The following is an 82,782-nucleotide window of genomic DNA, read 5'->3' on the forward strand; positions in this document are numbered from 1 at the left end:
TGCTGCTTTTGTGGCCCGAACAATCAGGCTTTCCCAATCCACATCGGCATCAAGAATACTATCGCTCAATTCCACATCAAGCTGCAGCCTTGCAAATTCATCCGGCACTGTATGGTTACCGTCCATCATCATCGCCGTATGCATCGACAATACGAGCCACAAGCGGATGGCGTACTACGTCTTTCTGGTTAAAGCGCGTTACCGCAATACCATCAACACCGCGAAGAATATCTAGAGCGTGCCGAAGGCCAGAACGTGTCCCACGAGGCAAATCAACCTGGCTTGGATCACCACATACCACCATGCGGCTATTCTCGCCAAAACGGGTGAGGAACATTTTCATCTGCATTGGTGTGGTATTTTGTGCTTCATCAAGAATAACAAAAGCGTTTGAAAGCGTTCGCCCCCGCATGTAGGCAAGTGGCGCAATTTCAATATGCCCACTGGCAATACGTTTTTCCACCTGCTCTGCTGGCATCATATCATAAAGCGCATCATAAAGTGGGCGAAGGTATGGATCGACTTTATCCTTCAAGTCACCAGGCAAAAATCCAAGGTTTTCACCCGCTTCCACTGCTGGGCGAGACAGCACGATACGGTCAATTTCTCCAGCCAACATCCGCGAAACAGCCATCGCAACAGCCAAGTATGTTTTACCGGTACCTGCAGGGCCTACACCGAACACCATTTCGTTCTTTTGGAGCTTAGCCATATAATCAGCCTGCCCAGGGGAACGCGGCATAATCACCTTGTTTCGAGTGGTGATTTTGAGATGGCTATTGTGCGCCCTACTTTCAGCAGCAGGTTTAGGGGTTTTCTTCTTAACTGGTTCGTCAACACCGGCAATCATACGAAGTGCACCGTCTACATCTCCCATTTCCACATCATGGCCAGCCTTGGCATGCTCATACAGTTCTTCCAGAACTTTCTTGGCGAGATCCATAGCTTCAGGGCTGCCCTCAATAGCAACTCTATTTCCACGATTTATAAGAAGGACACCAAGCCGCTGTTCTATGCGAGCGAGGTTATGGTCGTGTTGGCCGAAAATAATTGCGGCTAAACGATTATCTTCAAACTCTATAACCGTACGGTTCTGGTTCGAATTGTTGCCGTTTTCCGAGGTTTGCACCCCTGCAGAGTGATCGCTCTCCGAGCTTGCCTTGGCGTACATATTAAAAGGTTTCAGGCTCCTTAGCTGCCGCCTTTTGAACCACCATTAATTCAAAAGACTGACAAATTCCCCTTTAAGGCTGTTTGGTCCCGCATCAACAATTTTCACGCGTACCAATTTACCCATATATGCATTGTAAGTGTTATCTGGGCCAGCGTCCAGTTTGTTCTCGCCACCTTTTGTTAAATCTACGTGAACAGATTGCAGATATGGGCTACGGCCAATCAACTGACCTTCAAGCTTACCCGGACGCTCCAGAAGCACATCCATCTCTGTACCGAGCTTACTTTCATTGAATTCAAGTTGATGTTCGTTCAAAAGCGCCTGCAAACGCTGAAGACGTTGGGACTTCACATATTCAGGCACTTGATCTTCTGTTGCAGAAGCAGGCGTGCCTGGGCGCGGACTATATTTAAAGCTATATGCTTGCGCATATTTAACGCGGCGTACAAGATCAAGCGTTTGCTCAAAGTCTTCATCAGTTTCACCCGGGAAACCAACGATAAAATCACCAGAAAGCGCAATATCCGGGCGTGATGCACGAAGACGTTCAATAATCGCGAAATATTCTTCCCGCGTATGCTTGCGGTTCATAGCTTTAAGCGTGTTATCAGAACCACTTTGAACAGGCAGGTGCAAGTAAGGCATACAAGCCGCTACTTCGCCGTGCACATCAAAGAGATCATCTTCCATATCGTTGGGGTGCGATGTGGTATAACGAATGCGCTCAATACCGTCGATTTTATCCAACTCACGGATCAGTTCCGCAAGAGATGCTGTACCACCACCAGGTTTATCACCGTGGTAAGCATTCACATTCTGGCCCAAAAGCGTGATTTCTACGACACCTGCATCAGCCATACGCTGGGCTTCTTCCAGAATGGCCTTTAGCGGACGACTATATTCAGCACCGCGCGTGTAAGGCACTACGCAGAAAGCACAGAATTTATCACAGCCTTCCTGCACAGTCAGAAACTGAGCGGCATTATCAAATGTTTTTTCTTCCGGCAGATAGTCAAACTTGGTTTCAGCCGGGAAATCAGTATCAAGCACACGAGCGTGGTTTTTACCGCCACCGCGCTGTTCTTCAGCTTCTTTGAGAAGCTCAGGTAAACGGTGATAAGTTTGCGGACCAAGTACCATATCAATGGCAGGCGCACGCTTCATCATCTCGCCGCCTTCAGCCTGTGCAACACAACCAGCAACAGCGATGTAAGTATCCTTACCTTCCGCCGCCTTTTCCTGCTTATTCAGCTTTAGGCGGCCAATTTCAGAATATACCTTCTCAGCGGCTTTTTCACGGATATGGCAGGTATTGAGAATCACCAGATCAGCATCATCAGCAGACTCAGACACTTCGTATCCATGAGGTTTCAGTACGTCCGTCATACGGTCACTGTCATAGACATTCATCTGACAACCATATGTTTTTACGAATACTTTTTTACTCATGAGGATCTCTCCTGCAAATACTGGAACTTTCGCGACCTGACCGCAAAACTCCGTGCCGTTAACTGTGTGTTTTCAAAAGGTGCCGGAGACTAGCACCAAAGCGGTGAGAGTCAAGATTTCCGGATGGAAAGGTTATACGCCTTCTTCTACAGGAGCTTCCTGAGGGGCTGCCAGCAAAACCTTTTCCCTCGGTCCCAACTTCATTTCATGACGAAGAGCACGCTCTAATCCGCCCCGCACCTCTGCTTCACAGTATTTCGCGAGCGCTTTTCTAGACCCCATTGCCTCGAAACTCGTTGGTTCATGAAATTCTACTGTGACCACTGTACGAGCCATGCCCAAAAACTCGCGCAAATGCTCAAATAACTCCACATCGCCAAGCCATGCCACACGAGGCTTTTGACTGCGCGTAATCGGCATACCGTTCATCTCAGTATAAGCAATGGTTAGCGGCTGGATAAGGAGATTATGATCTGTTGCTGCATCAGCCCGTTCAGCCACAGAGAAAAGGGCAGATTTAAACGGCGCCATTTTCACACCATCGGTGGAAGTACCCTCAGGGAATAGGATCAAACTATCACCGTCCTGCACTCGAGAACTAAGGGCATCACGCTGACGCGCACTATCGGTACGGCGCTCTCTGTTTACAAATACAGTTTTCTGTAATTTACAAAGTGAGGCAATTGTACCCCAACCTTCAATATCTGATTTCGCGACAAAGCTGCTGTTCTTAAGAGAGCCACCAAGAATAATAATATCCAGCCAGGAAATGTGGTTAGCAGCATAAAGAACAGGCCCTTTATGCTTCTTCAGTCCTTTGAACTGAACCTTAACCCCCATAATCCGGCACACAGTACGGTGCCAGAAACCTGCAATAGGCCACCAAATCCGGAGGCCACTTTTAATCATTAGATATTGGAAAGGAAGAACCAAAACAGAAAAGGCAATAACACTGGAAACACGAACCAGACCAAGCTTGGACCAACCATCAGACTTCAAGTTGGATTTTAAGCCGCCGTATTCTTCTGCCATTTTCGATCCACCAGAACGCTTATTCTTCCTTAAGGGGCACCCCGTAGAGTTCCATGCGGTGGTCTACTAATTTATAACCTAGTTTGCGAGCGATTTCTTCCTGTAGCTTCTCAATTTCTTCACTGTGAAATTCTACCACTTCACCTGATTCAACATTAATAAGGTGATCGTGGTGATCATCAGATGCAGGCTCATAACGCGAACGGCCATCACGAAAATCATGACGCTCAAGAATACCGGCCTCTTCAAACAAGCGGACCGTACGGTACACAGTAGCGATACTGATACCATCATCCACTTCTTTTGATCGGCTATAAACTTCATCTACATCCGGGTGATCTTCAGCTTCCGTCAGAACCCTCGCGATTACACGGCGCTGGTCTGTCATACGCATGCCTTTTTGCAGGCATAATTCTTCAATAGACGGTGTGTTTGAAGGCATGAGCTAATGCACTCCCCTAAATGAGATAGTTTTAGTGGTATTTCAATGGAAAGATGGCATAACTCAATAAGAAGAGCAAGTCGAGCGTCAATTTAAAACGTTCGATTCACTAAGCTTTTATCAAATTTGACTATCTTATTTGCGCTTATCTCTGCCCAAGCCGATTTTCTTCGCCAGAACCCTACGTTGATCCGCATAATTTGGCGCAACCATTGGATAATCTACAGGTAGCCCCCACCGGTCACGATATTCTTCTGGAGATAAACCATACTGCGTTTTCAGATGCCGTTTTAGCATTTTCAACTGCTTACCATCCTCAAGGCATACAATATAATCCGGCGTGATTGACTTTTTAATAGGCACAGCAGGACGCGGACGGTCCTGTCCAGAAACCTGTGAGGCACCCAACCCCGACAAAGTATTAAATACACTACTAATTAATGACGGAAGCTCCGCCACATCCACTTTATTATTCGCCACATGTGAAGAAACTATATCTGTTGTCAGCGCCAACAGTTCATGTTTTAAAACCTGTGTATCTTCCATTTTACTCATTCTATTTTATATCGTGGCATAACAATGGATAACTCTATTTTCACTGCATTGCGCAGTTTAGTTCCTCAGAGCCACGTGCTATACAAAGCCTTTGTTTCAACCTCAGTCATTGGTTCTTTTATGCCTTCAGCCACCCAACAGAACGCATTAAATCTAATTGGCACAAGTTGCCCTATGGCTTTTGTCAAAGCACGGATGCACATAGACCAATTACCCAACTCAGCGGTTACCGTTATTGTCTTCGAGGATACCGCCGCCAACGAACCTCTAATTAGATCCATTGAGGCGCTAGGACATACCGTACTTTCAAAAACCCAATTTGAAAGTACTGATGATACTGTACCCAACTCCGACGCTTCCTCCCGAAGTGGTACGCTACATGTAATTAGAGTTGAAATTCAAGTAAAGATATAAAGAAAAATAATAGTTAAAATTTTAACTATTATTTTTTATTTAATAAATCGAAAGAGTACAACAAGGCGTCCGTTCTTTTACCTTCTCGATTTTGATAATAACCTCTACGAAACCCCACCTGTACAAATCCTATTTTTGAATAGAGGCTAACTGCCTTTAAGTTGTCTTGTCTCACCTCTAGGAAACAGGTAGCTACATTCTGCCCCTTCAGATAGTCTACCATGAAGGAAAGAATCCACTTCCCTACACCTTTTAATTGCCATTCAGGATGTACCGCTACCGTAATGAGCTCAGATTCATCACATACTGTACGAACCATTAACGCACCAACCGTCTGCTCTCCATCCTTGAAAACAAACCCGGCTGTACCAGAAATTTCCAAGGATGATTTAATCGATTTTTCAGCCCACCCGTTCTCATTCTGAGCCTCAAATGCAGCTCTATGCACCTCAGAAAATGCCGCAATAGTATCTTCGTCAGAAACATTAACTGCCGTTACAGAATATTTTCCACTGACCGATTCAGCCATTAACTATCACCGATGGGGATAAGCCGTTTTGCTTTCGCAGCATCAGCTTGGCGGTAATATGTGGGTTCCGGAGGATAAATCTTGGGATTAACATTTTGTGCGATTCTGGCCAAAATGGCAGGATCGACATGATCATGCTCTGTACTCAGCTCTAAAAGAGCGGCGCCACTTCCTACTACTCGGCCAGGATTATCTTCTATCATTTGCAGCGCATCAGGCTCATCAATATTCATAGGTTCACCAAGCATTTTGGGAAGCCCATCAGCCTCAAGGTCAACAAAAGCTTGCAGGAACACCTGTCCGCCTCGCCCCTTCATAACACTGTAAACACGCCCCGGCTTTTCTTGCTGTGCCTGCGCCGCCAAAACGGATAATGCTGTTAAACCAACACAAGGAATATTCTGTGCAAGCGCAATACCGCGCGCAACAGACAGACCAATGCGGAGCCCGGTAAAAGTGCCAGGCCCTGTTGTAACGGCAACGCGCGTGATATCTGCGTAACTGATGCCTGCCTGCTCCATCAAACCCTCTAATTGAGGAATTAAATGTTCTGCATGCCCCCGGCCAATAGCATCCGCAGACGAAAACATCTCACCGGAAGCAAGTAGCACAGCGGAAGAGCAATAGCTTTCACATGTATCAATCGCGAGTATTGCCACGTTTTATACCCTAAAGAATTTTCGCTGCGTCATCGAAGGCAAGACGAGGGCTGCGGTCAAAGATACCTTCAGAAGAACCATACCCAATAGAACAGATAAAGTTTGATTTAAGGTTAGTGCCCGCAAAAAACTCAGCATCCACCGCAGCTTTATCAAAACCTGACATTGGACCACAATCAAGCCCAAGGCTGCGCGCTGCCATAATCAGATACCCACCCTGAAGCGTCGCATTTCGCATCGCAGTTTCCTCTGCAACAGCCGGATCAGCAAACCAGTTTTTCGCATCCAGATTATGCGGGAACAGCTGAGGCAGTTTTTCAGCAAAATCCATGTCATTTGCAATAATTACCGTAACAGGCGCCTGCATTACCTTCGTATCGTTACCTTCCATCACAAGCGGCTTCAAGCGTGCTTTCGCGGCATCAGATTTCACAAAATGAAAACGTGCAGGGCAGCAATTTGCGCTTGTAGGGCCCATTTTCACCAAATCATAAAGCGCTTGAATTTGCTCATCACTTACGGGTTTATCTTCCCAAACATTGATGCTGCGTGCTTCACGAAACAATTGGTCAAGCGCTTGATCGTTTAAACTGATGGACATGGTTTTACTCTCCGAAAGTTGGGGGATTTTCGTATATTTTTTTCTTCGTCTTGCCAGTTTCACGCAAACAAGGCAAGACTAGTAAGGAGGGAGTTTTGAAATGCGGCCTTTTTTTCTATGTATTTTAAGCCTGTTTAGCATGCTACTCAGCTTATCACCTACCTATGCAGATAAATCAGCATCTGTATTGCTCTACCACCGCTTCGGCGAAGACAATGTACCCTCCACCAATATCCGGTTGGAACAATTTGAAGCCCATATCAAAATCCTAAAAGAAGGCGGTTATCACTTCATGGCGCTTTCTGACGCTATTGCTCATCTCAAGGATAAGCGAGACTTCCCCGAACGTACCGTGATTGTCACGGTGGATGATGCATATAAATCAGTATTCACGAATGGTTGGCCAATGCTGAAAGCAGCAGGAATTCCCCTTGCCGTGTTTGTGTCTACTGATCCAGTAGACAGCGGCAGCAGCAATTACATGTCGTGGGACGAGATCAGGCAGCTTAAAGAAGAAGGTGTAGAAATCGCGCACCATACTGCGTCTCACCTACATATGGTCCATGCTGGTCTTGAAGCAGCTATGGCAGACGTGCGTAGAGCCAGCAAACGTTTCGAAGAAGAATTAGGAGAAGTGCCCAAAATCTTCGCTTATCCGTATGGGGAACATAGCCTGGAGATAGCTGATGCCATCCAAGACGAAGGCTTTGATGCAGCTTTCGCCCAATTCTCAGGCGCAATAGCCCAGTGGGATAACCTATATGCTTTGCCGCGCTTCCCTGTAAATGAGCGCTATGGCGGCGAAAACAGATTTAAACTTATCAGCCAGGCCATGGCCCTGCCAGTATCGGATATCATCCCGGCTAAACCACTTTTAAGCGATACTAACAATCCACCGCTTTTTGGCTTTAGTGTTGATGAAAATGTAAGAGGCCTTGGTGCCTTAGCATGTTACCCAAGCCATCTTGGCAAAGCTGCGGATTTGGTAAAACCACTTGATCACCGAATAGAAGTGAGGTTCGACAAACCGTTTCCGAAAGGCAGAAGTCGGATCAATTGCACCATGCCCGTTGGAAACGGGCGCTGGTATTGGCTGGGGAAGTTTTTCCTGCTGCCGGGCGGCAAGCTGGATTAAAAGCTGTTATTCAACAGCCCGCACTTCTGTTACTTCCGGGATATAGTATTTAAGCAGATTTTCAATGCCGTGCTTCAGCGTCATAGTCGCACTCGGGCATCCGGCGCAGGCACCCTGCATCTGCAAATAAACAACACCCTCCTGGAAACCATGATAGGTGATATCACCGCCATCACCAGCAACAGCTGGCCGAACTTTTTCATCAAGCAATGTCTTGATTTGTTCAATAATCTCAGCGTCAGCCTCATCATCATCAAAAGACGATTCTCCCATAGCAGCATCAGCATTCACTACTGGAGCGCCTGAAGCGAAAAACTGCATAAGACCCGCAAGCACATTTGGCTTAAGCTCATCCCACTCGCTATCGCCAGCCTTGGTCACCGTGATGAAATCGTGCCCAATAAACACACCGGCAACACCCGTTTGTGCAAACAAAGCATTCGCAAGAGGTGAGGATTCTGCCGCTTCTACATCAGTGAAATTCGCAGTACCCGCTTCAAGCAGTATTTTACCCGGCAGAAACTTAAGCGTATCCGGGTTTGGCGTCATTTCAGTTTCGATAAACATAACAAAATCCTTCTTTATGTAGCCTTCATTTGGTGATTTTGCCGCTAAAGGTCAAGCAAAAAGACCGTTACTTGAGAGCCTGAAGGCACTCTTCAAGAGGTGCGCGGGAATTTTCCACACGGCACAAAACCAAACTGCCCTGAATAGCAACCAACCTACTCCGTGCTTTACGTTCTGCTTCTTCTGTAGCCAACCCCATTTCCAGATATGCCCTTTCAAGCCCGGCCTGCCACATACTAACAGCAGCGTTAATTTGCTGCTGAAATAACGCCTTACCTTCCCCCACTAACAAACTATTCATAAGGCAAAAAGGTACGTCGCCTTCATAATATTGAGCAACACCTTCAAAGCTATTTGCGAGCCGCTTCTCTGGCATGTCTTTACCATTTAGGGGCGCAAGCACATATTTTTGCAGACGTGCGCCCGCATGTGCCAAAACCTTATCAGCCATATCTTTCTTACCGTTTGGAAAATGATGATACAGACTGGCTTTAGACAGTTCCGCGGCTCCCGCGAGCATTGCCATACTCGCACCTTCATAACCATTTTCCCGAAACACGTTACTAAGACGTGCTGCCATTTCGGTTTTATTCAATTTTGCAATGCGAGGCATATTCTTTCTTCTTTCGCCACAATAATAACCGAACATTTGGTTTGTTTCTATAATTTAATGTAAATTAATTCCAAACTTTGCCGCATTTTATTGCCATGTTATGGAAACAGAAAGAAACCAAAGGAACCTGCGTGAGCAAACAGCCAACACAAAAGCCAAGAAAAGCAACACCCAAGAAATCAGCGAAAGCTAAAAAGGGGGCTGTATCAAAGGCTGAAAAAAAACAGGCTCAACCCGAAACGCCAAAGAAACCAATCTGGAAACGCCTATTTTACTACAGCGCTATAATTGGTGTCTGGGGTTTTATTCTTGGCTTCCTTGTGCTCGCATATCTCTCGCTAGATTTACCGGATCTAGAAAATCCACATACTCCAGGCTCAAATGATACAGCTGTTGTTGTAAAAGCAGCTAACGGCGCAACTCTTGTACGTAGTGGGCCTATCCACGGTGACCGCATCCCATATAATGAAATCCCCGATGCCCTCGTTCGCGCTTTCACCTCAGTGGAGGACAGGGAATTCTTCTCCCATTCTGGAGTGAATGCCAAAGGTCTCATCCGTGCACTTTGGACCAATATTCGCGCAGGAGGCGTGCGCGCTGGGGGTAGTACGATCACCCAGCAGCTCGCAAAGAATCTATTCCTTTCCAATGAACGTACGATCAAAAGGAAAGCGCAAGAACTGCTGCTCACCCTTTGGATTGAGCAGCGCTTCACCAAGGAACAGATACTTACCCTCTATCTCAACAACGTATACTTCGGTGGTGGCGCATACGGCATTGATGCTGCAAGCCGTAAATTCTACGGCCACAGCGCACGTGAACTTTCCATAAGTGAAGCCGCCTTGCTCGCAGGACTTGTGAAAGCGCCTTCCCGTTATGCGCCCCATATTAACCCGGAAGGTGCGTGGAAACGCGCACGCGTGGTTCTCAAAACCATGGTTGAAGAGGGCGTTATTACCCAGCAAGTAGCTGACAAACTTAAAACCCAACCTCCTCGAATAAAAGAAGCAAGCGCTGGCAGAGATGTCCGTTTCTTCACTGACTGGGTTGAACAGGCTGCCCATAACATGCTGCCGGAAACTGCAGGAAAATCGCTCATAATATATACCACACTTGATCCCAGTGTTCAGCGTGCCGCCGCGATGGCGCTGGAACGCGGCCTGGAAGGTGAAGGTAAAGAGCGCAGTGCAAGCCAAGGCGCCGTAGTTGCCATTGATCATGACGGCGCAGTGCGCGCGATGGTGGGCGGAAGTGACTATGCTAAAACACAGTATAACCGTGCCACACAAGCCTTGCGTCAACCCGGCTCAGCTTTCAAGCTGTTTTCTTATCTCGCTGCCCTGGAAGCAGGTATAAAACCGACAGATCGATACATTGATGAAAAAACGAGCATCGGTGATTGGTCCCCGAAGAACTACAATGGTAAATTCAACGGTCCAATGGACATGCAAGAAGCTTTTGCACGGTCAATCAACACTGTAGCTGTACAAATTTCTGAAGAGGTAGGTAGGAACCGCGTCGCCAGCATGGCCAAACGCCTTGGCATTTCCACCGAAGTAGAAGCCCTTGCCAGCCTACCGCTCGGTACAGAAGAGGTAAAACTGATTGATCTGGCCAGCAGTTATGCCGTGATTGCAAATGGTGGGCACCTTGCACCTGCCTATGCGATTGTTGAAATTACATCACTAGACGGTGAAGTTTTGTACCGCAAGCCACCTGTTAGACCAGTGCCTGCACTTGCCTATCCTGTTGTAAAAGACATGACTGAAATGCTCACCAGCGTGGTAACGTGGGGGTCTGGGAAAAATGCCCGTATTGACAGGCCTGCAGCAGGTAAATCTGGCACCTCACAAGACAGCAGAGATGCTGTATTTGTGGGCTTTACCAGCGATATGACGACAGCTGTCTGGGTAGGGAATGATAATGGCACACCTATGAAGGCCGTAACAGGCGGTGGGCTTCCTGCTCGTATCTGGTCAGATTTTATGCTGGAAGCACATGTGGGCCAACCTATCCGCCCCTTACTTGCAGATGCAGGCATTTACAGCACCTCAGCGGGTCCTGAAAAAATCATCGAAGAAAAACCTAAAAAGAAGAAAAAGAAAGGTTTTCTGGAACGCATCTTTGGCGGAAAAGATTAGCACGCGGCATACTGCCACGCCTTACTTGCTATATCTCCCACCAAACATTACCTAATTAGTCATGATTGAAGAAAACCCAAATACAGCGCTTACAAGAGACAGAGTATCAATAGGTCGTTTCGTACGTGCCTTTTACAGTGAAATACGTAAACACAGTGTTCTCGGGCCAATCTTTGAGGAAAAGGTTGGCGATCACTGGGAAGAGCATTTTGAGACACTCACCGATTTTTGGATGAATGTTCTGCTTGGTGCGCGCACCTTTAAAGGCAATCCATTTGGAGTTCACCGTCAGGTAACCGCCTTAAAGGAAGAGCATTTCGCCATGTGGCTAGGAATATTTCATCCCGTAGCCAAGAGAATGCTTGAGCCCGATATGGCCGTAGCCGCTTCAGAAAAAGCAGAACGTATCGCCAGCAGTCTAAAAAACGGATTATTCTTCCGGATATAGAGCGATACAGCGGATAAACCCATAACTTTAAAGTGATCTCTTATGCGAGCATTATCTGTAATAATGTAATATTATAACCATCTTAATTTTGGGGAGTTTTCAAGATGTTTCGCTTAAGTTTCAGCATCGTTTTATCGCTATTATTTCTGGTTGCACCGGCTGCTTATGGGCAATCCTTTGCCTCTGAACGACAGGAGACAGCACTTTATGCCGGGGTATATTTCTCTGTCCCGTTTGGGGGAAAACAAACAAATCCTTCTCGATATAAATTAGGCTTCAAGGCAGGGCCTCAATACAATTTGTTATCAAGGGAGGGTTTTGACGCGTTCAAACAAAAGAGTTTCACAGGTAACATTGTGGATATTAACTTCTCTGACAGAGGTCTGGAACAAGTACAATTAGCAGCACTTCCTATCATTCGAAAAGACCTGCAAGGGAAACTTATTTATCTGAATGATGAAGAGAAAAAAGGCTTCAACGTGGGTAAGGCCCTACTTATTACAGGTGGTGTAATAGTGGGAGCTGGTATCTTATTTGCTATATCCGTTAACAATCAGTTTGATAGTGACTAATGCAATTCATATCAGTCAAATTGATAACTAAATAAACCACCACCTTCTCTCTTCAGCCATTTCCGCTGTATGTCAAAATCAGGCATACAGCGGGCTACATGTGCCCAAAACCGCTCAGAATGATTCATTTCCAACAAATGCGAAACTTCATGGGCGGCCACATAATCAAGAACTGTAGACGGTGCCAACACCAGTCTCCAATTGAAGCGCAAGGTACCACTGGAAGAACAACTTCCCCAACGGCTTTTCATATCCCCAATACTAATACGACCATAAGAAACCTCTAACTGGTCAGCATATCGTCTACAGGCGACCTCCAGTTTTTCTTTAGCTTGGGCCCGAAACCATTTCTCCAGCCGTCCGGCAGCCATATCGAACGGGCCACCCACTTGAATTTCGTCGCTCAGGCATTTAACAGAACGTGGGGCGATACCGGTAAAAACAAGCTTCCTTTTCTCGCCCAGATAAGGAAGCTTCATCCCTTCCTTGATTGGTTCAAGTGAGAGCTTCGTGCGCTCGTTCACTATCCAATCCATGTGAGCATTCAGAAATTGATTTACGGCCTTTTCACTAATTCGTTTCGGTATAGTAACTTTAATATCACCGCTGGTTCGGTCCACTCTTAAGGTCATGCGTTTGGCTTGAGCATTCCGCCGCACTCTCAGGGGAATATCTTCACTACCAATCCGTAGATAACGTACCTCGGTCAAACCATCACCCTAAGCTGGCCATTCAACAAGATGATCTTCAAAATCACCAGCTTCGCGCTCATCCACCGCTTTCCCGCGTACGGATTGTCCGGCCTTATGAACACTTTCCCTATCTCCGCTCACAAGCGGATGCCAATCATAAAGATCTTTACCTTCATGAAGCAGGCGGTATGCACAGGTACTTGGCATCCAAGGTAATGTATCCAACAAATCTGGCGACATCACAACGCAGTTCCCCACATAGCGCTGGCGAGTGAGATATTTTCCGCAAGTGATTTTTACGGGATCAAGAAAACGGCACGCTACATCTGTATGATGAATTTCGCCTGTATCTTCATCTTCAAGTTTGTGGAGGCAGCATTTACCACACCCATCACAAAGCGATTCCCATTCATCACGAGACATCTCAGACAGAGCTTTTTCTTTCCAGAATGACATGTCTATTTCTTCTCAAGCACCGGCTTAAAAGTATTCGCAATATCCTGTGGTTTATCCTTGCTGGAGAACAGGCGATTATATTTACCGTCTTTGTCCATTACGAAAATATAGCTCTGATGGTCCATCAAATAGCCATCATATCCTTCCTGTTCTCGCTTCGCGTAATATACCCGGTACTGCTTTGCAACATCAGCAATTTCCTGAACAGAGCCTGTGAAAGCGATCAAATTCGGGTGATAATCCAGAACATAATCCGCCAACTCTTTAACGGAATCCCTCTCCGGATCTACTGAAATAAATACCGGCTGAATAGGACTGGTATCATATCCTTCTTCCTCAAGGATATTCAGAGCAGTAGTGAGTTTATGGAGCTCTATCCGACATACATCGGGGCAATAACTATATCCAAAATAAATAAGCTGATACTTGCCGTGAAAGCTTTTACTAGAGATTTTTTCGCCTGTATGGGCCGTCAGTACAAACGGACCACCTGGACCTGAGGTCTTGTTTCCGCCACTATTAAAACTTACATAAGCCACAACCGCAGCTATAGCTACCGCGATCCATGCAACGAGCCTGATTGCTTTCATGTTAAATCTCCACTCTGAAAGCCACTGGAACATCTGGGCTTTAATACTTGTGATTCTCGCACGGTTATAGAAATATAGGCGATGTTTGTCACGTTGCCATTAAATTTGCAGCAATCTATGACACCTTGTTGATGATGGAGTACCTATGAAAAAGCAGTTTATTTTAATATTAGCCACCTTATTTTTAGGGCTGTCATCTATATCACTTCCGGCAGTAGCAACACCACAGTTTGAATTGTTACGTGCTGTTGAAAGAGGCGACATCGAAGAAGTTAAAAGCCTGCTTAAAAAAGGTGTGTCCCCCAATACAAGAAAACGATCAGATGGCATTCCTGCTATGTTGATCATCGCTGACAAGCGTAATCTTGCCATGATGAAGATGTTTCTGGAAGCTGGTGCAAACCCAAATATTTCTGATCGTACGCGCGGCGTAACACCACTGATGAAACGCGCATCAGTAGGCGATAATGAAATGGTAAAATTGCTGCTTGCCTTCAAAGCAGACCCGAATCGTGCTGATATCGGTCAGGAAACAGCTCTTATGAAAGCTGTACGAGCGCGGAAATCAAAAACTGTACAATTGTTACTTGAAGCTGGCGCTGATCCGAACGTACAGGACCTTACAGGTAAAACGGCACTTGAGTATGCCAAAATTTCTCGCAATCGCCGAATGGTAAAATTATTACAAGATGCGGGGGCTACCTATTAATTTTGATTTTGGGATAGCTTCTCCAACAGCCACTGACCTGATAATTCGAGTCAGCATTATTTTACTGGCTCTTGCAGCAGACTTCATAGCTGGCCCCAAACTTCTTAAAATCCTGCCAAACATACAAACTATTGCATCCACATTTGGCCTCAACCTCAAAAGCCGCTTGGATAAACCTTCAAGAAATCGTACCGAGCGCTTTTATCGCGGCGCTATCGTCGCTTTAGTGCTTTTACCTGTAGCCTACGGAACTGGCGTAATAGTAAACCAAATTGCCTTTATCAACACCATATCAGATGCCTTAACATTCCTGATACTAACACCACTCTTAGCCCAGCGCTCTGACTGGAAAAACCTACAACAAGGAAAACAAAACCTTTCAAATTACAGCTCAAACGCAGAGCTCCTTAAACAGACAGTATTGAATTTCAGCGGACGCACTGTACCACTTTCACTTACCTTTTTAATTGGCGGTTTTGCTCTACTGCTCCCGGCCGTCTTACTGATCGGACTGTTATTCACTACACCGCAAATTTCTGCGGATCATCCACGATCTCCATACAGTTCAGGCATCAGCCTTATTCATGAAATTGTGTTTCTTGTACCTGGTTTAATTGCCAGCATTTTTATTGCCACAGCCCTTATCTGCTTACCTTTCACTAAAATCAGCGCTGCTTTAACCCTCCTCAATCCTGCGACAAAAGGCCTCCCTAGCACCTATTTTCCATTGAATATTGTCGCAACTGGGGTAGAAATTTGTTTCAGGATACAGGGAAGCAAATCTGTAGAATGGATAGGCCCAAAGGATGGCCGCGCAAGATTACAGGCAAATCATCTCCGTCAGGGGTGGTTATGTATTCTTGTCGCCAATGCTGTGTACCTCGCGGTAGGTATACTGCTGTTCCTCTACCTTGCTTCCTTACTTGCGCAATAGAAAGAAGCGGGCATGGCCTCCAGCGAGAACGAACAAAATATCATTCAGATGATGGACCCGGCCCTCCGCCAAGGTAACGGTGTAAGGCTTGGCACCCTTATTATGATCCGCTGGATGGCGGTAGCTGGGCAAATGCTCTCTCTGCTTACTGTGCACTATATTCTTGGCTTTGATATCCGCCCAGAGATGACATTCACTGTAGTGTTTATTTCCGGTATGATGAACCTTTGGTTCTCTCTAAGGGAAGATTTAAACACACGCCTTTCAGACAAACAGTCGACGTGGCATATGGTGTTTGATTTGCTTCATTTGTCTACTTTGCTGTTTTTAACTGGCGGCTTATCAAACCCCTTCATTGTGTTGATGCTTGCCCCTTCCAGTGTATCGGCATCAATCCTTAGCCCGCGCAGTACCAAAGTACTCATCGCGATTTCTGTGGTTTTGGTAACTGCACTTGCCTATACGCCATTTCCCCTTCCATGGGATGGGCCTGCACCAAATGTAGATGATATTCTGAAAGCTGGCATTTGGATCAGTCTTTGTTTCACGCTTGTATTTCTGGCTATGTATATGTCGAGGGTCAGTAAAGAAGGTCAGGACCGGGCAAAGGCACTTGCTGCAACGCAAGCTGCCTTGGAGCAAGAACAACGCCTAGCAGCTCTCGGAACGCTGGCCGCTGCCGCCGCTCATGAACTGGGTACACCGCTTGGGACCATTCTGCTTGTTGCCAAGGAACTACAAAACCACTGCAAAGGCCAAGACGAGCAAACCAAACTTGATATCGAGTTGATTATTGATCAAACCAGTCGTTGCCGTGAAATTCTGGCAGAAATTAGCCAGAAGAGAAAAGCCGGAGATGCAGAACATTTCACATATCTGGGTATTGAAGCAATTCTCAGAGAAGCTGGTCATCCTCATGAGATGCGCGGTGTAAAGGTGAAATACAGCAGCGAAGGCCCTGATAATTTAATTATTCGCCGCACACCTGAGCAAATCCACGCGTTCAGAACGATCGTAGAAAACGCTACTGGTTTCGCAGAAAATGAGGTTCATGTTCAAGCCAAATGGGACAATGAACATCTACATGTAATTGTAGAAGACGATGGCCCTGGCTTTGATCCACAAATTGTGAAACGTCTAGGCGAACCTTATGTTACAACAAGGCAGCCAACACCTGGTAAAGATGGCGGCTTAGGCTTGGGGCTATTCATCTCCAAGACCTTACTGGAACGCACAGGTGCAGTAATGAGTTTCAAAAATGCCACAATCGGTGGCGCACGCGTAGAATTAAACTGGCCTCGCTCAGCCTTACAGGAAGAGCCTGATTTCTCAGATGAGGAGGAGTTAGCATGACTCAAGAAACACCAGCAAAAACCCTTCTAATCGTAGAAGACGATAAAGCTTTCCGTAACCGTCTTGCCCTAAGCATGGAACGGAAAGGTTTCACTGTTTATGCCGCAGAAGGCATTGAAGAAGGCAGTATTCTGGCCGCTGAACATCGCCCTCAATATGCTGTCGTTGATATGCGTTTGGAAGATGGTAACGGACTTGATTTAGTACCTCAATTACGTCAAATCCGCCCCGATATCCGCGTAGTTATTTTGACAGGATACGGAAACATCGCCAGCGCTGTAGCAGCAGTTAAAGCCGGCGCCGTAGATTATCTTGCAAAACCGGCAGACCCTGACCAGATCGAGAAAACACTCCTAACCCTCGAAGGGCATATGCCACCACCGCCAGAAAACCCTATGTCTGCGGACCGCGTGAAATGGGAGCATATTCAGCGTGTTTATGAACTGTGTGATCGCAATGTCTCTGAGACTGCACGCAGGCTTAACATGCACCGCCGAACACTGCAGCGAATTCTTGCAAAACGCTCTCCTCAATAGCGCCCAATACCGATTAATTGGAAATTGAAGGATCAACAGCTTCGCCCTGGAACATTGTGATTCCAAGGCGCTGACCTAAGATAATATCTTCAGAAGAATGGCACCCTTCCAAGATAATCCGGTTGCTGCCAATTTTTTCAATAATACTGATAATTCTATCTTCTTCTTTACGGTCCAACCACGTTTCAACCGTTGAAGCAGGGTTCATCACTTTCAGAAAATCAGACTGTAGGTTACCTAAATTAAGCCAAGCTAAGGCACGGGGGTCTACCCCCGCAATACAGCTTTTAAACCCTGAGGTTTGTAACTTTTCACGAGCCGCCAAATAGGCTGCAAAATTCGATGTTACATCAAGGCTTGAAAACTCTAAGACGATATTACCGCGACTTTGATTACCTAATCCTTCTTCAAACTTATCAAACTCTCTGGCTAACACACCGGCAGCCGTTACTTTCAAACTTGAAGCGAGAGAATTTTCATTCTCCATATTAGGATCAGACGCCAAAACCCTAGTCGCGATAAGGTCCTCAAGAAACCCCGATAGCCAAGGATCAACTTCTGTAAGCTTGCTTTTCAAAAAGGTATCAAAAACCACCTGCTGCGGCACCCAGCGGTGCACCATCACCATCTGAGGTGCCTGAATACCAAGTATAGCCATCACACATTGCCGCCTAAGTAAACCGCCTACATCAGCGGACGTAATAGCCTTTGTAAGAGTTAATAACATCTCAGGATCAAGCTTTTTACTCTGCGGTTTTCTCGCAGGGCTTTCAATCTTGCTCACCTTCATTTTTTGCGGCGGTTCAGATGGTAAGGGTGCCCCTGCATCACCTTGCGGAGCAATCTTAATAAGTCCCGTATCCGGGTTAACATCAGGCTTTGCTTTAGATTTTGTTTTAGGTTTAGAGGCACTAACATTTCTGGATGCGGGTATCTTTTTCCCTTCCAGCACTGCTTGAGCCAACTTTGCTACATATTTTGTGAAAACATCATATTCCGCTTCAAGATCAAACCATTCAACAAAAGCGTCACTTACACCCTGAATGGGATCAATCGTGCGTAAGGCACTAGCCTCTTTGAATTTTAAGCGGACCTGATTCAACATAGGATCAATAACATCAACCCGTGCATCTTTAACGATCAGGACTAAATCATTATTTGGCAGCGAGAAGCTGGCAGCGCCATAATCGGTTTTCAGTGTTCTGAAGCTGGCGGCAGCGAACCGACGATAATGCTCTTCTTGCAGATGCTTTTCCAGCACTGAAAGCCTTATATGCAAGGCCCTCCGGCCTTCTGTATGAAGCCTAAGCTGCTTGGTGTAATCAAGCATTTCATGTACGGCTTTAATATCTTTTGCCATATAACCTCAAAACTCAGTCACGTGTTAAATCGCAATAAAACCAGTCCCCACTCATAGTTTGTCAGAATACGATATGTTTAATTATCTACCAAATTTTTTCACCTGATGAAGCCACCAAGCTGTTTCATTAATTGAGTAAACTGGTCGGTAATGCAAAATCTTGCTATCAGGCAATACAGCATCCACCTGATTATCTAAAACCAGATATTCACCTTCATAATCTATGGCAAGAATAGCATGCGCGACCCGAAGGTTTTGGTCCTGCAATATCACTAGCCGCATGGATTCTGGGGCAACCCCTAAGCGCTTCAGCGTTACATATTTGCTAATCGCATAATCTTCACAGTCCCCGTCTTTCAGGAAAAACTCGTCTGGTGTAGCCCAGTAATCAGGAAGCCCCCAGTTAACTGGGTCTACGATGTATGGATAACGGTTCATATATTGATTAACCGCTTTGATCATCTCCAGAGGTTCAGCTCCTTCTTGAGAAGCGATAAATTCTTCCCACGCTGCTTTACCACACCGCAAGCGGTCTCTACCTCTGCAGTTTTGCTCTACTGTGCTTTCTTGCTCCGGCATTTCTTCGGTCAAAGAAAGGTTATGTCGACGCCACAAATCAGTCCATTTATCAAAAGACTTCATGCTTTTGGAGCGTATTTCCCGGCTACCAAACAAGCCTGCACGGGGCTGGGCATCTGCCGAGGAAACAACTGGTTCCATAACCAGAAAACCAAAAGCAATACTTATTAAGCCTATAATTCGGAACATAAAAACTGGCTGGCCTCTATACCTGATTTCACATATTTTTTGTTCGAATTTAATTGAGCATCAAACAAATATGTACCAACATAACCACAAGCGAACAGAGAGCCAAGAGCTCTCTCATACTATCACTGAACAGTGACAATGTTACAGCACGAACGCATTAGTAAGGGGCCCCCATGCAAACGGAAACGTCTTCAAACAAAAATATGATGGCCTACGCTGGTGCCTTGATGGGGCTTATCGCGCTTGGCCTATGGTTCATCACTCGATTTGCAGCCTCAGAAGCCGAGCAAGACCTCCAGAACTGGCAATCCCGTATCAATTTAATAGCGGATAGCAGAGCCGCAGAAGTTTCCACCTGGCTTAACCGGCACCTTAAAGCCGTTGAAGAATTAGCCGCTGATGCCTCAGTCCAGCTATATGCAGCTCAAATGTCTTCACCTGAAGATCAGGATGCCGTCGAAGCACAGCGCGGTTATATTTTCTCACTTATTTCAGCAGAGGCAGAACGCCACGGCTTCCATGAAAACAGAGCCATTGATGCGGTAGCAGCCAATGTAAACCGCCCTCGCCGCGCCGGTATTGCTGTTGTTTCCGATAAAGGACAGGCCTTTGTTATGACAACAGGCATGCCGCTTTTACGACCAGAGGAAATTCCTCTGGCAAACACGCAGTCCTTTATCGCCCTTGGTCCACAACTTGGCGATAAAACGCCACTCGTAATTTTTGGTGCAAAAGCGATCTCTGGTACTGGCACGGTTTGGGTAATTGGCGCACGCCCGTTGGATGGTGATTTCCTTCAAACACTCGTGCAGCCGGGTGACGATACTCAAACTTCTGAAACATATTTGGTAAAGCCCGAAGGCGATGATTTAGTAAGGGTTATCACACCACTTGCTCAAGGTGGCAGGCTAGGCGCGACCACCGTGGATGCAGCCGCTTCTTTTGCGGTGAAACAACCGGGCGGTTTCAGCACACAAATGAATTATGCGAACACTGAAGTTCTTGTTATGGGCAAGGAGCTATCGGCCCCGGTTCCGTGGATACTGGTTCGCACCATTAAAACAAGTGAAGCGGTCGCCGCTATTACGGAACGCCGCAATAGCCTCATTATTACACTTTCTCTAGCGGGTCTTTTTGTACTCGCAGCCCTTATTCTGGTGTGGCGTCACGGTATTTCCCGCAAACTGGAAAATTCCTACCGTGAACAAGCCATGCTTTCGGAGAAAAACGAGTCCCTAAGCGAGTTCCTGCAATCAGTAACGGATAGCCAACCCGCTGCCGTAGCTGCTGTTGATAACGATATGACTGTGCATTTTTCCAATACACAAATGTCAGATATTACTGAAATCAATAACAATGACCTTATCGGAAGAAGGCTTGATACTGCCTTCCGTAGTTCCCTTGCGGAGAAAATGCGCTCTCGCATTGCCGCAGCTACTTCCGGGCATTCCGACAGCTTGAATGTCACACACAGCAATCGCACCTTCAGAATGGATACCATTCCTCTGAAAGCTGGCGGTGATTACCCAGCCACTGCACTAATGGTGATGCGGGATATTTCTGACCTTGTTGAAGCACAGGCGCAATCGGAAGAACTATTCAAAAAACTGGTCTCAACACTTACACAAATTATTGATGCCCGTGACCCATGGAGCAAACACCATTCAGAACGTGTGGCAGATGTTAGTGTTACCATAGCTCAGGAACTGGAATGGGACGAAGACGGTAAAGAATGTGTCAATATCGCAGCCCAACTTGTAAATGTCGGTAAGATATTTGTCCCAATTGAAATCCTTACCAAACAAACACCGCTTACCGATGAAGAGCTTTCGTTGGTACGTGATAGTATGCAGCAAAGCGCTTCACTTGTTGCAGGGCTGGATTTCAAAGGGCCAGTAGCCGCAATTCTCGACCAGATCAGAGAAAACTGGGATGGTAGTGGCGAACACGGTAAAGCTGGTGAAGAAATCGAAGCCGGAGCCCGTGTGCTAGCAGTTGCCAATGCTTTCGTGGGTATGGTTTCAGCTCGCGCACACCGAAATGGGCTGAGCTTTGACAAAGCCGCTGATATTCTTCATCAGGAATGCGGTACGAAATTTGAACGCCGGATTGTAGCAGCGCTACAAAATATTCTGGAAAACAAAGGTGGCAGGGACCGCTGGAGCCACTATATGGAAAAACCTGAAGAGGCTTAACCAACAGCCTTTTCAAAAAGTCTCATTGCTGCCGTTCGTGCCATTTGCTGAATAAGCTTTTTGGCGCGAGCGGCATTTACTTTTCTGGAGGCTGCTTCACGAAGCACCTCCCCGCCATAAGCATCTGCAATGATAATACCTGTTATATCTGGAAGGCTGGTACTTTCATTAAACACGCCGATGGGGAAATGTTGATCAACAGCGAAATAAAATTCTTCACAATAGTCGAGATATTCCTGCCATTTAGTATCCGAACGGAAATCACTTAGACCTGATTTCACTTCGACAACCACAAGGCCGCCTCGTTTATTCAGCCCCAAAATATCAACCCGCCTATTATTCTTTAGCACCACTTCCCGCACGGGAGCATAACCAAGTTCCACCAGCAATCTTTCAGCGCCAAGCGTGATATTAGCTGTTTCTGTCATGAAAAATCAGGCACTGGCCTCTTCATCAATGATATTTTCAAGCCGCTGTAGAATAGCTTCGCCTTGGGCCCCACCACTACCTTTGATTTTGTGCTGCAAGACCACTTCAAAGGTACGAACATGCCCTTCAAGCACGCGCTTGCTTGCTTGCTGGTCATCAGGCATCTGTTTCAGATATTTACAGAGGGATGCACCAACATTTGTAAGCAAGTTGAACTCGAAGCTACTACCCATCCCCTTGATATTATGAGTTAAATCATAAACCTGCTGGACACTCGCTTCCTTAGGTCCCGCTTTGTCCGGCATACCATCCAAAATCCCGCGCATGTCTTTTACGGCTGTGTCTGTCCACTCAAGAAACTGAGCTACCAGCTCGTCATCTTCCGCATATGAATAATCAGTATCTACAACTTCAGTCATTTGTTCTCGATTTACCCCAATCCACAGTATGACAGCTATTTTAGCATAATATGCAACAAAAACAGTTATTTATTTGTTTACAAGTTAGAGAGGTACGAGTTTTCCTTGCAATCCGCCCTGCAATTTCGATAAATCAGATCAAATATATATATTCGGGACAGAGGAGCATAAATTGAGCCCACAGGAAATCGCTAAACTTGAAACATATCTTCAAGACAAGTTTGATAACAGCAACATCAAGCTTATGCAGCGCCCAAAAGCTAAAGATTCAGTTGAGATGATGATCGGCGATGAATTTATCGGTGTTGCTTACCGCGATGAAGATGAAGGTGAAGTTTCCTACTCCCTCAGCATCTGCATCCTGGAGGAAGATCTCTAAGCTTTTAGAGCTTATATTCTTTAAGAAGCCGGCTTTTCAGTCGGCTTTTTATTTGCCTTATGATCATCAGCTTAGCATTATGCAGTTTCGTTAAGTTATAATCTGTGAGGTAACCATGCTGTATCTTGTTGCTCTTCTTCTGCCACCGCTGGCCATTCTTTTGTGTGGCAAACCCTTTCAGGCTGTTATCAGTGGTGCATTCTGGATCGCCTCTATTGTTCTTACCCTCTTTTTCGGCGCGGGCTTTGTGCTTTGGCTTATTCTTGCCATTCATGCAATTATGGTAGTGCGTGACAGAAACACCCGCAAAATGATGGAAGAATTTGCAGACCGCTCCTAAAAAGTTTCAGTATTGATACTGGTCTACAAACACCATAAAGTGAAAATTATTCACTTTATGGATTACATTTATGCCTGAGCACATTCGTTTTCTAAAACATAATGAGCATCATCTTATCGGGAAGATTATCGCCGATGGGTTTACCGATGATCCGGTAAACCTGTGGGCTTTTAGAAATACCGGTGCCATGAAGCCAGTATTCACGACTATGGCGAACCACCTCTATCTATCAGCCGGGTTTGGTTTGGTGAATAACGAGGAAAATGCCGGTGCTCTATGGTTACCGCCGGGTGCGCCCAAACAGTTCAGTTTATTGGCCGATATTAAAATGGGTGTCCCCATTTTGAAGCACGGCGGTTTAAAAGCAGTCCAAAACTCTCTCCAGATAGACGCATATCTTAAAAAGAAAAAACCGAAAGAACCGCACTACTATCTGTTTGCAATCTCTGTGCATCCAAGCCTGCAGGGAAAAGGCATTGGCAGCCAATTGATGAAAGAAGCACTCAAACAAGTGGATGAAACACGTGCCCCCGCGTATTTGGAAAGCTCCAAACCTGAGAATGTACCTTTCTATAAAAAACACGGCTTTGAAATAATGGAAGAGGTAGTGCCGGGTACTGACTGCCCGCCCATGTGGCTTATGTGGCGAGAACCACGCCTGTAAATTCATCAATATTCAGCTTGTATTCCCTCTATGACTGCTCACGACTGTGAGAAAGCAGCATGAAGTTGCAGCCTCACAAAGGAGTATAAGGAATGATAGCGACGATACTGGGTGCCACAGCCCTTATAAGCATACATATGTCACAGGCAGAAGGATTACCCTGCACCAGACAGCTTGATAAAGCCATCGAGCAACTAATGGCAAAGGAAGATGTTAAAGGCTTAGGTGTCGCGGTAACAGAAAAAGGTAAAATCACACATCTGGCGACATACGGCTACCGCAATGTGGAAAAGCAACTTCTTCTTGAAGACGATACCATCATGTACGGCGCTTCACTAACGAAAGCTGCATTTGCGTACATGGTCCTCCAACTGGTTGAAGAAGGTATCCTTGATCTGGATACGCCTATCAGCAGTTACCTTCCAAATCCGCTTCCTGCATACCCTAAATGGCAAACCCTGAAAGGAGATCATGATTGGCACCAACTTACAGCGAGGCTCCTTCTCTCTCACCAGAGCGGGCTAGCGAATCTTCGCTTTCTGGAACCAGACCGGGACCTAAAATTTCACTTCAAACCCGGTGAATATTACGCTTACTCCGGCGAAGGTTTCCGGCTTCTTCAGTTTGTACTGGAGGAAGGGTTGGGTCTGGATGTGAAACATGAAATGCAGACCAGAATATTTAGCCGCTTTGACATGCCAAATACCGATATGCAGTGGCGGGACAGTTTCGCAGATAACCTGGCCGATGGGTATGCGATGGATGGTTCTTTCGAGCCACACGATGAACGCAGTAACGTAAGCGCCTCGGGCTCTATGGACACAACCCTCAAGGATCAAGCAAATATGTGGAAGGCCATGGCAGCTGGTCGTTTACTTTCCAAAACGGCCCAAGCTGAGTGGACAAAACCACAGATAAATATTCACTCAAAACAAAAATTCCCTACCCTTGCCTATACAAAAACCAAAGATCCTAGAGCAGCTGACATTAATCTATCAGCGGGCTTGGGGGTTATTACGTGGAAAGGCCCTAAAGGCCATTATTTTTCAAAAGGTGGGCATAACGACTGGACTGGCAATTTAGTTATCTGTGAAGAAGAAAGCGAACGCTGCCTTATCATGCTCTCGAACAGTGTAAGAGCGGAAATTATCTTTCCCGAAATCACCCAAATGGTTCTGGGAGAAACAGCCTATCCGTGGTGGTGGGTTTATCCGAGCTACCAAAAACCTGAGCTAACTATGAAATAACCAACAAAAAAACCGCTAAGCGATTGCTTAAGCGGTTTTTTTGAAGTGGCGCACCGGGGAGGATTCGAACCCCCGGCCCCCAGATTCGTAGTCTGGTGCTCTATCCAGCTGAGCTACCGGTGCGCGTTATTCAATTGTGTTGCCTCGCTTTGCAGCGTGGCGTGCGGCGGAACATATAAGATTGTTTTTATAATGCAAGAGAGAAATCGCTTTTTCTTTGAAATTATCTGCTATAATACCATTATAAAATAGATAACCCATTGATAATACAGGATTTTAAATGCGAAATTCGCACATAAAAAATTGCAGTTTTTTTGTAACAATCATGCTTCTGGGCGCCTGTAGCAGCACATCCGGTGATTGGCCGAGTCTGGCAGAACCACTTCCTGATACAGCTGAGCATGAACGGGTTATTGAACGAGCAGAACCAACCAACACCCGACCGCAAGAAGAAAAATCCCCGCTCACCACATCAACCGCTATCAAGCTCTTTGATTCGACCGAGGCTAAACTCAAGAATATCCTTACGGATTACCTGAATACGAAAAATAGAATAGAATCAGCAACTGGTGACAATAAGCTTATTGAATGGCGTGATGCACAGCTAAAGCTGACACGATACAGCAATATGCTAAGCAAGTTTGATGCTATCGTTGATTCCCCTTCCCTAATGAAAACGGGCATTTGGAAAAAAGCATTTGAAACCAAGCAAGCGTTAGATGTGTTCATTATAGGAGAACGAGAAGCCCTAGCAGCTATGCAGCCTTAACAGCTTTCTCAATAGCTTTGGCAACACAGTCAGCGGCCAAGGTACCGGCAACCGCCATAGTGGTTGCCATAGCATCCTTAGAAACTTCTTTATCACCTGTCGCCATAGCAAAAACCGTGTCACCGTCAAACGGCGTGTGAATAGGCCTAATCGCTCTAGCGTAACCATCCTGTGCCATCATGGCGAGCCGCGTACAGCCTGCTTTATCAAGCTTCAAGTTGGTCGCCACAGCGCCAATGGTCGTATTCGTACCAACAAAGCCAAGCTTCGGCATTTCAATAGTGCCGTGCTCCATAGGCACATCATGCACCGTCGGCCCAAAACTATTCACCGCAACAATTGCAGATACAATCAAACCGTCTTCTGTTTCGAGGCTCGCACTAGCGATTCCGCCCTGAACACCACCTGCTGTTGCGCCGTGCCCTGCACCAAAACGGCCATGCTCAACTGTGGTGGACAGGTTATTCAGTGCTTCAAGGCCAAGGCGGCGATATGGTGCTTCCGCCCCCCAGTTTTTATCGCCACCGTTTTTCAAATCAAAAAGAATAGCTGACGGCACTACGGGTAATGCTCTTGGTCCAAACGGGAAACCGATACCCTTCTCAGAAAGCGCCTCTGTTACAGCGCCCGCAGCATCTAGGCCAAAAACTGAACCACCAGATAATACAAGACCATGAAATTCTTCAACAAGACATGTTGGATCAAGCGCATTTGTATCACGTGTACCCGGGCCGCCACCACGAACATCAACCCCCATAGGAATTGGGTTATCAGGAATGATAACCGTGGTTCCGGTATTTACGCCAACATCGTGCGCCTGCCCCACCTTGATACCCATAACATCAGTGAAGCTATCGGTTTTACCCGGCGTTGCTGTAATTTTCATGATTAGTCCTCAATACCCGGCAGGCATACTTTGAAAGTAGTGCCTTCTGGGCCTGTTGTATCGAGCCCAATCTGGCCACCATGCGCCAGTACTATATCTCTTGCGGTTGCCAGACCAAGGCCTGTCCCCCCTGCCTTAGCCGATGTGAATGCCTTAAAGAGGTTTGGCTTCACATGCTCAGGGATACCTGGCCCCGCATCCGTTATATACGTGTGTGTGGTGCCGTCAGGGTCGCGTTCAGCTCTAACTGTAATGGTACCCTTGCCGTTCTGCACTTCATGAGCATTCCTGCAAAGGTTGAGGAAGACACGATGGATTTGCTCAGGATCAGCAATAATAATGAAATCATCGTTAAGCTGGATATCAAACGTAAAATCTTCATTATCCATCAGCCCAAGCGACATGCCCACATCTTCAAGAAGCGAACGTAGGCTCATTTCCTCAGGGACTGGTTCAGGTTCTTCCACTTTCCCGTGGCGCATTGTGCTCTCACAAAGTGCTACTGCCCGGCTAACCGCCGTCATCAAACGCCGGGAAACCTTCTTCACGAGTGGGTCATCAATGCGCTGCAACGTATCAGACGCTAACTGAGCTGTAGCAAGAATATTCCTGAGGTCATGGTTAATTTTCGCAACGGCTTCACCAAGGGAAGCCAACCGGTTCTTCTGTTTCAAGCTGGCACGGAGTTCATCCTGCATGCGCGCAAGCTCACGCTCTACCAACCCAATTTCATCTGAACGCAATGAGCTTCTGCGCATTCTGGAAATTGCTTCTGGTTTGCGGCGAAATTCAACAATACTATCTTTTACCCGGCGCATCGGACGTACCAGCATCCAGTGTAGCGACAGATAAACAAGAATCCCCACAAAGAGTGAAATGATCACAGAGAGAATCAGGAGATTATTTGAATAATTCCTTAGCGCCTCATAAAGATCAGCCTCATCAAGCGTTACTTCAAAGAGACGTGTGCCTGAAACCATTGGATCACCAGTCACCCGGACAATACGGTCCCCTTTAGCTTTTAAGGCACCAAAAGCATCGCGGATCAATTCACCAAGTGATGGCTGCCGCATATCAAATTCCGCATCAACGCGCTCAGGGATAAAATCAATCCCGAGCAGCAAGCTGATATCTTCACGGCGCATGATAATTGAAAGCACACCAGAGGTATCAAGAAGCCGTTTTTCATACTCAGGGCTGATCATATTGTTTTCAGCTACTTCAAGAGCAATCGCAGCAATCTGCGCATTTTCCAGGCGCTTTTCCAAAAATTCCTGACGGAATGTAGCGATAGACGGCAAATATACAAAGCCCGAGACAATCATCACAAAGATGAATGTAAGGATCAAAAGGCGTGATCTTAAACTAGATGAAACTGGTCTATAATGCTCTGGCATAAAAAGCGTTTGACCCTATTCCCAATGAAATTGCAAGCAAGATTGTTTCACAATATAAGAAACATAGATTAACCATATAGTGACAGGCTTTAAAACCAAGAAAACACGAAAATTGTTATAAAAAGGCAATAATCGTTGTTTCCTGTGTTTAGCATGGTTGACTCTGGCCTAGGAGGGGAGTATACACCGCTCTCGAAATTTAAGCACCCGCCGCAAACTGCGATGTTCGGGTGATAACTGGAGTAAAACAAGTGAAACGCACCTTTCAACCAAGTGTGTTGGTACGCAAACGTCGTCACGGTTTCCGTGCACGTAAAGCGACTGTAGGCGGCCGTAAGATTCTGGCAGCTCGTCGTGCAAGAGGCCGTAAGCGCCTTTCTGCGTAAAGGTCTTTCGCTCGCTTAACACGCGACACAGTTACACATTTGAAAAGCCGACCGTGATTTTTCCGGTCGGCTTTTCGATTTTAAGGCACAGGCTTAACTCATGGCGGACAGCGCAGAAAAATTAGTGCGAATCAAGAAGCGGCCCGAGTATCTGGCTGTATCTTCTACGCGCCGCCGCTGGGTAACCCCATCATTTATACTTCAGGCAAAGCCGCCTGTTGGCAATGATACCGAGACACCACCTCGTGCAGGCTTCACTGCTTCAAAGAAAGTAGGGAACGCGGTAAAGCGGAGTAAAGCAAAACGCCGAATCCGTGAGGCTGCGCGTCTGGTTGTGCCGGGAAACGGTCAAACCGGATGGGATTATGTCTTTGTCTGCAGGGAATGCATGACAGATTACCCATTTGAGAAATTATGCTCTGATATCAAGTGGGCTCTTGCAAAACTGGCCTCCGGTGCCGATTTAAAGACGAAGCCTAAAAAACAGAAGCGTGGGTAATCAGCAAATGTCATCCAAACCTCAAGCAACAGGAAAGTCGCCGCTAGCATGGCTTTTTCACGGGCTTGTAAGGTTCTACCAGTTGTTTATTTCCCCGTTTTTAGCGCCCAGGTGCCGCTACCAACCAACCTGTAGCCAATATGCTATTGAAGCACTTCAAACGCATGGCGGCTTAAAAGGAGGCTGGTTAGCCGCAAAACGCATAGCAAAATGCCATCCTTGGGGTGGATTTGGTTATGATCCTGTGCCACAAAGCAGCAACGAGTCGGCTGATGCATTAAATTCAGCATCAAAACCGAAAGAAAATTTATGTACCGCTGGCACTTGCCAGCAGGATAGTCAGGGTAAGATATCCGATGGGTGAAAATAAGAACTTTATCCTCTTCGCCGTAATTTCTATGGCGATTCTTTTTGGATATAACTTTCTTGTAGCAGGTCCGAAAAAAGAGGCTGCACTACGGGAATATCAGCGTCAACAGCAGGAACTTGTACTTCAACAAGATAGCGGCGGAGCTATTGATGCACCTGCCATTGATCCGGATTTGCAAACACCAAGCAAACACACACCTGTAGCGCGCTCACTTGCGCTTGAAGATGCTGGTTTTGTAAAGATTGATACACCAGAACTTTCTGGTTCTATCTCTCTTCGTGGTGCACGTTTTGATGATTTGTCTCTTAAGAACCACAACATTGAACAAGATGAAAACTCTGACAACATTCATCTGTTTAACAAACTGAATGGTTCAAACCCATATTTTGCAAGCTTCGGTTGGTTTGACCAAACCCAGACAGACGCACCTACTGTCGATAGCGCCTGGACAACTGATAATGATACCCTAACACCTGAAACTCCTGTTACTCTTGCTTGGGATAACGGTAAAGGCGTTCGCTACCTTATTAAAGTAGCTGTTGATAACCAGTTTATGTTCACCGTTACACAATCTGTAGTGAACACATCTGGTGCACCAGTTACTGTTGCACCGTACGGGGCTATTGAACGCCGCGGCACACCAGAAACAGACGGCATGATCGTACTTCATGAAGGTATGATTGGTGTGTTTAATGATGCCTTAGAAGAAATTAGCTACGATGATATTAAAGATGACGGCACCTTTGACGCACCAACAAAAGGCGGCTGGATGGGTATCACAGATAAATTCTGGATGTCTTCTCTTATCCCGGATCAATCTGCAGATTTGAAACGCGCACGCCTGCGTTACCGCAACAATGGTGGTACGGATACATATTTTGCTGATTACCTGCAGGACTGGCGTGTAGTAGCCTCTGGTGCTTCTTTTGAAACAACAAACCGCCTTTATGCTGGTGCGAAAATCGTTGAAGCAATTAATGACTATCAGGAACAGTATGATATTCCGCTCTTTGATCGTGCTATCGACTGGGGTTGGTTCTGGTTCCTGACACAGCCAATCTTCTTTGGCCTTCACTGGCTCTTTGTTCTTACTGGTAACTACGGTATCGCTATTCTATTGATGACAGTGGTATTGAAAGGGCTTGTATTCCCGCTAGCGAACAAATCATATCGCTCTATGGCGCATATGAAAAAAGCGCAGCCAAAGATCAAAGCTCTTCAGGAACGCTACAAAGACGATAAACAGCGCATGCAGCAGGAAATGATGGCTCTTTACCAGAAAGAGAAAATCAACCCGATGGCTGGCTGTTTGCCGATGATTCCGCAGATTTTCATCTTCTTCGCGCTGTATAAAACGCTATATGTAACTATTGAAATGCGCCATCAGCCATTCTTTGGTTGGATCACCGATTTGTCTGCAAAAGATCCGTTAACACCGCTCAACGCATTTGGCCTTATCCCTTGGGATCCGCCAAGCATTATCGCCATTGGTGTTCTACCGATTCTGATGGGCGTTTCCATGTATTTCCAGCAAAAGCTGAATCCACAGACAAATATGGACCCAGCGCAGCAGAAAATCATGAATATGCTGCCAATTATCTTCACGTTTATTATGGCAAACTTCAGCGCTGGCCTTGTGCTTTACTGGACATGGAACAACATCCTTACCATTGCGCAGCAGACTTTCATTATGAAACGTGAAAACGCTAAAACCGAAGGTCAGTAAATGACTGAAGAAGAACGCTTCACAGCTGATGATATTAATCGGGGCCGGCTACTGTTTGCCGGCCCTGTAGACTTTATGATGGGTGCCGTTTCGCTGAAAACCCTGCCTGGCGCTGACCGGCCAGAAATCGCTTTTGCGGGCCGCTCAAACGTTGGTAAATCAAGCCTTGTAAACGCACTAACCGGGCGCAACACGCTGGCACGCACATCCAACACACCAGGACGCACACAGGAACTTAACTTCTTCAAGATGGGCGAACAGATGGACCAAGCAGCCTATCTGGTTGACCTGCCCGGTTATGGCTACGCTAAGATTGAGCGCAAGAAGGTGCAGGCTTGGACAAGGCTCGTGAAAGATTATCTTCGTGGTCGCCCGAACCTGCGACGGATCATGCTGCTTATTGATAGCCGCCATGGTCTTAAAGAAAATGACCGCGAAATCATGAAGATGCTGGATGATGCAGCAGTGAATTATCAAATCGTGCTGACGAAACTTGATAAGCTCAAAGTTGCTGAACGCGAAAAAGCGCTTAAAAAAGCATCTGCGGATGCCAAGACCTTTATCGCGTGCCACCCTATTGTGCTGGCAACAAGCAGTGAAAAAGGCTGGGGTCTGGAAGAAGTACGCGCTGAAATCGCACAGCTTACACGCTTCTAATACTACAGCTTCAAGGCAGAGAGTGTTTCGTCGGAGACACTCTCAAAATCATTTAAGAGTTGTTCTAACTCAGACCAAGAACGGTTCTCCTTCCCTGCCATCTCTAGTTCCAGACAGGCTTCTCCCAATTTCATAGCCCCGAAACTTCGAACCGCACTTTTAAGTGCATGGGCCTGATTCTCAAGCATGTGGTAATCTTGGGCTATAAAATGCTGCCGAAGTGCTACAGCACCTTTACCAATCTCACCCTGTAAGGAGCCAAGGAGCATAAGGGCGACATCATCCCCCACATCTGATTTCATGCGTTCAAAAACGCTTTCATCAAATACCGGATATGTATCTCCCACTGGCGTCCCCTATTCCTCAGTTGCTTTCGCACGTTCAGCGTATGATGGCGCCGCCAAACGGTAAACCCCCTTCAAGCCTTCAGGTGAAACAACTTTACGCTTTCTGATAAAGAGCAGCTTTTCTTCTGTATGAAGCAGCTTGGAGATATGACGAATGCGCGGCAACAACTTGCGCCAGTCATCATCTTTCGAAGTAAGCGCCTGTGCCACATCACGAGGGGCAGTGCTTACCTTCTCACTCATCTGTTTCAGGATTTCATCCCTGATATTATCGTCTGTAATTACCACGTTTCACTCCAAACCTTCGGTAAATCGCATATATCACACAGTTTATGCGGTTTTTCCTTTCCCATGCCTGTTTCTACGGCTACTGTCCAGCGCAAAAGAGCCACAAAGGATGTGACAATGCGTAAAACAGCAAAGGTAGCCGCAGGTTTGCTGGCCCTTTCACTTGCTGCCTGTAGCGAGAATAGCAGCACCGATACAAAAACAGAAGATGCAGACGCTGATCTGAACTTTTGCCAAACAATAGATTTTAAGGAAGCTACTCCTCCCATGAGTGAAGACAACGTAAAATATCTCGAAGAAAACAAAGCTAAAGACGGCGTTCAGGTTTCTGAAACAGGCCTACAGTACCGCGTGATCGAATCTGGCGATGGTGCCACTCCAGGCGTAGAAGATTTCGTAACTGTTCACTATTCTGGTTGCTTGATCGACGGTACAGAATTTGACAGCAGCTACAAGCGCGGTGAGCCGATCTCATTCCCGACAAATGGTGTGATCCCAGGTTGGGTTGAAGCACTTCAAATGATGAAAGTTGGTGATAAGTACGAACTTACTATCCCATCTGACCTTGCCTATGGCGATCAAGGCGCTGGCGGTGTTATTCCTCCAAAAGCGACACTAATTTTCCAGGTAGAACTGCTTGACGTTAAAACGCGTGCGGAGATGGAAGCGGAAGCTGAAAAAGCTCTTGCTGAATTCAAGAATGAACAGTTCACTTTCCTTGATGACAATGCAAAGAAAGAAGGCATCAATGTAACTGAATCTGGCCTTCAGTACCGCGTGATTGAAGAAGGTACAGGCAAATCACCATCAGCAACATCTGACGTAACAGTGCACTATGAAGGCAAACTGACAACTGGTGATGTATTCGACAGCAGTTACAAGCGTGGCAGCACTTCAAGCTTCCCACTTAATCAAGTAATTGCTGGCTGGACAGAAGGCCTACAATTGATGAAAGAAGGCGGCAAGTACGAATTCTTCATTCCACATGACATTGGTTATGGTGAGCGCGGTTCTCGCACAATCCCACCATTTGCAACGCTTATCTTCACTGTAGAGCTAGTTTCAGTAGATAGCTAAAGCATACACATAACGCCGTAGCAGCTGTTGAAAATGTATTTGAAGATAAAATACAGGATAATATCAACGGCTGCTAATGCGCCAAGCACAGGCGCAAAAACATGCTTGAAGGCAATCCAATAAGCCCCAAGGGTTAAGCGAGCCGGCGGAATACGCCATCCCATTATTGTCTCAACTGTCTTTTTCCTGTTAAACATGCTGGCAATGGTAACTGAAGAGACCGTATATGCAACAAGCATTTAGCCAGCTTGAAATTAAAGAAAGTATCCTGAACCCTGCTGAGTGGGCAGCTGTGGATGATGATACCCCTCTTCCGTTACAGCAACATCCAACATACGGAGATGCAGTTGCAAACTTTGGCTCAACAGCACGGCAACTAACAATCAGGGATAACGACAAAACCATTGCCCTTGCTCTTATTATCAAGCGTAAATTCTTTGGTGTTATCCGCTTCAGCACAATTTTCAGAGGCCCCGCATGGTGCCAACCGGGCCTAACCACCGACCAGAAGCTCGACGTATATCGCGCTATACACAGTCGCTTCAGCCGCTGGAAGTGGGATTTTCTCGCCAGCCTGCCAGAACTGTCTGATACGCCTGAATACATTAACGGGTTAAATAAAACGGGACTTACCCGTGTGATGACAGGCTTTTCCACCGCATGGATTGACCTACGCCCCAATGAAGAAACCTTGCGCAAGCAACTGAAGGGCAAATGGCGCAACCAGCTGGTGAAAGCGGAGAAAGCGGAAGTTACGGAAAGCCTGAAAATTAGCTTCGGCGGTAAAAAAGCCCACCAATATTCCTGGCTTTTAGAAAAAGAAATTGAACAGCGGGATAACCGCCGATACCAAGCAACGCCGTTGGGAATTGTACCAGCTTTTGAAGCCGCTATTACCCCTAAATCACAGTCAGGTATTTTATCGACTACTGCTCTTCACGGCAGGCGCAAAGTAGCGGGCGGCCTGTTTCTTTTGCACGGTAACAGTGCCACCTATCATATCGGTTGGGCAGGTGATGACGGCCGCGCCCTCAATGCACAAAATCGGGTTTTATGGGAAACCATGCTTGAACTGAAAAAACGCGGTATTAAGTTTTTAGACTTAGGAGGCCTCAACACCGCTGATCTGGGTGGTATTGCCCGCTTTAAATTAGGCACTGGCGCTGAACCATTAACCCTCGCTGGAACTTTTGTTTGATAGGAAAATCCTTGGAAACTCCGTTAGGTTTTGAAGATATCTGGCAAAGCTACCGTAGTAGTCTCAAATCGTTTCTACAGTCGAAAGTAGCTAATCAGGCCGATGTAGATGATCTGTTGCAGGATATCCTGATCAAAACCTACAACAATCTCCATACGCTGAAAGAGGCTAAAAGCGCAAAAGCATGGCTGTTCCAGATCGCTAACCATACCATCATTGATTTCTACCGGAAAAGCAGCGCTCCAAAACCACTTTCCGCCGATGATCTGTGGTACAATCAATCAGATGATAGCATCCGAACAGCCTTAGAACACTGCATCGAACCTTTCATAAAAGCTCTGCCTGAAGAGAGTGCCAACCTACTGATTGCTATAGACCTTAAAGGGAAAGCCCAGAGGGAACTCGCTCAGGAAATGAACATCAGTTATTCTACTTTGAAATCTCGCGTGCAGAAAAGCAGAATGCGACTTCTCAAACTCTTTGAAGATTGCTGTCATTTCAGCATTGATAGCCGCGGCAATATCACTGACTACACACCAAAGAACGATAAATACAAAAACTGCTGATCTTTTTTTCGTCTTTCTGAAAACTGCCTCGTCTTAGGGGTGTAACAACAGAAAGAAAAACCCATGATTAAAGTTATTAGTTTTAAAATATGCCCATTCGTGCAGCGCGTAACAGCCCTGCTGGAGGCCAAAAGCATCCCCTATGAAATTGATTTCATCAGCCTCAAGGATAAGCCGCAGTGGTTCCTTGATATCTCGCCAACAGGACAAGTACCTGTGCTTATTGCAAAAGATGGAACACCACTTTTTGAATCAGATGCTATCATCGAATATATTGATGAGATATCAGAACCACTGGAGGCTGATTTAACCCCGGAAGCCAAAGCGTTGAACCGGGCGTGGAGTTATCAGGCATCTAAACATTATCTCGTTCAGTGTAGCGCCATGCGTAGCCCGGATGAAGAAACCCTCACAGAACGCAGTAGCAATCTCGGCAAAGCATTTGCCAAAGCTGAAAAACAGTTAGGTGATGGCCCATACTTTAGTGGCAACACAATTGGCAATGTAGATATCGCGTGGTTGGTACTGCTCCACCGCACGGAAATCATTCTTAAGGAAACAGGGTATGATTTCCTCGCAGGCTACTCAAAGGTACAGGCATGGCGTGAGGCCTTAATGAAAACTGGGCTAGCGGAAAAATCTGTTGCAGAGGATTTCGAGCAAAGCTTCACTGATTTCTATCTTTCGGACAAAACTTTTTTAGGTACGGGAAGCAACTGCGCTGTACCTCGTAATGAACCTTGCGGCGCTTGTTGTTAAGCACCCTGAATGGTGCTTTGGTTATCTGAAGCACCACACTTTTATGATAAAAACCTAAACGAACAACCTAAGCTTCTGTTAACAAACACAGCAGCAATACCAAAAACGCAAAAAAGCTATGCAAAACTTGATGTTTTGTCTGGATTTATTAAATGTGATATTATAACTGTACGGTTAAATTATAACATTTGGTGATTCTGTGGATTTAGCACTCGTCATATCAGTTCTCGTTCTTATTGCGGCACCGCTTCTGGCTCGGCTTGTTAACAAGCACCCAAGCCTGAAGGGCGGGCTGGACGGTTTTGTGCTGATTACAGTTCTCGGATTGATCACTCTCACGCTTTTGCCTGAAGCACTGAATACAGGTGGGCTATGGGGTTTAGTGGTTGCTGCATTCGGCTTTTTCCTGCCTTGGATTACCGAACGCATGTTCCATAAATCTGAAGAGATGACCCACCGGGTGTTGATGTTTATCGCAGCCCTTGCCCTTGTTATTCATGCAGCAAGCGACGGTGCCATCCTCGCTTTTGCAAACAATATGGAACATGGTTCATTCCTCGCTACGGGCGTCGTGCTCCACCGCGTTGGAGTAGCCATTGCGGTATGGTGGCTTCTAAGACCTATTCTAACCACCTTTGGCGGTATTGCGGTGTTACTGGCACTTGGTGCCGTTACTATGGTTGGGTATTTTATGGTGCTGTTCGCAGGCGAATGGTACAGCGTTCCACTGGTGGGTTACTGGCAAGCATTTGCTGCAGGTTCTTTGTTCCATATTGTGATGCACCCGCTGGAAGACCACAACACTGCACCTGAGCCGCACACAAGCGGCGCACACCGCATTGGTACGGCCTTCGGTATCATCTTTATCATCAGCTTGATAAGCGCTCACTATTTCCAGCACGCACCGGGACCAATAGTGGAAGCAGTACACGCACATGATAGTCACCACGATGTAGATATGCTCGCAGGCGTTGGCCGTCTGATTGCTCCTATCATGCTCCTTGTTATGGGAGGAGCTGGCATTTACGCGCATATCCAAGGGCAAGGCTTTAAAAAGAGTTATGAAGCAGTGCAGGCTGTTGCACCGTGGACCGTGCTCCTATGGTTGTGCTTAGGTATTCTCGCGGCCCTTTTCCCTGAAGTTCTTCCAATGGCTGAACACGGTGAAATACTCTTCGCTATCTGGCTCATCGCCCTTTCTGCCATTATCGTACACACTGGCGCGCGGGCTTTCTTTTCTGTACTTATGCCATCTTTCGTCATGCATAAGCATAGCCATAGCCATTCACATCATTAATTCACTTGCCCAAATGCGCATAGCGGTGTAGCCAAATCCTGAAATACAGGAGAAAGCATGCGGTTTTCGGGCAAATCTATATTGGTAACAGGCGGCACATCAGGCTTTGGTGAAGCGATCGTTAAACTCTTCACCGAAGAAGGCGGCCATGTTTACTTTTGTGGTTTAGTTGACCATGAAGGTGAGCGCGTAGTGCAGGAAGCATCTGCCACTGCTGGTAAAGCTTTCTATATGCATGCTGATGTACGAGACGAAACCAGTATTAAAGCGTTTATTGATCATGTAGCCACACAAGAAGGAAAACTGGACATCGCTGTAAACAATGCGGGGATAAGCCATACTGCCGCCCGTTTTGCAGACCAGGATATGGAAACCGTGCAAAACGTAATGAACACCAATGTGTTTGGTATCTGGCATAGTATGCGTTTTGAAATCCCGCATATGATTGCATCTGGCGGAGGGGCAATTGTTAATATCGCCTCAATTCTTTCAAAATCTGGTGCGGGCTGGATGGCAGCTTATGGAACCAGTAAACACGCAGTTATCGGTATGACCAAAAGCGCATCTCTTGATTATGTAAGCGAAAACATCCGCATCAATGCTGTATCACCGGGCCCTATGCTTACCCCTATGTTCCAGCGTGCGCTCGATGATATTGGTGGCGACATGAGCAAGTTTGCAGGCGGGTTGCCAGATGGCGGCCCGGCTGATCCAAAAGAGGTTGCCAAAACAGTGCTCCACCTTGCCAGTGAAGAAGCCAGCTATATGAACGGTGCAAACATCGTGGTGGACGGCGGCACATCAAGCGGTTAAGGCCATATGGATGCCGCATTCATCCTTGAATCTCGTTACATTAACTACCAGCTATATTTATTAAGCGCTTTAGGAGACACAACCAATGAACATGGTAAGCCAATGGTTCAGAAAAACCTTTTCTGACACACAGGTTGTGCTTCTGGTAATTGTTCTCATTCTCACCGCACTGGCTGCGACTTTTTTCGCAAGTATGCTTGCACCAGCTATTGCAGCAGTTGTGGTTGCCTTTCTTCTGGACGGGCCAATTGAATGGCTGAAGCGAAAAGGCATGGGCAGTATGCCTGCGCTCGTGTTTGTTTACCTGAGCTTTCTCTTTGTCTCTATCATCACACTTTTGGCAGTGGTTCCTCCCCTGATTAATCAGATTGGTGCTTTTATTCAGGATAGCCCTGCAATGGCCGCAAGCCTCCAAACTGCTTTGATGCAGCTGCAGGAGCGATTCCCTGATATGATTTCAGAAGAACAGGTGCAGGGACTATTTTCCAACATCGGCAATGAAATTGCCAATTTAGGCCCTCGCATTCTGCAGTATTCTGTTTCGGGCCTAACAGGCGCGGTTGCTTTTGTTGTTTATGCAGTACTTGTACCCGTGATGGTGTTCTTCTTCCTCAAGGATAAGGATGCGATCTTGAACTGGTTTGGCGGTTTTTTACCAACTGACAAGCCTCTACTTGAACAGGTGTGGCGCGAAATTACCGAGCGTGCAGGTGATTATGCCCGTGGTAAAGTATATGAAATTCTCATTGTGGCCGTAGCTGCCTTTGTTACCTATCAGGTGATTGGGCTTCGCTATGCAACACTGCTTGCGGTCGCAACTGGTCTTAGCGTTCTAATTCCATATTTTGGTGCTGCTACAGTCACTTTCCCTGTAGCTCTCGTGGCCTACTTCCAATGGGGAATGGGGAGCGAGATGCTGGTAGCTGTAGGAGCATATTTGGTGCTTCAGGCGCTTGACGGCAATCTACTTGCGCCACTTCTGTTTTCAGAAGTGGTAAAACTTCATCCAAATGCTATTATTATCGCGATCTTGGTGTTTGGTGGCCTGTGGGGTCTATGGGGCGTTTTCTTTGCCATCCCGCTAGCGACAGTTGCAAACGCCATCATCAGAGCATGGCGTGAACGCAGCGCCGAAAATGATAGATTGCTAACAAGTTAATTTTATTAGCTTTTCAAACGCATATTTATCTGTGTAAATAGAGGGTAGGCAACCGAAGTTTGGGGCACAAAGGTTTATGATACTTGAATCCCGTAGCATCATCTTTTCGAATGATGAACTATTTCTAGCACTGAGACCACTTCTAGAAGGCAGAGGTGTTTCCGAAGATATTTCGGTAACAGATATAGAATCATCACTTGATGCAGAAGGTGAAGTGTTCGTACGCATTCATCAGGCAGACAGCGGCGAACCCATGGAATTTACCAGCAAAGAAGTTGGCAGTGCAGTGCTAAATCACTGTATTGATCAAGGTATTCCACTTCCTCGTGGTTCTTATAAAGAACTGGCAATCCGGGGGGATATGATTGCACTGATCGTACGTCTTGAAACGGGTGGTACATCCTCTGATGTGGAAGAAGGCGAAGAGTAACTCTCCGCCTTCCATTAATTCCCTCTTTTACAAAACTCTACTGTTCTGGAAAAAACTCCGGAACAGAGAAGTATCGCTCGCCAGAATCGTAACAGAATCCAAGAACACGAGTACCCTCAGGTAGCTCTTTGACTTTCGCTGCAATAGCCGCAAGCGTTGCGCCAGAAGAAAGGCCAATCAGGATACCCTCCTCTTTAGCGGCTCTGAGAGCCATTTCCTTAGCGTCTGCCGGCTCAACCTGGGCAACATCATCAAGCAGCTCTGTGTTCATTACATCAGGGATAAAGCCCGCTCCAATGCCCTGAATAGGATGCGGGCCCGGATCACCACCCGATAGTACAGGTGATAGTGTTGGCTCAACCGCCACCACTTTAAAATCAGACCATACATCTTTCAGTACTTCTGCACAGCCAGTGATATGACCACCAGTGCCAACGCCAGTGATCATATAGTCAAGGCCTTCAGGGAAATCTGCGAGAATTTCCTTAGCTGTGGTTTCACGGTGTACTTTTGTGTTTGCCGGGTTCTGGAACTGCTGAGGCATCCATGCCCCTTCAGTTTGCTCAACCAGTTCAATCGCTTTTGCCACAGCGCCCTTCATGCCAAGCTCTTTCGGCGTCAGTACAAATTCAGCACCATACGCCAACATCACGCGGCGGCGCTCAATAGACATGCTTTCTGGCATAACCAGAATAAGACGGTATCCCTTCACCGCAGCAACCATCGCAAGGCCAATGCCTGTGTTACCTGAGGTAGGTTCGATAATTACACCACCTTCTTGCAAGGAACCATCTGCTTCAGCGTTTTCCACCATTGAAAGTGCAATCCGGTCTTTAATAGAAGCACCTGGGTTTGCGCGCTCAAGCTTCAACCAAACTTCATGGTTTGGAAAAAGGTTTGCAAGGCGCACATGTGGTGTGCCTCCAATTGTTTCAAGAATATTGGATACTTTCATAGTGTCTGTCTCTCGCAGTTCTTAAATTATGAAGCGCCACTCGCCTGCTGGCGAGCGCGAATGGATACTATTTCATCATTGTCCGCAGGTTTAAACATTACCCGTGACCACGCAGGTACCGAGCGTGTAATCCATACGTTACCGCCAATAACAGAGTTCTGGCCAACAATGGTTTCGCCGCCAAGGATAGTGGCACCGGCGTAGATAACTACATTATCTTCAATAGTCGGATGGCGTTTTTTCAAGCGCTGATCGCGGTCTACCCGCAATGCACCAAGCGTTACACCTTGATAGATTTTTACGTTATCACCAATGACCGCTGTTTCACCAACCACCACACCTGTGCCGTGATCAATAAAGAATGATTTACCAATCTGAGCACCCGGGTGAATATCAATACCAGTCTGGTGGTGAGCATACTCTGTTAACATACGCGGCAGCAACGGTACATCACGCCGATAAAGCTTATGCGCAATACGGTAAGCTACCACTGCAAAAAATCCTGGATAACTCAGAATTACTTCTTCAACCGATTGCGCGGCTGGATCACCTTCTACAAGAGCCTTGGCGTCTCGGTGGCAATCATCCGCAATACCCGGCAGGTCAGCAAGGAAGCGCTGCACAAGAAGACGAGCGCACCCAACATCCTTCCCCCGGCATAACTGATCTACAATACGGTAAAACGCGCCTTCCAGTACGCCAAGACGTGCTTCAAGCGACAAACCATCATCTTCCGCCAGAGCATACTGCGGGAACATAACTGCCATGGTCTTGTTAAGAAGATTGCCTATCTTTCCAAGGGAAAGACCAGACATATCCTGATATTTTTCATGATGTTCACGCAGTCTCTCTGCAATAGATGCAAGATCAGCTGGTGTATCTGAAATATCTGTCATACGCGCGGGTCTCCGAAATCCTGTGCCATACAGTTTATGCGTTGAGCCCCCATCTACAACCCCTTATCACACTAGAAATTCTTCACTTTCTCGCGATAAAAGGTTTTGCTCGATTAGAATAAACTTCTAACACAGAATAATAGCCTGAAGAACCTTAACTTTTTGTGTCATCATCCTTGGGCAACAGATGGCTATAACCTGCCTCAGCAATCAATTCGTGACTGCGCTCTACCACTTCTTTTTGCAGGCGGCTCATAAATTCATCTTTTGGAAGCCCATTTGGGAACGCGGGATGCACTTCAAATACAGCTGTACCAGAACGGTGCCAAAAGCCCTTACCCCAGAACAAGCCTGTATTTGTCGCTACTGTCACTACAGGCAAACTTGTGTCTTCATGCAAATGAAAAGCCCCGCTTTTCAAGCGCTTATTCTGGCCAATAGGCACACGTGTTGCCTGCGGATAAACAATAAGAGGCCGTTCCTGTGCCTGCACTTGCTCACCCACGCGCTTCATATCTTTATGTGCGTTATGCGATTGCCTGTCGATACGTACAATATTAATTTTCCTGAGCGCTGGCCCCACAAGCGGCATGGCAAACAGCTCTTTTTTCGCAAGCGCTGTTACATCCCCACGCACAGGGTATGTCATAATCGGGTCCATATTGCTCTGATGCGCGGCAGCCAGAATAAAACCACATTCCGTAGGCAGATTTTCCAAGCCACGATATTCGGCTTTAATACCCATCACCCAACGCGCAATAAACAAGGAACTACGACAAAAGGCCCCAACAGCCCAACGCATCTGCTTTTCCGTTTTAAACAGTAAAGTAGGCATCGCCACCAAAGACAAAAAGATCAATCCAAACAGATAAAAGATAACGTTAAACAAGATTGACCGAATAGCATTGATAACCGGCATGTTTCGAAGCTCCCGAAAAGTGTTACCGGATAATAATCCGGCATGAATAAGCCACTTGCCACCTTAAGCGGGTTTAACTCAAGAAAAAAATCAGCTAGTTTATCAATTGAGCTAAATTTTATGTTGTAAGGATAACCAAATGGCATCTTCGGAAAAACGGCAGGACTCTCGTCTACCAGTACTTTGGACTGGCACCATAACGACTGATGATGACCGCAGTTTCCCGTGTGATGTAAGAGATGTTTCCCATGCAGGTACTCTAATATCCTGCGATGCAGAATTTGATATGGGTGAACGCCTGCTTCTGGAGATTGAAGGATTGGGTGAATTCGCTGTGGAAATCAAATGGAAAGGCTCTGACCAGCTTGGCCTTATGATTCTCGCTGGGCCTGATCTTGTCCTGAAGAAATTTACTGAAGGCGCAGGTAGTGATATCTCCAAACAGCCGAGCGGCGTTGCTGGTGACCCTCTGGCCAATTAGCTACCAAGGTAGTTGATTACCTTTATAATCGTAAAATCCACCTGACGCATTCACCCCATCCAATGCATCCACAACTGCAGCAAGCTCTTCCGCTGCCACTGAAGGCAAGCGCACATCCAGCCCAGCCTTTTGAAAAGGCTTTGATAATCTGCTCGCTACAGTCCCGGGATGCAGCGCCACACATAATGTATCTGAATTCCTTCGCTTAAGCTCGATAGCGCTGGTTTTTATAAGCTGGTTTAACGCTGCTTTCGAAGCCCTATAACCATACCACCCACCAAGCTGATTATCCCCAATGCTCCCTACTTTAGCTGAAAGAGCTGCAACGACAGCTTTTTCTCTTTTTGCTAAGAGCGGTGTAAAGCACTTCAACACCAGCGCGGGACCAATGGCGTTAAGCTTAAACGCCTTCTCTAAATACTGGGGTGTTATCTCGCGCATGGATTTCTCTGGCATCTGGTCATCATCATGAAGAAAACCAGCCGCTACAAACAGAAACCGAACAGGAAGATCACAGTCTTTCACCTGTTCAGCAGCTCTTTTGATAGAAACTTCAGAAGTTAAATCAAAACCACTACTTCTATTAAAACAGTGAACAAGCGGGAAGCCTGTTTTACGGACAACAACTGCAAGGGCAGCACCAATGGCGCCCGAACTACCAATAATGATAGCCTGTCCATCCTTGGGTATACTTGCGAGGGCTTCCATAAAAGATATACGCAAACGCTGAAGAAACGGATGACGCAAAAACATGAGCATAGAAAAGCCAGCTCCCCAAAAAAGAGAAGCTGGCTTTATATTGTTATTACCAAAGAGCCTTACAGGGCGCGTACATCGCCAATAAAGCTATCCACCTCGGTTTTAATATTACCTGAAAGCATATCCACCTTCTGAGAAGCTTCCAGTACGGTAGATGACGCTTGACCTGTACGTTTTGCGCTTTCCGCAACAACAGCAATATCGTTATTTACCTGCTGCGTACTGTCGGATGCGTATTGCACACTGCGGTTAATTTCAGAGGTAGTGGCCTGCTGCTCTTCTACCGCAGAGGATATACTGATCATCACATGATTTAGTTCACCAACCGTATGACCAATTGTTTCAATAGAGCTCACAGCCTTCTCTGTAACAGACTGCATTCCCTTGATCTGGTTTGTGATTTCTTCAGTCGCACTTGCCGTCTGGTTCGCAAGAGATTTCACTTCTGATGCAACAACAGCAAAACCTTTACCAGCCTCGCCCGCTCTTGCAGCCTCAATCGTAGCGTTAAGCGCGAGAAGGTTGGTCTGCTCAGCAATATCGCTGATCAGTTTCACTACATTTTCGATTTCCTGAGACGACGAAGCAAGTTGCTGGATCGCCTGACTACCACTATCAGATGCTGTTACTGCATTTGCAGAGATACCATTTGCAGATTGCACCTGTTGGTTCACTTCTGAAATGGATGTGGAGTACTGCTCCAGAGCAGAAGCAATAGTGGTTACATTTTCTTGCATAGCACCTGACGCTTGCTGAACACCATTAACTTTCTGGTCTGTATCTTCAACAATACCTACCATCTCAGAAGCAGCGCCTGACATATTATCAGATGATTGGGAAAGATTTTGAACAGCTTCCTCGATATGCTCACGGAACGTTTGAATGATCGCATCAAGCCTGCTTGCTTTCTCAGCTTCCTGTTCTGCCTTAGCGCGCTCGGCCGCACGTTCTTCTTCCTGGCGCGCCCGGTCAAGTTCTTCCTGCTCACGCTGACGTTCACGCTCAAGCTCTTCTGCTTTTTGCTGTTCCTCGCGCAGTCGCTCACGTTCAATCAAATTATCTCTGAAAGTATGAAGCGCTCTGGAAATATCACCAAGCTCATCACCTCTGGGCTCAGGAATAGATACATCCATATCTCCTCCTGAAAGAGCCGTCATGGCAGATACCTGATCCTTTAGTGGCTTCACAAGAAGACGCTGCGAGAAAAGGTTCGTTGCAATGGCTACAATCACCAGTGCTGCAACCAACACCAAGTTTGCTGTTGTTGCTACCTCAGATGAGGTGGCAGCCTGATCTTCGAGAAGCGCAGTCTGCTTAGCTGCTGCATAACGCTGCAAGTCAGTACCCAAAGTATCAAGTGCTGCCTGCAGGTTTGAGGCAAGCTTATTAAAGGTGTTAATTCGGCTTACTTCTTCAAAGCGGAAGTTATTACGTGCCGCATCAAAGTTTTGTGCTTCAATAAAAGTAAGGGTTCGGCCATTAGATTCTTCAAGCAAATGAAAGGCTTGTAGCGTATTTGTAGATAAACGAAGTGCATTGAAGAAGTTGAGGCGTGCATCCTGGCTTAAAAGATCTGGATTATCTGATGCCGTAGTCGCTTCAGCAACAGTCAGGCTGATAAGCCCAAGCGTCTGTAACTTCTCTGAAAGTGCTTTGGCGGCATCTTCAAGCGTTTCAAGAGCATCGTTACTGTTACCCACGGCCTGCGCTGTTTGCGATGCGGCTCCAGCATTTTGAAGCAACATTGATGTCTGGTGACCAGAGATCATCTTGTTAACCAGCGTAAGCGATGTACGGACAAGACTGTTGATTTCAGCCACTTCTGCAGCGGCCTCATTCAGACTTTGCTGATTTTGCATCAGAGTTGCGCTGGCTTCCTGCTGGCTTGATTGCATCCCACTGTTGGATACGAGAGCAATAATGCCCATCAGCAGCATTGGTACAAGTACAAGAAGCAGTAACTTACCGCCCAATCCTGTGAAAAGACTTTTTATATTATCCACGTTCTATCCCCCACTCTCTACTTCAGTGCCCGCAGTAACTGGTGTGCAGTTACAATACGGTCATAAACATTGGAAGGCGTTCTTCCTGCTGGAGGCTCTGGCAATTCCTGACGCATGTCAGCACCCGCCAACACTTTCAAAGAACCTATTTCTGCAAGAACAGAGTTTGCGATTTCCAGCACTCGGCCCGGTGTAATACGGCCTTCAAATTGTGGTGGGATAGAAATTCCGGCAGGGATCGCAGCATTTTCAGCACTCTCAGTGAATGCTTTCAAATCTGCGAGGAACGCCATCTCTGCTTCATACACATCCTTTGGAGATTTACCGCTGGCTGGTTCAGGTAAGCTACCACTATATGCCTGCCCCATGCGCGCCGCATATAGCTTACCCATATCCTGCTCAATCACTTGAGCAATACGAAACACATCATTTGGTACAACAGGTGGAATACCAAGTGCATCTACCAACTGCGAAACGCCCTGCAGCCCCTGATATACATCTGTTGGCGATGCATTATTTTTCTTGGAAACTTCGACGCTGGCTTCAGCAATCCAGTAAAGTGGGTAAAGCTCCTTAAGACCATCGCGAGATGCGTAGACAAGATCTCTTACATTCGCCGGTGTTACTTCACTTGTCGGAGCTTCAGGCAACCGCATTTCGTCTAAGCCATTCAAACGACGCAATACTTGCACCTTCAAAAAAACCTCTCTGGCTTTCTGATAAACATGCCTTGGCCGTTTCGGATTTAACTCAAGACGCTTAAGCGAAGGTGCCGTCGTTAGGCTCGCTTTAAACAAAAGCTTCAATTCTTCCTTAACCGTATCAACGACTAAAAGAACATCCGCTGGTTTTGCACTTTGTGCTTTCACTACTGGGCTGAAAATCATCAGCCCAGCTGCGAAGATAGAAACAAATAAGGTACGCATTCTTTTCACCATTTAACCCCGCTCACGCGAAAAGACTTCCCTTTAGGAAAGTTTATTTATTTAGAAGCTTGCTGAAAGCTGGAACCAGAATTTGGTCGTGTCTGTCGAGAATTCGTCGGCGTTATAAACCGCAATTTTCGCTAGAGCCGTTACTTTACCAAATAGTTTCTTACTGATTGCAGCATTAAACTCATCACCATAATGCTGGCCGTTAATATCAGAAGAAAAATCATGATACGCGACAGTTACATTCATACCGTCAAAGAATGTATCCGTATTATTGAAACGGTACTTTGCCTCGGCATAATAATCTTCCAGACCATTTGCCGGTGTTACTACGAACTGATCTGCCCATCCGTTGAAAGCATGCAACAGAGCAAGCGGTGTCTGGAAACCACGGGTACCGTCGCCACCTAACACTTCAAGACCTGCGCGGAACTGAAAAGCGCCAACCTGAAGGCTTGGTTCAATACGGTAATATTCAACACTCACATCAAATGGATTATCTTTGATATCCTTTTGTGTAGCACCTTCAAGCGTATAGCCGATCTTTACATTCTGGCTAATTGCCTGCTTACCAGTAAAATTCGCACCAAATGTCTGCGTAGAAAGCGGCAGCGCAAACGCATCATTCATATCCAGCGAATAACCGTATACTGTTGTTTTACCAATTGTACCCAGATCAATATCTAAATTTGCCATATGAATGTTGGCATCAAAATTCCCAACTGGGGAATCATTAGTGAATGCGCGGTTCACGTTGAAAGCGTAAGAATATTTGAAATCCAGTCTATCAGACAATTTAGTTTCAAGTGTCACACCGTCAAAAGAGCGGTGGTTCTGACGCCAAACAAGCTTACTGACAAAACGCTTGTTACCCCAAGCAAGCTTACGGCGGCCAACCGTAATGAGAGTACCGGGAATACCTGTATAGGCGATATATCCCTGATCAATCTCAGCTGCTTCTGGGTCTGCTACAACAGGTAAGTCTGTCCTGCCATTAATTGTGTTATTGAAGTTACTCGTACCCAGGTTCGTTACATAACGGAATTGGCCATACACATGGAAATTAGCAAGCTTGGCAGATTTGTAACCAACAAGTGTTTGAAGCGTTGAAGCGGATGCTGTGCGATCAAAAGCATCCTGATCAACGATTTCCACTCTATGCCTTAAAGAAAGATCTAGTTCACCCTCTTTTAGAAAGTCTATAATACCATCTCTTGCTGAAGCTTGTGGTGCTACTACCCCTGCTGCCACACATAACGCTGCTACGCTAATTTTAGATAAATTCAAGTTTACCATTTTTCGCCCTGAGTTTTTTTCAGATTTTCTGAAATCAAAATTTTTTGTTCTCTTCGTGTATTTCGGAAATAACTTAAAGTTTTATTAAAGGCGTTCCTTGGCCTTCAAAAATCGAGAATGACAGCGCCGGACAATTCATACAACCCATGCTAGATATATCCCCAATATTATAAAGGAAAAGCCCTCTAAGATGCTTAGCTTTCGTAAGCTTAGCTATCTTCTACCCCTAAATTTCCTGATCGCGCTCATAAGGTGCAAAATTGACCGTGACAAAACACAAATCCTTGAGTTCACAAAAACGTGATGGGCTTATTGAATTTATTTCAAAGGTAAAATTACGCAAAAATACTGTCGTCAAAACCTACTTTTAAGAATCAAAAAGGGAACAAATTCCATATACAACCAAAGTCATAGTAAAATCACACTATTTTAGTCACATTTGTATTGTACGATAAATGCATCGAAATTCACGGTATGGTTTAATAATTTGTTTACCATATTCCTCAGCATCAAAAGCGAAGCGTGATTAGTTAAAGCCAACAATGCATAAAAAAAGGGGGGGGACTATAATCCCAGTGTGTATCCACCATTAGCAACAAAGCTAATAGGGCGCGATTATTATACACTGTCTCCTCATACCATTCATGTATGCTTCAATCATCCTTCGCTAGGGTTTAACGAGGTCATTTCAGGCACAGAAAGGCTTGCTAAAGACACCACCTCTTTTGGAAGGTACTTTTACAAATGCTGAGCACACGCATGACCGCTGGCCCAAGCCCACTGAAAATTATATCCTCCAAGCCAACCAGTGACATCTACACATTCACCTATGAAATATAATCCAGGCTGATTATTCGCTTCCAAGGTTTTGGAGCTTAAAGCTTGAGTACTAACACCACCTCGCGTTACCTCAGCTTTCTTAAACCCTTCAGATCCTGTTGGAGTTAACCGCCAAGCGGACAAACGTTTTGCAATCTCCTTGAGAGCTACATTTGGAAGATCAGCAAGGTTACCGGGCCACGATAGCGCGATTGCATCCGCGAGGCGCTCTGCCAGAACCTCATTCAAAATAGCTTTCACAGTAGATTTGGGGCGCTCTGCTTTTTGCTCTCGAAGCCAATCAAAGGCGTCAGGAATGTTCGGTAACAAGTTTACCTTAATATCTTGCCCTAAAGACCAATAAGAAGAAATCTGCAGGATAGCTGGCCCGGAAAGTCCGCGATGCGTAAATAGCAGGTTTTCACGAAACTCGGTTTTACCACAGCTTACAACACAATCAGCAGATACCCCCGCTAAGCTTTTCATAGCAGCAACCGTTTCTGGCGCAAACACCAGAGGTACAAGAGCTGGTTCTGGCTCTACAACTGGTAAACCAAATTGCTCTGCAATCTCATAAGCAAAACCGGTAGCACCCATCTTTGGGATTGAAACACCACCAGTAGCAACCACAAGCTTTTCGGCGACCAAAGCCCCGTCAGACGTTTTCAGCCAATATTTATCTGGGCCATAGCTTACGGCATCCACCTTCACACCAGTTTTCAATGTTACGCCAGAAGTCATACATTCCGTGAGAAGAATATCTAAAATCTTGCCTGCGCCTTGGTCACAAAACAACTGCCCTAGTGTTTTCTCGTGCCAAGTAGCGCCATGTTTGGAAATAAGCTCAATAAAATCCCAGTGGGTATAACGGCTGAGAGCCGATTTTGCAAAATGCGGATTTTGGCTCAAATACGCGGATGGCACTACATCCATATTGGTGAAGTTGCAGCGCCCGCCACCAGAGATAAGAATTTTTGCGCCAGCTTTCTTGCTATGCTCAAGCAGTAATACTTTCTTCCCACGCCCAGCCGCCGTTAACGCACACATTAGCCCCGCGGCACCTGCACCAATAATGATGACATCATACTCAGACATGGAAATTCCAATTTTATAAAGAAACAGATTATTCTGCGTTGCACTTTTATTGAATTTATCCCCCTTTCACAAGCTCTTACACCACCGTTAAACACCCATCCGAATCCGAAGGAAATTTCCCCTGTTACTCAACTAGCTGTTGCTATGTTCATTTACCGCTTTAGTATGGTTTTCGGTTTTAGGGGGTGCTCAATGGGGAGTTGGGCAAAAAACCACAGGAAAATTCAGATTCTTTACGATGTGTTTATGTTTCTTTAACCGCAATCGTAGATGAATTAGATGTTCGAGGAGCTTTCAGGGCTCAATTTTAGGTAAACGAGGGGCAGTTTCAACAATGGCCGCGCTTGATAGTACATCTCAGTCCAATATTTTTAGCATCCGTAATTTGCTATTCGCAGTAACCAGTGTTCTTGCCTTATTTGTGCTGGGACTAACCATTTCCAACATGAATGATGCGCTTGAAAAAGAAACACAAGCGAAACAAGCTATGCAATTGAATGAAGTGATTGACAATATCGTTTCACTCAAAATGGCTCTCGGTGATAAACGTACCGCTACATATACTGCGTATGGGGTCGCAGGCGCTGCAAGCGATGGCCTTATCACCAAAGTGACCATTAACGATAACGCTATTCTTGGCGCTTATGAAGAAATCGCTGGTGCTCTTGATAATCTCCCTCCTTTCGCGGGTGAAGAAAAGAACCCAGAATTCTACAAGTCTATCAATTCCAAATTTGCATCAGCGAAAACAGAATTCCAGAATGCATACACTGCTTATGAAGATACGCTGGAAACAATTGAAAGCGATATAGAGTCCTCTGAAAAAGAACTAAGTGGCCGTAAAGCAATTGGGCCAATGACTGACCTCATCATGGCAGCAGCGACACTGCGTTCTTACCTCGAAGAAAATTATGATTTTGGAAATGATACAATTTCCCGAGTGATGAAATTGAAGCATCAGCTTTGGTTGATGGTTGAATATGCGACGCGTGAAGCAGCATCCCTTGGTGAAAACATCTCCGGCGGCACACAGATTTCAGACATCCGTAAATCGCAAGGCGCCAGCTACAATGGTCAGGGTCAGGCTGCCTGGAGTAGTGTGCAAGGCCTCACCAACTCAATGACGATTGCTGACCAAAGCAGCAACGCAGGCCAGCTCAACAAAATGCTTGAAGATATTCAAACCGTTTTCTTTGATGAGTTCGAGAACACACGCTTTGAACTTTATGATGTTTCTGACTTTGCTGAAGAAGATGAAAACGGTGATATCTTCGTAGACTATGAAATCTCGCCTGAAGAGTGGGTTGAACAAGCTAACACCGCCAAAGCACCTGTGATGCAAATGAACAGCTATGCTGATACACTTGCTAGAGCACTAAATGAAAAAGGTGTAGACGATGCATCCAGCAGCGTATGGACATCCATCCTTCTTATGATCCTAGTCGTTCTTATCGGCGGCGGCGCATTCTATATTGTGAACTTCCGCGTTATTCGCCCAATTAATGCGCTATCCGATACAATGGATGTATTGGCACAAGGTAATCTGGATATTGATATCCCGTTTACTGAACAGCATGACGAAATGGGCTCCATGGCTAATTCTGTTCAAGTCTTCAAAGATAACGCTCTGGAACGCCGTGAAATGGAAGCGCGCCAACGTGAGCAGGAAGAGCAAGAGCGTCAGCGTAAAGAACAAGAAGCGGAAATGAAACGCCGCGAAGATGAAGAGCGCCGTATCCGTGACGAACAACAAGCTGAACAGGCTCGTATTGAACGTCGTAACGAAATGCTGAAACTAGCTGATCAGTTTGAAGAATCTGTAATGGCCGTTGTGGAAAGCGTTTCTGGTTCTGCATCAGAAATGGAAACAGCAGCTGGCGGCATGGCTTCTACTGCAGAAGATACTTCACAGAAATCTAATGTGGTGGCAAATGCTGCACAGATGGCCAGCAGCAATGCTCAGATGGTGGCTAGTGCAGCAGAGGAACTATCTGCCTCTGTACGTGAGATCACGGGTCAGACGACACAGTCTAGCGCTGCTGCACGTGATGCAGTGAACCGGACAGAGAATGCCGGTAAGGATATTTCCGAGCTGGTAGACGCTGCGCAAAAGATTGGTGACGTTGTAAAACTTATCAACGATATTGCCGAGCAAACAAACCTTCTTGCCCTCAACGCAACTATTGAGGCTGCTCGTGCAGGTGACGCAGGTAAAGGTTTCGCAGTAGTGGCATCTGAGGTGAAATCACTTGCGAACCAAACAGCTAATGCAACGCAAGAAATCAGCGAGCAGGTTGGCAGCATGCAGCAGGCCACAAATACCGCTGTGCGTGCTATGGATGAGATCAAGAGCATTATCGGTGATATTGAATCAACTTCTGTATCCATTGCCTCTGCTGTTGAAGAGCAGGACGCATCAACACAGGAAATTGCTCGTAACGTTTCTGAAGTATCCAGCGGTACAGAGGAAGTAACCTCCAACATCCATGCGGTGAATGAGGGTGCTACATCTACAGGTGCTGCTGCTACACAGGTACTTGGTGCCGCACAGCAGCTTACACAGCAGTCTACAGACCTCCGCGGTCAGGTAGAAAACTTCCTGAAAACTATTCGGGCATAGAGCTTGGTAATCTGAACAAATAAATTAGAAGCCCTGCCTCATACGGCGGGGCTTTTTTTATGCTACATCCCTGCAGATAACGCCCCCCAGTTATACTTAGTGCTGTACCTTACTAGATAAGATAAACAAATGAGCCCTTGGCCAGTGCTCTGGTCTCAAAGGCCTACAAACGCTGCCAACAACGCACGTCAGATATAAATTGGGCTAATGAACACAGCCTCAGGCAATAAAAAAGCACCAGCCTAAATAGGCTGATGCTTTTGAAACTCTTCTGTGCCGTCCCTAATCAGGAATATGGAGGCTGCAGTTAATAGTTTTAAATTATTGCAGACGCCAAGTAATCGGAAGAATAAACGTAAGATCGTTATCTCCAACGCTACCAGGAGGTGTTGGCAGAGGGCTCATTTTCTTAACCATGCGAGGAATCACTTTATCTAGAACGTTTTTACCGGTTGGTTCTACGACTTCATAGTTAGTGATTTCGCCTGAGCGATCAATAGTGATTCGTACTTTTGCTCGGCCTTCAATTTCACGCTGAATTGCGGAACGTGGATAAACGTGGCTTTTTGCCACTTTCTTAGCAATTGCTTTGGTCCAATCAGAGCGCTCATCCGCTTGAACTGGTGCAGCAATTACGAAACTCGCTGCAATAAGTGTAGCTGCCGATAGTTTAGCAACCTTACCTAGACTCTGTTTTACAATACCCTTAGGCATCAAATCCTCCATTTCAGTACCCTTACACCCGCATTATATGGTGCCTTTGGTTAATATAAAGACACCGCGCGTGGTTAAGATGAAGTTAACTTAACAATTTTAGTTATGTTTTTACGAATGTTTAAATAAAATAGACGCTCGCATGAATACTTTTTCTCTAAAATAAATATAGAATCCTCTTTATCTTGACCATATGGTCAAATCACTTGATCAGTTATAGATCGTATAAGGCTTTTATCTACGCACCAATAAGTAAAATATGAAGATAACTAACTACCATTAGATGTTTCCCCGTATCAATATTTATGCAACAGCATGCCATTTATCTTCTATTCTAAATAGAGGGCTTCATTCATAATGGTTCTTCAAAAAACCTAAGGGGAGGTGAATATTAAATCTGCGATTTATTTCAACTAGCTTCATATGATTCTCTTTTTCACAGCAGTTTCGGGAGAAAATACCTGCTTCATAATTTACCGCTTGCCTTAACGTATGAGATGTCTATAGTGCGCGGCGCTAAGTACAAATGCTTGAAACACTTTGTGGGTACATCCCAAATAATTGTTTTTTCTAACAGCATTTCTTTGCGGAGTCGTGGCCGAGCGGTTTAAGGCGCACGCCTGGAAAGCGTGTTGGGTGGCAACGCCCTCAAGGGTTCGAATCCCTTCGACTCCGCCATTTCTTTTACTTTTGAAAAGTAAAAACTTTCGATGCTTTCGTTCGTCACCTGAGCAAAATCTGTCTCATTCTTTCATCGACAATAAATTCATCTATTACTTCTTGAAGCTTATATTGTTGAACTTTTAGCCGTAAACCATATTGATAATGTCTAAAAGCACCTTCAAGTTCACTCTGAATCAACAGTTTATCTTCTGGCATCAAAAACTCTTTAAATCGTAGCCCCCTGTAAAACCTTTGATAAGTGATATTTGGTTCGTAAGGTATATATTTGTATGATTGGCGCCATGAGTGCAAAATATCTGATACAGGTGCCGCAGTTCGTTCTTGCAGTTCACTCAATCGAAGCCATAGAAAGCCATCGTGTGGGTTTTCTTCTAAAAATGCTTTAAGTGTCTCGGCTGAAGAAAAAGCTTGAAACCGATGCGCATCAGATACAAGGGGCAATATCGTAAGATCTGTTTTTGCCTTCTCCAAATTTGCCCATTCTATCGCCTTCTCTCGACTTTCTATGAATACTTCTAATTCTTTAGCTGTAATATCTTCACTAGATAACCGATAATAAATATCGTTGCCAACAGCCATCCAGACGTGAGCCATAAAGTATGGAAATGAATAACTAGCTAAGGCAAATGCGGAGCCGATTAACAAAACACCAAAAATATTTTTTTTTAGGCTGTTTCTGCGCATTTACACCGCCAAATCAATTGGTGTAATATCCACTCTTGGTACCATAATAATATCCTTGGTCTCCATACCCATACCCCTGGTGACGTTTTACATTCACCTGCGTGAGGATGGCACCAGCCACTGGCACATTTAGCTGCTGAAGCTGTTTATATGCCGATTTAACAATACCTTTTTCAGTTTTTTCCCACTGAATAACAAACGATATCGCATCCAGATATTTAGAAGCTACAATCACGTCAGACACAGCCATTACTGGTGGCGTATCTACAATAACCATATCATACTGCTCTCTTGCCTCACGAAGGAAAAGCTCAAAAGATTTCGAGGCAAATAAACTTTGAGGATCGTCCTCCTTGTTAGCATATAGGATATGCACTCCTGAATTTGGATCTTCAAAGATATCTTTTTTCGCGGTCCCTTCATCATTTTGAACAAACACCTCATTCAAACTGATATATTGCTCTGGAATCTCAATTCGACGTTTTAGAACCGGACGGCGCATATCCGCTTCAACCACCAGCACCTTTAAGCCTGATTTCCCAAGGATATGAGCAAAACATAACGCTACCGTGGACTTACCTTCTCCTGGAATAGATGAAGTAATCCCCAGAACCCTTGGAGTGACGCCCGAGGCACCACCACTAAACATAAGGGAGGCATGAATGTTACGGTGCGCTTCAGCGAAAGAACTTGTTGGCTTAGATAATAAGTACTCCTCTGGGCGCTGAAGTTTCAGATTACCCTTATTAAGAAGAGGGACCATTCCCAAACCTTTAATACCAATATCCTGTTTTAAAATATCAAAATTACGGTATCCGTTATCCAAAGCTTCAAGCAAGAAAGCTGCGCCAATTCCTAACCCAACTCCAGCAAACCCAGCCAATCCAAGAATTAACATAGTTTTAGGAAATGACTTTTCTGTCGGGACATCTGCAACTGATATAATACGAGCATCAGCTTGTTGAAGCCCATCCTGGCTCGATGTCTCCTTAAAACGTGTCAAAAACGTTTCTAAAAGAACCCTGTTCGCCTCAGCTTCTCGCTCAAGTTCCCGCAACTGAACCTGTGCACGGTTCACCTGGATACTCTGAGTAGAAAGCTCGCCAAGGTTCTTTTCTAACGTTTCTACTCTGATAGCTGCAATCTCGGCTTCATTACTAATGCTGTTAATGATTTTTTGAGTTTCAGCTTCAATCTTTTGATTAATATCTAAAACCTCTGCCTCAACATTTTTCATGCGAGGATGCTTAGGGCCATACCGGGTACCCAACTCCGCACGACGCCTTAAAACCTCAGCTTCCTGTTCGCGCAGTCGGCTAATCAAGTTAGACTGAATAACTTCTGCTAACCCACTTGTTGAAACATCCTGACCACTAGCGATGGTCTGCCGGATTTGTTCTTGCCTTGCTTCTGCTCGAGCCAAATCTGTTTTTGCTTCGATCAATTGACTGTTAATTTGTGCCAACTGTTGTTCATTCACAAGACCAGCTGCACCTGTTTGAACAAGATGATTACTTTCTTTAAAGCTTTGAACTTTACGTTCAGATTCCCGAACATTTTGCCTCAGGTCAAAAACTCTTGAATTTAGCCATTCGTTGGCTCTTTGTGTAGCTTCGAACTTCACTTCCAACTGATCATCTAAATATAGGTCAGCCAATGTATTGGTAAGTAGAGCAGCTTTCTTTGGGCTTTCAGATTCAAAAGATAAGGTAATACTATATGATAATCTTGAGTTGCTAACCGATAGCTTCTTCAGAACTGCATCGATGACATCTGTACGTGTAGCGGCAGCAACCTCTTCAGCGGTACGGTTATCCTCACTTCTCCCTAGAATTGCGTTCGACCAACTTTCAGGCAAATAATTCAAAGGATTAAGAAGTGACAGCAATCCGCCAGCAGGCTGCAAGTTTTTATTGAATTCACTATCTTTAGTTAAATTTAGCTTATCAACTAACTTGCCCGCCAGTCGGCGTGATTTAAGAACATCTATTTCCGTCTTAATAGCAGCAACATCTGTCCCTACGCCAGACATTACGGCTTCCAAATCCACAACGCTACTTTGCCGGGATTCAATGGCAAGAAGACTACTAGCTGTATACTTAGGTGTTAACTGAACCAAAATAATTAAAGCGATGGCCAACATGAAAGCAGCGGTGTTAACAATCACCCATTTCCTACGCCACAACGTCATAAGTAGTGCACGAATATCAATCATATCTTCATCTGGCTGTAATTGCGCAGATGACTGATATTCCGGAGTGACACCCTGTTTCAGGTTGTTATCATACATGAACTATATCCAAATATTTAAAAGAATCGTTCAGCAATACGGATAATATCGCCAGGTAAAACTTGAGCAGTGATATCAACGGTTATTTTCTCTTCTCTACCACCAACCTTACGAGTAATCTCAAATTTCTTTTTATTTGCACGGTATGTAAAACCAGAAGCCAACGCGACCGCATTCAAAACAGTCATGTCATTCACATAAGGATAGCTTCCAGGCTTATCAACTTCGCCCAAAATATAGAATGGCCTATAATTAAGCACTTCAATGCTGACACGCGGAGAGATTAAATATCCATCCGCCAATAAATCAGTTATAAGTTTTTCTGCTGTTTTTAAGTTTTTTCCACCTACCGCAACTGAGCCAATAAGCGGCATAGAAACACTACCTGATCCATCGATCTCAAATTCACCCGACAGATCTTCCTCTCCATACACAGTTATTTTGATTTCATCGCCCGATCCTAATTGATAGCGCAATGAAGGGGTATCTTCTTGTGCAAAAACAGCGACCGAAAATACGATCGCTGTCAGCATTGATACAATAACTTGTCTAATCATAGCTGCAAACGTTCCAATGTTAATATACTCAATTCAACTTAACATGTCGTTTGCGGTTTGACTACCATGCAGCAGTTACACCAACCATAAATACATGGCGATCATAATCTTGTTGAGCAGCATTTGTGCTACGTTTTTCAAAATTATAAGATGCTTTCATAGAGAATAGACGGTTCATAAGATATTTTGCTTCAGCGCCTACAAGATAAACATCATCTTCACGGCTGATACCTATATAATCTTGTCTTGTGTATGATAGATCAGCGCCTAATAACACATTACGCTGCAACTCATGTTCAGCACGAAGAGTAAACGCTGTATCAAGCGTACCAGAAGCAAAACTAGCATTCTGACCAATAGTTGTCTCATTCACATCGCGGTTTACACCAAGCTTCACAGATGTCAAACCAGTGGCAGCCCACAGCACAGATGCACCAAAAATAGCTTCAGAGGAATCTGTCAGGGATGCCGAGTCAAAATCACGCTTCTGATAACCAACGTAAAACTCACCTTCAGACTTGCCGCCAAGGTTAAAGGCAGCACCACCAACAACAGACCAACCGTCTGAATCACGAAGCGGTCCACCATCTTCACGGCTATCATCATAGCTAACATCAAGGACAGACAATTTCACGAAGGCTTCATAGTCTTCATTCAGATCATAGCCAAAACGGACAGTACCTTCTGATCTGTCACGATCACGATCATCGTTATTGAATATACCACCACCAACAAGGCCAGTATCGTCAAAATCAAAGTTCTGGTAGCTACCGGTAACAGCAAAGGAAACAAGGCCTTCATCACGCGTATAACCTACATCCGCAGAGAAAATAGAGAATGTTGTCGGACGATCTTGCTGACCATTAGAATCTGGCGCACCACGGTCTTCGTGAAGGTCTGAATACCCAACATTGAACGTAATATTAGAACCGCGTGTAATATCAATACGGCTCTGCGCATTTAAACGGATATCTTCAAAGTCTTCCGTACTGTTATCAGCATAGCGAGCAATATCAGCATCCGCAGTAAGGCTAAAGAAACCACGGTTCCAATCCGAAACCAAAGAAAGAGAAGGTTTAATTACGGCGATGAAATCATCGGTAGTGTCAACACTATCATTATCTTGAGCAAAAATATTGCTGTTGAATTTACCTTCTGCGCCAATGCTTGGGGAGAAAATAAAGCTGCCAGTACGAATACCCAGAGATTGATAATCCGGACGATAACGTTCAAAAACAGACTGTACCTGCTCATCACTTTGCTGAGCAAAAGCTGTTGTTGCGATAGCGGTGCTACCGAGAAGAGCAGTCGCCGCAAGTTTCAAAACCGTAGTTTTCATTTCATTAACCCCAATTGGTTAGGACAGCCGAAGCCATCAAATCTTCTAAAACAGAATCACATAAATGCTAAAATGACATAAAATCTAGCAAAGGCATACTACAATAAACACAAATAGTCTATGGATATCAAAAAAATAGCCGCTGTTGCTAGCAAAACACATTCGCCTAAGATTAAGTCGCCAAAAATCTCACTTCATCTTTGCTGAACACGCCCGCTGTTAACATACCAGTTGCGAAAGCACCAGTATCAATTGCAATTCTATTAGGCAGATTTTCCGCAGAACGTACAACTGAATGTCCATGCACAATCTTCACACCGTACTGACACCGCGCTTCTGTAAATTCTTGCCTGATTGAAAGCTTATCTTCTCGCAACTGAGCATCAAGCACCACCCCCGGACGCACGCCGGCATGCACGAAATAATAGTCACCAATGCGGTAGTGTTCTTTCAAATCACGAAGAAATTCTACATGCCCCCGAGGCATAACATCACCAAGCTGGTTACTAGCATTCACTAAATCATTCGTTTCAGGCGCATCGGGGAGATAAACCCCATAACTGGCAAGCGCAGCCACACCGCCAACCTGCAACCAAATATCAGCACTAAGCGGATCATCAAGAAATTGAAGGAGCATATCTTCGTGGTTCCCCGCAAGACAAACCACATTTTCCATTTCCCGCTGCAACCGCACCAGGATATCAATCACTTCTTTTGAATGAAACCCACGGTCAATATAGTCACCGAGAAAAACAAGGGATACTTTAGAGTTTATTGCCTGAGCTTCGATATCAGCGAAGATTTTTTTGAGCAGTTTTTCGAGCAGGTCTGCTCGACCGTGAATATCACCAACCGCATAAACCAGCTCACCATCCGGCACCCGAAACACTTCTTCGTCCACATGCTTTTTACCAAAGATATTCGAAAACAAACCCATCTAATCCACCAAACTCACAAACAAAAAAGGCGAGGATATCCTCGCCTTTTCCAGAAACCATGTAAACTACTGTATTAGGTGCCGCTACCAGTCTGAGACTGTGAAGGCTCAATCGTAATAGTGCGAATTGTCGGAATTGTTGGAATCACAACAGTAAGCGGCGTTGTTGGTGTTGTACCAGTACGGCCAACGTTCGTAGTATAAGAGCTACGAACTGTCGCTGGAGCAGAGGCAACCGCTGTCTGAACAGAAGCAGCAGCACCTGGATTTGTTGTTTGAAGCGTAGTCGCCGCTTGCGCAAGACCCGCACCAACAGCAGCTTGAACAGTACTTGATGCATTAGAAACAGAAACTGTTACAAGTGAAGCAGCAGCACCCGGATTAGATGAGCTCGCAACAATCGCTGCGATCTGCGCTTGAATTTGTGCCGCTGTCAGGTTCGGGTTATTCAGAACCGCATTAATTGCAGCCTGAATAGAGGCTTGTTCGTTTTGGCTCAGCGCAGGTGCTGGCGGCTGAACAGCCTCAGAAGCCGTTGAAATCACAGGCGCAGCAAGCCCCATTGTTAATACCGCTGCAATCACTGCCTTACGCATAATAATGCTCCGTTTCATACGAATTTTGCATTGCCGATAGAATCGACATAAGAATAATTGGAATTAATTTCTCATAAATAGGTGCTTAAGTCAAAACAAAATAAGGATTTTATACACAATATGCAATCAGAACCACATATTGTGCCCGAAAAGATACAACCTAACTATGTACAGGCCATTTAGCAGTTATTTCCAGAAATTCAAAGAATTCCATACCCGTTTTTTCTGCCCAGTCTTCTTCAGGCCCGGCCCAACCAAATTCTTTCCATTTAATTTTGCCTGCTTTTGAAAAGACTACACCCTCTTCTTCAAGCCGCTGACGTTGGCGGTCAGCCCCCTCTCGCTCACTGATTTTTCCAGCGGAATTAATAACTCTGTGCCACGGCACATCCTGCGCCCCAACACCAGCCATCGCAAACCCCACAATGCGCGGGGTCGCACCAGTGATGAGGCTAGCTATCATACCGTAGCTAGCCACTCTCCCCTCAGGGATTAACTTCACCAATTCATAAATCTGGGGAAAGCTGGAGTATTGTCGCACAGCTAACCCTTAACGATTTAAACGGTTTTCAATCAGATCATCCACCACGGCAGGGTCTGACAGCGTTGATGTATCACCAAGATTACCAAATTCATTTTCAGCTACTTTCCTGAGAATGCGGCGCATGATCTTGCCTGACCGTGTTTTCGGAAGACCCGGCGCAAACTGAATATGATCAGGCGTGGCAATTGGGCCAATTTCATGGCGCACCCACTTCACAAGCTCAGCGCGAAGCTCCTCTGTTGGCTCAACACCCACTGGCGGTGTTACATAAGCGTAAATGCCCTGCCCTTTTATATCGTGTGGGAAACCAACAACAGCGGCTTCAGAAACACCTTCATGAGCAACCAGCGCCGATTCCACCTCAGCAGTTCCCATACGGTGGCCTGATACATTAATCACATCATCTACACGGCCCGTAATCCAGTAATAGCCATCTTCATCACGCCGACAACCATCACCAGTGAAATAAAGCCCCTTGTAGGTAGAGAAATAAGTCTGTTTAAAGCGTTCATGGTCCCCATAAACAGTACGCATTTGTCCAGGCCAGCTATCTGTAATCACCAGATTACCTGAGATCGCACCCTCAAGGTAATTTCCATCACCATCAAGAAGCGCAGGCTGCACACCAAACATTGGCCGTGTAGCCGAACCCGGCTTCAAATCAGTCGCGCCCGGGAGCGGTGTGATCATCGCACCACCTGTTTCTGTTTGCCACCATGTATCCACAATCGGGCACCGTTCTTCGCCCACAGTTTTATAGTACCAAACCCAAGCTTCAGGGTTAATCGGCTCACCAACAGACCCCAGAAGACGCAAACTGGACAGGTCATAGCGCTTCACAGGCTCATCGCCTTCACGCATCAAAGCGCGAATTGCTGTTGGTGCCGTGTAGAAGATATTCACCTTATGCTTTTCGCACACCTGCCAGAAACGACCCGCATCCGGGTATGTTGGCACACCTTCAAACACGAGGCTGGTAGCTCCGTTCGCAAGCGGCCCATAAACAATATAGCTATGGCCTGTTACCCAGCCCACATCAGCGGTACACCAATAAACATCACCGTCTTTATAATCGAATACATACTCATGGGTCATACTGGTCCAGACCATATAACCGCCTGTGGTATGCAGCACACCCTTCGGCTGACCTGTTGAACCTGATGTATAAAGGATAAAGAGTGGATCTTCTGCGTTCATTTCTTCAGGTGGACAATCGGCAGATACTTGTGCTGTTTCTTCATGATACCAAACATCACGGCCCTCAACCCAGCCAACATCACCGCCAGTGCGCTTCACCACCACCACGCTTTTCACATCGGGGCACTGCGTTAGCGCCTCATCCACATTCTTCTTTAGTGGGACTTTCTTGGCACCGCGCAGACCTTCGTCGGCAGTGATTACATAGTCAGATTCGCAGTTCTGAATACGGCCAGCGAGCGCATCAGGAGAGAAACCACCAAACACCACAGAATGCACAGCCCCAATCCGAGCACATGCCAGCATGGCATAAACCGCCTCAGGGATCATTGGCATGTAAATGGTAACCCGGTCACCTTTTTCCACGCCTTGTTTTTTTAGAACATTACCAAACTTGCTAACGTGGCCCAGAAGCTCACCATAGGTGATATGCGCACTCTCAGACGGATCATCACCCTCAAAAATAAGCGCTGTATCATTCTCTTTTTCCGGCAAATGACGGTCAACACAGTTCACACAAGCATTCAGAGTACCATCTTCAAACCATTTGATAGAAACATCGCCGGTAAAATCGGTATTTTTTACGATAGAGAAAGGCTTCATCCAGCTAATACGCTCTGCTTCATCACGCCAAAACCCTTCCGGGTCTTTCACCGAACGCTCATACTTGGCCATATACTCTTCATTCGTACAAAGAGTATTCGCAAGCGCACTATCTTTCACAGGTACAAGGTCTAATTCACTCATAACATTCCTCCACTTTCCGCAAGGGCCCCTCAGCCTCAAAGGACCATACCATAATTTATGAAAAGCTGGTGTCTACGGCAATTTTACTGATGTGATGGATTAGGCGCCTGAAAGAAGCATAAAAAAAGCCGCCGGCAGCGGCTTTTTCTCTCGTAGTTTTATGCAGATATATCTTTAACAGTCCACCACTGTTGCAGCGATCGGCACAGTAACGGCAAGGCCACCTTCGGCCGTTTCTTTATACTTGGACTGCATATCCCGCCCGGTAATTCTCATAGTACGGATCACTTTATCCAGTGTTACGAAGTGCTCACCATCGCCTTTAAGAGCCAAACGCGCAGCATTGATCGCTTTAATAGAGGCCATAGCATTCCGCTCGATACACGGTACCTGCACAAGCCCACCGATAGGATCACATGTAAGCCCTAAATTATGTTCCATGGCAATCTCTGCAGCGTTTTCCACCTGCTCAGGCGTACCACCAAGCACCTCTGCAAGCCCGGCTGCAGCCATCGAACAAGCGGAACCAACTTCACCCTGACATCCAACTTCAGCACCAGAAATTGAAGCATTTTCCTTAAACAAGCGGCCAACAGCCCCTGCGGTAAGGAGGAAACGAACAATACCATCATCATTCGCACCCGGTACAAAGTTGGCGTAATAATGAAGAACAGCAGGTACAATACCAGCCGCACCATTGGTTGGGGCTGTTACCACCCTACCACCAACGGCATTTTCTTCATTCACCGCCAACGCATATAGGTTCACCCAATCCAGAATAGTTAGTGGATCAGTAAGTGCTGCCTCTGCTTTTGTTGAAAGCTGCTTGTAGAGCTCAGCCGCTCTACGCTTTACTTTAAGCCCCGGCATAACACCACCACGAGAACAGCCGCGCTGCACGCACTCTTTCATCACTTCCCATATTTCAAGAAGGGAGCTGCGAATATGCTCCTCTGAATGTGTTACTTTTTCATTTTCCAGCATCACCCAGCTGATAGGGCGATCCGCCTCTCTGCAGCGCTCAAGAAGTTCCTGCGCACTGGTAAACGGATAAGGATGCTTAACCGCTTCTTCTTCAAAATGGTCCATCTCAGCTTCATGTTCTGTAACAATGAAACCACCACCAATGGAATAATAGATAGCCCGAGCAAGCTCTTCGCCACATTCAGCATAGGCCCAGAACTCCATCCCATTAGGGTGAAAATCAAGGCGCTCTCTGGGAAGAAGCTGAAGATCTGTTTCTTCCTCGAAGTGAACATCCTGTTTTCCTAGGATTGAAATATTCTTACGTGCGCGAATATCAGCAATCATATCAGGAATTGCTTCCACATCCACACCGCGCGGGCAGGCACCGAGAAGCCCCAAAAGAACAGCCGTATCAGAACCGTGACCACGGCCAGTTGCCCCCAATGACCCATAAAGCTTGGTTACCACGCGAACGGTTTTTGGCAGATTTCCAGCCTTTTCAACATTTTCAATAAAGTCACGCGCAGCTCGCATTGGCCCAACGGTATGGGAACTGGAAGGACCAATACCGATATTAAAAAGATCAAGAACACTTGTGCTCATTACTCTGTTGCCCCACAGAAATTTCTTGTTATTTGCGCGCCAAGCTATGGCGGAAAATGTAGTAAGGCAATCGGAAAAATTTAAACTGAGAAATAAGAAATATTATTTCACACATACAAAAAGGGCAGTAAAACTGCCCCTTAATGATACGCAATAAAATTACTCGCACGTTATTCCTGAGAAAAACGGTATGCAGATACACCTCTTGAACGCTCATCCAGAACCAGTGATTTCGTAAGTGGCGGGTTTGCTCGTTGCGGACATGCTGGGCGCTCACACAGACGGCAATTAGGCCCCACTGGGGTTGCTTCAGGATTTTCGAGATCATGCCCCCGAGCATAAATTAACTCACGCGCATAAGCGATATCACACCCCAAACCAATAGCTAGCTGTTGGTCCGGGTCACCATACCGCGCGCCTTGCCTGCTCACAGTTCGTGCCACAGAAAAATATCTCGTGTTATCAGGCATTTCGATAATCTGGGTATCTATTTTACCGGGCGTTGAGAAAGTATCATGTACCCGCCAGAGCGGGCACGTACCGCCAAAACGGGAGAAATGGAAGCGGCCCGCCGAAAAGCGCTTAGACACATTCCCAGCCTTATCTAGGCGAATAAAAAAGAAAGGTACGCCTCGCTCACCCGGACGCTGCAAAGTGGTCAGTCGATGACAAACCTGCTCAAAACTGGCACCGTAGCGACGAGACATATGTTCAATATCATACTTAAGCGCCTTGGCATCATTCAGGAAGCGGCTGTAGGGCATCAAAAGTGCCCCGGCGATATAATTGAAGAGACTAATCCGCACTAGGCGTCTTGCTTCTTCTGTCCGCCAACTATGACTATCCCCAATACGCAAAACCACAGGACGATATTCAAGCATGGCGATTTGAAGTGCGAGCTGGAAAACTCGAGTACTGGCATCGAGCATTTCGCTAATTAAAAGCTGCCTGCGATGCAGATCAAAATGCCTCAAGGTTTCAGGCATTACTTCATACGGCATAATCCGCACACGAATACCATGCTCTTCATCCAGCCGCCCTGCCAGCACCATAAAAGCATCATCACGGTGCAGCCCTAATTCTTCATGCAGCGCCTCTGCAGCTTCATCCAGTTCTGGAAAGTAATTCTTTCTGTCATGGATAAAATCACGCACCTCGTCCACCGGGAAAATAGCATCAGGCTCTGTACCACCACGCTCTACCACTTGACTGGAAAGCTCTGTCGCGCTCTGCTTGGCTTGCTGAAAAGATTTATAGAGAAGACTAAAGGCCTCAACTGCCCGAGGAGCAGCATCAGCCATATCCTGCATTTCACCACGTGAAAGATCGAGCCCCTTAAACATAGGGTCTGCAAGTATTTCAGAAAGATCAGCAAAGGCTCGTGCTTCATCAGTGCCTGCAAAAGCGCTCAGTTCAACATCATACACTTCCGCCAACCGCAAAAGGAATTGCGCTGAAACAGGCCGCTGGTTGCGCTCAACCAGATTAAGGTAGCTTGTAGAAAACCCAAGCTCTGATGCCATCTGCGACTGCGAAAGCCCCGATTCTCGCCTAAGGCGGCGAATACGCGGGCCTGCGAATATCTTCTTTGACGCTAAATCAGACACAAATCACACCTTTTACTTTTTTTACAAATTAACTTTATGACTTTTACAAAAACATACAATCGAACACTTTTTGTATCAATATTAATTTGTTTTCAGCAATTTTCGTGAAATATAGGCTTACAAGGCGCAAGAAAACAAAAGCGCTACATGAGTGGACAAAATAGAATTTTACGAGGTTTACAAATGCAAACAACAGCGGAAAGAGCAGCAGTTTCGCCAACGCTTAAGATTACCGGTACAGTTACGGACGCTTACAAGCGAGTCCTGACTGACGATGCCATTGCATTTATCACCGACCTTGAAAATCGGTTTGGCAGTCGCCGCCGTGACCTTATGAAAGCCCGCGAAGAGCGCCAGAAAGCATATGATCGTGGTGAACTTCCTGATTTCCTTGAAGATACAAAAGACATTCGCGAGAGTGATTGGAAGATCCTCGGCACACCAGATGACCTGCAGGATCGCCGTGTTGAAATTACAGGCCCGGTTGACCGTAAAATGATGATCAACGCCTTCAATTCAGGCGCTAATGTTTTCATGGCGGATTTTGAAGATGCTTCATCCCCCACATGGGATAATATGCTGAACGGTCAGATCAACGGTATGGATTATGCCCGCAATATGCTGAAACATACAGATCCAAACACCGGCAAAAATTATGTAATGAATGAAGAAACTGCCACCTTTAAGGTGCGCCCGCGCGGCTGGCACATGTTGGAAGCTCATGCAGAGTTTGGCGGCGAACCAATGTCCGCATCACTTTTCGATTTTGGTCTCTATATTTTCCATAATGCCCGAGAACTTATTAATAAAGGCACGGGTCCTTATTTCTATCTGCCAAAAATGGAAAGCCATAAGGAAGCCAAACTATGGGATGATGTTTTCACCTATGCGGAAGAATTCCTTGGCCTTAAGCACGGCACCATTAAAGCAACGGTTCTTATTGAAACACTACCCGCCGCTTTTGAAATGGATGAAATCCTTCATGCGCTCAAAGACCATATTGTTGGACTGAACTGTGGCCGCTGGGATTATATTTTCAGCTACATTAAACGCATCGGCAAAAGCGCCGATTATTTGTTGCCGGACCGGTCGCAGGTGGTGATGGGTGAAGCCTTCCTGAAAGCCTATTCGCTTTTACTTATTAAAACCTGCCACCGGCGAGGCGCCCACGCGATGGGTGGTATGGCCGCACAGATCCCAGTTAAAAATGATGAAGCAGCAAACGAAATCGCCTTCAATAAAGTGCGTGCTGACAAAGACCGTGAAGCAAGCTTTGGTCATGATGGCACATGGGTGGCGCACCCAGGCATGGTAGCAACCGCCAAAGAAGTATTTGATAGTTTGATGAAAGGCCCGAACCAAATCCACCGCTTACGGGAAGATTTGGAAATCACCAGAGAAGATTTGCTAGCCCCCCACAAAGGTCAGGCAACTGAAAATGGTGTGCGCGAAAATATCCGCGTTGGCATCCAGTATACCGCTGCATGGCTGGAAGGCCGCGGCGCGGTGCCGCTCTATAATCTTATGGAAGATGCCGCTACAGCCGAAATCAGCCGCACGCAAATCTGGCAACAGCTACTTCACAGCGCTGAGCTGGCAGACGGTAGAACCGTGACGAAAGACATGATCCACGAGCTTTATGATGATGAACTCGCGCAAATGAAAGAGTCCTTAGGCCAGGACAAGTTCGAGAACAGCAGACTTGCGGAAGCAGGCGAGCTGTTCCTCGAGCTAGCCTTCGCCGACGAGCTGGAGGAGTTCCTTACAACACCTGCATACGCTCGCATTCAGTAACAGATTGTCCCTCACATCTGCGGAGTGCAGATGTACTTTCGGGCCGGTTTTTACCGGCCCTTTTTTTATGCTGCATCAGGGTTATTCAAACACATCTTCCATATCAAATGGCGCTGCCATAACAGCAAGGCACTTCAACGTCTCATTGCCAACAGCGGTAATCTGGTGTTTCTCGCCGCATCCAGCCACAGCAATATCACCCTCTTCCAGCTGAAAGATGTCTCCTTCAATATTCATCTCTGCATTCCCGGAAAGCACAATATATGTTTCTTCAGAATGTTTATGAAAATGAGGCACCTTTGGGGAAGACTGACCAGGGTCAAGTTCAAGTAGGATCATACTGTGGTTCTTAACACCGCCTCCGGCTGTTGAGGCGTTTAAAAGCTCAAATATACGCTCCCCACCCAGATCAATCGTTGGGGTTTTAACGTTATCCATTTTTACAATATGCATCAGTTCACCGTAATTTTTCCGCTTTTTGCTTGCCAAAGCTTGATGTTTTGCCGAATAACCTATCTCCCTAGTATATATTAGTGATGCCTTACAATTGGAAAGAAGCATGGTAAAGATTTCTGTGACAGACCTCGAGGGCCAAACGAGCACAATCGAAGCCGAGGTTGGTCTTTCTCTAATGGAAAATATCCGTAACAATGATTTTGATGATATGGCTGCTGTTTGTGGTGGTTGCTGTAGCTGCTGCACATGTCATGTTTTTATTGAAGAAGAACAATATGCCAAACTTCCAGATATGGAAGATGATGAACAGTATCTTCTGGAAGATAGTGAACACTTCCAGTCTGGCAGCTCCCGCCTTTCCTGTCAGGTAGAAGTTGATGACAGCATGGATGGCCTTAAAGTAACCTTGGCCCCAGAAGACTAAACTTCCCTAACAAGCTATTTCGGAGATCCCTTTTGTTTGATTTCACTGCCTTTCTGGGCACAGATTCTGATACTCAAAGTGCTGTTTCTTTAACTCTTGTAGATAACGGTGCTTTTACTAAAGGCCTGTCAGGGTTATCAGCTACAGAGTTAAACTGGTGTAAAGCAAACGGGTTCTCTGGCAAAGCAGGTGAGCAACTTGCTGTAGCGAACACTGAAGGTGAACTAACCAAAGTTCTTGTGGGAACTGGCGATGGTATTTCTGACGACGACCCTTGGTGGCTCGCGGCAGTTGCAGAAAAACTGGAAGACGGAACATACCGTGTTGAAGGTAAAGCTTCTGAAACAGCTCTTAGCCAAGGGGCACTTGGTTGGTGCCTTGCTCAACATAGCTTTACCAAATATTTAGACAAGGCAGAGAAGTCAGCGAAGAAACTTCTTCTTCCCGAAGGCATCGATATAAAGTTTATCGCAGCTGAAGCATCCGCGATGGCCACAGTGCGCGATCTTGTAAACACACCAACAGAAGATATGGGCCCAGCTCACCTTCAGGATACCGTCGAAGCGCTGGCAGAACAATATGGCGCCACCTGCTCGACCATTGTTGGTGATGATCTACTTGAAGAAAACTTTCCCGCGATCCACGCTGTGGGCCGTGCTGCCTCTGAAGGCAGAGCGCCACGCCTTATAGACTTGCAGTGGGGAGAGGAAGATGCACCAAAGCTAACTCTTGTTGGTAAAGGCGTTTGTTTTGATACAGGCGGACTGGATGTAAAACCATCAGCTGGTATGCGCCTCATGAAAAAAGATATGGGCGGCGCCGCACACACTATTGGGCTCGCGCAGCTTATCATGGCCGCCGGATTAAAGGTACGCTTACGCCTTCTTATACCAGCGGTGGAAAACGCCTTATCCGGTAACGCCTACAGACCGGGTGATGTAATTGACACCCGCAAGGGCCTGACAGTGGAAATCCACAACACAGATGCCGAAGGCCGTGTTGTTCTCTGTGATGCTATCGCTTTAGCATCAGAAGAAAATCCTGACCTTATGCTCGATTTCGCAACCCTTACCGGTGCAGCACGCGTAGCGTTGGGCCAAGACCTTCCAGCCACATACACCAATGATGATTCTGTTTGGTCAGCACTTGAACAAGGTGCAAAGGAAACAGGTGATCCATTATGGCGGATGCCGCTTTGGGCTCCCTATAATGATATGTTCTCCAGCCGTATCGCAGATATGAGCAACTGCGCCGAAAGTGGCTTTGGAGGTTCAATCACGGCTGCTCTTTACCTTCAGAAATTTGTCGGTGAAAATATTCCGTGGGTTCACTTTGACGTATATGCTTGGTCTCAATCTACCAAACCTGGGCGCCCTCACGGAGGTGCCGCACAGGGAATTCGTGCATCATTTAAAGCGATTAACACAATCTTGACGCTTGACGACTAACCTCTTTCTGGGACAGGGTTTGTTCCGCTGTTTTGATACAGCTATACTGTGGGGTTAGAGGAGCCGCTGTTATGTCAGAGAAAACAAATCCACGAATGCTGAAAGTGTGGCGTGAAGCTCACCTTCAAAGCGTGCGATCAAAAGACCCTGACCTAACTTCCAGACAAATGTCTGTTCTTCTTTCTGTTTATATGACAGAGCCACCACACACTGTTCGCGGCCTTGCGGCTGACCTGAATGTAACCAAACCGGTTATCACACGCGCCCTTGATACAATGGGCCAGATGGGTCTCGTGAAACGGAAACGAGACGATGCAGACAAACGCAGTGTGTTGGTACAGCGCACAGTGAAAGGTGCAGTATTTCTCAGCGAACTTTCTGACCGTATCGTAGCCGCTGATAAGAAAATCCCGCAGGACGATGAATAACGTAACTCAGGCTTTTGGCTTTCCTGATTTTCTGGACCCGAAGGGCCTTCTGGAAACAGCAGCGCATCTTTCACTGAAGGATGAAGCAAGCCATCAGGTTTCAGAGCCGATTGTTTTACTTAAAGAAGCCGCTGATATTCACGCAGAGACATTAAGCTGCCTTCTTTACGGTGAACCAGTATATCTGGAAAAAGCAGAAACGGACTGGGCTTTTATCACTAGCCTTATTGATGGCTATAGAGGGTGGGTGGAGATTTCATCTCTGAGCCAAACTCTTCAGAAACCAACCCATCAAATTTCAGCGCCTCTTACACATATCTATGCGAAGCCTTCTCTTAAATCCCGGCCTATGCAGGCAGTACCGATGGGGTCTTACCTTACGGCGACCACCGGAGCAGAGGAGAATAAGTTCCTGCCACTTGCTGATGGTAACTGGGTTTACAGCAAGCACCTTGATGAAATAGGCGCCGTTACAGCAGACCCAGTTGGTATTGCGCTTTCTTTCCTTGGCTCGCCTTACCTGTGGGGTGGTCGCTCACGCTTGGGGATAGATTGTTCAGGCCTCATACAAATATCTCTTGCGGCATGCGGTATTCGCACTCACAGAGATTCAAGTGCTCAGTTTAACAGCCTTGGTCGTTTGTTAGAGCAGCATGAAACACCAAGGCATGGTGATCTGGCTTTCTTTCCGGGCCATGTCGGCTGGATGCTGGATGACACACGCTTACTGCACGCAAACGCCACTCACATGGCTGTAACCATTGATCCGCTTGAAGATGTGATTCGCTGGGTGGCAAGCGAGACAGGCAAACCACCTTTTTCAGGTTTCAAGCGCCTCACAACCTAGATACCAAGCAACAAAAAAGGCGATACCAGATGGTACCGCCTTCCTGAAATTCTTATCAGCTTAAAGCTTATCTGGAAACCTCAGCAGCTTCTTCAGCTTTCTCAGCACTTTCTTCAACTGGAAGTGCTTCTTCAACATCAGCAAATGTACGTAGGTACGCCATCAGATCAGCACGCTGTTGTTCTTTCTTGATACCAGCGAAGCCCATTGATGTGCCTTTGAATGTGTTCTTAGGGCTAGTAAGCCACTGGTCCATAAGTTCCCAAGTCCAAATCTGGTTTGCACCACCAAGAACTGAAGAATATTTGAACGTATCATCCGCAGCAACTGAACGACCAATAATACCGTAAAGGTTCGGGCCAGTACCGTTTCTGCCGCCTTTTTCAACAGTGTGACAAGCTTTACACTTAGCAAACTGTCTCGCACCTTTTGCAGCATCAGCAGAAGCAAGAAGAACTGCAAGCGAAGGCTTATCTTCTTCTGCAGCTTCAGCAGCACCACCAGCAGAGGCAACTTCAATTGTGAAAGCAGGCTTCGTTTCTTCTACATGAAACGTGCTATCAGAAATGGTTCTAATAACCATGATCAGTAGGGCAAACGAAATAACCGCGCCCATTACTTTATTCCACTCAAAGGAATCCACAGGCTCTTCTCCTTGCAGACGAGCAATCCATCAGTTACCCGTTCTATCACCCCTGACAGAGCCTAATATAGCGCGGTAACCAGTTCGGCGCGACAATAGCCGCTCATGGGCATCTTTTTCAAGATGTCAATTGCACCTTTTTAAAGAATCTCGACAAAAAAATCACTTTTTTTGGCGTGACACGAAGCCGCAGGACCTAAAACGCCTCTCAATCCGTTGACTTAGCGCGCTGCTCTTGGCACAAATTCTACCCTTCTAATATGTTTTTAAATGGAAATTTCAATGAACACCTCTGCCCAAGACCCAAAGAATACGATCGCCTTCCAAGGCGAACTCGGCGCTTATTCCCACATGGCGGCACAGGCGAAGTTTCCGTTTATGGATGTTTTGCCCTGCCCAAGCTTTGAAGATGCGCTTGCAGCGGTACAAAATGGCAAAGCCCGTCTTGCAATGATTCCCATTGAAAACAGCACCGCTGGCCGCGTGGCGGATATACATATCCTCCTCCCCGGTTCAGGCCTTCATATCATTGGTGAGCATTTTGAAAGCATCCGTCACTGCCTCCTGGCAACACCAGATGCCAGTAAGGAAACCCTGAAATCAGTAACCAGCCACGTACAGGCGCTTGGTCAGTGCCGGAAAAACCTGCGCGCTATGGGCCTGCACAGAGAGCCTTTCGCAGATACTGCGGGTTCGGCCAAACATGTTGCCGCACTCGGTGATAATTCTGTTGCGGCCATCGCCAGCAAGCTGGCCGCAGAAGTTTATGGTCTTCAGATCATCACCGAAGACCTGCAGGACGAAGGCAATAACACCACGCGCTTTGTTGTGCTTTCACAGGAAAAAACAGAGCCTGAAAAATTACGCGGGGAACTGATGACAAGCTTTACTTTCGAAGTGAAGAACATCCCAGCTGCGCTTTATAAAGCTCTTGGCGGCTTCGCCACTAACGGCGTGAACATGACCAAGCTTGAAAGCTATTACGAATCAGATAGCTTCACTGTTTCAGAGTTTTACGTAGATATCGTCGGTCATATGGGAATGGCAAACGTGAAACGCGCCATGGAGGAATTAGAGTTTCATTCAAAGCGCGTGAATATTCTAGGCACCTACGAAATGGAACGCGCCCGCGTTTAAATCTCAAAGGCTGGCTTTTTTAAAAGGTCAGCCAATCACCGCCAGTGCCTTTTTCGATGATATCAGCGAGGCCACTAATTTCCACCGCCGGGCGGGTAATAATCTCTGTAGCATCAATATTATGCTCACGAAGTGCTGATTCGCATACAACAAAACGAACATTGAGAGCAGCAAGGCCATCCATCAACAAAGCTTTGTCTGCTACGCCAGCTGCATCAAGGGCTATATCCATTTCAGTGGACGCCACCCCTTCACTGGTTTGAAGCTTTTCCCAACCTTCATTCGTTAGAAATTTGGCGGCAGCTTTTGAGAAAAAGAAAGTTGTTGGCTGGCCCATGGCCGCAGCTGTCGCTGCTGTCATCAATGCCATATGAATACGGTCAGCCTCCGGGCTGATTACCATCAAGGTCATTGGTCTGCGAGGTGCTTGTTTTGCCATACTACTTCCCTTCCCCACAGCTTGGGCAACCTGGATCTTTCGGCAAACCAATCTTGCGTACATTCATACTGAAAGTATCAACCATCAACATTTTGCCCGCGAGGCCGTCACCTACACCTGTGATTTCCTTGAGAATTTCAAGCGCCTGAAGGCTACCAACCACACCAGCGACTGCACCGAGAATACCGAAATCAGAACAAGTGCGCTCCTGCGATGGATCAGGTTCAATGGGTAGGAAACAGCGGTAACAGGGCAAGCCTTCACCCGCATGGGGTTTAAAGGTTGCGATCTGCCCTTCGTATGGCCCAAGCGCTGCTGAAACAAGCACCTTCTCAAGCTTCACACAGGTGTCGGAGATAAGATGCCGTGTTTTAAAGTTATCCGTGCCGTCCGCCACAATATCATAGCCACTGATAATGCGTTCTGCGTTCTCTGTCACAAGACGTTCAGGAATGATATTGATGGTTACCTCAGGGTTCAGTGCTTCAAGCTTTACCTTTGCGCTTTCTGCCTTTAAGGCACCTACATCAGGCGTGTGATGGATAATCTGCCGCTGCAGGTTTGATAGCTCCACATGGTCATTATCTACAATACCAATGGTGCCTACGCCTGCGGCTGCAAGGTACATCAGCATAGGCGCACCAAGACCACCAGCCCCCACCACAAGTACTTTCGCCTGTGATAAAGCCATCTGCCCTGCACCGCCAACTTCCTTCAGGATGATATGGCGGGCATAGCGCTCTAATTGTTCGTCTGTGAAATCCATTAATGAACCTCAATAAACCCTGCCGCCGGCTTCTCATGCTTCCAGCCTAAGTAAGCTCTTTTCACTTCGCACTCAATTTCTTCAAAACAAATATCTTGCGTAGTTATCCAGTGTTCAGTTGTTTTTGCACGGTCGTGTAGAATACCAAAAATCAACCAAGATAAGACCAACGAAATATTAACTTGCATCTCTGGGAGTATTTTTCTCTCCGCTTGATCGCAGATCTCATCATCTATTTCATGATAAATATCTGATAATTCAAATATCAAGCATCCGCTCCGGTCTTCCGTCCATTCTTTTTGAGACACATTGATTGTATCTGGCCATCTTTTTAGTAATTTAGGAAATAAAGATAAACAATCTTGCCTATCAAACCCATACTCGTACTCATCATGGCTTTCATCAGCATAATATAAGACTTTGCCCATATCATCTCTAATCCAGAGAATGGTCACAATCGGCCCTTTAAGTAATCGAGCTTTATCGAATACTGTCGCTAGATTTTCAGCCTCGATCTCAATCTGGTATGACTCGCCCCAGAATTGTTCCTCTTCATCAAAATCAGAAGCAACTAAAACTTCATAATTCATACTAAATCAGGCTTGCTACTGCCCATCCATTTGTTACCAATAGAGCTTCCTAATTGCCGAAGAAATCGATCACATTACCAAGGGTGCTGGTCCGGCCTTTATAAAATTCAGTGTAATTACAGTTCCGGCAGGTCACCGCTACATATTTGCGGTTCTGAATATTGAAGAACTTGCTCCATGTAGAGCCTGTCGTTGTAATTTCATCTGTTTCATAAGAAGTGTTTGCACACTTTGGGCATTCCCAGCGCTTTGACATTATTTTGTCCCCGTTGATCCAAATCCACCTTCGCCGCGCTCTGTTTCCCCAAGTTCCACAACTCCTAACCACTCACCTTGTGTTACGGGCGCTATTATCATTTGGGCAATGCGCATGCCACGTTCAATAGTAAATGGTTCATTTGATAGATTTACGAGGATCACTTTCACCTCGCCGCGGTAATCGGCATCAATGGTTCCTGGTGTATTCAGACAAGTGATTCCGTTCTTTGCAGCAAGACCTGAGCGCGGACGGATTTGCGCTTCATGCCGGCTCGGCAGCGCCATTGCCAGACCTGTTGGGATCATTGCACGTTCAAGGGAACCAAGCGTGATTGTCTCTCCCTCAGCGAGCGCGGCATAAAGGTCCATGCCTGCGCTATCAGATGTTTCATACTTCGGAAGCGGCAAGCCTTCACTGTGCGGCAAGCGCTTAACTTCAATTAATACAGGACCTCTAGGTACGGTAGTAGTCATCAAATTTATCCTAATAAATCGGCAATCTTTTGAGCGAGTTTACCCGCCACGTCGGCCTTCGCCATGCTCGGCCAGCTTTCAACCCCGCTACCGGTTACCAGATGCACTTCATTATGGTCCCCTCCCATAATTCCAGTAGCGTCTGATACATCGTTAGCAACTATCAAATCACAGCCTTTACGCTCACGCTTGGCAGCAGCATACTCTAGAACATTATTCGTTTCGGCAGCGAAACCAACAACCAATTGCGGGCGGTTACCGTTCAAATTTGAAATAGTTTTGAGAATGTCTGGGTTTTCAGCAAGCGCCAATTCAGGCAGGCCGTTCACAGACTTTTTGAGCTTGGTCTTGCCGCCATTTTCAACACGCCAGTCAGCCACTGCAGCAACACAAACGGCACTATCGGCTGGTAAGCTGGCTTCCACCGCATCTTTCATTTCAAGAGCAGTTTCAACATCAATGCGGTTCACGCCTTTTGGTGTTGGCTGGTTCACAGGCCCTGCCACCAGTGAAACCTTTGCACCAAGGGCTGCGAGCGCGCCTGCAATCTCAAAACCTTGCTTACCACTTGAACGGTTGGCGATATAGCGCACAGGATCAATCGGCTCGTGGGTCGGCCCTGCTGTTACAATAATGTGCTTGCCGCTCAGAGGCTGTGGTGCGGACGAAAAAAACTGGTCAACCGCTTCAACCATATCCGGCACCTCAGCCAGGCGCCCGGCACCAACTTCACCACAAGCCAGCATACCCTCACCCGGCTCGATAAAGTGGACACCATCACCTTTGAGTGTTGCGACATTACGTTTGGTTGCCGGATGTTCCCACATTTGGGCATTCATCGCGGGCGCCACCATTACTGGTTTATCAGTTGCCAACAACACTGTGGAGGCAAGATCATTTGCCAGCCCACCAGCCATCTTACCCATCAGGTCAGCGGTTGCAGGTGCCACAAGAATAAGATCGGCTTCTCGCGATAAGCGGATATGCCCCATCTCTGCTTCATCTTTCAGCGAGAAAAGTTCTGTATAACATTCTTCACCTGTCAGGCTTGCAACAGAAAGCGGGGTGATAAATTCCTGCCCGCCTTTTGTGAGCACTCCGCGCACATGCGCACCGCGCTCCATTAGCCTGCGCGCCAGATCAAGCGCTTTATAGGCCGCGACACCGCCGCCAATGATAAGAAGAATGCGTTTGCCGTTCAGCATAAGGGCTTCCTTAAACTTTAATTCCACCCTTCATATAAAGGGAAACATGCCGCGCTGCAATCACGCTGGCGTACAGCGAGGTAACATCAAAGTGTGAGAATTTTCAGAATAGTCGCACCAGTGATAAGTCCGAGCGCAAACGGCCATAGCTTTTGCGGGCGTGGTTGCTCAACTGTTTCTTCCTCATCTTCCTCGGTAGGTTCATCTTCATCGAGCCACTTTTCAACAAGGCTTGGAATACGTTCCAAGAGGTTCGGCAGCTTATTCACCACATCCGCAAGACGGGCTTCTGGCGACAGATTAGATCTGATCCATTCCTCAATCACTGGCTCAGAGATATTCCACATATTCGCCTGCGGGTTCAGATGAAGGGCCATACCTTCTGCCATCACCATCGTACGCTGTAGCAGCAAAAGCTGTGGCTGGGTTTGCATCTTAAACCGCTCTGTTGTAGCAAAAAGCTGTGCAAGAAGCTGGCCTGCGGATACTTCTTCAATCGGCAGATCCATAATTGGATCAGCAATCGAACGCATAGCTTGTGCAAACTCTTCAACGCTTTCAGTACGCGGCACATACCCCGCATCAAAATGCACTTCCGCCACCCGTGTATAATTGCGGCGAATAAAACCGAACAAGATTTCTGCAAGGAACCGACGTTCGCGTTTGGTAAGGCGGCCCATAATCCCGAAATCCACCGCAACAATGCTGCCGTCTGGCTGCACAATCAGGTTACCTTGGTGGAGATCAGCGTGGAAAAAACCATCTCGTAGCGCCTGCTTCAGGAACACTTGAACAACTGTGTTGCCAAGTTTCGGCAGATCATGGCCTGCCTTCTCAAGTGCTTCCTTATCGGCAAGGCGAATACCATCCACCCATTCCTGTGTCATCACACGGCGGGCGGTAAGCTCCCATTCCATCTTCGGTGTACGGTAATTACTTTCACTCGCCATGTTTTCAGCGAGTTCCGCACACGCTGCTGCCTCAAGGCGCAAGTCCATCTCACGGTTTACGGTTTCCCGAACTTTTGCCACCACCTTTTTAAGGCGCAAGCGGCGTGCTTCCTTGCTGTGTTTTTCCGCCAGGTGTGCAAGCCAGTTAAACAAGGAAAGGTCACGGTTAAAGCGCTTTTCCACATCCGGGCGCAGCACTTTCACAGCAACCTTCTTCCCCTCAGTCGTCACCGCTTTATGCACCTGCGCGATAGAAGCAGCCGCCACAGGAGTTTCTGCAAATTCGCTATAGTGATCAGCAAGCTGGCCGCCCAGCTCTTCTTCTATTGTTGCTTTTACTTTACCGAATGAGAAAGCAGGCAAACTGTCTTGCAAGGTCAAAAGCCCTTCTGCAATGGGACGACCAACCAGATCGGGGCGTGTAGCAAGTGTTTGTCCAAGCTTAATATAAGCCGGGCCCATATCGGCAAGCGCAAGCGCAAGACGTTCACCGTCTGCTTCAGGTAATTTCCTGCGGCGCGGTATAAAGAACGTAAAGCAGCGCAGGAGGCGCGGTGCCCAATCGGGCACTTCCTGAATATTATCAAGTGCACGCAAAGCCCCATAGCGGCGGAACCCTGCAGCCATAGTAATCAGTTGCCATAAGTGGAAAAGTGTCTTCACGTATAGCTGCCCTATTAAATACGTACGCCAGAATGGATGTAAGCAATCCCTGCCGACATAGATCGCTTAGCAGTACGGCTAAAACCAGCTTCTCGGATCATCGCTTCAAATTTATCAGGTGTTGGGAAACGGCGGATTGATTCCACAAAATACTGATAACTTTCTTTGTCGCCGGTGATTTTCTCGCCCATCCACGGGATCGCATTGAAGCTGTATGTATCATAGGCTTCCTGAAGCACAGGCACCACCTGAGGGCTAAATTCAAGGCAGTAAAATGTGCCGCCGGGCTTAAGCACACGGTAAGCTTCTTCAATCGCTTCATGAATGCGGGTTACATTCCTGATACCGAACGCAATAGTGTATGCATCCATACTGCGATCTTCAAACGGCAGCTTCATGGCATCACCGCACACAAATTCACAGCGATCAGCATAGCCCTTTTCTTCAGCGCGGTCACGGCCAACGCGCAGCATTTCCGCGTTGATATCACACACAGTTACAGAACTTTCAGGTGACGCATCAAGGAAACGAAAAGCGATATCACCGGTGCCGCCTGCCATATCAAGCAGATGCATTTTCCGGCGAGGATTCACGGTATCAATAAGGGAGTTTTTCCATACGCGGTGAATCCCCATGCTCATGGCATCGTTCATCACGTCATACTTGTCAGCAACCGAATTAAACACACCTTTTACAAGGCCAGCCTTTTCCTCTTCCCGCACGGTCTTATAGCCGAAATGGGTCGTATTTTCGCCGGATTGATTTTCGCTTGCTGAACTGCTCATAGCACCAGTGCCTTAAACTTACTTTACTTGAATATTGCGGGCGACCATAAACTAGGCTAACCGAGGATACCAGCTTCCTTTATATTTAGAGAGAATATAGCGACAAAATGCCCGAGCTTCCCGAAGTAGAGACTGTACGCAAAGGTTTAGCCCCTGTTCTTGAAGGCTCAACCATTCGCCTTGCCAAAGCGCGCCGAAAAAACCTGCGCTATGATATTCCGCAGGATTTCAGCGAACGGCTTGAAGGTAATAAGGTTACTGCCCTTAAGCGGCGCTCAAAATATATATTGATGGAATGCGAAGATGGGCTTGTCTCTATCCTGCATCTAGGCATGTCAGGACGCTTCAATATTCACGCGGCTGGTACAGCACCTGAACTCGAAAAACATGACCACATATATATAGAGACAATGACGGGCGACCGTGTGGTGTATAATGACCCTCGTCGGTTTGGTTTCTGGCTCTTTTCTGACGTCAATTCCATTGATGATCATGACCATATTAAAAACATCGGTCCTGAACCTCTCGGCAACAGCTTTAATGAAGATACCCTGTTGACCGCCTTCCATAACAAGAAGACGAATATTAAGGCTGCGCTTCTGGATCAACGAATCGTCGCCGGGCTTGGCAATATATATGTGTGTGAAGTGCTGTGGCGCACAAGCGTGCACCCAGAAACAGCTGCCAAAGACATCAGTAAAAAACAAATTGAAGCGATTGTGCCAACAATTCGCGCTGTGCTCGGCGAAGCCATAGAGGCAGGGGGCTCCACCTTAAAGGATTATGCACAAGTGGATGGAGAACTTGGTTATTTCCAGCATAGTTTCAAAGCCTATGGCCGCGAAGGCGAAGCTTGCCTGAAAGAAGGATGTGGTGGTACGGTTGACCGGATCGTGCAATCGAATCGATCAACATTTTTTTGCCCCAAATGTCAGCGATAAGAGCTTTATGACCAAATCAACCAAGATATTCGCACTTTTTGCCTTCACATTTGCTTCATCGGCACTGATAGCTGAAGATGGCTTTATTGAAGGGTTTCCGGATATACCGAAGCTTGAAATCGTAAGTGAAATTGCAGGTGATCCTGTAGTATTTGATACCCCGAGCGGCACGGTTGCTGAAGCTACTTTACTTACTAGCAACAAAGGGACAGAGGCGTTAAATGCCTACAAAACTGCGCTTTCTGCGCTTGGCTGGAGCTGTAAACGCCCTCCGCAGAGTCTCAAATGCACACGCGGCGGTAATACCGTTACCTTTCTGAATGATATACCTCAGGCAGAAACAGGACGCATCATCTTGAGGCTCGCGCCAACAAAATAACCATATATTCCCGAACATACTCAGTTCATCACAAAACCCTTTTCAAATGGTTCGCTACAAAGTAGGAGTCTGCTTTTAAGAAGTCGGACCAAAAAGAAGGCTCATTTATGACTTTTGAAACGATCCTGCTTGATAAGCAAGACGGCGTTGGTGTTATTACACTGAACCGCCCAGACGCGCTAAACGCACTGAATGCACAGCTCCTCAGTGAGCTTGGCAGCGCGCTTCTTGCTCTTGATGGCGACGATGAAATCGGCGCTGTTATTGTAACTGGCAGTGAAAAAGCTTTTGCAGCAGGTGCAGACATTAAGGAAATGTCTGAACAAACATTTGCTGATGTACTCAAAGAAAACAAGTTTGCTGAAATCAACGAAGTGTTTGCCAAAGTGCGCAAACCAGTGATTGCAGCGGTTTCAGGCTATGCCCTCGGCGGCGGCTGCGAGATTGCAATGGCATGTGATTTCATCATCGCAGCTGAAAATGCAAAATTCGGCCAGCCGGAAATCAAGCTTGGTGTTATTCCTGGCATTGGTGGCTCTCAGCGCCTTACACGCCTTGTTGGCAAATCTAAAGCAATGGATATGATGCTTACAGGCCGTATGATGGATGCTGAAGAAGCTGAACGTTCCGGCCTTGTTAGCCGCATCGTTCCAACAGAAGACCTACAGGAAAATGTCTTTGAAGTAGCAAGCGCTATCGCCGAACTTTCTGCACCGTCTGTAGCGCTGGCGAAAGAAGTAACGAATCGCGCGCTTGAGACAACACTTCAAGAAGGCCTGCTGTTTGAACGCCGTGTGTTCCATTCACTCTTCTCAACAGAAGATCAGAAGGAAGGCATGAACGCCTTTATTGAGAAGCGTCAGCCTCAATTTAAGAACCGGTAAAAACGAATCGGAAAAGGCTGGTTTTCCAGTCTTTTCACTATTGACCGAAGGCTCGAAACAGTTTAAACACCGCGTCAAATTCATTGGCGTTGCAGTAAAACTGTAATAGGCTGCTGAAAACGCATTATGTAACGTAATTAGGGTGAGCGCCCGATTGGTTGAAGAAACCAGCAGGAAGCGCCGCCAACGAAGGTTGAAAAAAATGGCAAATACAATTCAAGCCAAAAAGCGTATCCGTCGTAATGACCGCCGCGCTGCTATTAACAAATCACGCGTTAGCCGTATCCGTACTTTCATCCGTAAAGTTGAAGACGCGATCACAGCTGGTGATAAAGCTGCTGCAACAGAAGCTCTTAAAGCTGCACAGCCTGAAATCATGCGTGGTGTTACTAAAGGCGTTATGCACAAGAAAACTGCATCACGTAAGGTTTCTCGTCTAAGCGCTCGCGTTAAAGCTATCGCTTAATCGAAATACCGATTCGCTTCTTCAGAAGCGGTTCAAATTGAAAAAAGGCTGCATCACTTGATGCGGCCTTTTTCATTTTGAAACAAAAACCAGAACAAAGCATGCACACGAAATTGTATACAATTTCCCTGAATCAATATCTTGTGGTCCAAATCATGAATCACCATACGGCTACTAAGAATCTTAGAGTCAAGCGATAGATTCAGTTGCTGGCGTTCTGAGCCAGATGTATCTTCGTTTCTTGACTGCGATAGGCCTTACCGAGCAACCAGCCATCTCCGATAGGAGAGCTGCTTGGAAGTAACTCAGGCGAAGGGGTTTAAAAGCTGGGGTTACGCTATCGCTTTTGAAAAAATTTTGATGTTCACGCTCCTGTTTTGGCGCGCCAGTGCTTTTTTGTCTCGAGAGACTGCACACGGCCAACACATAAGGCAGTCCAACACGGGCGTGGATGTTTCATCGGGACTGGCAAGTTGGGTAGCCGGTAGCGCGTGGTGAAGGAGTAAATAAACCCGATGGTCAACAGGGAGCCAAATAAA

At 46.4% G+C, this 82,782-nt stretch carries 91 protein-coding genes, 2 tRNA genes and 1 pseudogene (1 of these 94 only partly in view); 42 read left to right on the forward strand and 52 right to left on the reverse strand.

Going from position 1 to position 82,782, the window contains the following annotated elements:
* The 6 genes from ybeY to KFE96_RS17750 form a co-directional block, all read right to left on the reverse strand.
* A protein-coding gene (gene ybeY / locus KFE96_RS17725) for an rRNA maturation RNase YbeY (RefSeq protein WP_255835616.1) crosses the window boundary here: on the reverse strand, positions 1-144 show its beginning. 417 nt of this gene lie to the left of the window's left edge; 144 of the gene's 561 nt are visible here — the first part of the coding sequence; the start codon lies at positions 142-144; the stop codon falls past the left edge of the window.
* A complete protein-coding gene (locus KFE96_RS17730; protein WP_255833874.1) occupies positions 116-1,171 on the reverse strand; it encodes a PhoH family protein in 1,056 nt (351 codons plus the stop codon). The genes ybeY and KFE96_RS17730 overlap by 29 nt, the downstream gene beginning before the upstream one ends.
* Before the next feature lie 45 nt (positions 1,172-1,216).
* A complete protein-coding gene (gene miaB, locus KFE96_RS17735; protein ID WP_255833876.1) occupies positions 1,217-2,623 on the reverse strand; it encodes a tRNA (N6-isopentenyl adenosine(37)-C2)-methylthiotransferase MiaB in 1,407 nt (468 codons plus the stop codon).
* Between the two features lie 132 nt (positions 2,624-2,755).
* Positions 2,756-3,655 (reverse strand): 1-acyl-sn-glycerol-3-phosphate acyltransferase, encoded by a 900-nt coding sequence (locus KFE96_RS17740; RefSeq protein WP_255833877.1) that lies wholly within the window; start codon positions 3,653-3,655, stop codon positions 2,756-2,758.
* 19 nt (positions 3,656-3,674) lie between these two features.
* Positions 3,675-4,097 (reverse strand): Fur family transcriptional regulator, encoded by a 423-nt coding sequence (locus KFE96_RS17745; protein ID WP_247017596.1) that lies wholly within the window; start codon positions 4,095-4,097, stop codon positions 3,675-3,677.
* A gap of 135 nt (positions 4,098-4,232) precedes the next feature.
* Positions 4,233-4,643 (reverse strand): MucR family transcriptional regulator, encoded by a 411-nt coding sequence (locus KFE96_RS17750; protein WP_255833878.1) that lies wholly within the window; start codon positions 4,641-4,643, stop codon positions 4,233-4,235.
* 129 nt (positions 4,644-4,772) lie between these two features.
* Here KFE96_RS17750 and KFE96_RS18275 point away from each other — a divergent pair, with 129 nt between their 5' ends.
* Positions 4,773-5,066, forward strand: a complete 294-nt coding sequence (locus tag KFE96_RS18275) for a sulfurtransferase TusA family protein (protein ID WP_370650607.1) — start codon at positions 4,773-4,775, stop codon at positions 5,064-5,066.
* Between the two features lie 28 nt (positions 5,067-5,094).
* Here the strand turns inward: KFE96_RS18275 and rimI are convergent, their stop codons facing one another.
* From rimI to KFE96_RS17765, 3 genes are read right to left on the reverse strand one after another with little or no spacing between them, the layout of a single operon-like run.
* Positions 5,095-5,595: a ribosomal protein S18-alanine N-acetyltransferase gene (gene rimI / locus KFE96_RS17755; protein WP_255833879.1), complete on the reverse strand. Its 501-nt coding sequence runs from the start codon at positions 5,593-5,595 to the stop codon at positions 5,095-5,097.
* Positions 5,595-6,254, reverse strand: coding sequence for a tRNA (adenosine(37)-N6)-threonylcarbamoyltransferase complex dimerization subunit type 1 TsaB (tsaB, locus tag KFE96_RS17760; protein WP_255833880.1), 660 nt, complete (start codon positions 6,252-6,254; stop codon positions 5,595-5,597). Before tsaB ends, rimI begins: the two co-directional genes overlap by 1 nt.
* Positions 6,255-6,264: 10 nt before the next feature.
* Positions 6,265-6,855 carry a malonic semialdehyde reductase gene (locus KFE96_RS17765; RefSeq protein ID WP_255833881.1) on the reverse strand — a complete coding sequence of 197 codons (591 nt, stop codon included), beginning with the start codon at positions 6,853-6,855 and terminating at the stop codon, positions 6,265-6,267.
* Between the two features lie 100 nt (positions 6,856-6,955).
* On the opposite strand from KFE96_RS17765, the gene KFE96_RS17770 reads away from it, so the two are divergent.
* On the forward strand, positions 6,956-7,990 hold the full coding sequence (locus tag KFE96_RS17770; RefSeq protein WP_255833882.1) for a polysaccharide deacetylase family protein: 1,035 nt from the start codon (positions 6,956-6,958) through the stop codon (positions 7,988-7,990).
* A 6-nt stretch (positions 7,991-7,996) separates the two neighbouring features.
* Here the strand turns inward: KFE96_RS17770 and KFE96_RS17775 are convergent, their stop codons facing one another.
* A complete protein-coding gene (locus KFE96_RS17775) occupies positions 7,997-8,557 on the reverse strand; it encodes a NifU family protein (protein ID WP_255833883.1) in 561 nt (186 codons plus the stop codon).
* A 67-nt stretch (positions 8,558-8,624) separates the two neighbouring features.
* Positions 8,625-9,170 carry a TetR/AcrR family transcriptional regulator gene (locus tag KFE96_RS17780; protein WP_255833884.1) on the reverse strand — a complete coding sequence of 182 codons (546 nt, stop codon included), beginning with the start codon at positions 9,168-9,170 and terminating at the stop codon, positions 8,625-8,627.
* 131 nt (positions 9,171-9,301) lie between these two features.
* Here KFE96_RS17780 and KFE96_RS17785 point away from each other — a divergent pair, with 131 nt between their 5' ends.
* From KFE96_RS17785 to KFE96_RS17795, 3 genes are all read left to right on the forward strand, one after another.
* The gene (locus tag KFE96_RS17785) at positions 9,302-11,311 is read left to right on the forward strand and encodes a transglycosylase domain-containing protein (RefSeq protein ID WP_255833885.1); all 2,010 of its coding nucleotides are present in this window, start codon (positions 9,302-9,304) and stop codon (positions 11,309-11,311) included.
* A gap of 61 nt (positions 11,312-11,372) precedes the next feature.
* Positions 11,373-11,759 (forward strand): group III truncated hemoglobin, encoded by a 387-nt coding sequence (locus KFE96_RS17790; protein ID WP_255833886.1) that lies wholly within the window; start codon positions 11,373-11,375, stop codon positions 11,757-11,759.
* Positions 11,760-11,863: 104 nt separating this feature from the next.
* Entirely contained in the window at positions 11,864-12,331 is a 468-nt protein-coding gene (locus KFE96_RS17795; protein WP_255833887.1) for a hypothetical protein, read from the forward strand.
* 11 nt (positions 12,332-12,342) lie between these two features.
* On the opposite strand, the gene KFE96_RS17800 is transcribed toward KFE96_RS17795, so the two are convergent.
* The 3 genes from KFE96_RS17800 to KFE96_RS17810 are packed head-to-tail and all read right to left on the reverse strand — an operon-like array spanning position 12,343 to position 14,069.
* Complete coding sequence (locus KFE96_RS17800) at positions 12,343-13,041, reverse strand: M48 family metallopeptidase (RefSeq protein WP_255833888.1); 699 nt, start codon at positions 13,039-13,041, stop codon at positions 12,343-12,345.
* A gap of 9 nt (positions 13,042-13,050) precedes the next feature.
* On the reverse strand, positions 13,051-13,479 hold the full coding sequence (locus KFE96_RS17805; RefSeq protein WP_255833889.1) for a YcgN family cysteine cluster protein: 429 nt from the start codon (positions 13,477-13,479) through the stop codon (positions 13,051-13,053).
* A 2-nt stretch (positions 13,480-13,481) separates the two neighbouring features.
* A complete protein-coding gene (locus KFE96_RS17810; RefSeq protein ID WP_255833890.1) occupies positions 13,482-14,069 on the reverse strand; it encodes an SCO family protein in 588 nt (195 codons plus the stop codon).
* Between the two features lie 145 nt (positions 14,070-14,214).
* On the opposite strand from KFE96_RS17810, the gene KFE96_RS17815 reads away from it, so the two are divergent.
* The 4 genes from KFE96_RS17815 to KFE96_RS17830 all read left to right on the forward strand — a co-directional run bounded on the left by KFE96_RS17815 (position 14,215) and on the right by KFE96_RS17830 (position 17,601).
* Complete coding sequence (locus tag KFE96_RS17815) at positions 14,215-14,778, forward strand: ankyrin repeat domain-containing protein (RefSeq protein WP_255833891.1); 564 nt, start codon at positions 14,215-14,217, stop codon at positions 14,776-14,778.
* A gap of 166 nt (positions 14,779-14,944) precedes the next feature.
* Complete coding sequence (locus KFE96_RS17820; protein ID WP_255833892.1) at positions 14,945-15,712, forward strand: hypothetical protein; 768 nt, start codon at positions 14,945-14,947, stop codon at positions 15,710-15,712.
* A 12-nt stretch (positions 15,713-15,724) separates the two neighbouring features.
* Positions 15,725-17,065: an ActS/PrrB/RegB family redox-sensitive histidine kinase gene (locus KFE96_RS17825; RefSeq protein WP_255833893.1), complete on the forward strand. Its 1,341-nt coding sequence runs from the start codon at positions 15,725-15,727 to the stop codon at positions 17,063-17,065.
* Positions 17,062-17,601, forward strand: coding sequence for an ActR/PrrA/RegA family redox response regulator transcription factor (locus KFE96_RS17830; RefSeq protein WP_247017629.1), 540 nt, complete (start codon positions 17,062-17,064; stop codon positions 17,599-17,601). Before KFE96_RS17825 ends, KFE96_RS17830 begins: the two co-directional genes overlap by 4 nt.
* 13 nt (positions 17,602-17,614) lie before the next feature.
* On the opposite strand, the gene KFE96_RS17835 is transcribed toward KFE96_RS17830, so the two are convergent.
* On the reverse strand, positions 17,615-18,961 hold the full coding sequence (locus tag KFE96_RS17835; RefSeq protein WP_255833894.1) for a hypothetical protein: 1,347 nt from the start codon (positions 18,959-18,961) through the stop codon (positions 17,615-17,617).
* 81 nt (positions 18,962-19,042) lie between these two features.
* The gene (locus KFE96_RS17840; protein ID WP_255833895.1) at positions 19,043-19,729 is read right to left on the reverse strand and encodes a transglutaminase-like cysteine peptidase; all 687 of its coding nucleotides are present in this window, start codon (positions 19,727-19,729) and stop codon (positions 19,043-19,045) included.
* A 173-nt stretch (positions 19,730-19,902) separates the two neighbouring features.
* Between KFE96_RS17840 and KFE96_RS17845 the strand changes: the two genes are divergently transcribed.
* Complete coding sequence (locus tag KFE96_RS17845; RefSeq protein WP_255833896.1) at positions 19,903-21,924, forward strand: HD domain-containing phosphohydrolase; 2,022 nt, start codon at positions 19,903-19,905, stop codon at positions 21,922-21,924.
* Here the strand turns inward: KFE96_RS17845 and KFE96_RS17850 are convergent.
* Positions 21,921-22,352, reverse strand: a complete 432-nt coding sequence (locus KFE96_RS17850; RefSeq protein WP_255833897.1) for an MmcB family DNA repair protein — start codon at positions 22,350-22,352, stop codon at positions 21,921-21,923. The genes KFE96_RS17845 and KFE96_RS17850 overlap by 4 nt on opposite strands.
* 6 nt (positions 22,353-22,358) lie before the next feature.
* Positions 22,359-22,772, reverse strand: a complete 414-nt coding sequence (locus KFE96_RS17855; protein WP_255833898.1) for an Hpt domain-containing protein — start codon at positions 22,770-22,772, stop codon at positions 22,359-22,361.
* A 172-nt stretch (positions 22,773-22,944) separates the two neighbouring features.
* On the opposite strand from KFE96_RS17855, the gene KFE96_RS17860 reads away from it, so the two are divergent.
* The 4 genes from KFE96_RS17860 to KFE96_RS17875 all read left to right on the forward strand — a co-directional run bounded on the left by KFE96_RS17860 (position 22,945) and on the right by KFE96_RS17875 (position 25,402).
* A complete protein-coding gene (locus KFE96_RS17860; RefSeq protein ID WP_247017641.1) occupies positions 22,945-23,151 on the forward strand; it encodes a DUF3126 family protein in 207 nt (68 codons plus the stop codon).
* Positions 23,152-23,266: 115 nt separating this feature from the next.
* Positions 23,267-23,491 (forward strand): hypothetical protein, encoded by a 225-nt coding sequence (locus tag KFE96_RS17865; protein ID WP_247017643.1) that lies wholly within the window; start codon positions 23,267-23,269, stop codon positions 23,489-23,491.
* A 70-nt stretch (positions 23,492-23,561) separates the two neighbouring features.
* The gene (locus KFE96_RS17870; RefSeq protein ID WP_255833899.1) at positions 23,562-24,155 is read left to right on the forward strand and encodes a GNAT family N-acetyltransferase; all 594 of its coding nucleotides are present in this window, start codon (positions 23,562-23,564) and stop codon (positions 24,153-24,155) included.
* A gap of 92 nt (positions 24,156-24,247) precedes the next feature.
* Entirely contained in the window at positions 24,248-25,402 is a 1,155-nt protein-coding gene (locus KFE96_RS17875) for a serine hydrolase (protein ID WP_255833900.1), read from the forward strand.
* Between the two features lie 46 nt (positions 25,403-25,448).
* Here KFE96_RS17875 and KFE96_RS17880 read toward each other — a convergent pair.
* Positions 25,449-25,525 (reverse strand) — tRNA-Arg (locus KFE96_RS17880).
* Between the two features lie 202 nt (positions 25,526-25,727).
* Here KFE96_RS17880 and KFE96_RS17885 point away from each other — a divergent pair.
* Positions 25,728-26,171: a hypothetical protein gene (locus KFE96_RS17885; protein WP_255833901.1), complete on the forward strand. Its 444-nt coding sequence runs from the start codon at positions 25,728-25,730 to the stop codon at positions 26,169-26,171.
* On the opposite strand, the gene KFE96_RS17890 is transcribed toward KFE96_RS17885, so the two are convergent.
* Together KFE96_RS17890 and KFE96_RS17895 are read right to left on the reverse strand one after the other, a co-directional pair.
* Positions 26,158-27,057: a P1 family peptidase gene (locus tag KFE96_RS17890; RefSeq protein ID WP_255833902.1), complete on the reverse strand. Its 900-nt coding sequence runs from the start codon at positions 27,055-27,057 to the stop codon at positions 26,158-26,160. The two genes, KFE96_RS17885 and KFE96_RS17890, sit on opposite strands and share 14 nt — an antisense overlap.
* A gap of 2 nt (positions 27,058-27,059) precedes the next feature.
* Positions 27,060-28,454: a HAMP domain-containing sensor histidine kinase gene (locus KFE96_RS17895; RefSeq protein WP_247017659.1), complete on the reverse strand. Its 1,395-nt coding sequence runs from the start codon at positions 28,452-28,454 to the stop codon at positions 27,060-27,062.
* 251 nt (positions 28,455-28,705) lie between these two features.
* Here KFE96_RS17895 and rpmH point away from each other — a divergent pair, with 251 nt between their 5' ends.
* From rpmH to yihA, 5 genes and pseudogenes are all read left to right on the forward strand, one after another.
* The gene (gene rpmH / locus KFE96_RS17900) at positions 28,706-28,840 is read left to right on the forward strand and encodes a 50S ribosomal protein L34 (RefSeq protein ID WP_247017661.1); all 135 of its coding nucleotides are present in this window, start codon (positions 28,706-28,708) and stop codon (positions 28,838-28,840) included.
* A gap of 100 nt (positions 28,841-28,940) precedes the next feature.
* The gene (rnpA, locus tag KFE96_RS17905) at positions 28,941-29,339 is read left to right on the forward strand and encodes a ribonuclease P protein component (protein WP_255833903.1); all 399 of its coding nucleotides are present in this window, start codon (positions 28,941-28,943) and stop codon (positions 29,337-29,339) included.
* Between the two features lie 7 nt (positions 29,340-29,346).
* Positions 29,347-29,598 (forward strand): annotated as a pseudogene (gene yidD, locus KFE96_RS17910) (membrane protein insertion efficiency factor YidD); the annotation flags it as partial.
* Positions 29,599-29,695: 97 nt separating this feature from the next.
* A complete protein-coding gene (gene yidC / locus KFE96_RS17915) occupies positions 29,696-31,435 on the forward strand; it encodes a membrane protein insertase YidC (protein WP_255833904.1) in 1,740 nt (579 codons plus the stop codon).
* A complete protein-coding gene (gene yihA / locus KFE96_RS17920; RefSeq protein WP_247017667.1) occupies positions 31,436-32,092 on the forward strand; it encodes a ribosome biogenesis GTP-binding protein YihA/YsxC in 657 nt (218 codons plus the stop codon).
* 2 nt (positions 32,093-32,094) lie between these two features.
* On the opposite strand, the gene KFE96_RS17925 is transcribed toward yihA, so the two are convergent.
* Both KFE96_RS17925 and KFE96_RS17930 read right to left on the reverse strand, forming a co-directional pair.
* On the reverse strand, positions 32,095-32,439 hold the full coding sequence (locus KFE96_RS17925; protein WP_255833905.1) for an Hpt domain-containing protein: 345 nt from the start codon (positions 32,437-32,439) through the stop codon (positions 32,095-32,097).
* A gap of 9 nt (positions 32,440-32,448) precedes the next feature.
* Positions 32,449-32,727 carry a DUF3253 domain-containing protein gene (locus KFE96_RS17930; protein ID WP_255833906.1) on the reverse strand — a complete coding sequence of 93 codons (279 nt, stop codon included), beginning with the start codon at positions 32,725-32,727 and terminating at the stop codon, positions 32,449-32,451.
* Between the two features lie 117 nt (positions 32,728-32,844).
* On the opposite strand from KFE96_RS17930, the gene KFE96_RS18210 reads away from it, so the two are divergent.
* The 8 genes from KFE96_RS18210 (at position 32,845) to KFE96_RS17975 (ending at position 40,026) form a co-directional block, all read left to right on the forward strand.
* On the forward strand, positions 32,845-33,804 hold the full coding sequence (locus tag KFE96_RS18210) for an FKBP-type peptidyl-prolyl cis-trans isomerase (RefSeq protein WP_304665234.1): 960 nt from the start codon (positions 32,845-32,847) through the stop codon (positions 33,802-33,804).
* 226 nt (positions 33,805-34,030) lie between these two features.
* Positions 34,031-35,002: a peptidoglycan bridge formation glycyltransferase FemA/FemB family protein gene (locus KFE96_RS17945; protein WP_255833907.1), complete on the forward strand. Its 972-nt coding sequence runs from the start codon at positions 34,031-34,033 to the stop codon at positions 35,000-35,002.
* Positions 35,003-35,013: 11 nt separating this feature from the next.
* Positions 35,014-35,568: an RNA polymerase sigma factor SigZ gene (gene sigZ, locus KFE96_RS17950; RefSeq protein ID WP_255833909.1), complete on the forward strand. Its 555-nt coding sequence runs from the start codon at positions 35,014-35,016 to the stop codon at positions 35,566-35,568.
* Between the two features lie 63 nt (positions 35,569-35,631).
* Complete coding sequence (locus KFE96_RS17955) at positions 35,632-36,327, forward strand: glutathione S-transferase family protein (RefSeq protein WP_255833910.1); 696 nt, start codon at positions 35,632-35,634, stop codon at positions 36,325-36,327.
* Between the two features lie 199 nt (positions 36,328-36,526).
* A complete protein-coding gene (locus KFE96_RS17960; RefSeq protein ID WP_255833911.1) occupies positions 36,527-37,624 on the forward strand; it encodes a hypothetical protein in 1,098 nt (365 codons plus the stop codon).
* A 57-nt stretch (positions 37,625-37,681) separates the two neighbouring features.
* Entirely contained in the window at positions 37,682-38,437 is a 756-nt protein-coding gene (locus KFE96_RS17965) for an SDR family NAD(P)-dependent oxidoreductase (protein ID WP_255833912.1), read from the forward strand.
* An 85-nt stretch (positions 38,438-38,522) separates the two neighbouring features.
* A complete protein-coding gene (locus KFE96_RS17970) occupies positions 38,523-39,596 on the forward strand; it encodes an AI-2E family transporter (RefSeq protein ID WP_247017683.1) in 1,074 nt (357 codons plus the stop codon).
* Positions 39,597-39,672: 76 nt separating this feature from the next.
* A complete protein-coding gene (locus KFE96_RS17975) occupies positions 39,673-40,026 on the forward strand; it encodes a hypothetical protein (protein ID WP_255833913.1) in 354 nt (117 codons plus the stop codon).
* 37 nt (positions 40,027-40,063) lie between these two features.
* On the opposite strand, the gene cysK is transcribed toward KFE96_RS17975, so the two are convergent.
* From cysK to KFE96_RS17990, 3 genes are all read right to left on the reverse strand, one after another.
* Positions 40,064-40,981 (reverse strand): cysteine synthase A, encoded by a 918-nt coding sequence (cysK, locus tag KFE96_RS17980; RefSeq protein ID WP_255833914.1) that lies wholly within the window; start codon positions 40,979-40,981, stop codon positions 40,064-40,066.
* A gap of 26 nt (positions 40,982-41,007) precedes the next feature.
* On the reverse strand, positions 41,008-41,877 hold the full coding sequence (epsC, locus tag KFE96_RS17985) for a serine O-acetyltransferase EpsC (RefSeq protein WP_247017689.1): 870 nt from the start codon (positions 41,875-41,877) through the stop codon (positions 41,008-41,010).
* Positions 41,878-42,031: 154 nt separating this feature from the next.
* Positions 42,032-42,796, reverse strand: coding sequence for a 1-acyl-sn-glycerol-3-phosphate acyltransferase (locus tag KFE96_RS17990; RefSeq protein WP_255833915.1), 765 nt, complete (start codon positions 42,794-42,796; stop codon positions 42,032-42,034).
* A 139-nt stretch (positions 42,797-42,935) separates the two neighbouring features.
* Between KFE96_RS17990 and KFE96_RS17995 the strand changes: the two genes are divergently transcribed.
* On the forward strand, positions 42,936-43,277 hold the full coding sequence (locus tag KFE96_RS17995; protein WP_255833916.1) for a PilZ domain-containing protein: 342 nt from the start codon (positions 42,936-42,938) through the stop codon (positions 43,275-43,277).
* Here the strand turns inward: KFE96_RS17995 and KFE96_RS18000 are convergent, their stop codons facing one another.
* The 5 genes from KFE96_RS18000 to KFE96_RS18020 form a co-directional block, all read right to left on the reverse strand.
* Positions 43,278-44,036, reverse strand: a complete 759-nt coding sequence (locus KFE96_RS18000) for an SDR family NAD(P)-dependent oxidoreductase (RefSeq protein ID WP_255833917.1) — start codon at positions 44,034-44,036, stop codon at positions 43,278-43,280.
* Between the two features lie 59 nt (positions 44,037-44,095).
* Positions 44,096-46,039 carry a methyl-accepting chemotaxis protein gene (locus KFE96_RS18005; RefSeq protein WP_255833918.1) on the reverse strand — a complete coding sequence of 648 codons (1,944 nt, stop codon included), beginning with the start codon at positions 46,037-46,039 and terminating at the stop codon, positions 44,096-44,098.
* Between the two features lie 17 nt (positions 46,040-46,056).
* Positions 46,057-46,965, reverse strand: a complete 909-nt coding sequence (locus tag KFE96_RS18010; protein ID WP_255833919.1) for a hypothetical protein — start codon at positions 46,963-46,965, stop codon at positions 46,057-46,059.
* Positions 46,966-47,025: 60 nt separating this feature from the next.
* Positions 47,026-48,222, reverse strand: a complete 1,197-nt coding sequence (locus KFE96_RS18015; protein ID WP_255833920.1) for an alginate export family protein — start codon at positions 48,220-48,222, stop codon at positions 47,026-47,028.
* A gap of 783 nt (positions 48,223-49,005) precedes the next feature.
* On the reverse strand, positions 49,006-50,181 hold the full coding sequence (locus KFE96_RS18020) for an NAD(P)/FAD-dependent oxidoreductase (protein ID WP_255833922.1): 1,176 nt from the start codon (positions 50,179-50,181) through the stop codon (positions 49,006-49,008).
* A gap of 334 nt (positions 50,182-50,515) precedes the next feature.
* On the opposite strand from KFE96_RS18020, the gene KFE96_RS18025 reads away from it, so the two are divergent.
* Positions 50,516-52,801 carry a methyl-accepting chemotaxis protein gene (locus KFE96_RS18025; protein ID WP_255833924.1) on the forward strand — a complete coding sequence of 762 codons (2,286 nt, stop codon included), beginning with the start codon at positions 50,516-50,518 and terminating at the stop codon, positions 52,799-52,801.
* Between the two features lie 321 nt (positions 52,802-53,122).
* On the opposite strand, the gene KFE96_RS18030 is transcribed toward KFE96_RS18025, so the two are convergent.
* Entirely contained in the window at positions 53,123-53,515 is a 393-nt protein-coding gene (locus KFE96_RS18030) for an energy transducer TonB (RefSeq protein ID WP_255833926.1), read from the reverse strand.
* Between the two features lie 588 nt (positions 53,516-54,103).
* Here KFE96_RS18030 and KFE96_RS18035 point away from each other — a divergent pair.
* Positions 54,104-54,193: transfer RNA gene (locus KFE96_RS18035), tRNA-Ser, on the forward strand.
* 45 nt (positions 54,194-54,238) lie between these two features.
* On the opposite strand, the gene KFE96_RS18040 is transcribed toward KFE96_RS18035, so the two are convergent.
* From KFE96_RS18040 to KFE96_RS18085, 10 genes are all read right to left on the reverse strand, one after another.
* Positions 54,239-54,883, reverse strand: coding sequence for a hypothetical protein (locus KFE96_RS18040; RefSeq protein WP_255833928.1), 645 nt, complete (start codon positions 54,881-54,883; stop codon positions 54,239-54,241).
* 13 nt (positions 54,884-54,896) lie between these two features.
* Complete coding sequence (locus KFE96_RS18045; RefSeq protein ID WP_255833929.1) at positions 54,897-57,173, reverse strand: polysaccharide biosynthesis tyrosine autokinase; 2,277 nt, start codon at positions 57,171-57,173, stop codon at positions 54,897-54,899.
* Between the two features lie 17 nt (positions 57,174-57,190).
* On the reverse strand, positions 57,191-57,730 hold the full coding sequence (locus KFE96_RS18050) for a polysaccharide biosynthesis/export family protein (protein WP_255833931.1): 540 nt from the start codon (positions 57,728-57,730) through the stop codon (positions 57,191-57,193).
* A 61-nt stretch (positions 57,731-57,791) separates the two neighbouring features.
* Positions 57,792-59,069, reverse strand: a complete 1,278-nt coding sequence (locus KFE96_RS18055; RefSeq protein ID WP_255833933.1) for an outer membrane beta-barrel protein — start codon at positions 59,067-59,069, stop codon at positions 57,792-57,794.
* A 172-nt stretch (positions 59,070-59,241) separates the two neighbouring features.
* On the reverse strand, positions 59,242-60,006 hold the full coding sequence (locus KFE96_RS18060) for a metallophosphoesterase (protein WP_255833934.1): 765 nt from the start codon (positions 60,004-60,006) through the stop codon (positions 59,242-59,244).
* Positions 60,007-60,080: 74 nt separating this feature from the next.
* Complete coding sequence (locus KFE96_RS18065; protein WP_255833935.1) at positions 60,081-60,602, reverse strand: hypothetical protein; 522 nt, start codon at positions 60,600-60,602, stop codon at positions 60,081-60,083.
* A gap of 160 nt (positions 60,603-60,762) precedes the next feature.
* Positions 60,763-61,143, reverse strand: coding sequence for an MGMT family protein (locus KFE96_RS18070; protein WP_255833936.1), 381 nt, complete (start codon positions 61,141-61,143; stop codon positions 60,763-60,765).
* Positions 61,144-61,152: 9 nt separating this feature from the next.
* Positions 61,153-63,090 carry an acetate--CoA ligase gene (gene acs / locus KFE96_RS18075; RefSeq protein ID WP_255833937.1) on the reverse strand — a complete coding sequence of 646 codons (1,938 nt, stop codon included), beginning with the start codon at positions 63,088-63,090 and terminating at the stop codon, positions 61,153-61,155.
* A 174-nt stretch (positions 63,091-63,264) separates the two neighbouring features.
* Complete coding sequence (locus KFE96_RS18080; protein ID WP_255833938.1) at positions 63,265-64,659, reverse strand: L-serine ammonia-lyase; 1,395 nt, start codon at positions 64,657-64,659, stop codon at positions 63,265-63,267.
* 170 nt (positions 64,660-64,829) lie between these two features.
* The gene (locus tag KFE96_RS18085; protein WP_255833939.1) at positions 64,830-66,266 is read right to left on the reverse strand and encodes a short-chain fatty acyl-CoA regulator family protein; all 1,437 of its coding nucleotides are present in this window, start codon (positions 66,264-66,266) and stop codon (positions 64,830-64,832) included.
* A 183-nt stretch (positions 66,267-66,449) separates the two neighbouring features.
* Here KFE96_RS18085 and aceB point away from each other — a divergent pair, with 183 nt between their 5' ends.
* Positions 66,450-68,060 (forward strand): malate synthase A, encoded by a 1,611-nt coding sequence (gene aceB / locus KFE96_RS18090; protein WP_255833940.1) that lies wholly within the window; start codon positions 66,450-66,452, stop codon positions 68,058-68,060.
* Between the two features lie 81 nt (positions 68,061-68,141).
* On the opposite strand, the gene KFE96_RS18095 is transcribed toward aceB, so the two are convergent.
* Positions 68,142-68,513, reverse strand: a complete 372-nt coding sequence (locus tag KFE96_RS18095) for a cupin domain-containing protein (protein WP_255833941.1) — start codon at positions 68,511-68,513, stop codon at positions 68,142-68,144.
* Positions 68,514-68,619: 106 nt separating this feature from the next.
* On the opposite strand from KFE96_RS18095, the gene KFE96_RS18100 reads away from it, so the two are divergent.
* From KFE96_RS18100 to KFE96_RS18115, 4 genes are all read left to right on the forward strand, one after another.
* Entirely contained in the window at positions 68,620-68,940 is a 321-nt protein-coding gene (locus KFE96_RS18100) for a 2Fe-2S iron-sulfur cluster-binding protein (protein ID WP_255833942.1), read from the forward strand.
* 32 nt (positions 68,941-68,972) lie between these two features.
* Positions 68,973-70,388, forward strand: coding sequence for a M17 family metallopeptidase (locus KFE96_RS18105; RefSeq protein WP_255833943.1), 1,416 nt, complete (start codon positions 68,973-68,975; stop codon positions 70,386-70,388).
* A 71-nt stretch (positions 70,389-70,459) separates the two neighbouring features.
* On the forward strand, positions 70,460-70,816 hold the full coding sequence (locus KFE96_RS18110; protein ID WP_247017740.1) for a MarR family transcriptional regulator: 357 nt from the start codon (positions 70,460-70,462) through the stop codon (positions 70,814-70,816).
* The gene (locus tag KFE96_RS18115; RefSeq protein ID WP_255833944.1) at positions 70,809-71,663 is read left to right on the forward strand and encodes a C40 family peptidase; all 855 of its coding nucleotides are present in this window, start codon (positions 70,809-70,811) and stop codon (positions 71,661-71,663) included. The genes KFE96_RS18110 and KFE96_RS18115 overlap by 8 nt, the downstream gene beginning before the upstream one ends.
* 67 nt (positions 71,664-71,730) lie before the next feature.
* On the opposite strand, the gene KFE96_RS18120 is transcribed toward KFE96_RS18115, so the two are convergent.
* Complete coding sequence (locus KFE96_RS18120; protein WP_255833945.1) at positions 71,731-72,306, reverse strand: cytochrome c family protein; 576 nt, start codon at positions 72,304-72,306, stop codon at positions 71,731-71,733.
* A gap of 282 nt (positions 72,307-72,588) precedes the next feature.
* Between KFE96_RS18120 and KFE96_RS18125 the strand changes: the two genes are divergently transcribed.
* Positions 72,589-73,443 carry a prephenate dehydratase gene (locus tag KFE96_RS18125; protein ID WP_255833946.1) on the forward strand — a complete coding sequence of 285 codons (855 nt, stop codon included), beginning with the start codon at positions 72,589-72,591 and terminating at the stop codon, positions 73,441-73,443.
* Positions 73,444-73,462: 19 nt separating this feature from the next.
* Here KFE96_RS18125 and KFE96_RS18130 read toward each other — a convergent pair whose 3' ends face one another.
* The 8 genes from KFE96_RS18130 to ubiE all read right to left on the reverse strand — a co-directional run bounded on the left by KFE96_RS18130 (position 73,463) and on the right by ubiE (position 79,573).
* Positions 73,463-73,882: a DsrE family protein gene (locus KFE96_RS18130; protein WP_255833947.1), complete on the reverse strand. Its 420-nt coding sequence runs from the start codon at positions 73,880-73,882 to the stop codon at positions 73,463-73,465.
* 1 nt (position 73,883) lies between these two features.
* A complete protein-coding gene (locus KFE96_RS18135; RefSeq protein ID WP_255833948.1) occupies positions 73,884-74,648 on the reverse strand; it encodes a HesA/MoeB/ThiF family protein in 765 nt (254 codons plus the stop codon).
* A complete protein-coding gene (locus tag KFE96_RS18140; protein WP_255833949.1) occupies positions 74,648-75,238 on the reverse strand; it encodes a hypothetical protein in 591 nt (196 codons plus the stop codon). The genes KFE96_RS18135 and KFE96_RS18140 overlap by 1 nt, the downstream gene beginning before the upstream one ends.
* Positions 75,239-75,287: 49 nt before the next feature.
* The gene (locus KFE96_RS18145) at positions 75,288-75,494 is read right to left on the reverse strand and encodes a zinc ribbon domain-containing protein (RefSeq protein ID WP_255833950.1); all 207 of its coding nucleotides are present in this window, start codon (positions 75,492-75,494) and stop codon (positions 75,288-75,290) included.
* Positions 75,494-75,970: a dUTP diphosphatase gene (gene dut / locus KFE96_RS18150; protein ID WP_255833951.1), complete on the reverse strand. Its 477-nt coding sequence runs from the start codon at positions 75,968-75,970 to the stop codon at positions 75,494-75,496. The genes KFE96_RS18145 and dut overlap by 1 nt, the downstream gene beginning before the upstream one ends.
* A gap of 5 nt (positions 75,971-75,975) precedes the next feature.
* Entirely contained in the window at positions 75,976-77,175 is a 1,200-nt protein-coding gene (gene coaBC / locus KFE96_RS18155) for a bifunctional phosphopantothenoylcysteine decarboxylase/phosphopantothenate--cysteine ligase CoaBC (RefSeq protein ID WP_255833952.1), read from the reverse strand.
* A gap of 86 nt (positions 77,176-77,261) precedes the next feature.
* Positions 77,262-78,788, reverse strand: a complete 1,527-nt coding sequence (gene ubiB / locus KFE96_RS18160; RefSeq protein WP_255833953.1) for a 2-polyprenylphenol 6-hydroxylase — start codon at positions 78,786-78,788, stop codon at positions 77,262-77,264.
* 14 nt (positions 78,789-78,802) lie between these two features.
* The gene (ubiE, locus tag KFE96_RS18165) at positions 78,803-79,573 is read right to left on the reverse strand and encodes a bifunctional demethylmenaquinone methyltransferase/2-methoxy-6-polyprenyl-1,4-benzoquinol methylase UbiE (protein WP_247017759.1); all 771 of its coding nucleotides are present in this window, start codon (positions 79,571-79,573) and stop codon (positions 78,803-78,805) included.
* Between the two features lie 107 nt (positions 79,574-79,680).
* Here ubiE and mutM point away from each other — a divergent pair, with 107 nt between their 5' ends.
* The 5 genes from mutM to KFE96_RS18190 all read left to right on the forward strand — a co-directional run bounded on the left by mutM (position 79,681) and on the right by KFE96_RS18190 (position 82,741).
* Entirely contained in the window at positions 79,681-80,514 is an 834-nt protein-coding gene (gene mutM / locus KFE96_RS18170) for a bifunctional DNA-formamidopyrimidine glycosylase/DNA-(apurinic or apyrimidinic site) lyase (protein WP_255833954.1), read from the forward strand.
* A 7-nt stretch (positions 80,515-80,521) separates the two neighbouring features.
* Positions 80,522-80,893 carry a hypothetical protein gene (locus KFE96_RS18175; protein ID WP_255833955.1) on the forward strand — a complete coding sequence of 124 codons (372 nt, stop codon included), beginning with the start codon at positions 80,522-80,524 and terminating at the stop codon, positions 80,891-80,893.
* 107 nt (positions 80,894-81,000) lie between these two features.
* Positions 81,001-81,777, forward strand: a complete 777-nt coding sequence (locus tag KFE96_RS18180; RefSeq protein ID WP_255833956.1) for an enoyl-CoA hydratase — start codon at positions 81,001-81,003, stop codon at positions 81,775-81,777.
* A 202-nt stretch (positions 81,778-81,979) separates the two neighbouring features.
* A complete protein-coding gene (gene rpsT / locus KFE96_RS18185; RefSeq protein WP_247017766.1) occupies positions 81,980-82,243 on the forward strand; it encodes a 30S ribosomal protein S20 in 264 nt (87 codons plus the stop codon).
* A gap of 294 nt (positions 82,244-82,537) precedes the next feature.
* The gene (locus KFE96_RS18190; RefSeq protein ID WP_255833957.1) at positions 82,538-82,741 is read left to right on the forward strand and encodes a hypothetical protein; all 204 of its coding nucleotides are present in this window, start codon (positions 82,538-82,540) and stop codon (positions 82,739-82,741) included.
* Positions 82,742-82,782 lie beyond the last annotated feature (41 nt).

This window comes from Kordiimonas sp. SCSIO 12603, assembly GCF_024398035.1.
Taxonomy (GTDB): domain Bacteria; phylum Pseudomonadota; class Alphaproteobacteria; order Sphingomonadales; family Kordiimonadaceae; genus Kordiimonas.

Bases quoted from the DNA above. Each gene is read 5' to 3' on its own strand.
- KFE96_RS17815 (WP_255833891.1), top strand. From the start codon at position 14,215: ATGAAAAAGCAGTTTATTTTAATATTAGCCACCTTATTTTTAGGGCTG.
- KFE96_RS17795 (WP_255833887.1), top strand. From the start codon at position 11,864: ATGTTTCGCTTAAGTTTCAGCATCGTTTTATCGCTATTATTTCTGGTT.
- KFE96_RS18065 (WP_255833935.1), bottom strand. From the start codon at position 60,602: ATGCGTAAGGCAGTGATTGCAGCGGTATTAACAATGGGGCTTGCTGCG.
- rpsT (WP_247017766.1), top strand. From the start codon at position 81,980: ATGGCAAATACAATTCAAGCCAAAAAGCGTATCCGTCGTAATGACCGC.
- KFE96_RS17765 (WP_255833881.1), bottom strand. From the start codon at position 6,855: ATGTCCATCAGTTTAAACGATCAAGCGCTTGACCAATTGTTTCGTGAA.
- KFE96_RS18275 (WP_370650607.1), top strand. From the start codon at position 4,773: ATGCCTTCAGCCACCCAACAGAACGCATTAAATCTAATTGGCACAAGT.
- coaBC (WP_255833952.1), bottom strand. From the start codon at position 77,175: ATGCTGAACGGCAAACGCATTCTTCTTATCATTGGCGGCGGTGTCGCG.
- KFE96_RS17845 (WP_255833896.1), top strand. From the start codon at position 19,903: ATGCAAACGGAAACGTCTTCAAACAAAAATATGATGGCCTACGCTGGT.
- KFE96_RS17830 (WP_247017629.1), top strand. From the start codon at position 17,062: ATGACTCAAGAAACACCAGCAAAAACCCTTCTAATCGTAGAAGACGAT.
- KFE96_RS18115 (WP_255833944.1), top strand. From the start codon at position 70,809: ATGAATAACGTAACTCAGGCTTTTGGCTTTCCTGATTTTCTGGACCCG.
- epsC (WP_247017689.1), bottom strand. From the start codon at position 41,877: ATGACAGATATTTCAGATACACCAGCTGATCTTGCATCTATTGCAGAG.
- KFE96_RS17775 (WP_255833883.1), bottom strand. From the start codon at position 8,557: ATGTTTATCGAAACTGAAATGACGCCAAACCCGGATACGCTTAAGTTT.
- yidC (WP_255833904.1), top strand. From the start codon at position 29,696: ATGGGTGAAAATAAGAACTTTATCCTCTTCGCCGTAATTTCTATGGCG.
- KFE96_RS18060 (WP_255833934.1), bottom strand. From the start codon at position 60,006: ATGGGTTTGTTTTCGAATATCTTTGGTAAAAAGCATGTGGACGAAGAA.
- KFE96_RS17865 (WP_247017643.1), top strand. From the start codon at position 23,267: ATGCTGTATCTTGTTGCTCTTCTTCTGCCACCGCTGGCCATTCTTTTG.
- KFE96_RS17890 (WP_255833902.1), bottom strand. From the start codon at position 27,057: ATGAAAATTACAGCAACGCCGGGTAAAACCGATAGCTTCACTGATGTT.
- KFE96_RS18080 (WP_255833938.1), bottom strand. From the start codon at position 64,659: ATGAGCACAAGTGTTCTTGATCTTTTTAATATCGGTATTGGTCCTTCC.
- KFE96_RS17955 (WP_255833910.1), top strand. From the start codon at position 35,632: ATGATTAAAGTTATTAGTTTTAAAATATGCCCATTCGTGCAGCGCGTA.
- KFE96_RS17770 (WP_255833882.1), top strand. From the start codon at position 6,956: ATGCGGCCTTTTTTTCTATGTATTTTAAGCCTGTTTAGCATGCTACTC.
- KFE96_RS18180 (WP_255833956.1), top strand. From the start codon at position 81,001: ATGACTTTTGAAACGATCCTGCTTGATAAGCAAGACGGCGTTGGTGTT.
- KFE96_RS17975 (WP_255833913.1), top strand. From the start codon at position 39,673: ATGATACTTGAATCCCGTAGCATCATCTTTTCGAATGATGAACTATTT.
- KFE96_RS17965 (WP_255833912.1), top strand. From the start codon at position 37,682: ATGCGGTTTTCGGGCAAATCTATATTGGTAACAGGCGGCACATCAGGC.
- KFE96_RS18030 (WP_255833926.1), bottom strand. From the start codon at position 53,515: ATGCCTAAGGGTATTGTAAAACAGAGTCTAGGTAAGGTTGCTAAACTA.
- KFE96_RS18000 (WP_255833917.1), bottom strand. From the start codon at position 44,036: ATGCTCATGTTTTTGCGTCATCCGTTTCTTCAGCGTTTGCGTATATCT.
- KFE96_RS18020 (WP_255833922.1), bottom strand. From the start codon at position 50,181: ATGTCTGAGTATGATGTCATCATTATTGGTGCAGGTGCCGCGGGGCTA.
- cysK (WP_255833914.1), bottom strand. From the start codon at position 40,981: ATGAAAGTATCCAATATTCTTGAAACAATTGGAGGCACACCACATGTG.
- KFE96_RS18130 (WP_255833947.1), bottom strand. From the start codon at position 73,882: ATGGCAAAACAAGCACCTCGCAGACCAATGACCTTGATGGTAATCAGC.
- KFE96_RS17790 (WP_255833886.1), top strand. From the start codon at position 11,373: ATGATTGAAGAAAACCCAAATACAGCGCTTACAAGAGACAGAGTATCA.
- KFE96_RS18125 (WP_255833946.1), top strand. From the start codon at position 72,589: ATGAACACCTCTGCCCAAGACCCAAAGAATACGATCGCCTTCCAAGGC.
- KFE96_RS17810 (WP_255833890.1), bottom strand. From the start codon at position 14,069: ATGAAAGCAATCAGGCTCGTTGCATGGATCGCGGTAGCTATAGCTGCG.
- KFE96_RS18055 (WP_255833933.1), bottom strand. From the start codon at position 59,069: ATGAAAACTACGGTTTTGAAACTTGCGGCGACTGCTCTTCTCGGTAGC.
- KFE96_RS18140 (WP_255833949.1), bottom strand. From the start codon at position 75,238: ATGAATTATGAAGTTTTAGTTGCTTCTGATTTTGATGAAGAGGAACAA.
- aceB (WP_255833940.1), top strand. From the start codon at position 66,450: ATGCAAACAACAGCGGAAAGAGCAGCAGTTTCGCCAACGCTTAAGATT.
- KFE96_RS17870 (WP_255833899.1), top strand. From the start codon at position 23,562: ATGCCTGAGCACATTCGTTTTCTAAAACATAATGAGCATCATCTTATC.
- KFE96_RS18100 (WP_255833942.1), top strand. From the start codon at position 68,620: ATGGTAAAGATTTCTGTGACAGACCTCGAGGGCCAAACGAGCACAATC.
- KFE96_RS17805 (WP_255833889.1), bottom strand. From the start codon at position 13,479: ATGTCATTCTGGAAAGAAAAAGCTCTGTCTGAGATGTCTCGTGATGAA.
- KFE96_RS17895 (WP_247017659.1), bottom strand. From the start codon at position 28,454: ATGCCAGAGCATTATAGACCAGTTTCATCTAGTTTAAGATCACGCCTT.
- KFE96_RS17740 (WP_255833877.1), bottom strand. From the start codon at position 3,655: ATGGCAGAAGAATACGGCGGCTTAAAATCCAACTTGAAGTCTGATGGT.
- yihA (WP_247017667.1), top strand. From the start codon at position 31,436: ATGACTGAAGAAGAACGCTTCACAGCTGATGATATTAATCGGGGCCGG.
- dut (WP_255833951.1), bottom strand. From the start codon at position 75,970: ATGACTACTACCGTACCTAGAGGTCCTGTATTAATTGAAGTTAAGCGC.
- KFE96_RS17875 (WP_255833900.1), top strand. From the start codon at position 24,248: ATGATAGCGACGATACTGGGTGCCACAGCCCTTATAAGCATACATATG.
- miaB (WP_255833876.1), bottom strand. From the start codon at position 2,623: ATGAGTAAAAAAGTATTCGTAAAAACATATGGTTGTCAGATGAATGTC.
- KFE96_RS18010 (WP_255833919.1), bottom strand. From the start codon at position 46,965: ATGCGTACCTTATTTGTTTCTATCTTCGCAGCTGGGCTGATGATTTTC.
- KFE96_RS17835 (WP_255833894.1), bottom strand. From the start codon at position 18,961: ATGGCAAAAGATATTAAAGCCGTACATGAAATGCTTGATTACACCAAG.
- KFE96_RS17750 (WP_255833878.1), bottom strand. From the start codon at position 4,643: ATGGAAGATACACAGGTTTTAAAACATGAACTGTTGGCGCTGACAACA.
- KFE96_RS17780 (WP_255833884.1), bottom strand. From the start codon at position 9,170: ATGCCTCGCATTGCAAAATTGAATAAAACCGAAATGGCAGCACGTCTT.
- KFE96_RS18040 (WP_255833928.1), bottom strand. From the start codon at position 54,883: ATGCGCAGAAACAGCCTAAAAAAAAATATTTTTGGTGTTTTGTTAATC.
- rnpA (WP_255833903.1), top strand. From the start codon at position 28,941: ATGGCGGACAGCGCAGAAAAATTAGTGCGAATCAAGAAGCGGCCCGAG.
- KFE96_RS18145 (WP_255833950.1), bottom strand. From the start codon at position 75,494: ATGTCAAAGCGCTGGGAATGCCCAAAGTGTGCAAACACTTCTTATGAA.
- KFE96_RS18210 (WP_304665234.1), top strand. From the start codon at position 32,845: ATGCGTAAAACAGCAAAGGTAGCCGCAGGTTTGCTGGCCCTTTCACTT.
- KFE96_RS18110 (WP_247017740.1), top strand. From the start codon at position 70,460: ATGTCAGAGAAAACAAATCCACGAATGCTGAAAGTGTGGCGTGAAGCT.
- acs (WP_255833937.1), bottom strand. From the start codon at position 63,090: ATGAGTGAATTAGACCTTGTACCTGTGAAAGATAGTGCGCTTGCGAAT.
- KFE96_RS17850 (WP_255833897.1), bottom strand. From the start codon at position 22,352: ATGACAGAAACAGCTAATATCACGCTTGGCGCTGAAAGATTGCTGGTG.
- KFE96_RS17855 (WP_255833898.1), bottom strand. From the start codon at position 22,772: ATGACTGAAGTTGTAGATACTGATTATTCATATGCGGAAGATGACGAG.
- KFE96_RS18050 (WP_255833931.1), bottom strand. From the start codon at position 57,730: ATGATTAGACAAGTTATTGTATCAATGCTGACAGCGATCGTATTTTCG.
- KFE96_RS18135 (WP_255833948.1), bottom strand. From the start codon at position 74,648: ATGGATTTCACAGACGAACAATTAGAGCGCTATGCCCGCCATATCATC.
- KFE96_RS17945 (WP_255833907.1), top strand. From the start codon at position 34,031: ATGCAACAAGCATTTAGCCAGCTTGAAATTAAAGAAAGTATCCTGAAC.
- KFE96_RS18025 (WP_255833924.1), top strand. From the start codon at position 50,516: ATGGCCGCGCTTGATAGTACATCTCAGTCCAATATTTTTAGCATCCGT.
- KFE96_RS17885 (WP_255833901.1), top strand. From the start codon at position 25,728: ATGCTTCTGGGCGCCTGTAGCAGCACATCCGGTGATTGGCCGAGTCTG.
- KFE96_RS18045 (WP_255833929.1), bottom strand. From the start codon at position 57,173: ATGTATGATAACAACCTGAAACAGGGTGTCACTCCGGAATATCAGTCA.
- KFE96_RS17970 (WP_247017683.1), top strand. From the start codon at position 38,523: ATGAACATGGTAAGCCAATGGTTCAGAAAAACCTTTTCTGACACACAG.
- rimI (WP_255833879.1), bottom strand. From the start codon at position 5,595: ATGGCTGAATCGGTCAGTGGAAAATATTCTGTAACGGCAGTTAATGTT.
- KFE96_RS17730 (WP_255833874.1), bottom strand. From the start codon at position 1,171: ATGTACGCCAAGGCAAGCTCGGAGAGCGATCACTCTGCAGGGGTGCAA.
- KFE96_RS18175 (WP_255833955.1), top strand. From the start codon at position 80,522: ATGACCAAATCAACCAAGATATTCGCACTTTTTGCCTTCACATTTGCT.
- KFE96_RS17990 (WP_255833915.1), bottom strand. From the start codon at position 42,796: ATGCCGGTTATCAATGCTATTCGGTCAATCTTGTTTAACGTTATCTTT.
- mutM (WP_255833954.1), top strand. From the start codon at position 79,681: ATGCCCGAGCTTCCCGAAGTAGAGACTGTACGCAAAGGTTTAGCCCCT.
- KFE96_RS18095 (WP_255833941.1), bottom strand. From the start codon at position 68,513: ATGCATATTGTAAAAATGGATAACGTTAAAACCCCAACGATTGATCTG.
- KFE96_RS17840 (WP_255833895.1), bottom strand. From the start codon at position 19,729: ATGTTCCGAATTATAGGCTTAATAAGTATTGCTTTTGGTTTTCTGGTT.
- ubiE (WP_247017759.1), bottom strand. From the start codon at position 79,573: ATGAGCAGTTCAGCAAGCGAAAATCAATCCGGCGAAAATACGACCCAT.
- KFE96_RS17995 (WP_255833916.1), top strand. From the start codon at position 42,936: ATGGCATCTTCGGAAAAACGGCAGGACTCTCGTCTACCAGTACTTTGG.
- KFE96_RS17825 (WP_255833893.1), top strand. From the start codon at position 15,725: ATGGCCTCCAGCGAGAACGAACAAAATATCATTCAGATGATGGACCCG.
- KFE96_RS17745 (WP_247017596.1), bottom strand. From the start codon at position 4,097: ATGCCTTCAAACACACCGTCTATTGAAGAATTATGCCTGCAAAAAGGC.